Annotated in this window: 67 protein-coding genes and 1 pseudogene; 28 read left to right on the plus strand and 40 right to left on the minus strand. The window is 48.3% G+C overall.

Features of this window, described 5'->3' with window-relative positions; translation table 11 throughout:
- Nucleotides 1-380: 380 nt before the first annotated feature.
- On the minus strand, nucleotides 381-1,316 hold the full coding sequence (locus tag ACXAGC_RS18940; protein ID WP_474846317.1) for an AAA family ATPase: 936 nt from the start codon (nucleotides 1,314-1,316) through the stop codon (nucleotides 381-383).
- A 302-nt stretch (nucleotides 1,317-1,618) separates the two neighbouring features.
- Between ACXAGC_RS18940 and ACXAGC_RS18945 the strand changes: the two genes are divergently transcribed.
- The gene (locus tag ACXAGC_RS18945; protein ID WP_474846319.1) at nucleotides 1,619-1,912 is read left to right on the plus strand and encodes a hypothetical protein; all 294 of its coding nucleotides are present in this window, start codon (nucleotides 1,619-1,621) and stop codon (nucleotides 1,910-1,912) included.
- A gap of 229 nt (nucleotides 1,913-2,141) precedes the next feature.
- Here ACXAGC_RS18945 and ACXAGC_RS18950 read toward each other — a convergent pair whose 3' ends face one another.
- Together ACXAGC_RS18950 and ACXAGC_RS18955 are read right to left on the minus strand one after the other, a co-directional pair.
- Nucleotides 2,142-3,482: a reverse transcriptase domain-containing protein gene (locus ACXAGC_RS18950; protein WP_474846321.1), complete on the minus strand. Its 1,341-nt coding sequence runs from the start codon at nucleotides 3,480-3,482 to the stop codon at nucleotides 2,142-2,144.
- Nucleotides 3,466-4,083: an SLATT domain-containing protein gene (locus tag ACXAGC_RS18955; RefSeq protein WP_474846323.1), complete on the minus strand. Its 618-nt coding sequence runs from the start codon at nucleotides 4,081-4,083 to the stop codon at nucleotides 3,466-3,468. The genes ACXAGC_RS18950 and ACXAGC_RS18955 overlap by 17 nt, the downstream gene beginning before the upstream one ends.
- A gap of 576 nt (nucleotides 4,084-4,659) precedes the next feature.
- Between ACXAGC_RS18955 and ACXAGC_RS18960 the strand changes: the two genes are divergently transcribed.
- The gene (locus tag ACXAGC_RS18960; protein ID WP_474846325.1) at nucleotides 4,660-6,117 is read left to right on the plus strand and encodes a hypothetical protein; all 1,458 of its coding nucleotides are present in this window, start codon (nucleotides 4,660-4,662) and stop codon (nucleotides 6,115-6,117) included.
- 317 nt (nucleotides 6,118-6,434) lie between these two features.
- Here the strand turns inward: ACXAGC_RS18960 and ACXAGC_RS18965 are convergent, their stop codons facing one another.
- Nucleotides 6,435-7,610 carry a tyrosine-type recombinase/integrase gene (locus tag ACXAGC_RS18965; RefSeq protein WP_474846327.1) on the minus strand — a complete coding sequence of 392 codons (1,176 nt, stop codon included), beginning with the start codon at nucleotides 7,608-7,610 and terminating at the stop codon, nucleotides 6,435-6,437.
- A 314-nt stretch (nucleotides 7,611-7,924) separates the two neighbouring features.
- Nucleotides 7,925-8,230 (minus strand): annotated as a pseudogene (locus tag ACXAGC_RS18970) (integrase core domain-containing protein); the annotation flags it as partial.
- Nucleotides 8,231-8,381: 151 nt separating this feature from the next.
- On the opposite strand from ACXAGC_RS18970, the gene ACXAGC_RS18975 reads away from it, so the two are divergent.
- Genes ACXAGC_RS18975 through ACXAGC_RS18985 form a run of 3 tightly spaced genes read left to right on the plus strand, consistent with a single transcriptional unit; the run spans nucleotide 8,382 to nucleotide 11,749 of the window.
- On the plus strand, nucleotides 8,382-9,752 hold the full coding sequence (locus tag ACXAGC_RS18975) for a sugar porter family MFS transporter (RefSeq protein ID WP_474846329.1): 1,371 nt from the start codon (nucleotides 8,382-8,384) through the stop codon (nucleotides 9,750-9,752).
- Nucleotides 9,753-9,771: 19 nt separating this feature from the next.
- Nucleotides 9,772-10,755: an inositol oxygenase family protein gene (locus tag ACXAGC_RS18980; RefSeq protein ID WP_474846331.1), complete on the plus strand. Its 984-nt coding sequence runs from the start codon at nucleotides 9,772-9,774 to the stop codon at nucleotides 10,753-10,755.
- Between the two features lie 55 nt (nucleotides 10,756-10,810).
- Entirely contained in the window at nucleotides 10,811-11,749 is a 939-nt protein-coding gene (locus tag ACXAGC_RS18985) for a family 43 glycosylhydrolase (RefSeq protein ID WP_474846333.1), read from the plus strand.
- Nucleotides 11,750-11,883: 134 nt separating this feature from the next.
- Here the strand turns inward: ACXAGC_RS18985 and ACXAGC_RS18990 are convergent, their stop codons facing one another.
- Nucleotides 11,884-14,598, minus strand: coding sequence for a TonB-dependent receptor (locus ACXAGC_RS18990; protein WP_474846335.1), 2,715 nt, complete (start codon nucleotides 14,596-14,598; stop codon nucleotides 11,884-11,886).
- A 499-nt stretch (nucleotides 14,599-15,097) separates the two neighbouring features.
- On the opposite strand from ACXAGC_RS18990, the gene ACXAGC_RS18995 reads away from it, so the two are divergent.
- Nucleotides 15,098-16,114 (plus strand): LacI family DNA-binding transcriptional regulator, encoded by a 1,017-nt coding sequence (locus ACXAGC_RS18995; RefSeq protein WP_474846337.1) that lies wholly within the window; start codon nucleotides 15,098-15,100, stop codon nucleotides 16,112-16,114.
- 934 nt (nucleotides 16,115-17,048) lie between these two features.
- Nucleotides 17,049-18,716: a glycoside hydrolase family 28 protein gene (locus ACXAGC_RS19000; RefSeq protein WP_474846339.1), complete on the plus strand. Its 1,668-nt coding sequence runs from the start codon at nucleotides 17,049-17,051 to the stop codon at nucleotides 18,714-18,716.
- Nucleotides 18,717-19,054: 338 nt separating this feature from the next.
- Here the strand turns inward: ACXAGC_RS19000 and ACXAGC_RS19005 are convergent, their stop codons facing one another.
- Nucleotides 19,055-19,879: an inositol monophosphatase family protein gene (locus ACXAGC_RS19005; RefSeq protein ID WP_474846341.1), complete on the minus strand. Its 825-nt coding sequence runs from the start codon at nucleotides 19,877-19,879 to the stop codon at nucleotides 19,055-19,057.
- 193 nt (nucleotides 19,880-20,072) lie between these two features.
- Here ACXAGC_RS19005 and ACXAGC_RS19010 point away from each other — a divergent pair, with 193 nt between their 5' ends.
- Nucleotides 20,073-20,648, plus strand: coding sequence for a DUF502 domain-containing protein (locus tag ACXAGC_RS19010; RefSeq protein WP_349584786.1), 576 nt, complete (start codon nucleotides 20,073-20,075; stop codon nucleotides 20,646-20,648).
- Here ACXAGC_RS19010 and ACXAGC_RS19015 read toward each other — a convergent pair.
- Nucleotides 20,645-21,067, minus strand: a complete 423-nt coding sequence (locus ACXAGC_RS19015; RefSeq protein ID WP_474846343.1) for an RrF2 family transcriptional regulator — start codon at nucleotides 21,065-21,067, stop codon at nucleotides 20,645-20,647. The two genes, ACXAGC_RS19010 and ACXAGC_RS19015, sit on opposite strands and share 4 nt — an antisense overlap.
- 117 nt (nucleotides 21,068-21,184) lie before the next feature.
- On the opposite strand from ACXAGC_RS19015, the gene ACXAGC_RS19020 reads away from it, so the two are divergent.
- Together ACXAGC_RS19020 and ACXAGC_RS19025 are read left to right on the plus strand one after the other, a co-directional pair.
- Nucleotides 21,185-22,087 (plus strand): NAD(P)/FAD-dependent oxidoreductase, encoded by a 903-nt coding sequence (locus ACXAGC_RS19020; RefSeq protein ID WP_474846345.1) that lies wholly within the window; start codon nucleotides 21,185-21,187, stop codon nucleotides 22,085-22,087.
- 70 nt (nucleotides 22,088-22,157) lie between these two features.
- Complete coding sequence (locus tag ACXAGC_RS19025) at nucleotides 22,158-22,679, plus strand: GNAT family N-acetyltransferase (RefSeq protein WP_474846347.1); 522 nt, start codon at nucleotides 22,158-22,160, stop codon at nucleotides 22,677-22,679.
- Between the two features lie 19 nt (nucleotides 22,680-22,698).
- Here the strand turns inward: ACXAGC_RS19025 and ACXAGC_RS19030 are convergent, their stop codons facing one another.
- The 5 genes from ACXAGC_RS19030 to ACXAGC_RS19050 form a co-directional block, all read right to left on the minus strand.
- Nucleotides 22,699-23,043 (minus strand): Dabb family protein, encoded by a 345-nt coding sequence (locus ACXAGC_RS19030; protein WP_474846349.1) that lies wholly within the window; start codon nucleotides 23,041-23,043, stop codon nucleotides 22,699-22,701.
- Nucleotides 23,044-23,072: 29 nt separating this feature from the next.
- Complete coding sequence (locus ACXAGC_RS19035; protein WP_474846440.1) at nucleotides 23,073-24,110, minus strand: sulfotransferase domain-containing protein; 1,038 nt, start codon at nucleotides 24,108-24,110, stop codon at nucleotides 23,073-23,075.
- 48 nt (nucleotides 24,111-24,158) lie between these two features.
- The gene (locus ACXAGC_RS19040; protein ID WP_474846351.1) at nucleotides 24,159-25,067 is read right to left on the minus strand and encodes a MipA/OmpV family protein; all 909 of its coding nucleotides are present in this window, start codon (nucleotides 25,065-25,067) and stop codon (nucleotides 24,159-24,161) included.
- A gap of 67 nt (nucleotides 25,068-25,134) precedes the next feature.
- Nucleotides 25,135-25,371, minus strand: coding sequence for a hypothetical protein (locus ACXAGC_RS19045; RefSeq protein WP_474846353.1), 237 nt, complete (start codon nucleotides 25,369-25,371; stop codon nucleotides 25,135-25,137).
- A gap of 104 nt (nucleotides 25,372-25,475) precedes the next feature.
- The gene (locus ACXAGC_RS19050) at nucleotides 25,476-25,955 is read right to left on the minus strand and encodes a (R)-mandelonitrile lyase (RefSeq protein WP_474846355.1); all 480 of its coding nucleotides are present in this window, start codon (nucleotides 25,953-25,955) and stop codon (nucleotides 25,476-25,478) included.
- 365 nt (nucleotides 25,956-26,320) lie between these two features.
- Here ACXAGC_RS19050 and ACXAGC_RS19055 point away from each other — a divergent pair, with 365 nt between their 5' ends.
- Nucleotides 26,321-26,779 (plus strand): (2Fe-2S)-binding protein, encoded by a 459-nt coding sequence (locus ACXAGC_RS19055; protein WP_474846357.1) that lies wholly within the window; start codon nucleotides 26,321-26,323, stop codon nucleotides 26,777-26,779.
- Nucleotides 26,779-29,019, plus strand: coding sequence for a xanthine dehydrogenase family protein molybdopterin-binding subunit (locus ACXAGC_RS19060; protein ID WP_474846359.1), 2,241 nt, complete (start codon nucleotides 26,779-26,781; stop codon nucleotides 29,017-29,019). Before ACXAGC_RS19055 ends, ACXAGC_RS19060 begins: the two co-directional genes overlap by 1 nt.
- Nucleotides 29,020-29,104: 85 nt before the next feature.
- Here ACXAGC_RS19060 and ACXAGC_RS19065 read toward each other — a convergent pair whose 3' ends face one another.
- The 4 genes from ACXAGC_RS19065 to ACXAGC_RS19080 form a co-directional block, all read right to left on the minus strand.
- Nucleotides 29,105-30,592 carry a catalase gene (locus ACXAGC_RS19065; RefSeq protein ID WP_474846361.1) on the minus strand — a complete coding sequence of 496 codons (1,488 nt, stop codon included), beginning with the start codon at nucleotides 30,590-30,592 and terminating at the stop codon, nucleotides 29,105-29,107.
- A 240-nt stretch (nucleotides 30,593-30,832) separates the two neighbouring features.
- The gene (locus ACXAGC_RS19070) at nucleotides 30,833-31,021 is read right to left on the minus strand and encodes a hypothetical protein (protein ID WP_150154239.1); all 189 of its coding nucleotides are present in this window, start codon (nucleotides 31,019-31,021) and stop codon (nucleotides 30,833-30,835) included.
- 82 nt (nucleotides 31,022-31,103) lie between these two features.
- Nucleotides 31,104-31,868, minus strand: coding sequence for a hypothetical protein (locus ACXAGC_RS19075; RefSeq protein ID WP_474846363.1), 765 nt, complete (start codon nucleotides 31,866-31,868; stop codon nucleotides 31,104-31,106).
- A 185-nt stretch (nucleotides 31,869-32,053) separates the two neighbouring features.
- The gene (locus ACXAGC_RS19080) at nucleotides 32,054-32,938 is read right to left on the minus strand and encodes a LysR family transcriptional regulator (RefSeq protein ID WP_474846365.1); all 885 of its coding nucleotides are present in this window, start codon (nucleotides 32,936-32,938) and stop codon (nucleotides 32,054-32,056) included.
- Nucleotides 32,939-33,273: 335 nt separating this feature from the next.
- On the opposite strand from ACXAGC_RS19080, the gene ACXAGC_RS19085 reads away from it, so the two are divergent.
- The 6 genes from ACXAGC_RS19085 to ACXAGC_RS19110 all read left to right on the plus strand — a co-directional run bounded on the left by ACXAGC_RS19085 (nucleotide 33,274) and on the right by ACXAGC_RS19110 (nucleotide 41,651).
- Nucleotides 33,274-34,479: a CaiB/BaiF CoA transferase family protein gene (locus ACXAGC_RS19085; RefSeq protein WP_474846367.1), complete on the plus strand. Its 1,206-nt coding sequence runs from the start codon at nucleotides 33,274-33,276 to the stop codon at nucleotides 34,477-34,479.
- On the plus strand, nucleotides 34,476-35,762 hold the full coding sequence (locus tag ACXAGC_RS19090; protein ID WP_474846369.1) for a serine hydrolase domain-containing protein: 1,287 nt from the start codon (nucleotides 34,476-34,478) through the stop codon (nucleotides 35,760-35,762). The genes ACXAGC_RS19085 and ACXAGC_RS19090 overlap by 4 nt, the downstream gene beginning before the upstream one ends.
- Nucleotides 35,763-35,768: 6 nt before the next feature.
- Nucleotides 35,769-37,046 (plus strand): CitMHS family transporter, encoded by a 1,278-nt coding sequence (locus tag ACXAGC_RS19095; RefSeq protein ID WP_474846371.1) that lies wholly within the window; start codon nucleotides 35,769-35,771, stop codon nucleotides 37,044-37,046.
- Nucleotides 37,047-37,067: 21 nt separating this feature from the next.
- Nucleotides 37,068-37,976, plus strand: a complete 909-nt coding sequence (locus tag ACXAGC_RS19100) for a hydroxymethylglutaryl-CoA lyase (protein ID WP_474846373.1) — start codon at nucleotides 37,068-37,070, stop codon at nucleotides 37,974-37,976.
- A gap of 84 nt (nucleotides 37,977-38,060) precedes the next feature.
- Nucleotides 38,061-38,639: a tannase/feruloyl esterase family alpha/beta hydrolase gene (locus ACXAGC_RS19105; RefSeq protein ID WP_474846442.1), complete on the plus strand. Its 579-nt coding sequence runs from the start codon at nucleotides 38,061-38,063 to the stop codon at nucleotides 38,637-38,639.
- Between the two features lie 240 nt (nucleotides 38,640-38,879).
- Nucleotides 38,880-41,651 carry a TonB-dependent receptor domain-containing protein gene (locus tag ACXAGC_RS19110; RefSeq protein WP_474846375.1) on the plus strand — a complete coding sequence of 924 codons (2,772 nt, stop codon included), beginning with the start codon at nucleotides 38,880-38,882 and terminating at the stop codon, nucleotides 41,649-41,651.
- Nucleotides 41,652-41,885: 234 nt separating this feature from the next.
- Here the strand turns inward: ACXAGC_RS19110 and ACXAGC_RS19115 are convergent, their stop codons facing one another.
- The 4 genes from ACXAGC_RS19115 to ACXAGC_RS19130 all read right to left on the minus strand — a co-directional run bounded on the left by ACXAGC_RS19115 (nucleotide 41,886) and on the right by ACXAGC_RS19130 (nucleotide 46,175).
- Nucleotides 41,886-42,131 carry a hypothetical protein gene (locus ACXAGC_RS19115; RefSeq protein WP_474846377.1) on the minus strand — a complete coding sequence of 82 codons (246 nt, stop codon included), beginning with the start codon at nucleotides 42,129-42,131 and terminating at the stop codon, nucleotides 41,886-41,888.
- A gap of 111 nt (nucleotides 42,132-42,242) precedes the next feature.
- Nucleotides 42,243-43,799 carry an MFS transporter gene (locus ACXAGC_RS19120; protein WP_474846379.1) on the minus strand — a complete coding sequence of 519 codons (1,557 nt, stop codon included), beginning with the start codon at nucleotides 43,797-43,799 and terminating at the stop codon, nucleotides 42,243-42,245.
- Nucleotides 43,792-44,802, minus strand: coding sequence for a LacI family DNA-binding transcriptional regulator (locus ACXAGC_RS19125; protein WP_474846381.1), 1,011 nt, complete (start codon nucleotides 44,800-44,802; stop codon nucleotides 43,792-43,794). Before ACXAGC_RS19125 ends, ACXAGC_RS19120 begins: the two co-directional genes overlap by 8 nt.
- 41 nt (nucleotides 44,803-44,843) lie before the next feature.
- Nucleotides 44,844-46,175: a GH1 family beta-glucosidase gene (locus ACXAGC_RS19130; RefSeq protein ID WP_474846383.1), complete on the minus strand. Its 1,332-nt coding sequence runs from the start codon at nucleotides 46,173-46,175 to the stop codon at nucleotides 44,844-44,846.
- Between the two features lie 150 nt (nucleotides 46,176-46,325).
- On the opposite strand from ACXAGC_RS19130, the gene ACXAGC_RS19135 reads away from it, so the two are divergent.
- Together ACXAGC_RS19135 and ACXAGC_RS19140 are read left to right on the plus strand one after the other, a co-directional pair.
- Nucleotides 46,326-48,830: a glycoside hydrolase family 3 protein gene (locus tag ACXAGC_RS19135; protein WP_474846385.1), complete on the plus strand. Its 2,505-nt coding sequence runs from the start codon at nucleotides 46,326-46,328 to the stop codon at nucleotides 48,828-48,830.
- Nucleotides 48,831-49,060: 230 nt separating this feature from the next.
- Complete coding sequence (locus tag ACXAGC_RS19140) at nucleotides 49,061-51,883, plus strand: hypothetical protein (RefSeq protein ID WP_474846387.1); 2,823 nt, start codon at nucleotides 49,061-49,063, stop codon at nucleotides 51,881-51,883.
- A 64-nt stretch (nucleotides 51,884-51,947) separates the two neighbouring features.
- Here ACXAGC_RS19140 and ACXAGC_RS19145 read toward each other — a convergent pair whose 3' ends face one another.
- The gene (locus ACXAGC_RS19145; RefSeq protein WP_474846389.1) at nucleotides 51,948-54,317 is read right to left on the minus strand and encodes a fatty acid cis/trans isomerase; all 2,370 of its coding nucleotides are present in this window, start codon (nucleotides 54,315-54,317) and stop codon (nucleotides 51,948-51,950) included.
- Nucleotides 54,318-54,503: 186 nt separating this feature from the next.
- Here ACXAGC_RS19145 and ACXAGC_RS19150 point away from each other — a divergent pair, with 186 nt between their 5' ends.
- A complete protein-coding gene (locus ACXAGC_RS19150) occupies nucleotides 54,504-55,010 on the plus strand; it encodes a M48 metallopeptidase family protein (protein ID WP_474846391.1) in 507 nt (168 codons plus the stop codon).
- 75 nt (nucleotides 55,011-55,085) lie between these two features.
- Here ACXAGC_RS19150 and ACXAGC_RS19155 read toward each other — a convergent pair whose 3' ends face one another.
- Nucleotides 55,086-58,028, minus strand: coding sequence for a TonB-dependent receptor (locus ACXAGC_RS19155; protein ID WP_474846393.1), 2,943 nt, complete (start codon nucleotides 58,026-58,028; stop codon nucleotides 55,086-55,088).
- Between the two features lie 63 nt (nucleotides 58,029-58,091).
- The gene (locus ACXAGC_RS19160) at nucleotides 58,092-60,758 is read right to left on the minus strand and encodes a family 16 glycosylhydrolase (protein ID WP_474846395.1); all 2,667 of its coding nucleotides are present in this window, start codon (nucleotides 60,756-60,758) and stop codon (nucleotides 58,092-58,094) included.
- A gap of 386 nt (nucleotides 60,759-61,144) precedes the next feature.
- On the opposite strand from ACXAGC_RS19160, the gene ACXAGC_RS19165 reads away from it, so the two are divergent.
- From ACXAGC_RS19165 to ACXAGC_RS19185, 5 genes are all read left to right on the plus strand, one after another.
- Entirely contained in the window at nucleotides 61,145-62,737 is a 1,593-nt protein-coding gene (locus ACXAGC_RS19165; protein ID WP_474846397.1) for an ABC-F family ATPase, read from the plus strand.
- Nucleotides 62,738-62,838: 101 nt separating this feature from the next.
- Entirely contained in the window at nucleotides 62,839-63,696 is an 858-nt protein-coding gene (locus ACXAGC_RS19170; RefSeq protein ID WP_474846399.1) for a patatin-like phospholipase family protein, read from the plus strand.
- Nucleotides 63,697-63,871: 175 nt separating this feature from the next.
- Nucleotides 63,872-64,297, plus strand: coding sequence for a Zn(2+)-responsive transcriptional regulator (zntR, locus tag ACXAGC_RS19175; RefSeq protein WP_349584671.1), 426 nt, complete (start codon nucleotides 63,872-63,874; stop codon nucleotides 64,295-64,297).
- Nucleotides 64,294-65,574: an SO_0444 family Cu/Zn efflux transporter gene (locus ACXAGC_RS19180; protein WP_474846402.1), complete on the plus strand. Its 1,281-nt coding sequence runs from the start codon at nucleotides 64,294-64,296 to the stop codon at nucleotides 65,572-65,574. Before zntR ends, ACXAGC_RS19180 begins: the two co-directional genes overlap by 4 nt.
- Before the next feature lie 54 nt (nucleotides 65,575-65,628).
- Nucleotides 65,629-65,727 (plus strand): DUF3703 domain-containing protein, encoded by a 99-nt coding sequence (locus tag ACXAGC_RS19185; RefSeq protein WP_474846444.1) that lies wholly within the window; start codon nucleotides 65,629-65,631, stop codon nucleotides 65,725-65,727.
- On the opposite strand, the gene ACXAGC_RS19190 is transcribed toward ACXAGC_RS19185, so the two are convergent.
- The 5 genes from ACXAGC_RS19190 to ACXAGC_RS19210 form a co-directional block, all read right to left on the minus strand.
- Nucleotides 65,717-67,279, minus strand: coding sequence for a tryptophan halogenase family protein (locus tag ACXAGC_RS19190; RefSeq protein WP_474846404.1), 1,563 nt, complete (start codon nucleotides 67,277-67,279; stop codon nucleotides 65,717-65,719). The two genes, ACXAGC_RS19185 and ACXAGC_RS19190, sit on opposite strands and share 11 nt — an antisense overlap.
- 18 nt (nucleotides 67,280-67,297) lie before the next feature.
- Entirely contained in the window at nucleotides 67,298-68,794 is a 1,497-nt protein-coding gene (locus tag ACXAGC_RS19195; RefSeq protein WP_474846406.1) for a tryptophan halogenase family protein, read from the minus strand.
- Nucleotides 68,795-68,803: 9 nt separating this feature from the next.
- Nucleotides 68,804-69,838, minus strand: coding sequence for a cupin-like domain-containing protein (locus ACXAGC_RS19200; RefSeq protein WP_474846408.1), 1,035 nt, complete (start codon nucleotides 69,836-69,838; stop codon nucleotides 68,804-68,806).
- Between the two features lie 75 nt (nucleotides 69,839-69,913).
- Nucleotides 69,914-70,633: a SapC family protein gene (locus ACXAGC_RS19205; protein WP_474846410.1), complete on the minus strand. Its 720-nt coding sequence runs from the start codon at nucleotides 70,631-70,633 to the stop codon at nucleotides 69,914-69,916.
- A 173-nt stretch (nucleotides 70,634-70,806) separates the two neighbouring features.
- Nucleotides 70,807-73,821: a TonB-dependent receptor gene (locus tag ACXAGC_RS19210; RefSeq protein WP_474846412.1), complete on the minus strand. Its 3,015-nt coding sequence runs from the start codon at nucleotides 73,819-73,821 to the stop codon at nucleotides 70,807-70,809.
- A 971-nt stretch (nucleotides 73,822-74,792) separates the two neighbouring features.
- Here ACXAGC_RS19210 and ACXAGC_RS19215 point away from each other — a divergent pair.
- Entirely contained in the window at nucleotides 74,793-75,854 is a 1,062-nt protein-coding gene (locus tag ACXAGC_RS19215; protein ID WP_474846414.1) for an ROK family protein, read from the plus strand.
- Between the two features lie 22 nt (nucleotides 75,855-75,876).
- Here ACXAGC_RS19215 and ACXAGC_RS19220 read toward each other — a convergent pair whose 3' ends face one another.
- From ACXAGC_RS19220 to ACXAGC_RS19270, 11 genes are all read right to left on the minus strand, one after another.
- Nucleotides 75,877-79,569 (minus strand): AAA family ATPase, encoded by a 3,693-nt coding sequence (locus tag ACXAGC_RS19220; RefSeq protein ID WP_474846416.1) that lies wholly within the window; start codon nucleotides 79,567-79,569, stop codon nucleotides 75,877-75,879.
- Nucleotides 79,566-80,789, minus strand: coding sequence for an exonuclease subunit SbcD (gene sbcD / locus ACXAGC_RS19225; RefSeq protein WP_474846418.1), 1,224 nt, complete (start codon nucleotides 80,787-80,789; stop codon nucleotides 79,566-79,568). The genes ACXAGC_RS19220 and sbcD overlap by 4 nt, the downstream gene beginning before the upstream one ends.
- Before the next feature lie 113 nt (nucleotides 80,790-80,902).
- Nucleotides 80,903-81,631 (minus strand): transglutaminase-like cysteine peptidase, encoded by a 729-nt coding sequence (locus ACXAGC_RS19230; RefSeq protein ID WP_474846420.1) that lies wholly within the window; start codon nucleotides 81,629-81,631, stop codon nucleotides 80,903-80,905.
- Between the two features lie 55 nt (nucleotides 81,632-81,686).
- Nucleotides 81,687-83,621 carry a bifunctional diguanylate cyclase/phosphodiesterase gene (locus ACXAGC_RS19235; RefSeq protein WP_474846422.1) on the minus strand — a complete coding sequence of 645 codons (1,935 nt, stop codon included), beginning with the start codon at nucleotides 83,619-83,621 and terminating at the stop codon, nucleotides 81,687-81,689.
- A gap of 11 nt (nucleotides 83,622-83,632) precedes the next feature.
- Nucleotides 83,633-84,877 carry a sensor histidine kinase gene (locus ACXAGC_RS19240; protein WP_474846424.1) on the minus strand — a complete coding sequence of 415 codons (1,245 nt, stop codon included), beginning with the start codon at nucleotides 84,875-84,877 and terminating at the stop codon, nucleotides 83,633-83,635.
- Nucleotides 84,878-84,889: 12 nt separating this feature from the next.
- Nucleotides 84,890-86,437 (minus strand): DUF3369 domain-containing protein, encoded by a 1,548-nt coding sequence (locus ACXAGC_RS19245; RefSeq protein ID WP_474846426.1) that lies wholly within the window; start codon nucleotides 86,435-86,437, stop codon nucleotides 84,890-84,892.
- Nucleotides 86,438-86,440: 3 nt separating this feature from the next.
- Entirely contained in the window at nucleotides 86,441-88,102 is a 1,662-nt protein-coding gene (locus ACXAGC_RS19250; RefSeq protein ID WP_474846428.1) for a sensor histidine kinase, read from the minus strand.
- 27 nt (nucleotides 88,103-88,129) lie between these two features.
- Nucleotides 88,130-88,720: a response regulator transcription factor gene (locus ACXAGC_RS19255; protein ID WP_474846430.1), complete on the minus strand. Its 591-nt coding sequence runs from the start codon at nucleotides 88,718-88,720 to the stop codon at nucleotides 88,130-88,132.
- A 2-nt stretch (nucleotides 88,721-88,722) separates the two neighbouring features.
- A complete protein-coding gene (locus ACXAGC_RS19260; RefSeq protein WP_474846432.1) occupies nucleotides 88,723-90,054 on the minus strand; it encodes an HlyD family type I secretion periplasmic adaptor subunit in 1,332 nt (443 codons plus the stop codon).
- Nucleotides 90,055-90,063: 9 nt separating this feature from the next.
- Nucleotides 90,064-92,229 (minus strand): type I secretion system permease/ATPase, encoded by a 2,166-nt coding sequence (locus ACXAGC_RS19265; RefSeq protein WP_474846434.1) that lies wholly within the window; start codon nucleotides 92,227-92,229, stop codon nucleotides 90,064-90,066.
- Nucleotides 92,229-94,133: a TolC family outer membrane protein gene (locus ACXAGC_RS19270; RefSeq protein ID WP_474846436.1), complete on the minus strand. Its 1,905-nt coding sequence runs from the start codon at nucleotides 94,131-94,133 to the stop codon at nucleotides 92,229-92,231. The genes ACXAGC_RS19265 and ACXAGC_RS19270 overlap by 1 nt, the downstream gene beginning before the upstream one ends.
- A 242-nt stretch (nucleotides 94,134-94,375) precedes the next feature.
- On the opposite strand from ACXAGC_RS19270, the gene ACXAGC_RS19275 reads away from it, so the two are divergent.
- On the plus strand, nucleotides 94,376-103,214 hold an 8,839-nt coding region (locus tag ACXAGC_RS19275; protein ID WP_474846438.1), incomplete at its 3' end, for an Ig-like domain-containing protein.

A 103,214-nucleotide genomic window follows, 5' to 3' on the forward strand; every position in this document is an offset into this window, starting at 1 on the left:
TGCAAACGCAAACATGGTTCCAATAATTTACTGTCACCAGTAGAGTATGAAAAACGCCATGTTCAACGGCTGGGAAGTGTCTAGGCTAATAGTGGCGATTCATGCTATCAGCTACATGTAGCCTCACGCTACGCTTTTGCTATTAGCAAAACCATTTCAAAGCAGCGCATCGCACCCGCCTTACGGATGCGGAGCTTCGCACTTGCGGGAAGAATGCGGGGTGAGAAGGCCCCGCAATCACGAAGCTCCGTCTCCTTACAGTCACTTCGATGCGCTTTTCGATTTTCAATCGGCTATCGCTGCGAAATTAACTTCGTTATTTCGAGCTAACGCGATTTATTTCTCATTTTCAATGAGAGCTATTTTAGCTTGTCTGTAAGTCAGACAAGCGTGAAGGTTTGCCCAGACTCGTCATCATCATATCGATATATGAAGTCTTTCTTCTGACTCGCTGACAAATGCCTGGATTTTGCAAACGTAAAACGCGTATTACCTGTTTTCTCTTTGTTTTTTATCTCCGCTGTCAGGTCTATTGTCATATCATTGTATGTATCCAGAACAACACTGCCACAACGTGCTCCCGACTTAGTCATGTGATTAATCGTAATCACTGTGTATCCAGCATACCTAAGATTTTTTAACCACTGTAAAAAGGCCTTAATAGCTACGGTATCAGCAGAATCAGCATCAGGCAGTAAGGAAGTCAAGTTGACTAAGACAAGAACTTTAGCTTCTGATTCCAGTAATTTAAGTTGAATTAGCATCTGCCCTTCTTTGCTTAATAGTGAAGGCAAGCCGTCCTCACAAAATTCGCCATTAAGAAAAATAAGATTGTGCATGAACGAGAGTTTTTGGTTAACGTCCAATCCGTGGCAGATCTTCTTGATGCGAGTTTTTAAATCAGAAAGAAGCATTTCACCATCAACGTATAGCACTCTTGACGCGATTTGAGCCTTCCATTTCAAAAACTCCCCAGCTGTCGCAATTGCAGCACACAAAGCCATTGTGAGCGTAGTTTTACCAAGTCCAGCTTCCGCTGAAATATTATTTATTGTCTTTGACAATATTAAGTTCCCCAAAAGCTCTTCTCTTTCAGGAATATTAGCTTCTAGTAACTCTCCGCAATCAAGAGCTTTCAAGTCATCAATATTCACTGCACCTGACAATATAGAATTAGCTTTATCCTTAAAAGTTTCGAGTACATCTTCTGGTGCTTTCAATACGTTTGTAAACCCTTTTCCAGCTGACTGTACAGTATCGTTTTTTAAATTTTTTAGTAACATTTCAAAACCATTATTAAATTCATTTCTGACCAATCTTCGCTTATATATCCTCGTTTAAGAAAAGGCATCACTGCCCGTCGACAGAACTAATTTATAAAAGAAATTTTTTTAAGGAAAAATGAGATTATGCTAAAAAACGGAAAAATTTGCTTAAGTGAACCCTACTCATGCAATGAGCATGTCGAAGACGATGCTCATTGCATGAGTAGGATTTTAATACTTTCAGAAGGAAAATAAAAAAGCGGATTACGCAAAAATTTTGCATAATTTTATTTTTTTTAATTTCATCATTGGAAGTATTCTTTGTTGGCTTTTTAAACAAAGGAAAACTATAGATGTACCAAGATAAATCTACTGAAACAAATGACGCACTAGTTAAAATTCAAAGATTCTGCACGAAGTATATTGCAGCAAGCGAAATAAGAAATATTCTCACGTGTATCATGGCTGCTAAAGGCGGCTTCTTGAACGACGCACTCATTAATATTGTGAAAGAAGATGAGCTTCGAATAGCTCTTAGGGCTTTGCTCAAGCAGCAAGCAGAAGATGGAGGGACTCTCTCTATGACTGATACAGAGCAGGATTGGCTTAGTGCTTATCTAGACTTTGTCTACCGTACAAGGTTTTGAAATTCCCGATAGATGGAGTCTTTGGGCAGTTTGAAACATTCATTAACTCGAAATTTAATTAATTTTTAAAGATTAAAAATTGAAATTAATGCTCTAAAATTTTCGACTCTACTAGAGTATTTATTCATTAGTGGCTTAGGGTGGTGATTTTCATCGCCCGATGCTCGATTAAAGCAACATATCCCCCTAAAAACTAAATATAATTTAAAAAAATCAAAACCGCTAACATTTAAGATCGGAAATCTTTAATATCTTCGAGCAAATCCTTAGTTTGCTTTCTTATCCTCTTGCCGAAATGATAATTAATTTGAGATTCAGTTAGTTTTTTCCCCTCTAAATCCTTGGGGAAATATTTAGTCAAAAGTTCTATCTTCTGCTTCCTGTCGTAATTATCAAAATTTGGGATGTAAGTGGTTTGATGACGATTTAACTTCAATTCTTTGAATGCTCTAGAAAATCTCTTCGGGCTTTTCTTTATATTGAATCTACTTGCCAACCTCTTTACATAGTGGTCTAGTTGATGTAACAATTGCTCGTCATCTATTTCAGAGAAAAAAAATAACCATCCTTTGCTTTTACCCTCAAAAACACACCCAGTTATTCTCATATCAAGTCGCCACATGAGGAAGTCTTCGTCACTGAATTTAGAATATCTGTGAGCAGTAAATATCGCTGCCAGCGAATCTTTTAGACGATCTACAGTTCCTTTACGAGCAGTTACTTTTGTACCTCTGAAATAATAACCTAAATAGCTAAAAGGATCACCTAATCTACCCATGACAGATTTATCCGAATCTGGAGAGATAGGATGAACTTCCAGCCCAATTTTTTTGAATTTACTGATTACAAATTCAGAAATATCAATAGCTTTATTGTAATCACAGAAAATTAAGACATCATCTACATAACGAAAAAACAAGATGTCAGAACGCATCTTTAATGTTCTGTCTATGTTGATCATGTAAATAGCTGCAAGCACGTTCGAAACGGATAGACCCTGGGGAACCCCTTTAACCTCTTTTACATCACTTTTTGATGAAGTCGATACTGTTGGGGTTGAGATCGCTCGTTCAATGATATTTTTAATTTTTTCAACTCTTACTCTTTTGCCTATTCTAGAAATCAGTTCGGAATGTTTTATCGACGGGTAAAAGTTTGAAACATCCAACTTAATAAATCCGGTATATTCCCCATTGGCATTAGCGCTTTTCACTTCTTTAATTACATCTTGAGGGAGTTTAAATTCGATAGTAGAATCAAATACATCAGACAGGAAATCTTTCAAAGCGCGTAGAGCAATTCTATCCCTAACTGTTGGTATAGATATCTCCCTAGGCGGTTTACCCTTTCCTTTAGGGATAAGCTTAAGTTTGTATTTGGTGAAGTCATAAGAGCCTGCACATGCTTTTCTTCTTAAAATTTCGACATGTTCATCCAACTGTTTATGAAACAGACTGGGAGTGAGGTTATCTAACCCCGATGCACCGGAGAGTGCAACATTTTGCTCAAATATGTATTTTAAGTAATCTTCGGAAAAATAATATTGAAATTTATCACTTACAGACTTCATAAGACTCAACGATAAAAAATATTATTAGAGGTATAGAATTTAATATAATTACCAGTAGACATCGCACGATTCGATAGATTATAAATTGAAACCATTGGTAGTTGCTGGGAGATTTTGAAAGGCCAGGCTTACATTTAGTTATACTATCGATTTTCCCAGGCGTATTTAAATGCTCTAGGCAAACAGCTTGTATATAATCAATATCTGAATGATTTTCACATAGCGACAAAACTTGGCTGTATTCTTCGCCTATTTTTTCTATATCATCAACGCTGCTAGTTTTTGATTGCTCGGTTGTGTACGCTAAATTTTGAATATTTTTTAAACGTTCATAGCAATCCTTAATCAATCCGGCCCGTTCTTTGAATGAAAGTCCAGATATAAAGACTGAGATAACAAGCGACATAACCGAATACATAACCCAAGCTACGCCTGCAAGTTCATTGTTGGTCGAAAACTTGAGGTAGTAAATAGAAGCTGAAGCCCCTGCTAGCGAATACCAAAGCAAGGACATCTGAGATAAGGAAGCATTTGAGAGTAAGCGTTTCTCTGTCTGTATGCGTGCTTTCCTTGTCCACCAGATATCATCACTGAAAGCCATAAGATCCCTTTACTAGATTAATTGTCAACGGGTGTTAAAAGTTAGTAATCAGTTAACATTCCATATGGAACAAGGTATTAAAACCTAAGGGCAAGCCCTTCTAAATTAGTTGCACTCTGCACATTTAAGCAGAGTGGTCGACTGAACGCCGACACACCCGAAGACCCTTTGATAGTAACAAAAGCTTCGGACAAAGCCAAAGATTAGAGATTAACTTTGTAAATTAAAACAGTTCCTTTTAATGGTCACTAGACTGCCCCATCCAACGAAGGGTGGTTCCCAGCTCTATCAAAGGCTGAGCTAATAGTAGTCATTAGCATAGTAGTCATTAGCAAAGATTGAGATCTAATTGCACATGCTCCATACGTTAATCTCTTTAGTTCTAAGTATTAACCTATCTAAAATAAACCTAATCCTAATAAAAAAGTTCATAACAATCATCAACTAGAAACAAATAATTAAATTTGTATATTTCGACCAAAAGATCTGGAACATGGCATACAACACACTGTATAAATATTAAGCGGCAGAACAAGAGATTTTCACGTAAAGTCTTAATAACTATCTCTAAACAGGATGTTTTATGATGAACAAAATATATTTATTAGTCATCATGTTATCTTTAAGTCCATTTTTTCTAAAGCTACGTCTTTATCTTTAGGAGAACAGACAGGTGATGACTTCGTTTACGATGAAGAAAAGGAATATGTCCAGCTTGACATCCTCGACTTAAAACTACCCAAGATAGATGACAACAATCAAAATAAGGTTCTAAAGCTTATTAACCTATTTAGTCATTTTGTGTTAGATAGAAAGAAGTTTGGAACTGCTTTTATTGAGGTAAAACCTGCCTTTGGCGAGGCCTTAAAGACGATACTTTTCAGCTATGAAATAGATGATAATAAGCGTTATAGTTTTAGCTATGTTGGTTCAAGTGAAAGCATATCTTTCCCTATTAGCAAAGCTTTTATATTTAACGACATCATTGACATAAACATCACAATAAAAGAATGGGAAAATGAGGAGTCCAGTGCATTGATTAAGAGAATTTTATCAACACCAGACTCCGGCAATTCGTCACTTTCATATACGGAGAAGCTTGCTAGCTATTCATCTGTTCTAGAGCTAATTGAAAGAGTTTTCCCCGCGGACAATGTAGAGCACGCAATGTCCCTTAGGATTAACAAAAATGATATCAGTAAAAAAAATATAGAAATTTTATCGGACAATGCTAATTTTTTTAAAATAAACCTACGTTCTGTCAAACCATATTTCGAAAATTTTGATATTGACAAGGGTATACAAAAAGCTGGAATAGAAACGTTTGAACCATGGATGGAAGTCATTAAGAACGCCGACAAAAATCTCGATTCAGATGGAAAAGAGCCTCTATTGGCTATTACTCAGTCTTTTTCTGACTATGTTCTTAGTTTACCATTAAACCACTTTGATCAAGCAATGTTCACCGCTTGCGCCATCTCCCAGTGGGCAAATGATGCCGTGAGGGGGCGAATTTATAATGAAAATGAACATGTGCAATTTACTGCCCATGATTATTCACGCCTGCCCTCTTCAGACCTTACTATCGCTAGAAACACAGACTGCGATTTTTCAGGAGTCAACTGTAAAAGCGATAATTGTTTAGCGATGTCTGATTTTATCAATAAGTCAGCAACTTCCCGTTCTCGCGAAATTGCTTCAAACTTGTATATAGATGGTGAAATAACCGTTAGCCTCTCTAATTCGGAAATAGTTCTAGACAGTGAAAAATTCAAAAATAGCTTTAGAATATCTAGATCAGCTTATTTTGATTCTGAGCCAACAGGAATTAAGTCATGGAGTTATCTTTTCAAAAAAGGCACGCTAGACTTGAGAATTGACGGTATAAAATACATAAAAAATAAAATCAGAATTGATTTAGTAGAGGATGATTCTGGCGAAGAGCGAAGATTCATAATTACAGGAATAGAAATCGATGATTTAAACGACATAGAAAACGAACAAAGCCTATTAACTTCCAACGGTACAGAGTGAACATTAATAGCATTAAATACTAAACTAAAAATATCACTATTATTTTATGAAATGGGAATAAATATTAAATGGTGATACTGACAGCTTTATCAAACTGTCTGATTACAAAATTCTTAATCCGTTATATAAGATTTTTTCAACAAGAGGCAGCAATAAATTCCTCGCTGCCATTATTTATCAAGAGTTTGAAAGCGAAGTATCTTGTGAATTGCTATTTTTGTATTCAGACACTAATCTAACTGCTATTCGTTGTTAGAGTTTAATTTTATTTTGATATTTTCAGACATCTTCGTAGGAAACGTTAGGTTGCTAGCTTGTTAGAGATCTAAAATGTCAAAAGCTGAATTTATGGAATTACGAACCTGTTCAACATTTGTATGCGCATAAATCAGTGTATGTTTTAGGGATGTATGGCATAAAGCTTTCGAAACAACGCTTACATCAGCGCCAGATTGAATTTGCCACGTTGCAAATGTTCGTCGCAGGTCATGTGGCCTGGGTCGTATGTTTCTGTTGTCGTGATACAGCCCAGCTAGTTTGATCGCTTCTTTCCATACGGGATCTCCACCAGTGATGTAACCGTATTTTGACTTTTTCTTTGAAGCGAATACGAAGGACTTATTACCTGTAAGTTCCCGACGCTTTAGTAAAATCTCAAGAGCGTAAGGATGGAGCGGTATTTCATAATGCTGACGTGTTTTTGTTCGAGTAGCGGGAATGAGCCAAACACCTGAGTTTAGATTGATATCAATCCATTGCATCATTTTCACGTTTGAGAGCCTTGCACCCGTGAATAACGCTAATCGGTAAATATCTGCAACATCTTGGTTAGAAACAGTATCTAAGGCTGTCATAAGGCGTTGAGCTTCACCATGAGTCAAGTATCTACTTCTCGTAACTCCTTGCATTTTTTTGCACCTTTCAAAGGGATTGTGCTGTAAGCCAACATCTTCAAAATCGATAACATAATTACAAGCTGATTTAAGGACTGAGAGGGCTTTGTTATGAGTACAATATCCCTTCATTTCTAATGTTTTGAAAAAGGCTCGCACATCCTTCTTTGTCAAATCCGAAACGATGTGGTGGCCTAGGACTTTTCGGACATGTAGGTTATAGGCTATTTCTAGACCATGCTTCCTTCCTGCGATAGTAACTTTATGGCATAGCTCGTTATCGCGATATAGTTCAAACATGCGATCGACTGTAAAGTATTTAAGTGATGGATTATCTATAGAGCTATCAGTTTTTGCGCTAACGTGTTGCTGATCGGCGATTAAGCGGGCAGTTGCGACACTCATATGGTTAGCATCTCCGATCTTCCGCTTTAGATCTTTGCTCGCTTTTTTAGCTCGATAGTAAAAGCTCATTGAGCCACTCGGTCTCACGACCAGCTTTAGATAGCTTCTATGCTTGTCGCTGTAGACTTGCACTACTGATTTAATTGTAAGATTATTAATGAAAGTATCTGAAAGGTTCTTTTCGATTTCAGCCATGTTCCACTTTTGCTCCACTGACTATTATTAAAGACAAGTGGAACAGCGCGGCTACAAGCCCCTAAAATTGTACAATTCCGCAGCCCAAAACTCACATAAACCATTGAAAATCAATGCTTTTATTGCAGGTGGGGCCACCATTTTTAAAGACTTCCAACGTTAGTAATCACCAACCATTTTCCTCTGTGCTACACATGTGCTACAGCGTTCATAAATAATGCTGGCGAAAATGTCATAACAGTCTTTTATTCAGTTAATCTAGCTCCTCTTTGCATCTATCATCACCCAATAGTCTTCTAGGGGAACTGTAGTGGTCAAGTAATTTTGGCCACATCGTTGTAGCTATTCCAGTAACGTTTCTCCGATTCATTCGGTGTTAAACCACCGTTGTATGAATGCGGTCTCAGTCGGCTGTATTAGCCATGAATGTAATCACCAATCTTCTGCTTTGCTTCAGTAAAGTTCCGGTAGCCAGTTGTTGGAATCCACTCGGTTTTAAGGCTCCTGAAGAAGCGTTCCATCGGGCTGTTATCCCAACAATTTCCTCTGCAACTCATGCTTTGTGTTAAGCGATACCGCCAAATTAGCTGACGGAATATTCGGCTTATAAATTGAAATCCCTATGCGCTTCTCTTTCTGAAATCAAAACTTCACGTTAACTTGACACACAAGTAACAACAAAATAACATAACCCTTATGACACCGGTGTCAAGTCAATGTATTCATTATGCAGTTGTGCGTTGGGAATTATTGAAAAAATTTAGGGAAGTTATGTCCAGATTCAACCCATATTTACTTATCACAATCTGTATATCTGCAACATGCGGATTATTATTTGGTTTTGACACCGCTATTATCGCGGGGGCATCTCCATTCATAGAAAAGGAATTCAGTGCTTCAATCGGACAAATAGAATGGATAGTGAGTGCTTGTGCATTAGGAGCTCTGTTTGGCGCGATTTCCAGCGGACGTGCAACAGACATTTTAGGTCGACGAAAGGTATTAGTGATTACTGGATGCATATTCGTTGCAGGCACCCTATTGGCAGCCTATGCGCAATCTGTTGCAGCGCTGATTGCAGGTCGTTTTATCCTCGGCTTTGCTGTTGGAACAGGTTCATTTGCGACGCCTCTGTTCATCGCTGAGATGGCTCCCGCTCAGTCACGGGGGAAACTCGTGCTATGGAACGGCGCGTTCCTTACTGGAGGACAGGTAATTGCATTTTTAGTAAATTTTTCACTGACCTCTTCGGGAGACTGGCGGTTGATGATTCTAAGCGGCATTGTTCCGGCAGTCATTCTTACTGTAGGCATGTGGTTTATGCCTGAATCTCCAAAGTGGCTTGCCCAAAAAGGCCAGGAGCAAAAAGCGCTAAAAATCCTATCTAAAATTCGTATGAGTAAGGATAGTGCGAAGACAGAACTCGACCTCATCAAGAGCACACTGAATGATAAACAAGCTAGTTTTCGGGAGTTATTAAATCCAAAGTTGAGAGGAGTCCTGGTAATAGGGTTGTTTATGGGGATTGGTCAACAGATGATGGGCATAAATACTGTTATGTATTATGGTCCGTACATCATGAAGAATATTGGCTTTTCCGGAGCAGAAACACAAATGTTTGGCACTCTGGGGTTAGGCGTAACGAACTTCCTTTTCACTATTCTCACACTGGCATTCATCGACAAATTAGGAAGACGCAAATTTCTACTTTGCGGCTCACTGTTAGCAGCACTGAGCCTGTTCGCTCTGGTCGTACTGTTGAACAATACAATGACCAGCACATCAGCGTATTTTGCCCTGTTTTTTCTCATGACTTTTATCATTGGTTACTGCATAAGTTTGGGCTCTCTGTTCTGGCTTCTTATCGCTGAAATTTTCCCCCTACACGCAAGGGGTACCTGCATGAGTTTTGTTGTTGCCATTCAGTGGGCAACAAACTTTCTCGTTTCAGCAACATTTTTAACCATATTAGCCAACCTGGGAATCGCCGTCACTTTTACCCTGTATGGCACTATTTCACTCATAGTCTTCATGTTTGTTTTACTCAAGGTGCCTGAAACCAAAGGCGTTCCTCTGGAAACAATAGAGAAAAATATTAATACAGGATTGCCAACCCGAAAGCTGGGTCATCTGGGCAATTAGTTTTACAAGGAAATTTAAAATGATTACAACTGAAAAGAGCCTGGAAGTTTCATCTGACAACTTCAGAAACTACACCGACTCCAAGTTCCAGGATAGAGTTGAGCGCACATATCGCGAAATGCAAACAAACCAGACGGTTGATTTCGTGAAAGAAAAAAAGCAACATTATTTTAAGCTCGCTTATGGCTCGATGGACGTGTATCAGGTATTTAAGCTTCTTGAAGACATTGTTGATGAAAGCGATCCTGACAGCGACTTACCACAAATTATTCATGCTTATCAGTCGGCAGAGTCCATCTGTGAATTTGCAATGAAAAATGAGACTGAGTTACGGGATGACCTATCCATAAAAACTCTGTTCAAACATAAAGCCTGGTCTGAATTACCCGGGAAATGGCGTGAACTATACGAGTCAAATACAATAAAAACACTGTACAGTCATATAGATGACTGGTCATGGTTTCCGCTTACAGGCTTTATTCATGATCTCGGCAAAGTGATGTTACTGCCACGTTTTGGCCAACTACAGCAATGGTGTGTAGTAGGCGATACCTATCCGGTAGGTGCTCCGTTTGCATCTTCCAATGTGTTTTACGACAAGAAGTATTTTCACCTTAGTCAGGATTACCCTGCTTATGAAAATATATCTGACACAAAGTTCGGGAAATACGACCGGAATTGTGGTTTTGATGCAGTAGATATGAGCTGGGGACACGATGAATACATCTATGAAGCAATGAGACAAGGCAGTCTCCTTAATAAAGAGTCGCTTTACCTCTTACGCTACCACTCATTTTACCCTTGGCACACACCGCAAAACGGAAGCATGGCTTATAGTGAACTAGCATCCGACTTTGACTGGTTAATGCTACCTCTGTTGAAAGCTTTTCAAAAAGCAGACCTGTATTCCAAAACACCGGATTTGCCGCCACAGCATATATTAGAAGCCAAATACAAAAAGCTGTTAGACAAATACATTCCTGCAAAATCGATTAGCTGGTAGCGCGACACTTGTACCTTTACTCACTCCAATAATTAACGCTTGCAGGAATATGAAGATGAAAGCGGGGATAGTTTCAAAATTAACTTTAGCGCTTACCGTGCTCTTTCCTGCAGGCGCTGAAGTTATTATATCAGACAGATTCAGTGCAGATCCTTCAGCACATAAGTTTGGTGATACGTACTACGTATATGCTACAAATGATGAAGACAACTCAGGTAAATACTGGGACTCTACTGACTGGCGGTTATTTAGCTCTACGGATCTTGTGAACTGGAATGATGAAGGCTCTTTTTTGCATAACAGCGTGTTCAGTTGGGCTGCAGAAGACGCCAAAGCATGGGCTCCCGGAGCTATTGAGCGAAATGGAAAATATTATTTTTATGCACCAGTAGGCGGCGATCAAATAGGCGTTGTTGTTAGTGATAACCCGAAAGGTCCCTTTGTCGATCCTATTAATAAAGCGCTTATTGAAAAGTCACGGGATAATAACGCAGGAGACGAACCCATTGATCCTGCACTGTTCATTGATATTGATGGTCAGGCTTATATGTACTTCGGCACCCGGGTGCCTAAAGTTGTTATGCTGGGCAGCGACATGATCAGTTTAGCCAGTGAAATCCGTGATGTTGAAATTACTGATTTCCCCTCCGGTGACGAAAAGAAACAATATGGAGAAGCTCCGTATCTTCATATGCATGAGGGAAAATACTACTTCACGTTTTCAACTGGCTGGCCTGGTCAAATTGTTTATGCTACCGGCGATTCTCCACTTGGTCCTTTTGAATACCAGGGTGTAATCATTGACTACCTGAACATAAATACTAATCATCAGGCCATATTGCAGGACGGAGATAAAAACTATATTTTTTATCACGATAGCATTAAGGAAGGCGGCGGCTATTACAGACGCTCCATCTTAGTTACAGAGCTGGAATATAGTGGAGAAAATGAAATTCGCCAGATTGACCTGAAAGCCAGAAAACTCAGAGATTAAAACATTGGCTCTTAGTATCATGAAACTAAGAGCCAATCCTTTATTTATTTTATAAATTTAGTTGAACAGCCCTGTCTCCAATGCAGGCGTGAAGAAATAAATCTTCACGTCTGCATTCAGTTTTAAGTGGCCAATCAGAACTTGTAAGACGTACCCAGGTAGAAAGTGCGTCCGCTAGTTGTCACATTATAAATGCGATCTGCCGTGTCACTGTACTGTTCATCAGCTTGATTGGTCATATTAATGCCTTCTAAAGTAACCTTGATATGTTCATTGATCTGATAGAACATAGATATATCCACGAAGGTTGAGCCATGCATACCATGTTCATCTTCATCTTCAGCAACGCCCGCTCCCCACGTTATGTAATCGCTCCGGCTGGCTGCTGAGATACGAGCTCCCCAAACATCAGTTTCATAAAAGATAGTGAAATTTGTGTTGTGTTTTGACAACCCTTCAAAAGTTTTATATTGATTTTCTCCGGAGTTCTGCACATTCTCATACAAGAATTCACCATCCGCAAACGTGTAGTTTGCAATGAAGCCAAGGTTATCAAACGGCTCAGGCAGGAAACTCAGTAGACTTTGATACGATAATTCCAGACCTTTAATATCAGTAGATCTGCCATTTTCAGGGCGCGTGTAGTTGAATAACGTATCCCCAGTCTGACCAAGAGTCTCATCCAGCAGTGACAGCGGAAAGCCTGTATCGCTGTAAGGAACTTCAACCGTAGTGCCAATGACAAAGTTATCAATTTGCTTGAAGAAAACCCCTGCAGAAACGGAGCCTTCTTCCGAAAAATACCATTCGAATGACATATCATAATTATCAGATTCATATGGCTGCAGTTTCGGGTTGCCGGCAGAAACATCCAGTCCCCTGGCCCCGTCAGGATCCACCTGAACCTCTCCGGATACGCCTAATGAGCCTAGTGATGGCCGGGTTACATTTTTTGCAGCACTAAAGCGAACTACAGTTTCTTCCGTAGGTTCCCAGGCAAGGTTAAGAGTAGGAAGCACACCGTTATAATCAGACCCAATATCAACCGCAACTCCATTTGTAATGCCATAAGACGTAATCTGAGTATCGTAATAGCGCAGTCCAATATTCCCCCTGAGAGTACTGTCGCTGAAATAATTCACCCACTCATATTCAACATATGCCGCGTTTGTATCTTCTTCCACCTTTCCCGTAGCACTGGTAACGATACTCGCTGCGCCCAGATCACGATTAACCCCATAGAAATCCATTGCCGAGTTTAAATCGATCGCAATCCAGTCAATATCGTCATGATTGGTATACGCGTAAGCAAACTGATCTATAGATCTTACTTCATTATTTTGAGGCGCTTCCTGATTTCTGCCAATATCGTTGTTGTCACGTAACTCCCGTGAGTTTTCGAATTTCTTAAACGAAACGCCGAATTTCAATGATGCATCATTTGTTAAGATATAACTGCCGTTAATCGCTAACATATCATAGGTATTATCGATTCTGTCTTCACGAAGGTCGATTTCCCGAAATGTCCAAACAGCCGCGTCAGTAGGAGTAATACTATAGGTATTAACGGGGTCAAACCTGCGCGAACCACGATAGTCCGTAGTAATATTTCCCATACTTTCTACATAAAATTTATCTCTCTTCGGTTGGCTAAACTTAGAACTGGAGTGTCCTATCAAAGTAGTTAATAACAAATCATCAGTGACATTCCATTTGTTTGTCAGCGTTATTTGCGTAAACTTAGTTGTATCCAGGTCTTCACGTGTTTCAGTACGCAATGGAGTATTTGAAAATTCGCCGTATACGGCTTCAAAACCATCGCCATCAGATGCAGGTATAATTTCAAGTGCATCGATATACCCTATAGCAGTGCTGCTAGAGCCAGAAGTGGGCAGGTGAAATTCCGCACGATTGTTTTCCAACTCGCTGTATAAAATATCAAAATCGAAGGTGAAATCAGGAGACGGACGATATTGAAGTGATGTGGCCAGGCCGGTTCTTGTCTGTTCATTTTGCCAGACAGAGTAGCGGTTACCGCGGTTAAAGAATATTTCTCCGTTTTCCAACGCAGTTTTCACATCCTGCGACAATGAATCGCTGTAACCTTCCGCATCCACAGTCCGCTTCCGCCAACGATAGCCATTGTAGCCTTGCTCATTAATATCTCTTTGACTATATGATGCTGAGAACAACGCGCCGAAGTTACCCCAAGTGTCTGATACGATGATTGACATTCGCGGGTCGGTACCTTCAGTTTGGCTATTTGTACCAATCTGTGCGCTTGCTGCCGCCGTGAAGCCGTCGTAATCAAATGGCTTGGCTGACCGTAAATTAACAGTTCCTCCGATACCGCCTTCATCGAGACTTGCCTGATAGGATTTTTTAACATCGATTTGATTAAACAACTCAGATGCAAAAATATTGAAATCAAATGCTCTTGAACGACTCACTGCACCACGACTATCCATTGCAGATGCGCTGGTCGCTAATCCTTCCATGCCATTGACCTGCACACGCGCAAAGTCAGGCCCCAGTCCGCGCAGAGATATATTTCGACCTTCCCCCCCTTCTCGGGTAATTGAAATCCCCGGTACTCTCTGCAGCGAATCTGCCAGATTCAGATCGGGAAAATCTGCAATGTCTTCAGCAACGATCGAGTCCTGCGAACCGATAGCATTGCGCTTTAAATCCCGGGCTTTGATTAATGAACTTCTGAAACCTTTAACCTCTATCACTTCCTGAATTTCATTATTATCATTTTCATCTGCAGTGGCAGCCTGAGTTTGCAAACCGGCTATCCCAGCGACAACGGCTACCGACATCAAACTTTTTTTAAAAATAAATTTCATTTGAGTGCTCCTAAATACGGATTAGTCCTATCGTTCGAATCCAAAATTTATGCTGTTGATAACAATACACTTGAAATTTTTCTGGCTATTCAAACTGTCGGTTAACAGCGTCAATTCGAATTACAGTGGTAACGAATGACAAAACACTCTTTTGAAAAGCTATGTGTATCGCGGCAAAGTGAAAACAAATAAGTTGGAAGTTAATCAACTGTTAACACTGGGTTAACTATAATCGTCGTTTGACACCGGTGTCAATCCTAGGTGTTAAATTTCTGATATTGACGAACATGATGATAAATACAGATAATTTTTATAAGAAATTGCTATGTGGTTTTATTGGGAAGTTAGTTCAATCACACTGAATAGTAAGTGCCGCATACTATACTCATAAAAATTTTAAGTTTAATAAGCGGAATCTGCTTACATTTAATTTCACCAAATATTAGTATTGTTATGAAATCGAAATTTCGCTGATCGATCACAGAGGCAAATAGTTTTCATGAAACCTGCAACAATCAATGATGTAGCCAGGCAGGCTGGCGTATCAAAAAAGACCGTATCACGAGTCATCAATAATGAAATTAATGTCAGTGAATCCATGCGTGAGAAAGTTCAGAAAGCTATACTGGAAACCGGATTTAAGCGAAATCCCCTTGGTATGGCTTTGGCAAAAAATCGCTCATTTTTTATAGCGCTATTGACTGACAATCCAAGTCCTGGTTATCTGATGAAGTTGCAGAGGGGAATTTTACAAGGCTGTACTGAAGAACAAATGGGGCTCTTCCTCTACGATTGTAGCTATTACTCAAGTAATCTACTAAAAGAGATTGAGGAGTTTATAGATAACACACTGGTTGATGGACTTATTCTGGCGCCTCCGATCTGCGATAAACTGGAATTGCTCGAAATGCTCAGTACCAAGGGGATTAACTATATGCGCATCGGTCCCAGTTACAAAAGTCGCGGGGAATTTGTTGGACTCAATTATCAAAAAGCGGCTTATGACGTTACAGATTACCTGATTCGCCTGAAGCACCGGCGAATTGGTTACATCCAGGGCCATCCGGACGAAGAGTCCAGTATAATTAAAGAAGCCGGGTTCAGGAAAGCATTTGAGGATCATGAGCTAAACCCTGATGAGTCATTATTAGCACAAGGCTACTACACTTATCAGTCCGGCAGAGATGCAGCATCAGTCCTGTTAAATAAATCACCCAGACCGACGGCGATTTTTGCTTCTAACGACGAAATGGCCGCTGGCGTGCTTTATGAAGCTCAAAGCCGTGGAATAAAAATTCCGGATGAACTTTCCATTTGCGGTATTGATGACATATCTATTACTACGAAGGTGTTTCCTAATATTACAACATACCGTCACCCTTTGGTGAACATAGGTTATCGTGCTGCTGTACGGCTGATTCAACGACTAAAGAGTAAGCAAAGTAACTCAACTGATAATAATGAAATATTTGATGGAGAATTAGTCATTCGGGATTCTACCACCAGCGTTAAATAGTAACGTTCTGATCTTCGTTGGTTTAGTCTACTAATGAGTCTGGTATTGGGAATATTAACCTGTATTAGTTTAATACCTGAGTTTACTATCGAAAATGACGCACTTATCTCTATTAGCGATTAACGATAATCGCGACTGCAAGATTCCGGTGTAAACTGACAGCCTGGTTTTGCCCCTCGAAAGTCTGAAAGCGACTCGTCAACCATGACTCCAGCGCCAAACACTCTTATATATGGCTACCCTGCAATCAACGTCCCGGGAATTTGTAAAAAGCGAATCCATGGCTGTCCTGCCCGCCTTCCAACTGACCTTATTCTTATTTAAAGATAATTCATGAACACTAGTTTTGGTCAGGAGCTTTTATTCACGGCAGCATATCAAGTGGGCTGCTAGTAATCATTTGGCTAAGCGGTATATTGGAAACTTCCAGCACACCCTATCGGCCTTACCAATACAGAAAAACAGTGAACATCACTTATCTGGCATGGAAAGGATTCATGCATTAAACACAATACCATTCCGCATTGAATTTCACAAATATCACTTATCATCAACGCATTAAGATTCATAAACCTAAACAATGTTGATTTTTTGTTGACATGCATAACTATCAAAAGCATAGTTATTTGGCCTTACCAAAGCAATCTAAAGTCTTGTTTGCTGAGGAGCCTGAAGGTATAGCACGGCATGCGTACTAACCGGTTGCTATTGATTAGTAGCACGTACGAACATAAATGCCAGATGATTTTTTTCACGGGTGAAGTCGATTCAGGGTAGTAATTATTCGTCGTTCGAAGTTATAGATGATTTCAACAAGCGAAATTCAACGGCACTCCACTGATGAACCTGCCCCTACTCGTTAGATAAAAATCGCAGGTCGTGTTCTTGAGATGACAATGGTTCCATCACCATCTACCTCAAAGGAGAGAAAATAATGATTCGCCGTGATTTTATTAAGGCCAGTGTACTTGCAGGGCTTTACTCCCAGCTTTCAGCCTGTTCCAGTTCATCAAAACAGGTATTTTCATCACTTGAAAGACAGTTTGATACCAACCGTAAAATTGCCGCCGATCGGGTTCAATTGCCCCAAGGGCCAAGTTTGCATGTTAGTAGTTTTGGTGCCGTGGGTGATGGCAAAACACTGAATACTGATATCTTACAGCGGGCATTAAATAGCGCGGCAACACAAGGGGCAAAATTAGTCATTGATGGAGGACAATTTGTTACCGGTACTCTCATCATTCCAACCAATACGCACCTGCACATTGAAGAAGGTGCCGCCTTACTTGGAAGTAATAATATTGCGGATTATCAGCGCTCAGCCCGGGGCTGGTACACGCTGTTAAGTGCTCACAAAGCCAGCAAAATTTCAATCTCCGGCGGAGGTAAAATTGACGGACGTGGACGGCAAACAGCACTGAATATTGATTATATGCATCACTCTGGTGAGAGGCCGGTAGACAATTATAATTCTCGCAGAATGCGCCCCCATGAATCAGACCGTCCTCAGATTATTGATTTTATTGACTGTCATCAGATTTCAATCTTCGATGTCACCATTACAAATTCAGCTAGCTGGGTACAAACCTATTATCATTGCACAGATGTACACATCGATAATATCAAGGTAGTAAGTGACGCTTACTGGAACAACGATGGTATAGATTTTGATGGTGTAGTTAACGGCCGGATATCAAACTGTTTTATAAACGCTGCTGACGATGCCATTTGTATAAAATCAGAACAGGATACTCAAATTAACGATTCCATAATAATTGAAGACTGTATTGTTCGTTCAAGTTCCAATGGCGTCAAATTCGGAACATCCTCTTATAAAGGTTTCAAAAACATTACAATTCGTAATATCCATGCGTTTGACACCTACCGTTCGGCTGTATGTCTGGGTTGCGTAGATGGGGGGTATATTGACAATATTAAAATAAAAAATATCACTGCTACTAATACAGGTAATGGTTTTGTCATAAGACTCGGGCAGCGATATCAAAGTGCGCCTCCGGGTTCAATTCGTAATGTAACCATTGATGGACTCACAGCTCAAATTGCTTTTATGCGAGCGGATAGCAGCTACCAGCTACGTGGACCGGGGTTGAATGCATTTTTTAATCCTATCCCGGCTTCCATTACCGGGTTACCTGATGCAAAAGTTACTGGTATTACTCTCAAGAATATCTCATTAACGTACCCCGGCGTTGCCAATAAAGGGCTTGCTTATATTCCTGTTAGCCAGCTTTTTCAGGTACCAGAGAAACGCAGGGAGTACCCTGAATATTCCATGTTCGGTGAGCTACCGTCTTGGGCTCTATATGTCAGACATGCCACCGGCATCAATCTTAAAAATCTCAAATTGAATGAACTTGATTCTGACTTCAGACCAGCTCTGGTTCTTGATGATGTGGCAAAACTGGTAATTAATGATATAGATATAGGTACCAGTAAAGTCCACCAACAATTGATACTCAATGATGTCAGCGGGGCCTCTGTATATAATGTATCGTTGCAAGGAAAATTGTTAGCCTCAGGATTAAAACTAGGTCAAACAACATCTGTCGACAGTGATGTCCCGGGGTTGATGGATATCTAAAAACGTCAGATTAATGTCCAATAATCAATTGGGTTATAAAGACAATACAAAAGCTCAATTATAGTGGTAGCCGTTGACCTTATAAGGTCAACGGCTTTTGATATCCTATACTAACAAAGCAATTACCGTGAGTCCCTATAATGCGACCTGAAGATCGTGATGAAGATTCTCAGGACACTTCGTTATGGACTGAAGCCCCGGCTCCGGCCGCACTATAAAGTCTGATTGAAGAAAGACTGTTGATAATGCATACCAATTTCTTTATAAAATAGGTATTTACACGCAACATGCCTATTGAATTTTATAGGCCATGACAAAAGCTGAAAAGAGAATAATCCTTATTTTACAAACAACCCTGCCACTTCCTGCCAGCGGGCTTCGCTTTCCGCCACCAGCAATTTGCCGGTGATTTGCGGTGTGTACTCGCTGCCGTCGATCATTCTTGCTACTGCCCCGGCTTCTTTGGTAATGAGTAATCCTGCGCCATGATCCCACAAATTAAGCTTGTTCTGGAATAACACGAAAGAGACGGCGCCGGTGTTGAGCAAACGATATTCTGCTGCCGCACAGCGGTAATCCATCACCCGCCCCATTTTCATTACGGCTTTCACCGCTTGTTCCCGCTCTTCTTCCTTTGTGACGCCGAAAGAGTAACATCCCATGGTATCTGTAAGTGGCAGTGTACCGTGACGATTAGCCGTTAACGGAACGTCTGAACCGTTTATGCGCTGAAAAGCCCCCTGCCCTTTGATTGCCCATAAATAGTCGCCGGTCACAGGCTCAAAGATAATGGCAGCGGTCATTTCACCGTGACTGGCGATACCCAGCATCACGCCGAAGTTCACCGAACCGTTGGCGTAATGCCAGGTCCCGTCGATGGGGTCGAGCACAAAACTGAGAGGTGCATCACCGAACCGTTCTAATGCTGCCGGGTCCTCATACACACTTTCCTCACCAATCAGTAACGCATCGGGGAACAGTTCACGAAGTCGCTGAAGAATGAAGGTTTCAGCCGCTTTATCTGCTACGGTCACGAGATCGTGGTGACTTAGCTTTTCTTCTATCTGCCCGTTTTGTAGTTGTCTGAAACGGGGCATGATTTCAGCGTCAGAGGCTTCTTTGCAAATACCGGCAAGCAGGTGTAACTGTTCTTTATCTATCATTGTGATCCCTGAGTGATATGACGAAGGTAGAATTGGGGTTATTCCCGTATGTGTTCATAATGCCACGGTGAGCAAAACGTGCCAGACATGAATCATCAAACCCGACATCCGGGGCTGATTTCAACACCGCCAGCTCTGTTCTGAGCACCCATGCTGGTCTACACTACACCGCTAATTTTCCAAAAGGGTTACAATGCTGAATAAATTGATCTTATTACCGGTCAAAGGGCTGATCACCATACTGCCGTTTGCCATTACTATCTATTTTCTTGTCTGGCTGGTCAGTACAACGGAAGCATTGTTATCGCCCTTTCTTCCTGAAGATTACTACTTCCCTGGCCTTGGCGTCGTTACAGTCATTCTCGCCCTGACTGCCGTCGGCATTTTAATTAACGCCTATCTGTTCAACTGGGTTATTTTGTTAGGTGAACGTATTTTTGCCCGCGTACCGGTAGTAAAAACATTGTTCGGTGCCGTGCAGGATGCAGTAGAACTGTTTGAAGTAAAGCCTGACGAAGACAGCAGAAAAGCGGTTTCCGTAGAAATGGAAGGTGGCATTAAGTTAATTGGCTTTATGACCAGCGATAAGGTGGCCAATAAGTTATTTCCTGATGAGGACAAAGTAGCCGTGTATTTGCCCATGAGCTATCAGATTGGCGGATACACGCTGTACTTACCGAGGGAAAAAGTTACGCCGCTGGATATTGATGTAGAAACCGCCATGCGCATAGCAGTGACCGGGGGTAATTCGATTGAAAAAGACAATTAGCCATAGTTGTTCTCAAAATCTCTGCTGAGATCTGCCAGCGTCACCTCTCCAAACCGCTGGAGCAAAAGTGCTTCAGCATCTTTCATCGCACCGTCGAGTGCGCGATTTACCGCATGCTCAATTAAACAGTTGTTGTGCTCATCAGTGAGTCCTATAGTAAATACACTTCTTTCACCAAGAGCACGGTGAATATCAAGCAATGTAATATCTGACAGGGAACATGAAAGCGACCATCCCCCCTTATGTCCTTTTACTGCTGCAACGTACCCGCACTCTCTTAAAAGCGCCATCGTTCTCCTGACCACCACAGGGTTTGTAGTAAGCATTTTAGCAATGCTTTCTGACGTTACGGGTTGTTCGTGCACGTCCAGATGAACCAGAACATGCAGCACCCGCGAAAGGCGGCTGTCTTTTCTCATTTTACATTCTCTAATTTCAATTAGTTGAGCATAACATGAAACTTTTAATGTTACATGATTCATGCTAACTTAAATTTGTAACATCATAAGTTACATTAAATCTACCGGAGCGACATTATGAACTATGACGTCATCATTATCGGAGGCAGTTTCGCCGGTTTATCGGCAGCCATGCAACTGGTCCGTGCTCAACGCAATGTGCTGGTAATCGATTCAAATCTACCAAGAAACCGGTTTGCATCCGCATCTCACGGCGTATTCTGTCTGGACGGCAAAACACCGGATGAAATCCGTAAAACGGCATTAGAGCAACTATTTGCTTATCCGACCTTCACGTTATGGCAGGACGCTGTAATAACGACGGAAAAGCTGCAAAATGTGTTTAAAGTCAGAACCCGTCAGGATATTGAAGCAACCGGCAGAAGGCTGATACTAGCTTGCGGCATAGCAGACAAATTGCCTGAACTGCCGGGAATCAAAAAATACTGGGGTAAAAATGTTGTTCATTGCCCCTATTGTCACGGATACGAAATTCGCAATACTGAGCTTGGTGTACTGGCCACATCAGACATGTCTCTCCACCAGGCGGCAATGCTCCCGGACTGGGGCAATACAACATTATTCACTCAGGGCATGTATACGCCTGAAGGTGATCTTTTGTCACTTTTAGAATCCCGGAAAGTGCGTATAGAGGATACACCTGTCGTTGCAGTGAATGGTAATGATGCGAAAATGGAGTCTGTCACCCTCGCAGGGGGGAGAATTATTCCTCTGGGCGGTTTGTATGTCTCTCCGCAAATAGAAGTGCATGCTCCGTTTCTGAAACAGCTGAGTCTGGCCCTTGCCGATTCACCGGCAGGCAAAGTTGTTTGTGTAGATGCTTTTAAAGAGAGTTCCGTTAAAGGCGTATTCGTAGCCGGCGATTTATCTAACCCGATGCAGAGTGGAACACTTGCTGTTGCATCCGGAACACTTGCAGGTATCGGTGCGCATAAATCGTTGATATTTGACCAGACCTGAGTTTATGAATGGTGTTCTGAAGAAGCTTTGATAACATAGCGCTATCTCCGGTATTTCAGAAGTATTAATAGTGAAATTAACATTAGCTCAGCCAGATCACGTTCCCGCGCTACTTGAAATCGCAAAAGATGCGCGAATAACCAGGACAAGTGGCGTACCGGAAAATTGTAGTGAGCAGGACGTCCTGAAATGGATTGCTGCCGGAAAATCAATCCCTCCTCAGGAGATGCATTTCGTCATTACCATGGGCTCTGAAACGGCAGGATGCTGTATTTTGAAGAAAATAGACTGGCGTAAACGGGAAGCAGAACTTTCATACTGGCTGGGAGTGGATTTCTGGGGAAAAGGCCTGGGAACAAAAGCGGCAGAAAGTATGTGTGAACTGGCTTTCGGAATACTCGGAATGGACAGACTGGTATCGCATTATCTGAAAAAGGGTAATGCGCCTTCCGGAAAGATACTCGCAAAACTTGGCTTTACTGACGACGAGGACAAAGAGGATCTGCCGGCGGAAGGCCGTTTTCTCATTGAAGAGAGTGATGTATGGACCTTTGTAAAACTGAACAGAAGTCAGTTTATTTCAGGCCGCTAAACGACGGCCTGAACAGAATTTACTTCGCGTAATCCACCACAAAGACGTCATCCAGAATGCCGAGTTCAGCGAGTAACTCACCAAACTTCTTGTGTTCCGGGTGGGGCAGATAAGTATCCCGTGCCGCTTCATCAGTAAAGGTGAGCTGATAAATATGCGTAAAGCCTTTATTAAGCGCCTCCGGACTGTTATTCACCCCGTGCTCAAATGACTCAATACCGGGGATTTTATGCTCTAGCTCAGCAAACGCGCGGGTGACTTTATCAATATCCGCAGCACTCGCATCGCCGGTATATTTGAATACAACGATATGTCTGACGGTTTGTGACTCCGTATCTGCGTTAGCGTTAAAGGTTGCGCACATAAATAAACACCATAGTAATATTCGTATCTTCATTTTGACTCAGCATACTCTCTGGTTGATTGTTCTGACGTGTTTTTTTCGCCTGCCAGACCGGTTAAACGCGGGGTCATAGCAAACCTTGCTGCAATATCTTCTATCGTCTGTAAGTGTGCCTCTCCAAGCTTACCGGCCCAGCCGGAAGTCACTTTACTGGTCTCCATTTTCTTTGTCGAATCAGGCACGTAAGCTGTTGAAGACGGCTTTTTAAAGTCCGGTACTTTAATGTCATCACAATTCAGATATCCGGCAATCTTCTGGAATTCCAAATCAGGATTTCTGGCCAGCTCTTCAAACCGCACGTAATGGAGTGAGTCACCGGCGAAGCTGTCTTCGATAAATTTTTCCGTGAGAAAATAATAGCCGGTAAGCCTTTCGAAATCTCCGGCTTTATCGATAGCACGGATGTCATCACTGTACCGGCTGAAGTAATCAGCCCTGCCATCGTTCACATTAAGCAAATGGTTGGACAGAGAAAAGTTTTCAAACGCACCTTCAGCCCAGTTTTTTCTTGCTTTAATGGAAGAGATTACGGCACGGGGATCACGATAAATATGGATGACCGGACACTGATAAGTACCTTTCAGATATTTCAGGCTTAATGCCCCTTTCACATACTTCACTACAACCCGGTTTTTAAAAGCCCTGCCCGGGTCGAGTAGTGCCTGATCACGCAACACAAACGGATTAGTCAGTATGCCTTTTTGCGCCTGATGCAAAAGCGCTTTCATATCCGGAGACGGCGGATGTGCCGCTGTCGCATAAGGCATAAAACCGTTAATGTAAGCATAACCCTGGTCAGGCAGTGCGATGCCCTGCACGGCTTTCTGAATATATCCGCACCTGGCCTGCAAAGGTTCAAACACCCGTTTAGCACTCAAACCTTCCGCGACCAATTCCTGTAACCACGTAGTACCACTACGCCAGAAACCGTTAATGACAACAGTTTCAGCGGTATTCACCCGCAATGCGTTTACCCTGTCGGGCGCACTTAACACATAACGTTTAAGCGCTTTCACATTTTCTAACATCAATGGGTTGTCCTGCTTATTATTCTGAACAGGTTAATATGCGTAAACTCACCAGTTGGATCTCGCCTCGCTCTCCCAGGCCCGCCAGACAAATCCAACTCCTATACTGTAAGTCACATCTTTTTCATACAGCGGGCTGTCTTCATTGGCTGCACCCTGATTAAATTGCAGAGATGTGCCCAGAAACCCGCGAACTTTATTCATAACAGGAAAAGACAATCCCAGCGACACTTCTGATCCCAGATAACCACCTTTGGCATTAAATTGACGACGAGTCGATGTAACATACGCCTCATCGACCTGATAAAAATAGTCATGTAATTTTTCTGTCGCCCAGGTCATTCTGAATGCCAGACTTAGTCCGGTACTGTCGAAAAAGACGCCGCGCTGCTGATAACGTAAAGTCGGTTCAAAAACATAACCTCTGGTATGCAAATCACCAAGATCTGTTGAAAATACAGCCCTTGCCTGCACTCTGCCGGTAAGCCTGCCATTTCCACCACGTTGGAATGAAAAATCCCGTATTTTGTAGATAAGCTGCGGACCGGCCTCGAACATATAATCCAGCTCAGGCATGCCTTCCCGCGCCGTATTGTCGTCGCTGTCGGCAGAGAACGCGCCACTGAAACTCATGTCCAGTTCAAGTTTTTCATTTTCCAGAAATACAGCACGGGCCCCGCCGTCACCGCCAATACGAAAAATATCACCGCGATAGATGGCATACGGTGCAGCAAGTCCGACAAAATTACGCTCTTTGGATGCAGGGTAATTCGGCACTTCTATAATGCCGCCGCCAATACCCACTTCCCACAATGGCTGCTTTTCATCAAGCGACTCAAAACCGGTCAGGTTGCGGTTAGGTGAGTCGCCTGCAGCGGCAGTTTCGTCGTCCGCAAGGGTGTAAAAGGCAGTCATCATGAGAAGCAGCGCTGGCATAAAAAATGGTGATGAGCTCAATTCAAATCCCTTGTGTTGTCAGTGACATAATTGTGAGTACCGGAGCGGAAGCTGATACCGGCGTGAATCAACTGTTTACCATTTCGGATAGGCGGACAAACTCGTCATCCAGACTGTTTGACGGCATCGTCTCACCGGCACGGGTGTACCAGTAGCGGGCATTGAATTTATCGCCCTCTACCCGGTGCAGATAGCCGTGAATTAAACATGACAATGCATCATTTTCATTTTCGACAATCGTGTGTGCGCCGTCCCAGTTTCCCTGAGAGGCTTTGTCCAGCGCCTGCTGATGAAGGTTTGTCACTAATATTTTCCCCGTAAAGACAGTTTTTCATCACTTTTTAAAACACTATATCACAGCCTCTTTAATTCGCATTACGCTGTCACTGTTGCGTTCGTATTGTGAATTTACGGGGAAACCGGTGTTTGCAGGTACTCCTCATCACTGACCTTTTCCATCCAAACCACATTTTTACCATCACCGAATTGCTGAATGGCGATATGTGACATCATGGAATGCTCCGCAGCACCGTGCCAGTGTTTAACACCGGGCGGGGTCCACACCACATCGCCGGGCTTAATGGTTTGCCTTTCTTTACCCCATTGCTGAACGTATCCCGTCCCTTCGGTAACAACGAGATGTTGTCCTTTGGGATGGGTGTGCCAGGCCGAGCGTGAACCTGGCGCAAAAGTGACACTGGCACCGGAAACACCGGCTTCTTTGTTACTGAAATACGGATTCACGATACTGGTACCGGTGAAGAACTTGTCTGAGCCGGTGATTACCTGCTGTTCACCGTTTTGCGTGACTTCAAGAGATTGCGCTGAAGACAATGAAGAAATAGCGAGTAAACAGGCCACACTGAATGACGTTGCAAAAGTATGCATAACACTGAGTTCCTGATGTTGGAAAGGTTATTCAGATTACGCCAAACCACCGCCAAAGTTTTTCAAAAGCTGTGCATAGCACCTATGAATTTTTTTAATAAATAGATGGGTTACAGTTACTTGGAAAGGGCCAGATATCCCCGTGATATACAATTAAAAAGCCCCCGGAGGATCAGGCAATACTTTCACAGGATCAGACTATCGCTTCACAGCAAATTAGCGCTATCTTTTACAGTCAGGGATCTAAAGATTCATATTACGCATTAGCACAATGCATATGCTACCACCACAAAGAATCGCTTTCCCCCTGCATACAAACATTTTGAAACCCGTAATCTGAACAGGCCAGCTTCAAGGGAAATATCATGATTAAGCTTACCGTAAACGGTCGTCCCGAAACCTTTGACGGAGACCAGCAAATGCCACTGTTGTGGTATTTACGAGATGAAATCGCGCTTACCGGCACAAAGTTCGGGTGCGGTATGGCCCAGTGCGGTGCATGTACCGTGCACGTTAATGGCAAGCCGGTCAGATCCTGCGTCACTCCGATGCTGGCTCTGGAAGGAGCCGCTGTCGCCACCATTGAAGCCGCTGAAACCGACAGGGTTGGTGCAGTTGTTCAGGCTGCGTGGATAGAGGAGCAGGCGCCGCAATGTGGTTATTGCCAGTCTGGTCAAATCATGTCTGCGGTCGCGTTGCTGAAAGAGAAACCTGCGCCTACGGATGACGATATTGATGCCGCCATGAACGGAAACATTTGTCGTTGCGCAGCCTATCCGCGGATCCGCAGCGCTATTCACCGTGCGGCAAGGGAGCTGAAATAATGATCATTAACCCTCAACAACAGCAACAACCTGAAGCAGCGCAACACGGTGCTGCCATTACCCGCAGGCAGTTTCTGGCCGGGATGGGCGCACTGACGCTGGCGGTAAACTTTAAAGGCCAGGTTGCGCTGGCCGCAGAAAACGCCGGGTCTGATGTCTTTATGCCCAATGCGTTTATTCAAATCGATAAAAACGGCTTTGTTACGATTATTTCCAGCTACATAGAAATGGGCCAGGGAACCTTCACCGGCCTGGCTACACTGGCGGCTGAGGAATTACACATTACACCGGAGCAACTGCAGGTGACGGGCTCCCCTGCCGATTTAGAAAAATACGGCAATCCAGCGCTGGCGGCGGTAGGTTTTAATGTGCAGGGCACCGGCGGCAGTACTGCTATGGCCGGTGCATGGAATGTAATGCGAACCGCAGCAGCATCAGCCCGTCACATGTTACTTCAGGCAGCGGCCCTTGAGTGGAAAGTCCCGTTTAAAGAACTGGTTGTGGTAGACGGTATCGTTATTCACGAAGCTACGAATAAGCGTGCCGGTTACGGTGCCTTTATCGATGCCGCAGCAGAGTTACCGGTGCCTGATGCGGGTACACTTACGTTTAAAAAACCGGCTGAGTATCAGCGCATCGGAAAAGCGGATGGCATGCGCCGTGTCGACGTGCCGGAAAAAGTAAACGGCAAAGCGGTATATACTCAGGACATCAAGCTACCGGATATGCTGGTAGCCGTCATTGCCCACCCGCCACGTAAGTTCGCTAAAGTAGCCAGCGTGGATAAGGCGCCTGCCATGGCGGTGCCGGGCGTCGTTGCAGTACTGGAAATCCCCGGTGACAACGTGATTCAGGGCGGCGTTGCTGTGCTTGCTAAAAACACATGGATTGCAAAGAAAGGCCGTGATGCGCTGAATATTCAATGGGACAGGAATACCGGTTCACACGCCGGTACCGCAGCCCTGTTTGAAGAATACAGGCAGCTGGCCGCGACGCCCGGGCTTGAAGTGACGAACACCGGCCCGCAATTAACTGAAGTACCTGAAGGCGGTTATGAAATCGATGCGGTGTTTGAATTGCCTTACCTTGCTCACGCAGCAATGGAGCCGATGAACGCATTGATTCACCTTCAGGAAGACAGCTGCCATATGTGGAACGGCGAACAATGGCATACCGCAGACCAGGCTGCCATCGCTAAAGAGACTGGTTTGCCGGTTGAAAAAGTGCAGATCACCCAACTTTATGCAGGTGGCAGTTTCGGTCGCCGTGCCGGCCCGGGCTGCGATTTTGTAATAGAAGCAACCCGTATTGCTAAAGTTGCCCGTGCTCAGGGCATAAACGTGCCAATCAAAATGGTGTGGCTGCGGGAAGAAGATATGGGTGGCATGCAGTATCGCCCGATGACAGTACACAACAACAAAATCATGATTAACGCCGATGGCAGTGTGGCTTCCTGGCGCTGGCGTGTTGTGGGGCAAAGTTTCTTCCCCATGCCGGCCACGCAGGTTGACCATACGCTGATGGAAGGTGCTCACGGCCTGCCCTACGCCATTAATAACATGCTGGTAGAGCAGCATCTGGTTAAAGGTGATGTGCCTGTTTCGTGGTTGCGCTCTGTAGGCCATACACACTCTGCCTTTGTCGGCGAAGTGTTGATTGATGAAATTGCCACTAAAACCGGACAGGATCCATACCTTTTCAGACGTAAATTACTGGCTGATGCGCCTGAATTTTTAAACGTGCTGGATCTCGTTGCTGAAAAATCCGGCTGGAATACGCCACTTCCGCAGGGCAAAGAGGGCGAAAGGCGAGCCCGCGGTATTGCCATACGTCAGTCGTTTAACACCATCGTTGCCCAGGTGGCGGAAGTCACAGTGCGTGCAGACAACACCTACAAAGTAGACAAGGTGTACTGCGCTGTGGACTGCGGCCAGGTAATTAACCCGGTCAATGTGGCGACACAGGTAGAGGGCGGGATCGGTTTTGCTATGTCATTCCTGAAACAGGAAATCACCTTGAAAGACGGTGTGGTAACACAGAGCAATTTCCACAATTATCCGGTTCTTCGCATCAATGAAGCACCTGCAGTGGAAGTATTTACGGTTGACTCCGTGAAGCCGCCAACGGGGATCGGAGAGCCCGGCGTACCGCCTGCCGTTCCGGCTATCTTAAATGCCATCAGCAGCATAACCGGTAAAGTAGTTCGCAGGTTACCGCTGGGCGCTAAAGTGCCGGCATAGTCGCCGGTTGCAAAAATAGCTTCACTGCAGAGATAAAAAAGAGCCGGTGACTTACCTCACCGGCCCTTCTTTTTATTACCGGCGTTTAGCCGCCAGTCAGTCTTGCCATTACGGCTTCTTTTACTCTGCGTCCGTAGTCTTCATCGGCGGCATCGTATTGTGCAAACATGGCTTCCTGTACATCACCTGTTGCCTGACTTAAACCATCTGCAATATTGCTTACCAGTTGCTGCTTTTGCGATTCGTTCATGATGCGGTACAGCTCACCGGCCTGAGAAAAGTTATCATCATCCTGCGTATCGTAAATATCCAGCCATGCATCCTGCTCCAGCGGCATGGGTGGCTCTGCATATTCCACAGCTTCTGCCGGCTCACCGGCCATAGCGCGGTTGTTCGGATAGAAGTTAGCACCACTGCTTGCCAGTGAAGGGTTAATACCGGCAAAAGCACCGTCACGCTGGTAGTTATGCACCGGGCATTTTGGCGCATTCACAGGGATCTGATTCACATTCGCGCCCACGCGGTAACGGTGTGCATCCTGATAAGCCAGCAAGCGCGCCTGTAACATTCTGTCCGGCGATACACCAATCCCCGGTACTAAATTATTTGGTGCAAACGCCGCCTGCTCGGTTTCTGCAAAGTAGTTATCAACATTACGGTTCAGCTCAAGCTGCCCGATTTCCTTTAACGGGAAGTCTTTGTGTGGCCATACTTTCGTTAAATCAAAAGGATTTATGTGGTAGCTGCGGGCTTCCTCTTCCGTCATGATCTGCACCTTCACCGTCCAGGATGGATAGTCACCGTTATCAATGCTGGCAACCAGGTCCTGCTGTGCGCCGAAGGCCGGCATTTGTGCAGCTTCTTCAGTGGTCAGCGTTTTAATCCCCTGATTGGTTTTGAAGTGCCACTTCACCCAGTAACGCTCACCTTTACTGTTCCACAAACTCAAAGTGTGAGAGCTGTATCCGTTCACGTGACGGTATGATAACGGGATCCCGCGGTCAGACATCAAAATGGTGGACTGGTGCAACGATTGCGGGTTATTCGCCCAGAATTCGTAAACCGTCTGCGGATCAGGCAGATTAGTCTGCGGATTTTTCTTTTGACTGTGGATGAAGTCGGGGAATTTAATCCCGTCCCGTAAGAAGAATACCGGCGTGTTATTGCCCACCATATCCCAGTTTCCCTGCTCTGTGTAAAACTTCACAGCAAAGCCACGGGGATCACGGGCATAATCACTTGAATCCTGGCCGCCGCCTACTGTCGAAAAGCGCAGAAATACCGGTGTTTGCTGACCTTCCTGCTGCAGGAAATCAGCTATCGTATAATCCGACAGGCTGTTGGTCAGTGTGAAGGTGCCGTAAGCCGCACTGCCTCGGGCATGGACAACACGCTCGGGAATACGCTCGCGGTTAAAATGAGCCAGCTTCTCAAACAGGTAGTGATTGTCGAAAGTCACCGGCCCGCGACGACCCGCAGTGCGACTTTGATTATCATTCGCAACCGGCGCACCGTTAGCCGAGGTTAACGTAACAGATTGAGGGTTCTTACCCGAAAATGGACACTGACTCATAATATTATCCTTCTGAACTGACACTATTGTGATGGACAGATTTTTATTTAAGTGCTCAGGTAGCGACTGTTTCTGTCCGTTGAGAAGATTATGGTCGATTACTATTTTTGAATAAAACGAAGTAAATTGATTGTTCAAATTGATTTTAAAGATTAGAAACGTGTAGTTTAATCGGGGCCTAAAAAGCCAGCTATCCCCGGGGATAGCTGGCCCGATAAAGAGAACAAGTTAAGTAATCGCTCAAGGCTTTTCAGGTGCGTCCTGAAGCAATGTTTTAATTGACTCATTACCGGCGAGGTCTGCAAGATCTATCAGATAGCTTTTCTGCAACTCGTCCAGCGTTTGTCCCGCCAGTAGTTGCTTTACTCTGTCTTCTTCACCATTGGCTATCGCCGTTTTCAGTCCGGACATATTGGCTATGGGATTCACTATTGTTTCTCCTCAGCGGTGATTACAAACGTTCACAGAAAACAAAGCCCGCCGGAGGGCGGGCGCTTTACGTTTCGTCAAATTAGCTTTTCATTTTCATCAGGCCTTCGGCCTCAACGGTAAAGGTATTGAAGAATTCCTCTTCCATCTCACCGGTGACACGAACCCGCTCGCCCTTAATCAGTGTGAGCTTGCCATCCTGATCCAGCGGCATGTCATCAAGATCGTCCAGCTCTACAGTCAGCGTTGAGTCGCCTACTTTTAACTGCAGTGCTTTTTTACCGATAGACTGAACTGTGCCCACCAGCACCATTTCTTCGTCATCCACGTCCAGCGAATTTGCAGCACTCAAGTACATATCTGCGGAATGCTGGTCCACATCATCAGCCAGATAGGTTGTTTCCAGCTCGTCCACAAAAACACTTTGTGCCACGATTCGGGAGTCAGTAAATAAACCATCATCCAGCTGTGCGGTTACCATGACATCTTTCCCTTCCAGCTCTTCATATGCCTGTGCGTCCAGGTCAGTATTATGAAGCTCTACGAAAATAGTGCCGTCACCGTAATCCAGCGTGAAGAACTTTGAATCCACATCAGTGACTTCACCAGTGAGCGTTATCCAGGTATCCGGCATATCTGCCAGACGCGTTGTGGTGTTGGAGTCCTGAGCCTGCATCACAGCTTTATTCATCCGGTCACGGGCATTGGTCTGTTGCTGATTTTCCATTTTCACCGGCTGCATGGCACCGGTCTGTGTTTCAACCTGTTTGGCTGCAGCGGCACCGGCAACACTGGATAAAGTGGCAGTAACAAATACAGCAGCTAATGTTTTCTTCGTGTTCATCATAACGACCTCCTGAATTGATATGTCTTTTGAGAACAATGAATAGTCATTCGGAGTTAACTGATGCAAAGCCAGTGCCGCCCTTTGGAATCAATAAGTTACGAGAAAACGGTGTTTTAAAAGTGATACGGCTACAGAAATATACACGCGAAAAAATGTAGAGTTTACAGACTTGTAATTGGGGGCCTTTAACCATTAACCGCCTCCATCAGATACTGCTTTAAAATATTACCGGCGGGAGACAAGGCAACCCCTCTACGCCGGAGTAAAGAAATATTTCTTTCCACTACCGGATGGGTGAGTTCGATCGCCCGTAATCCCGGGGACATGCGTGCCGGAACTCCTGAACTGGGTAATACTGCCACACCCAGTCCGGCTTCCGCGTAGGCAAAGGCTGACGTCATCTGCATAGGTTCAAGGATAATATCCAGCTTCATATCCTGAGCCAGTGCAGTGCTGTCGATGAGGGTACGGATCGTTGTACCTTTGTTCATGGCAATGACCGGCAGATTTGCCAGTTGTGCCCATTTGACTGATTTCTCTTTTGCCAGAGGGTGTGTATCAGAACACACCACCACCATGGCATCTTTTATCAGGGTCAGTGCTTCCACTTCTTTGTCAGACTGGGCATAACAAATGCCGAAATCAATCCGCTTTTCATTCAGCGCATTGATGATCTCCTTTCCGGCGCAGTCCTGAATGTTTAACCGGATATCCGGATAATCGCTGTTAAACCGTTTCAGCACCCGTGGCAGCAAAGAGCTGCAAACTGAGGGCAGCACCGCTATATCCAGCCTGCCCCGCCTTACGGATTTGTAAGTTTTAACGTCGTATATGGCCTGCTCAAAGTCAGCCACCAGCTTTTCTGCCGTGTCACGAAACTCTTCTCCGGCAGGCGTCAGTTCAACCTGGCGGGTATGTCTTCTTACAAGCTGGATCCCGAAATCCTGTTCTAACTGCTGGATCAGCGAGCTTAGTGCTGGCTGGGTGAGACAAACCCGTTCTGCAGCCCGGGTAAAGTGAAGTTCTGTGGCAAGAGCAATGAAGGCTTTGAGATGTTTGATGTTGACCACGTGAGCACACCCAATTAATCAAAATAAACTATAGATTTATACAATTTATTTATTGGAGTTATAGATAATAGAAAATCATAGTATGAATAAAATGTAAACTTTTAATCCAAAAAAGGTTAATTTGATTTCTGAACGTCAGCTCCGTATCAAACAACATCAGATTCCGGCAGCGGGGCTGACAAAGCCCCCGCCTAATTAATAGATTTTCCATATTGAATTATAGAATTAATTGATTTGCCTGATAGATAACCATTCCGCATAGTATGAACAACTTGTAAAAATTAAGTAGCCGGCACGTTACCCTTTCCATCCGCCGGCTTATCTGAGGAGAATCTATGTTTTCGTTGCTCAACGGGATCAAGGTCCTTGATTTAACCACCATCGTTTTAGGGCCCTATGCAACGCAATTCCTTGGTGATTTTGGTGCAGACGTTATCAAGGTAGAGAACATCACCGGGGACTTATTCAGAACCGTCAGACCCGGCCGTTCAGCGGAAATGGGGGCGGGCTTCATCAACTGTAACCGCAATAAAAAAGCCATCGCTCTGGATTTAAAAAGTGAGGGCGGACAGGAAATACTTCAAAAGCTGATCGCAGAAGCCGATGTGGTTGTTCACAACATGCGTACTGCTACGGCAGAGCGTCTTGGCATTGACTATCCTGCGGTAAAGAAGATTAACGATAAAATTGTGTACTGCTTTGCGCCCGGCTACGGTCAAAGCGGCGCGTATGCCCACAAACCTGCTTACGATGACATCATTCAGGCGGAAAGCGGCATTGCCTATCTAAACCGCACATCTGACGGTCAGCCCCGTTTTATTCCCACAATTATTTGCGACAAAGTGGGTGGTATGCATCTGGCCATGTCGGTGCTGGCCGGCATGGTTCACCGCCTGAAACATAACGAGGGCACCTGCATTGAAGCGCCCATGTTTGAAGGCATGGTGTCATTTCTGATGACCGAGCAACTGGCCGGCGAAACTTTTGTACCGCCTCTCGGCGGCACCGGCTATGAACGGCTGAATTCACCCTACCGTAAGCCCTTTCCTACGGCAAACGGCTACATCAGTATTTTGCCCTACAGCACCCGTCACTGGCAGCGCTTCTTCCGCCTGATTGGACGCGAAGATATGACTGAGCACGCCACGGTGACCGATCCGGTAAAGCGGAGCGAAAACGTGGGCTCGCTGTATAAAATTGTCAGTGAAGCCACTCCTGCGCGGACCACGGAAGAGTGGGTCACCGCACTGACTGAGATTGACGTTCCTTTTGCTCCGGTGAACAACATTGATGGCTTACTTCATGACCCGCACCTGTCATCCATCAGCTTTTTCAATGAATACGAGCACCCCTCTGAAGGCCGCTTACGGCAACCCGGCAAACCTTTCAATGTTGACGGAGAAGTCACAGACGATTTACCGCCACCACTACCCGGCCAGCATACGGTGAGCATTCTTGAAGGATTAGGCTACAGCCACGACGCTATCGATGAGTTACAGAAAAAGAACATCATATTCAGCACTGAACGGAGTGAAAAATGAGTTTCAACATTCAGGCAAAATCATACATTCTCGGTGCAGCTGCGCTTTTTACTTTTGCTTCGCTGAGCGGATGTGCAACGCCCTCTGCTGACAATGACCACAGGTTTGCGGCATTGTCTGCCAAATTAGATACGCTGGTTGAAAACGGCACTATGCCGGGCTCAGTCACCACAATTATTGAGCAGGGCAAGCCGGTTTATCATTATGTGAACGGGTATCAGGATACTGGCAGCAAAATGGCGATGACGGATGATACCCTTTTTCGTCTTTATTCTATGTCCAAACCCATTACCAGTGTGGGCATTATGATGCTGCAGGAACAGGGCAAGTTGCAGGTGACCGATCCGGTCAGCAAATACCTGCCAGCCTTCAAAGACTCACAGGTTTATGTGTCCGGCGACCTTGAGAACATGGTCACGGAGCCGGTAAGGCGGCAAATGACCATTGATGACCTGCTGGCCCATAAATCAGGCATAACCTATCACTTTACCGGTAACACACCGGTTCATCAGTATTACCGGAAATATGGCGTGAAGCGTGATACCCCCGTTGGCACACTGCCAACAGACGGTGCGCCCGCGCGTAATCTTACTGAACTGGCTGAACGACTCGCCGCGGCCCCGCTGCTGAGCCAGCCGGGCGAAACGTTTGACTACAGCTATTCCACTACCCTCCTGGGTAAAATTATTGAAACCGTTACCGGCGAGCGGCTGGATAACTGGCTTGAGAACAACCTGTTTACGCCTCTTGGTATGAACAACACCGGCTTTTTTGTCACCGGTGACGATCTCAACCGGTTTGTGACCAATTATCTGATGACTGAGAATGGTCTGAAGGTCATAGAAACGGCACAAAATACCGATTACAAAGATGCAAACCGCTTACTCGATGGCGGCGGTGCACTGGCCGGCACCGCCTCTGATTACGTGGCGTTTGCCACCATGCTGGCAAATAAAGGTACTTATAACGGTAAGCGGCTGTTAAGCGAAGCGTCTGTGGATGCCTTATTTGCGCCACGCATCACCATTGAAGAATTTGGTAACGACGCCCCGATGGCGTTCGGATACGGCTTTGCTATTGGATCACCGGACACCGAAGCTGAAAACTTCATGCCCGACGGGTCTTTCGGCTGGGCAGGTTCCGGCAATACGGTGTTCTGGGTCAACCCCGAAACCCAAAGCCTGGTGGTCTTTATGACGCAGGTTATTACGCCGCCTCCCTTTGCTAAACAGGTACCGTTTCGTCAGTACCTGATTGAAGCGACTGCCGCAGAAGCCCGTTAACAGTTTATGTTAGCGCTCACCGGCTTTCTGACCATCGTGACCGTTTTGCTGGCTATCGTCAGCAAACGGCTCTCCCCGCTGGTTGCACTTGTCGCTATCCCTGTAGCGGGCGCGCTGATTGCCGGCGAAGGCATGGCGGTACCCGGCTACCTGGTTCAGGGTATCACCGCTATTGCTCCGGTGGCGGTCATGTTCATGTTTGCCATATTGTTTTTCGGCATCATGAACGACAACCATGTGTTTACGCCCTTTATCAACGGCGTGCTGAAAGTGTGCGGCAGCGACCCGAGAAAACTGTTCACCGGTGTCGTGCTGATTACCGCACTGGTGCATCTGGACGGCTCCGGCGCCAGTACCTTTTTAATTGTGATACCCGCGGTATTACCGGTTTTTGATGCACTGAATATTGAGCGCAAAAAGCTGGCAGCACTGGTAGCGATGTCGGCAGGTGTCAACAATATGCTTCCCTGGGGTGGTCCCACCATCCGTGCAGCCGCCGCCCTCGACGTACCGGTTATGGAGCTTTACGCGCCCTTACTGCCGGTGCATCTTTGCGGCTTTGCTTTTGTGCTCCTGATTGCTTACTGGATGGGCCATAAAGAACGGCTGAAACAAAATGCGATTTCAGATACGTCCATCACTTCAGCACAGCAAACCCGCCGGACTGACGTAAAATGGTTCATCAACATTGGGCTCATAGTCATTGTCATAAGCGCCATTGTCGCCAGTCTGCTCCCCCCTGTTGTGGCGTTTACCGGCGGTGCGCTGGCCGCTTTGCTGATTAATGCCCCCTCGCAGGAAGCACAGAAAAAAACCATCGATAACCACGCTGCGCCGGTATTCATGATGGTCAGCATTCTGTTTGCTGCCGGATGTTTTACCGGCGTACTGAAGCACTCTGGCATGCTGGATGCCATGGCATCAAGTGGCAGTACCTTGTTACCTGAGGCATTAACCGGAAATATGCCTCTTGTGGTCGCAGTGTTATCTATGCCCCTGAGCCTGTTGTTTGACCCGGACTCTTTTTACTTCGGCATTATGCCGGTACTGGCAGGCATTGCTGCTGAATCGGGCCTGCCTGCTGTCAGCGTGGCACACGGTGCACTGCTGGGACAAATGACCACCGGATTTCCGGTCAGCCCGTTAACACCGGCGACATTCCTGCTTATTGGTCTTACGCAAATCAGTTTGGCAGATCATCAGCGCTACGCCCTGCCCTTACTGGCCGGCGTGTCGTTATTTATGACGCTGGTAGCCGTGTTGCTTGGCGTGATCCCCTTATAAAAGTCGTTACAGGGTAAAAACATGACGAACACCGATATTAAGATAGTGGAAATGGGTGCCAGAGATGGCCTGCAAAGCGAGCGGTTACCGGTTTCCCTGAACACGAAAATTATGCTCATCAACCAGCTTGCCGGATGCGGGTTAACACATATTGAGGCCGGCAGTTTTGTTCGCCCGGACCGCGTTCCGCAAATGGCGGATACCCCTGCCGTATTTGAAGGCATATCGCGTAAAGCCGGGGTGATTTATTCAGCCCTTACCCCTAACCTGAAAGGCTTTGCGCAGGCGGTAAGTGCCGGAGCAGATGAAGTGGCGATATTCGCTTCAGCATCAGAAGGTTTTTCCCATAAAAACCTGAATTGCGATATTGCCACCAGCCTGATCCGTTTTGCAGAAGTCACCCGCGCGGCGCAACAGGCAGGCATACCGGTGCGGGGGTACATATCCTGCGTTGCGGGCTGTCCTTACGATGGTGACGTTTCACACGCAAGTGTGATTAATGTAACAGAGAAGCTGTTTGATATGGGCTGTGTTGAAGTGTCTTTAGGTGACACCATCGGCACAGGCACGCCGGGACGTATCAGGCACTTACTGAAAGCCCTGTTACAGAGCATTCCGCCACACAAAATTGCCATGCACATGCACGACACCTACGGGCAGGCCATTGCCAGCATTTATGTTTCACTGGAAGAAGGCATCCGTACCTTTGATGCCTCTGTGGGCGGCATTGGCGGTTGCCCTTACGCAAAAGGAGCTACTGGCAATGTAGCCACTGAGGATCTCGTTTATCTGCTTGACCGCGAAGGGTTTAACCACGGCATCGATTTACTCAAACTCAGTGAAACCGGATTATGGATAAACAGGGAACTGCAACGACAAAGTACATCCCGCGCCGGTCTGGCAATACTAAACAGGCAGAATGCACAATGAGCCGGGTGTTCTTAAGCCGGTTACTGCTGAGCCAACTTGCAGTTGCCACTTGTCTTCTGAGTTCTCACACAGTGGCAGCCAAAGATTTATCAGGGTCCGGTCGATCCTGTCACTAATGAGCAAATCTATCCGGGTTTTCCACCCGGCAGTGAATACACCAGAGGTGCAGGCTGGGCCGCTTATATGGCCGATCCAATAAATCCTTCGCAACCTGCCAGAGCAGACTTCTGGCGTTTGTGGGCATTTAATCAGGCGGAATGGGATACATGGACATTTGACTGGCACACAGATTATCAGCGGGCAGGAAATGCTCTCTCCCCGCGTATCGATGCCACAGAAACGGATTTGTCTGCCTTCATGCAACAAGGCGGAAAACTCATTATTTATCATGGCCTGGCAGACCCGGTTGTATCGTCAACCGATACAGCACGCGATTTCCGGGAGGCCGCGGCAGATACCGGATCGCCTTTTAATGCCAGATATTACGAAGTGCCGGGTATGTCTCACTGCGCCGGCGGCCCGTTTATCAGCGAATTTGATGCTTTTCCTCCCCTGCAACAATGGGTTGAGCACGGCACTGAACCCGGCGTCATCGACGCACCGGTAAACGGTAAGTCAAAAGAGACTTTTCAGGTAGCTCCCGCCAAAACCATAATTAAATAGCGTCTATATTGGATTATGAAAAAATTGAGCTGATCCCCTCAACACCAAACCATTATATTTCAGAAACTTAAAACCCATTCATATTAAAAATTTGTTAATTGATAGTATAAATCAATTTAACTTATTGATATCACCATGGTGTGATGAGAACTGATAAGGACTGCCGGCCAGGAGCTGGCAAACACATAAAACAGGACGGTATTAGTGGTTGCCGTCCGACCAGATTCAGGACTAAACATCATGTTCAGCACATCAAAAAAGCATCCGCTCTTAAGAAGCAAGCTGCAACTCGCCGTTCTCGCCGCTCTGCTTAACCCGGCAACATCAACAACTGTTTTTGCTCAGGACAAAGAAGAAAAAGACGTTGAAGTCATCAGAGTGACCGGTAGTTATGTAACCCGCGATGCACAGGCTTCCATGTCATCACCCATCCAAATTGTCGGCAGTGAAGAAATCCTCAAATCCGGCTTTTCCGGTGTGGACGATATCATTGTAAATAACACAGCGAACACGGGTAGTGTGGGCGGCGTGAATAACCTCGCCGGCGGCGGCTCAGAATCCCGTCAGACCCGTTCTGCTAACTTGCGGGGTCTGGGCCCCTCTTCCACGCTGGTATTGCTTAACGGACACCGTGTTTCTTCACAGGAAATGGATGCTAAACGTAACAGTTACACCAACCTTGCCGCCTTAGTTCCCACTATCGCGGTGGGAAGAATTGAAACCGTACTGGACGGCGCATCTGCCATTTACGGTTCTGATGCCATAGCCGGCGCCATGAATATCATAACCGATGATCGCTACGAAGGTGTGACGGCCAGCTGGCAACATACGGCGATTGAAAACGCACCGGCTAATTTGCTGCAATTTAAACTGGGTGGCGGAAACGACAAGTTTCACGGCATGATCGCCAGCAGCTACGAGTACAAATCAAATTTGCAGAATTCAGATCGCGCCGTCACAGCCACTAACAACACCTCAGGTACAGCGCAGCCGGGCAACTTCGTACTTACAGAGCGCCCTGTCAGCGCTGACGGTTCAGATGTCATCATCGATAATGGCGTAAACGGACCGGTAAACTATTCCGCCCTGTACGACCAGATTTCAGCAGATACAGGCAGCAACAGAGTGACGCTGGCCGATCCGCACTGTACCGCCGAAGGCACCGGCGGCATTTATGTTGGCAGCAATCCGTTTCCCTACGGCACTTGCCAGTTCAGCTACCAGCAAATGAACCCGATCATGCCAGAGTCTAAAACCTGGTTGACCTATGCATCAGCCAATTACCTTGTAAATGATGAGCATGAGATGTTCTTCGAAGGCCGCTTCTATAAGCAAGAAGGTAATCGCTATGGTGTCGCCAGTATGCCCATCTCACTGGGATCCCCCGTTGTCCCGGCAGAAAACCCATATAACCCTTTCGGCGTTGATGTCCAGTTCAATGGCCGTGTGCTGGGAATTAATGCGGATTACCGTCTCGCAGAATCTGACGTGGACGGTACCCATTTAGTATTAGGGGGGAAAGGTGAGCTGGGCTTCTCTGACTGGCAGTACGAAGTCAGCGGAGTGTGGAGTCAGGAGCGCGCACTGAATACAGAGCCGGACACTGATCTGCAAATGTTGCAAAATGCTTTAAATGGTTATGGTGGCGCTGATTGCCAGACAGATCCGTTTGGCAACCCAAGTAGTGCTGAAACCGCCGGTGAAGGAAACTGTGTCTGGTTCAGCCCATTTGGTAAAGATCAGCTTAACCATGATGACCGCGTATTTTACAACCTGTTGCAACCCAGCCGTTCCTCAGATGAAGTGATTTATCAAATCATTGAATTTGTTGCCAACGGCTCCTGGTTTGATTTGCCCGGCGGAACGATTGGTGTGGCTATTGGCGGGCAAACCAGAAAGGAAACCCGTAAAGTTACTGTTGATGCGGCGACGCAGGCCGGACGCTGGGGCTTTACCGGCAAGCAGTCTCCGGGACAAGGTTCACGGACCATCGATGCTGTCTTTGCAGAATTATTCCTGCCCTGGACACTGGATTTAGATATGCAACTGGCGTTGCGCTATGAAGACTACGGGCGCTTCACCACTACTGATCCGAAATTAGGTCTTAACTGGCGTGCTACCGACGACCTCACCTTCAGACTCTCTGCCAGTACCGCTTTCAGAGCACCGTCTCTGGCGCACTCAGTGGGTAATCAGTCATCTTCCGGCGTCAGCCAGACTATCGATCCGCTGGACCCGAATGACAACGGGACTTTCCGTGTAATCAATACAATTGCCAATCCCGACCTGGAGCCGGAAGAATCAACTAACTTTAATATCGGCATGACCTGGGCAGTAACAGATGAATTAACCACATCGTTAGATTACTGGAGCTTTGAGTTCGAGAATCAGGTAACAGCAGAAACAGCAACACAGGTGATAGAGCGGGATCCAAACGGGCCTGATTTGATTCGGGATGCTGATGGCCGGTTACTGGCGGTAAACGTGGGATATTTCAATGCGGGTAAAACCGAAACAAACGGTATTGACTGGCGTCTGGATTACCGTACAGAAATCATTGATGGTCACATTCTCAGCATCAGTAACTCGCTGACCTGGATTAACGAGTACACCGTGCAGGTGGGCCCGGACCAACCCGTGTATGACGTAGTGGGACGCAGAAACGACAACAATCCCGGCTCTGTTGCACCGGAATACCGCGACACGATGCAGGTATCCTGGTTACACAACGCCCACTCCGCAAACGTCACCTTGCGCTTTGTTGATGGTGTGGAAGATGACGTGTTCCTGCCGATGAATTACACCACACCATGGGGGCAGATCAGTTCATCCACGGTAATTGATGCTCAGTACGCGTTCCGCTTTGGCGGCAACGAGCAGTATCAGATTGCAGTGGGTGCCGTGAACCTGTTCGACCGCGAACCACCGGCAGCCTTTTTCACCAAGTATCTGTCTACAGCCGCCGACCCGTTAGGCCGTCAGGCATATGTGAGACTGTCTTTTGAACTGTAAAAAGTGAATGGAGAAGCAGTGCGCCTGGCGCACTGCTTTTTTAACCTGAGGTTGTCAACAACTTCCGGCAATACAATACCGGCAGGAAGCCGCCCCCAATCAGGATAACTATCCTGAATGCCTCGTACTCTACAAACCAGAGAGGTTTGAAAAACGTGAGTATGATCATCACTGATGTGATAACAGTGAAAACAGGATTCAAATACCGGATGAGCATGTTCATAAAATGAAACTCTAGTGGGAGTGATAATTCCGATGCTGCATAGTCGTCAAATGATTGGAAGATGGGCCAGATGGACCCGGTATAGATAATCCGCTTTGGAAATCATGATAATAACCAGCTCCCCAAGCTGTTGCTGCCATTAAAAAACCATTACCTCCAGAGACCAAACCAGCGAACATACTTGTTGTAAATTGCATGGATTCGCGATCCATACCACCACTCACAAATAAAATTTCATTACTGTCTAAAATTTCCATATTTCAATATCCTTTTAATCGTTACTCAAATTAGTAACAAGTACGAACTTACCACCTCAGCTCGCTTTCGCAACTGTCCTTGATGCCAGCCTGCACACGCAAGAGGTTCCTCTACAATCCCTCAGAGATTTGCTCCAGCGAACGTCCTTTGGTTTCCGGAAACAGTTTAACCACCAGCACCAGGCTGATGAGCGCGAATATACCGTAGGAGGCAAAAGTGACGGCGGCGCCGAGATTCATCAGCTCCCAGGGAAACAGAAACTGGACCAGGAAGCTTGAGAGGGAATTAACTACGCCCACCACGGAGATGGCGAGGGCCCTGCTCTGGTTAGGAAATATTTCTGCCAGCATAGCCCACATGACAGGCCCTAAAGACATGGCATAGGATGCCACAAACGCCAGTAATCCAAAGAGAACCACTGGTGCATTCATATTGATGCCCTTACTTAACAGCACCCGCTGATGCTGACTGTATTGTTCCTGTCCCAGTGCATTTATTAAAGACTGCTTAAATGACACGTCTGATGAAAATGCCTTACCCGTGAGTGGCACAAGTTGTGTGGCCAGCGCCGGATCGCCAAGTGAAATTTCAGCCACTTCCACAGAATTTAGTTCATAAGTGGCTTGTTTAAAGCCCCAGCTACAGATTGCCATGCTCAGCATCACTCCGCAGAGTCCGGTTACAAGCAACGGTTTTCTGCCCCAACGGTCTATGGTCACCATAGCAATAATGGTAAAAACAATATTGATTAATCCTATCCAGATCGCCTGCATAAAAGCCGCATCGGTGCCGACTCCGCTATGCTCAAAAATGGTCGGGGCGTAGAAAAATATTACGTTAATACCCGTGATTTGTTGTGACACTCCCAGTATTAATCCGACAATGAGAGGAAAGCGCATGCGGGGTGCGACCAGAAATCCAAGCCGCTGCCGCCATCGCCAGTGTTTGTTTTCTGATAACTGGCTCATAGCCGCGAGCTGTCTTTCAGCCTGCTCATGACTGAACAGTTTTCTGACAACCTGTCCGGCTTCTGCCTGACGATTTTTAAGCATGAGCCAGCGCGGACTGCGGGGCACTTTAAACAACAGCACTAACCATATGGCCGCCGGTATCATTTCCAGTCCCAACATGTAACGCCAGCAGTTGTCACTGATCCCAAGATCACTTACCCATTGCGCATCACTGCCACTGAGCTGAAGGAAGGCGTAATTGCTGAAATACGAAAGTGCCAGACCCGTGACAATATTGAGCTGGTTTACTGACACCATTTTGCCGCGATTTTCCGGAGCGCTGATTTCAGCGATATACACCGGCGCAATTAACAGTGAACAAAATGCCATGCCGCCAAGAAATCTGGCGCTTACCAGCATCCAGTAATTCACCGACAGAGCTGAGGCCAGAGCGGAAACCAGATACAGCCCAGCAATGATGATAAGGGTTTTTCGCCTGCCAATAGCGTCACTGACCGCACCGGCACAGCACATGGCTATTAATGCGCCCAGTGTGGGAGAGCTGACAACAAACCCCTGCTGCCAGTCTGACAACCCGAAGGCTAAATCAATGAAACCGATAGCGCCGGAAATTACGCTGGCATCGAAGCCAAAAATGAACCCGCCAAGCGCTACAATGAGTGTGTAACGCAGCGAAGGAGAAAGCCTGTTAAGCATGGGGTGCCGGTCCCAGCGAATCCCGTAAGATTAGTTCAGGCTCAAAGATATGCGTGACAGGTTGAGGACATTTGATGTCGTAAACATGTTCCAGCACCCAGTGCGCTGCCATTTCGCCCATGGCACGTACCGGGTTGCTTACCGTAGTCAGTTTGGGATACAGATAGCGACAGAAAATGGCATTATCAAACCCCACTACCGACAACTGTTCAGGTAAATCGAAACCCGCTTCTCTGGCGGCGGTCATTGCCCCTGAGGCCATCTCATCGTTGGCGCATACCAGTGCAGTCATATCCGGATGCTGAGCCAGCAGGCTGGCAAACCCTTCCTGACCTGACGACTCATGATAGTCTCCCTCAAACATCAGTGAAGACTCAAAACTAATACCCGCTTCTGCTAATGCCTTTTTATGTCCGGTTAACCGGTCCGAGGCATCTGCTTTGAAAAGCGGTCCGCTGATGTAGCCGATATTCCGGTGACCTTTGTCCAGTACCGCTTTTGTTGCCAGATAGCCGCCATCCACGTTATCAGCGACAAAACACTTATCTTCCAGACCGTTAACTTTACGGTTCACCACCGCCACCGGTACAGATGTTTTGCTTAAGGAAATCAGATAGTCATCAGTCACAGCTTCAGCATGGACAATCAATGCGTCACAACGCCGGCTGGTCAGAAAATCGATGGCGTCTGTTTCACGGTTTTCATCTACGTGGCCCGCGGTGATAATAACGTGCTTGCCATGTTTTTTAAGGATCAGCTCTATGGTGCTCATCAGATCACCAAAATAGGAGCCGTGCAGTTCAGACACCAGTAAACCCACACTGTTTGTGCGGTTTGAAGCTAAAGACTGGGCGATAGCATTAGGCTTGTAACCTAACGCTTCCATTGCATCCACGACCTTTTGCCGCGTCCGGTCACTGACTTTGGCATTGCCATTCATCACCCGGGACACTGTAGCCAGCGAGACTCCTGCCGCTTTAGAAACTTCGTAAATGGTTGCCATAATAAAAATACTGCGCCTTCATCATGCCACCAATTTACCGGTTATTTGCGGGTTATCAACTCTTTATAAGCAAATCCGCTTTGCTTGATGATGCGTTGTCCGGATTCATAGTCTGTGTAGACCAGTCCGAATCGCTTACTGTAGCCAAATGCCCATTCAAAATTGTCCATCAGTGACCAGGCAAAATAGCCGCGTATATCCACGCCCTGACGCATGGCTTCATCCACCGCATTTAAGTGAGTGTGAAAATAGGCGACGCGGTCGTCGTCGTGCACCTGATCGTTGACCAGGATATCATGCATCGCGGCTCCGTTTTCGGTGATATAAACCGGCGGCAGCTGATAACGCTGATGCAGCGACACCAGCAATTCAGTGAACGCTTCCGGCCGGATTTCCCATCCCATATCTGTAACCGGTACATCACGGGGTGGCTGCGCAATAAAGCTGCCTTTGCCATTATCCCGGTATACTGTCGGCGAATAATAATTGACGCCCAGGTAATCCAGCGGTTGACGGATTAACGCCATGTCGTCCGGCAGGATTTCAGGCCGTTCTTCCGGTGCCAGTGACAGCAGGGTATCCGGGTACTCACCGGTTAACACCGGCTGCAAATACCACTGGTTGTGATAGGCATCAGCCTGAATAGCGGCTCTTATGTCATCAGCAGACGGTGACGCAGCAATACAGGTAGAAAAATTCAGCACAATGCCATGAATGCCGTCGGGACAGCAGGCACGCAAGGTTTTCATGCCTATACCATGGGCCATTAATATATGGTGTGCTGCCTGTCTGCCATTTTTAACACCGGTAATACCAGGCGCATGCACACCGGTTTCGTATCCCAGATAAGCTGAACAAAAAGGCTCATTGATGGTAGCCCAGGCATAGACCTTATCGCCCAGAGCGCTGGCAACAATGTCAACATACCGGGCAAACGCCCGGACAGTATCGCGATTTAACCACCCGCCCTTGTCCTCAAGGCATTGCGGAAGATCCCAGTGATAAAGGGTAACAAAGACTTTGATCCCTCTGTCGTGCAGCCAGGTTACCAATTCAATGTAAAAGGCCAGCCCCTCCTCATTCACTGTTCCCTCATCATTAATAACTCTGGGCCAGCACACAGACAACCGGTAGGCATCCACGCCAAGGAATGCAATAAGCTCAGCATCTTCCCGCCACTTTTCGATATGCCTGCAAGCAATATCGCCGTCAGATCCATCGCTGATGGCACCGGGCTTTTTGCAAAAAAGATCCCATATGCAATCATCCCGCTGATGCCTGCCACCTTCAATTTGATAGCTGGACGTAGCAACGCCAAACAGGAAATCGCGATGCCACACCGGGCTGTCATCAGGTAACTCAATTTTTTTCATATCTGTTCCCGGCAGGCAAACCAGTTTCATTATTCAGGATTGAACTTGTTAACGCTTCGTGTAATTATCATGAAAAAATGTAAGCGCTTTCAAATAACATTATTACAAAATGTAAGCGCTTTCAAATCTAACTATGAAGGTTCTTACATTATGCGAAAGACTTTGCTCTCGACGGTCGTTGCCTCCGTTCTGCTGACAGCCTGTGTTTCTTCCACAGATAACGCAGACAGTTCGTCAGTCTGGCCTCACCTGGATATAGCCGTTAAACCGGACCAAGCGACGGAAGACAGAGTGTCTGCTTTGTTAGCGTCAATGACTGTTGAGCAGAAAGTCGCACAGGTGATCCAGCCTGAAATCGGCAGTATTACCCCGGAAGATATGCGTCAATACGGCTTTGGCTCTTATCTTAACGGCGGAGGTTCATTTCCCGGCAGTAATAAACATGCAACGCCGAAGGAATGGATAGATTTGGCAGAAGCCATGTATCAGGCTTCTGTTGACGACAGTAAAGACGGCTCCACGATTCCAACCATGTGGGGAACAGATGCGGTACACGGTCATAATAATGTGATTGGTGCCACGCTGTTTCCCCACAACATTGGTCTTGGCGCTGCGAACAATCCGGCATTGATGGAAAAAATAGCTAACATCACGGCGCAGGAAGTCATGGCCACCGGTATCGACTGGGTATTTGCACCAACGGTTGCCGTAGTCCGTGACGATCGCTGGGGCCGGACCTATGAGAGTTACTCGGAAGATCCGGAAATCGTAAAAGCGTATGCTGCGTCTGTGGTTAAAGGCCTGCAAGGCCATGCTGATGCCGGTGATTTCCTGGGTGACGAGCGGGTGATCAGTACAGTAAAACACTTCGTTGGCGATGGCGGCACAGTGAAAGGCGACGACCAGGGTGACAACATCGCTACCGAACAAGCCCTGTTTGAAATTCACGCCCAGGGATATGTGGGCGGCCTCACTGCGGGCGCACAATCAGTGATGGCATCGTTTAACAGCTGGCACGGCAAAAAACTACATGGTCATGAATACTTACTGACAGACGTGCTGAAAGACCGCATGGGGTTTGACGGCTTTGTGGTGGGCGACTGGAACGGGCATGGACAGATTAAAGGCTGTACTAACGACAATTGCGCACAAGCTTTGAACGCCGGGCTGGACATATACATGGTCCCCTCTGACTGGAAGGCGCTTTACCACAATACAGTGGCACAGGTGAAAGACGGCACCATCAGCAGCGCCCGGTTAGACGACGCGGTAAGGCGTATTCTGCGGGTAAAAATGCGGGCAGGACTTTTTGATAAAGCCAGCCCTGCACAGCGCCCGCTTTCCGGTAAACAGTCTCTGATTGGCAGTGAAGAACACAGAAAAGTCGCCCGTCAGGCCGTTAAGGAATCTCTGGTTTTACTGAAAAACAAACAAAACCTGTTGCCACTGTCTGCAAGCGCGAACATTCTGGTGGCCGGTGATGCGGCTGACAACATTGGCAAGCAATCCGGCGGCTGGACAATTACCTGGCAGGGGACGAACAATACCAATGACGATTTCCCGGGTGGCACGTCGATATTTGATGGTATTTCACAGTACGCAAAGCAAGCTGGCGGCAATGCCACACTGTCAGTTGATGGCAGCTATAGCAGCAAACCTGATGTGGCCATTGTCGTATTTGGTGAAGAGCCATATGCAGAAGGTGTGGGCGACAGAGAAACGCTCGCCTACCAGCCAGGTAATCAGAAAGATTTAGCCTTACTGAAGAAACTGAAAGAAGACGGGATCCCTGTGGTATCGGTGTTTGTTTCTGGCAGGCCGATGTGGGTGAATGCTGAACTGAATGCTTCAGATGCGTTTGTTGCTGCCTGGCTTCCGGGATCCGAAGGGGCGGCTGTGGCAGAGGTATTATTCGGCGATGATGATTTTAAAGGTAAACTGCCCTTCTCATGGCCGGCATCACCCCTGCAGATAGCCAATGTGGGAGATGATGATTACGCCCCTCTCCTGCCCTATGGTTTTGGTTTAACCTTCAGCGACAAGAATGTTCTGCCGGACAACCTGAACGAACAAAATGAAAGCCTGAAGCAACAATCTGCAGAGTCTGTTGCCATTTTACAGGGCGGCGTCCGCGCGCCATGGTCGTTACAGCTTACCTCAAACAATGAACGCAAAACTGTTGCCGCCAGCGCTGAATCCTTCGACAGCATTACTTACCGCACCAGCGACAAAGTGGTACAGGAAGATGCGATCACCGTCACCTTCGATGGAAAGACGCCGGCCGGTGTTGCTTTCACGCGCACTGAAAAAGCTGAATTAGTTGCGTCGAATGCGCATTCAGAAAACCGTGCGCTGGTTTTCAGTGTCAATGTCTCGCAACCTTTTTCAGATGATGTTTTCGTTATCTTGTGTTCTGAACAGCAAGACGGCGATGAAGCCTGCCCGTCCGGCGTCAATATCGCACCGGCGCTGTCGAGCTTAGAGGCTAACAGCTGGCAGTCACTGGCGTTGCCCCTTAAATGTTTCGCCTCCCCTGACATAAACACACTGACAACTGCCTTCGCCCTGCGCACATCAGGTAGCGGAACGTTAAGCCTTGCCGATGTGTTTATTCAGCAAGCGCCAGAGCACTCAAGGGTGCTGGCATGTGAGTAGGTCTCAAGTTTTGCACTTTGCTCATCACCTTTTTAATCAGAGCGGGTAATTTGAAAGGCGTCCGATACATTAAACTTAAGTCTGAATAAGACAAATTTTATGCACTTAATTAGTGCTATCTGCGGTTTTAGATAGTAACTTAGACTTGGATTTTACCTACAAAAATAAACTCAGGCACGGATGCCTGGTTCGGAAACGGCCACACCAGCCTGTATAACAAGGATGATGTAATGAAATATTCAGCAGTATGTCTTATTGTCACCGCCGCTCTCACTGGCTGTGGCGGAGGCGGAGGAAGCGACAGCAGCCCGCAAACCCCGTCTGATAATACTCCTTCGACGCCTGCACCGGTAAACGACAGCCCCGAAGTTACGCTAAACGCTGACAGCCTCACTGCCAAAAATTATGAACAGATCACTATCAGTGCTTCAGCCACCGACGCTGATGGTATTACCTCCTGGGACTGGTCTGTTTCAACTGAAGATGTAAGTTTAATATCCTCATCAGAAACTGAAGCCGTACTCGATTTAACCGGTGTAACGGAAGACAGCGATATCACTGTAACCTATACCGCCACCGACAGCACGGGCAAGTCAACCGCAGAAACCATTACTGTGTCTGTAAATTCAGCAGGTGCTTTAACTGTAGAACTAACCGGCTCCGCCACCCTGTCGATGGGAGACTCACTGAGCATTGGTTACACGTCAGGTTTTACCCCGGACAGCGTCCTCTGGTCTGTAGAAGACAGTGACGGATTCAGTCTGGAAAATACTACATCAGACACCGTTACTGTTAAGGCGTTATACGATACTGCTAAACAGGAAGGCACACTCAAAATTACCGCTCTGATTGATGATTTTGCAGTATCCGGCTCCATGCCTTTATCATCTTTGTACATGCCCCTGGAGACACCTGTATTTACGCAAAGTGCTGACAGAGTCGCTTCAGGCGGCATTGTGAAGCTGAAGGCAGATATTAACTTCTCAGATTACGAAGTGTCCTGGGGAGAGACCAGTGCGCCGGTATCCTATGCGCACAATAGCACAGACAGTGAACTTACGGTTAAAGTGAAGGGTGTGGAGCAAAACACTGATACATCAGTAGATGTCACAGTGTCAAAAGACAATGTCGAATTTCAGCATACATTTGATTTTTCTGTTACTCCGTCTGCATACGAAACCTCTGTCACCTACAACATTGATGTGACCGCCGGTGAAACTCAGACCATAGAAATTCCTGATCCGGAAAGCGAACTTTTTTTAATTGAGGGGCCCTTGTATGTAGAAGTTGGCAGTTTCTCTGCTACTCATACCGGCAATGGGATTGTCGCTACCTACACTGCGCCGGACGTTATCGGAAAAGACTTCGCATTTGAGCAACTGTACGCATGGCTTGATTCTGCGGATAAGTTTGGTGGTTTGGGCGAAATTAGTGTGACTATTCGTGCTGGCGGGTCGGGCTCTCTTGTATCCGGCAACGCTTTTTTCGAAAAAGTACCGGCAACAACAACCGGACTGGATCACGCAGGTATGTTTAATTCACCGGCATACGGTGCGTCTGTCATCGCCACAGACTCAGCAGGAACAACGGTTGCCAGAACGGAAGTTGAAACAGACGGTTCGTTTGAGCTGTTAGTTCCGGCGGACGCTCAACTGGATATCAAACTCATCCCCTCTTTTGAAATGGATAATGCTGAAATAGTTGTGGTGAATACGGGAACACCGGGTTTAAGTGATCTGACAGACCAGGTGACCTACTACCCGATACCGCCACACGAACTTCTGATCACGTCCGGAACATTTACCACTGACACCAGTGGCTTAACAATCACAGCTTCTGCAGACAGTGATGGCAGCAGTCTTGGTGAAGACCGCACTGCCGGTGCTTTCAATATTATTAATGTCGCCCGTACTGCTCTGGAACGTGTGTCCGGGCAGCTGCCAGCCGGACAAAACATCAAGCCACTGTTATTTGCCTGGTCTCCGGATGATGCCGGTGACGGAGACTGGAGGAACAATGAGCTGGAAACCGGCTATTCCGGCGAATGGCCCTACACAATCATTTACGTCGACAGTGAAAGCACAGCCGACACAGACGAGTACGATGACACATTGCTCGCTCATGAGATAGGACATTACATTCATTCAGTTGCAGGCAGAAATGATTCTCCCGGCGGCACGCATGGCATTAATACCCCACTGGATCCCCGGGCAGCCTTCGCGGAGGGTTTCGCAAACTGGTTCAGCTACTATGTGACAGGTGAAGAACTGGTTACCAATACCTTTGCTTCAGGTGCTTCTTCTGACAACTTTGTCAGCGGCGGCGTAACTGAAATTAATAAGGGCTGGATGTTTGAAGCAAGTACCGGCAATATTCTTTTCGGATTGCAGTCGTACTTTGTTTCTCAGGGCAAAAGTGCTGACGACTTCGGCACACATGTTTTCTCAGCGTTAAGAAAACAAGGAAAGTCAGAGTTCTACTCCGGCGCTTATTACTTCACAACCATTTTTAGTTTCCTGGATGCACTTGAAACTGAAATATCGTTAAACCTGAGTAACGGTGAACTGAGTGATTTTGGCGTGAACAGTGTGTCCGGCAATGCTGAAGGTGAAAGTTTTTATGCCAGTCTGTCGAATCCTGACATCAACAGCGCCGCGGTGATTGAAGATTATCTGCCTGTTTATAAACCGGTAACCTACGATGGTACACCCGTAGAAATGTGTATGCAGACTACCATAGGCTCCAGTGTGAACGGAACTGCACTGACTGCATTCGGTTTCGGGGAACCGGAAAAAGTCATGAACGTTACAGTAACTGTTGACACGAATCCCGGCGGTCTGACGATTTGGGTTGCTGATAACGATGGTCCCGACATTCAGGGGATTACACCTCAACTGTCATCCGCTGTGATCCTGGAACCGGGGCAAACTACCGGAATTCTGGAAAATATTACGCCGGAAACAAAGCGTATGTGGGTCAGGAGTAACGACATGTATAATTCCGTCGATGACAGCATACATCGCTGCTACACCTTAACCTTTTCAGAACAATAAACTGACAACACTCAGTGCCCGCTCAGCGGGCACTGAGTACAAGTTTGCCATTTACATTTCCCGTTTACCGGTCCTCTAACCGGTTGTAATCAAGCAAACCGCCGTCAATGGGATAACGGGCTTCTGACCATCTGATAAGCTCATCACTGAATAACCAGAATTCAGGGTCGGTACGGCGTACCCCCACCTTATCTAACAGACGCTGATAGTCACTTTCGTTTTTCACTTTATTTAACTGTTTAACGACCTGCGGAATATCTGAGGCATTAACCTGCCAAAATACATCAGGATAACTACCGAGAAAGCCCTGAACCAGTGTCAGTGAATCGTTGGCGTGGTCACGGTTCTTATCTTCTTCAAACAGGCTGCTTACGTTAAAGTGTGCGCTGTTTCTCAGCACAGTGAACACGTCGAAGTCTTCCGGTTTTTCGTCATCTCGCACCATAATCATGGTGATCTCCGGCATGATTGTGGCTTGCTGAGCAGGTAATTCGTCTATGGTAGCCAGCGCGGCAAGCTGCTCTTCGTTAAGTACATCACTGTGTAATCCGGTATTTTCCGGCTGAACGTGCTTGAGATAAGCAGCCAGAAGGCGGTACAACTCCCCTTTTGGCTTACCGGTGTCGTATTCAATCCCGGTGTCCTGTTCAAAGCTGTTGATATCGCCCTCAATGTAATCCGTCAGTTCCGGCCCGGCGTGCTGATACCAGTCAGCTAACTGGGTACGGCGGGTTTCTGGTGGCAGTAATGTGAGAAAATTCGATTCTCCTTCCATTCGCAGGAAATCCATATAGAGCCTTGTCATCAACTGATGACCATAATTGCCATACACATCAAATCCGGCCACCAGCAAATAATGGATGCGCTCAAGCAGTGCGTAATCAATCACCCATGCGGTTTTCGGGGGGTTACCCACCATGCCTTTCACCACGGTGGCGTTGTCGAAATGACGAAATACGGTCAGACTGGCGTTAGTATTTTTGCCGTCGCCGGCCCAGACACTTTGTAAACTCAGGTGTTCACCCTGCGTAAACGCTTCATTAAGAAATGTCGTTCTGGCACGCATGTACTCGCCCTGGCGACGGGCGTATTTCACCCAGCTTACCGCCAACGCAGTACTGTCTTTTTCTGCCGGCAGATGCAGATTTTCCCGTTGGGAGGCATAGAATTCATTAAGCTCTTCTGAAGCCGCGACTTCCGGATCGACAAAAAACACCCAGAAACGGTCATTGATGACATTCAGTGCGACCTGGCCACGGCAGACCGGCCCTTTGATATATCCCATGATGGTATTTTGTGCCCGCTCCAGCATGAAACGGTACCGGCTTTTCACCGGTAACAAAGTAAAGGACGTGAGAGGGTTTGCCGCCACATCCGGTTTATAAGAGGGTAATGCCGGCACATCAAAGTCCGCGTCCACAAACCAGGCCTGCCATTTAGCCCGTAAATCATCATTAATCACATAGGGCTGATGGGTTTTGCTGACAATGGTTGAGAACACAGGCTGGAGCCTGTACCACACCCTATCAACGCCGGGATCATCGAAGGGCCGGCGGGTTGCGATTACCGCAAGCGGTTTGCCCGGCGGCGTGGCTGACCGCACCAGGTTAAAGAACTGCGGCGTTTCGCCTTCGGGACTCAGGCCGTCAAAATACAAATGAGTGGTGAACAGATGCTCATAAATATAACGCGCAGATAATTTCGCTTTGTTGTTATCTGCATTCAGCCACGTTTCCAGCTCCGATACTTTAGCAACAGTCTTTTCGTCTAACGAAGGAGATTCAGGTAAAGGTGCATTGTGCTGCAGCCATCTTAGCAGTGTCAGTTCTTCTTCAGCATTCAGGTTCGGTAAGGCATAAGGCATGCCCCCAAGAGGCTGATCTGCAATATAACGCCCCATTTCATCAAGTGTCGGACATTGCTGCTCTCTGTTTAAGCTGATATCGAAACCGTCTCCCAGGTGGGTGGTATCAGGTTGCGGATTGGCCCGCTTTAATAACAGCATCTGCGCCAGGACAGAGGTTTGCGTTTCCTGCACAACGTCGCTGTCTTCATCAGGTAAAACAGAAAAGAAACCACGCTTGCGCCAGGCGTCTTCAGAATGTGCGTCGATAAATAACCGGTTCGGCTGGGCGGCAGTTAAGCGGGTACCTTCGTAAACCTTCTCTTTATTCGCTCCGCGGGCAATACCTTCCGGCGCTGTCATTTTCAGCTGGCAGGGAGCGTCATAACAAGCGTGACATACCACACAACGCTTCGTCAAAACCGGGCTGACCTCATGTTCAAAGAATTGTGCAGGTAAGGGTTCTGTCGTCACAACCGTATCAGGGTTATCAAATAGTGGCGCTTCTGCTGCAGACCATTGCCAGATTGCCACACCGGCGATTAAAACAGCCAGCACCAATGCCGCCTTCCCCTTACTAAACCAATTCATACTTCGCTTCCCGTAATGCCCGGCGCACAGTCTACCACCCATTTACTCCTGCTCCATCTATCCATAGTGAAATCCTGTCAAAGGTTTAATATTCAGCCGCTGACCCGCAAACTCAAAGCCGGATGCATGGTGAGCGGTTAATCATGCTGTATACTGGCTGCAACACTATTATTTTATGCATTCATCATGTCCCGGCCACTGACCTATTTATCTCATTACCCTCAACATCTTCAGGATCAGATCCACCACCTCATCGACAACAATCAGTTGGGCGACTGGCTTCGCTCCCGTTACCCGTCCGTGCACAACATCAACAATGACCGTGATTTGCGTGAGTACGCCATGGACATAAAAAACCGGTACATGAAGAAAACCCAACCTTTAAGCAAAGTCATTTACGACGGTAAAATTCATATCGTGAATCACGCGCTTGGGTTGCACTCCTATGTAGCGAGAAATCAGGGCGGGAAGCTGAAAAGTAAGAACGAACTGCGGGTCAGCGATTTATTCAAAAATACGCCTGAGCCCTTTTTGAACATGATTGTGGTGCACGAACTGGCTCACCTTAAAGAAAAAGATCATAGCAAGGCGTTCTATCAGCTTTGCCGCCATATGCAGCCTGACTACCACCAGTTAGAGTTTGATGTAAGGGTTTATCTCACCGAAATGGACACTAACGGAAAAGTATTCTGATTAGGCTTTGCATATAAAAAAGGCCGCAAAGCAAAATGCAATGCGGCCTGAACTCATGTGGTCCTGTTATTTTTATCAGAACGTATACCGGGCACCGAGGGTATAACGCGGACCATATTGACGGGCGTAAAGGAATTGTTCCTCAAAGCGGCCGTAACCACGTTCAGTCTCGTTATTTACATTCACGCCTTCAACAAACACGGTGAAATGTTCGTTGAAATCGTAATTGATACTGAAGTCCCACTGACCGAAAGAGTCTGCCTGTGTTGGCGGTACATCAGATGAACCCTGTGCCTGCCCCATGCCCTGCAGATAGCCTGCACGCCATGCATAAGTCACTTTTACCGACAACGCTTCTTTTTCATAGAACATCTGGAAGTTAGCAGAATCACCGATACCCACCAGCGGGTTCTGACCGCTTTCGAGAATATAGGGGTCATACTTCACATCACCGTCGACCAGCGTACCGTTCACGCCCACACCGAAACCGGTGTCACCGAAAGTATGCTGAACGGCCAGTTCAATACCATCCACTGTGCGGGAATCCGGCAAATTTCGCGGCTTGGTCACACGCCACGTGATGAGTGGATCATCAGCGTTTGGCTCAACAACACCTTCTGCGTTAGCGTAGCCGTTATCCTGGAAATACTGGAAGATGGCACTGTCTGTGGCCTGCACACCATCAGCTTCAAGAGCCGCAACGGCTTCGTTCCACCGCGGTCCCTGGTAAATATCACGCAGCCCTTCGAAGGTCTGATCGCCCCCGGTGGTTTCGATATACTCACTCACCGTCTTGCGGAATAAGCCGACGGAGGCATAGCTGTCTTCGCTGTAATACCATTCCACTGACAAGTCGAGGTTTTGCGACTCGTAAGGTTTCAGGCTGGTGTTACCTTCAGAGGCGGTACGGGCACCAATTTTGGGGCTGCCGCTAAATGCACGACCACCTTGCAGCAAGCCAATAGGCGCACGGGTAATCGATTTACCCCAGGAGAAACGGGCAACCACGTCTTCTGTCACGTCCACTTTAATGTCGAACATGGGCAGCAGAATGTCATATTCACCGGTGAAATCCTGCAGGATAAGTTCCGACTGATATTCAGTGATCCACTCAGAGGGTGCGACCCAGTTTACCTGTGTGGGTACACGCACCTGCGCGGAACTGGGCACTTCAGTTTCTTCATAGCGCACACCGGCATTCACCTGCACATAGAAATCACCAATATCAAAATCCCACTCGGTTTGTACGTAAACAGAATCGGTGATCTCTTCAACAAAATTCACCGTTGGCGCATTAAAGAAAGGATCGATGGAGTAAACATTGCTGTCACCGGTCACGTCTGCCGTAAGGTAAGCCAGCTGCCGGGTGATCGCTTCGTCAAAGCTGTAGGTGTAAAAGTAATTCGGATTCAGCGCATCACCGCCGCCACTGAATGCATCCAGGAAATCACCGGTATCATGGCGGGTAAACATGCTGTCCGGGAAAATTTCGGTATAGGACGGGCTGAAGCCGGGTCCGCCACGCAAACCACCCCAGGCGTCCGTTGCACCCAACGACTGTTCGGTACGGGCATAACCAAAGTCGACTTTCACCAGCGGAATGCTGTCAAAAACCGAGTTGTACCAGGTACTGTCGATTTGTAGCTGCTCAATATCCGAACGGCCCTGATTGCGGGTAAACTGACTGAAGTTAGAATCAATTTCACCGGGCATCAGCTCGTTGGTGCCGTTATTCCAATTGATGTAATAACTGGGAATATCACCTTCCCGATAATCATACACTTTGGAGATCAGCTGATCGGAGCCAAGAATGACCTGGCCACTGCCCCCTAACCCTTTGTCCTTGCCGTTATCAATCTGATTGTAGGAGTCGTGATAATCCACTGACACTTCCCAGTCACCGGTGATTTGCCACTCCAGATTTACACCCAGTGAGCGGGCGTTCACTTCGGTGGTGTTACGGCTGGCTGTAGCAGAACCGTCGTCACCGGCAATATCGGCATACAACGCGGTACCATTTTCGTCCAGTTCATAAGCATTAATATTAGGCCCGAAGTTATTCCAGATCCCCCAGCCAAAGCTGTTAGTGCCGGTGACGGCGTCTGATGCGGTGTAATCCAGGGTTGCGGTGAAATTATCGGTAGGACGAAACTGGAACGTGACCTGTGCATTGGTACGTTCACGCTGAACATCGGCAAAGCCAAAGTTCAGATCCTTAGGAAAGAATGCCGCATCGGTAATGACGGAACGGTTATCCACCACCATGGACGGGTCCAGTTCGGGCAAATCCTGGTCAGGCACAAGCACCCAACCCTGGATGCTGGCAGATTGCTGACGGAAATCACGTTCCTGGTGAGATACCGAAATACCGATACCGAACATATCGTCAGCAAACGTGTTAGTGAACACGCCGGCTACTTCAGGCGTAATATCACTGCCTTCTTCGTTAGAGGTGTCCATAATGCCTTTAGCCGACACCGAGAACTGCTGACCGGGATTATCCATAGGACGCATGGTCAGAATATTCACCGTAGCACCTAAGCCACCACTGGGGTTTTCCGCCCGTGCAGTTTTCTGCAACTCCAGGGTTTTTACCCCTTCCGAAGACAGGTTCTGCAAATCATAAGAACGGGTAAAACCGGTGCCCGGCATCTGACGGCCGTTCAGGGTGATAAGGTTAAATTCAGGGCCAAAACCACGCACAGTGATCTGACTACCCTCACCGTTTGCCCGACTGATAGTTACGCCGGTGACACGCTGTAACGCTTCCGCCAGGTTAGTATCCGGGAATTTACCCAGTTCTTCAGCAGAAATGGCATCTACGACACCGCTTGAATTGCGCTTCAGGTCCTGAGAGCGCATCAGTGAGCCGCGGATCCCCTTAACCTGAATGACTTCCATGCTTTCGTCAGCAGCGGCTTCAGCTTCCTGTGCCTGCGCGCTGAACATGCTTGTTGTACCCAGTAACAAAGCCATTGATGTGGCGACCCGGGTCTTTTTAAATGTATTGTTTTTCATAGTTGACCTACTCATCATAATCAATTGTTCCGGCGAGCCGGTATGGCTTCACCGGAGGCTTTGTTATTGCGCTGCAATTTCTGCGTTATCGATGCGGTAAACCGCGCCGTCACCCTGTCCCCATGCCGGAAACACCATCACCACGTTGATGTCTGACACATCGAGACCAAGATCAGACAGCGTTTGCAGCGGGAAGGTATAGGTTTGCCATTCGCCGGCTACCGGATCGACGCCTTCAAGGCTTTCCGACAGCGGCAACTCAACGGCAGTAGCAGCACCGGTAGATTCAATCTTAAACAGCCAGGGGGCTGTGCTGTCAGCAGGCATAGAAGTCACTTTCATTTCAAAGCGAACCGCGCCTGTGGTAAGAAGTGCTGAAGCATCGAAAGACACCTCTTCATCTGCCAGGAAGCCCATTACCGTCGGGGTACCGCCGATACGGAATTCGGCTACGTCACCGTGGGCATCATCATCGGCTTCGATTGTCGGAGTAGAACCGCCACAGCAATCCCATACGCTCCACATATCCGCTGCGGTATCAGCGAACAGGGTTAAACCTGCAGCCGCACCGGCATCCGGGTGGTACAGTTTCATGTTGTCGATACGATATGCCGCACCTTCACCGGCCCCCCAGGCCGGGAACACCATGATCACGTCAATGGCGCTGATATCCAGGCCACCGGCCTGCAGGTCAGCTATGGGGAAGGTATAGGTTTGCCACTCGCCTTCAACCGGTGCTTCCCCTTCCACACTTTCTGTGATGGGTAATTCAATGGCCGTAGAAGCACCGTTAGATTCCACCTTAAATAACCAGGCTGCAGAGGCATCGTTTGGCAAGCTCACAACACGCATATCGAACTGCAGCAGGCCGCCGTCTGCCAGTGCAGTGGCGTCGAACGGGGTGTCACCGCCACCGTCAGCGGGACGGGTAATAAAGCCCATTACAGTAGGTTCGGCACCGATACGGAATTCAGCGGTCAGGCCGTGGGCATCGTCATCCATTTCTTCTGTGGGGGTTGAGCCGCCGCAGCAGTCCCACATAGGCCAGTTAGGGTTTGTAGCATCTTCAAAAATCACCAGTTCCGGGTAGCTGGATTCTGCAGAAATTTCCACGTTGGTCAGGCGGTAAGTTGCTCCGTCACCCGCGCCCCAGGCAGGGAACACCATAATGACGTCAATGGCGCTCACATCCAGACCAGCTTCATCGAGCATGGAAAGCGGAAATTCATAAGTTTCCCACACGCCCTCTTCCGGCATATCGCCGGCAGATTCATTCGGGCCCGTGTAGCCGGTTGCCAGTGGAAACTCTACAGCGGTTGATCCTTCTGAACTTTCAATTTTGAACAACCAGGCAGCACTGGCATCTAAAGGCAGCGACGTGACTTTCAGATCAAACTTTACACTACCCGTTTCCAACATAGGCGCACCGTCAAAAGGGGTTGCCTGCCCGCCCGGATCGGTAATGAAAGTACTGCGGCTGACGAACCCCATCACAGTAGGTGTTGCGCCAATAGAGAATTCGTAAACGTCACCTTTTTCGGCATCGTCGACGATGGCAGGCGTTGAGCCACCACAGCAGTCCCATGCTGGCCAGTTCGGATTATCGGTACCACCAAAGATGGTCAGGTTCTGTGCCACACCGCTGGAAGGTGGTGAAGGAATGGGCGCTTCACCTTCTACCAGAGCATCATCTGTAGAGTCATAGCCGGGGCGCACAGTTTCACAGCCTTTACCGGTATCCGGATTGGCTGAACATTGATAAACACGCACATAATCGATTTCGTAAGTTTGTCCTTCCGCGAAAGCTTCAGCATCAATGCCCAGCTCGTTCACGTTGGATGGCCAGTCGCCGCCCACCGCCAGGTTCAGGATCATAAAAAACTCCTGATCGAAAGGGGCATTGGTGTAATAATTCTGCAGCTCACCGGTGGTTTGCTCGAAATATTCTGTGTACCAGCCACGATGCGCCAGACCGGTCGCTTCGCCTTTGCTGTTGTAACGCACCGTTGACTTTCGCTGTGTGGCGTACAGGTAATCATCCATATACCAGCGAATTTCGCCTTCCTGCCATTCCACCGCATAAGTATGGAAATCGTCAGCTGGATTAGCGCCGTCCGGTAACTTATAGGCCTTACCACTGTATTTGTTATTCGGCCACTCACTGCCGTAATGCAGGGTACCGTGAATATTGGCTTCCGGGTTGCCGTCGGCGTCCATGGCTTTCAGATTAACCGCTTCCATGATGTCGATTTCACCACTTCGCGGCCAGCCACCATAAACAGAATCGGTAGGCATCATCCAGAATGCCGGCCAGCTTCCCTGACCAGAGGGCAGCTTTGCGCGCATTTCAAAACGGCCATATTTAAAGTCTGCTTTGTACTGTGTAACGAGTCGGGCTGATGTGTAAGGCTTCTCCGCCCCTTCTGCGGCGGGTAACGCGACAATTTTTAGCGTTCCGTCAGAGACAAATGCATTTTCAGGACTGTCGGTGTAGCACTGGGATTCGTTGTTGCCACCACCGGCGCAATTGACTTCATGAGTCCAGTTATTTCCGTCAATAGAAGACCCGTCAAAATCATCACTCCATACCAACTCCCAGTCTGTTATCGGTACCGTTGGCTCAACAATATTCACGTCCGTATTTGTGGTGGCGCCACCGCCACATCCCACAAGGGTTGTGACCGATATCGCGGCCGCCAGCCGCGACAATTGTAAAAATGTTTTAGTCATTGTGTTCAGCCCTGTTTTCAACTTCCGGCAAGCAGGCGGTGCCGGAAATTTGTTTTTAGTTTTCGTCCCGTCTGTGTGGTCGAATTAATTTTGTAAGCGCTTACAAATCTTCTCAAAAAGAAAGCACTGTTCAGTTGAGCGCGATTGAATTCCATTCCCGCCGACTATGAAAGCGCTTTCATTACATTACGACACGGTCAAATAAAGGTCAATGCCATTCTCATTTTTTTAACATTTCAGTCACCTTCGTGACAGATTGACTCACCGGTGCGCTATTGCGCGACTTTTAGCCAGTTTAACCTCGACACGGCCGGCAGGATTCTTTATATTGCGCGGCCTTGAATGCACTCACGTGTACCTCTTATTTTGTTTTCCGGGAATTTGTTGTGATCACCACCGCCAATATCACCATGCAGTTTGGCTCTGCGCCTTTGTTCGAAAATATCTCCGCTAAGTTCGGTAACGGCAATCGCTACGGCCTGATTGGCGCGAATGGCTGTGGTAAGTCAACCTTCATGAAAATTTTAAGCGGCAAGCTCACCCCTTCCGCCGGGAACGTATCACTCTCCCCAGGCACCAAGCTTGGGATCCTGAATCAGGATCAATTCGCCTTCGAAGAAATGTCGGTGGTTGATGCTGTGATCATGGGCGACAACGAACTGTGGGAAGTGAAGAAGGAACGTGACGAGATTTACAGCAAAGCGGACATGAGTGAAGAAGACGGTATGCGTGTAGCCGATCTGGAAACCCGTTTTGCTGAAATGGACGGTTATACCGCCGAAGCCCGTGCAGGAGATATCTTAATTGCTGCAGGCATTGAGGAAGACTATCACTTTGGTCTGATGAAAGAGGTAGCGCCGGGTAAAAAAGTCCGTGTGTTGCTGGCACAGGCGTTATTTGCCGATCCGGAAATTCTGCTGCTGGACGAACCGACTAACAACCTCGATATCTACACCATCAACTGGCTGGCTGAAGAGCTCAACAAGCGCAAGTCTACGATGATCATTATTTCTCACGATCGTCACTTCTTAAATTCCGTATGCACTCACATGGCCGATATCGATTACGGTGAATTGCGTATTTATCCCGGTAACTATGACGATTTCTCAGAAGCCGCTGCCGCTGCGCTGGAACAGCTCCATCATGAAAATGATAAGAAAAAGGCAGAAATTGAAGAGCTGCAAAGTTTCGTAGCCCGCTTCTCAGCTAACGCCTCAAAAGCTAAGCAAGCAACTTCACGGGCAAAGCGCCTTGAGAAAATTGAGCTGAACGAAATTAAAGCGTCCAGCCGCCGTAAGCCATACATCATTTTTAAACAGCACAAGAAGCTGCACCGTCTGGCGATTACTCTTGAAGATCTGGGGCACGGCTTCCCTGAATTGCCACTTTTCAGTAACGGTAATTTGCTTTTAGAAGCGGGAGCCCGCCTGGCCATTATCGGTGAAAACGGTGCCGGCAAAACCACCCTGCTGAAATGTCTGATCAACGAACTGGACGCCAATGAGGGCGTGGTAAAGTGGGCTGAAAACGCTGAAGTAGGTTACGTTCCTCAGGACAGCAACCGTGATTTTGCCAACGATCTGACTTTATTTGAATGGATGAGCCAGTGGCGCGGACCGAAGCATGATGATCTGCAGGTTAAAGCCATGCTGGGTCGTTTGCTGTTCACCTCTGATGATTTCAATAAGAAAGTGAGTGTTTGCTCCGGTGGTGAGAAAAACCGTCTGTTGTTTGGCAAGTTAATGCTGCAGGATATCAATGTACTGGTAATGGACGAGCCTACTAACCACCTTGATATGGAATCTATTGAGGCACTGAATAATGCTCTGGCAAACTACGACGGCACTGTAATTTTTGTCAGTCACGACCGTGAATTTGTCTCTTCACTGGCCACCCAGGTTATCGAAATTAAAGATCAGAAAATCAATCATTTCGAAGGTACCTACGAAGAGTTCCTTGCACACAGCGCTGCTGTTTAGTATTAAATTCAATAACTGAAAAGCGCTTATCACACAGCGGAAACTGTCGCCTTTTTCAACCTTGAACTATGCTTTGTATAAGGTGAAAAAGGTGATGGTGTATGTCTGTATCCAGAATATTCCCCAAGCAAATCGTTCCCATTTTATCCGGCGGCGGTACACGGCTGCCTGCTCACATAGGTATATTACAGGCACTCGACGACCTTAACGTAAAACACAACACTATTGTGGGCGTATCCGGCGGCTCTATCATTGCGGCAATGTACGCACGGGGCTTCACAGTAACCGAAATGAAACATCTGGCATTGAATACTGACTTTCGTCAGTTTGCTGATTTTTCTTTGTGGCGACTGTTACGTGAAGGCGGTCTGGCATCGGGAGATATTTTCGAGCAATGGCTGGATGAGCAGCTCGACGGGGTTACCTTTTCAACCATCAACTATCCTTTACATATTCTGGCCACAGATGTGAACGGCGGTGGTCCGGCGCTGTTTAATGCAACAGAAACGCCGGATGTGAAAGTCTCCGCTGCAGTAAGGGCTTCCATGTCGATCCCCCTCATTTTTGCCTTCAAACAATTCGAAGATAAATTACTGGTGGACGGCGCGGTACTGTCTGAGGACGCACTGTTTCGTGACTGGCAGCAGGACGGCACACCTTCGGTCTGTTTCCGCCTGCAAAGCCGTCAGAAAAAAGAGAACCTCGGCAAGAAGAAAGCCCGTTTCGCCCTGCCCACTTATGTCATGCTGTTAATCCGTACTTTTATGTCGGCACTGGCAAGGGAGTACGTACACGCTGAATTCTGGCAGCGCACTATTTTGATTGATACCGGCGAGGTCTCCGCCGTGGACTTTGATGCCAATGGCGCTGACAAAGAAGCGTTATTCGAAACCGGCTACAACACGACAATGGCCTACCTGCCGGATAAATTAAAGAAGCAGTATTCCAGAATTAGCTGAATTCAAGCTTGTTCAAATAAATCTAAGGTTCATTCAGGGCGTTAAGGTGCAACAACTCAGCGCCCTTTATATCATCGCTGATATCTATAAATCCCCGGCAACGCTAATCCTGCTTCTATATATTTTTGAAAAACATTTGACTCTGGAGTTAACTCCAGGGTTTATAGTAAGCACTATGAAAAAATCAGACTTGCTGAAAATAGGCGAACTGGCCCGCCTGACTGACCTGAGTAACGACACCATCCGCTTTTATGAGAGCAAGGGTTTGCTTACGCCTTCCGAACGCTCTGATGCAGGTTATCGCCTGTATTCTGAAGATGATGTGGAAAAGCTCTTATTTATCCAACGCACTAAAACGGTGGGTTTTACGCTGAATGAAATCAGCGAACTCATGGAGCTGAAACTGCATCCTGATACCCACACGTGCGGTGAAGTGAAGAAAGTCACCGAACAAAAGCTACAGCAAGTAACAGCTAAAATTAATGAACTGGAGCGTATCCGTCAGTCGCTGCTTCAAATGAATAATTTGTGCGATGGCGGCCCTGAAAGTGCTCAGCATTGCACGATTCTACAACTACTGGACTCAGAAAAACCGCTATGAACGATATAACGCTATTGCTCACCAATTTCTTTGGTCTGTTTATGGAATCAGCGCCGTGGTTACTCATGGGCTTACTGGTTGCCGGCATAATGCACGAGCTCGTCCCCGTGAGCTTGTTGCAGAAACATATGGGTAAGAACAGTGTGGGGGCGGTGATAAAATCTGCCTTCATTGGTGCACCATTACCACTGTGCTCATGCGGAGTCATTCCCGCCGCACTGGGATTAAGAAGAAGCGGAGCTTCGAAGCCGGCCACAGCATCCTTTCTCGTTTCCACACCGGAAACAGGGGTAGATTCAATATCGGTTTCTTACGCCCTGCTCGGCCCCGTATTCGCTGTGGTTCGTCCTGTTGCTGCCATCTTCAGCGCCATTTATACCGGTTTAGTGGTGAAGTGGTTTGTGAGGGACGACCAAGCCATATCGTCTTCACCGGCTTCTTTAGAAAAGGTTGAGCAGGACAGTTGCTGCAGCAGTAAAGCACCGGTGCAGGAACCGGTATCGTCTTGCTGTGCTTCAAAAACTGAAGTGGTTGCGCCAGTTAAATCCTGTTGCAGCAGTGAAAAGCCTGCTGCGCTAAATACCGGAAAGCCTGCTGCGCAAAGTAGTTGCTGTGACACGAAAGTCACTACACCGGTACCTGCAGAAGCGTCTTCCTGTTGCAGTTCAACTCAGGCCGAATCAGAAAAAGAGAATAAAGTCGTTCAAATCTGGCAGTTCGCTACAGGTAAACTACTGGAAGATATTACCATGTGGTTACTCATTGGCCTTACGCTGGCTGCAGCCATTCAGACCTGGGTACCGGTATCTTTTCTGACCCAATGGGGCGATGGTTTTCTGGCTATGCTGGTCATGGCGCTGATTGGGATCCCTATGTATATCTGTGCAACGGCATCAACGCCTCTTGCCGTTGGCTTTCTGTCTGCCGGCCTGTCACCCGGTGCAATCCTGGTGTTTCTGCTTGCAGGTCCGGCAACCAATATTTCTACCATGGGCATGATTGGCCGCGAACTCGGCCGCCGCTCTCTTATCATCTATTTGTTCTGCATTCTCACAGCCAGCATCGGTTTGGGTTACCTGCTGAATGCGGCGGTGGAGGCATTTAACTGGCAATCTTTTATCCCCACCGGTGAGGGAGCCCACCATCACGGCGAAACAGTAAATGCCTTTTACGCATTGTGTGCGGTAGTGCTCGGCGCACTGATGTTACGTAACAGCTGGCAGGCAGCGAAGGACAAGTGGTTTTCCGGCAATAATATGCAAAGCAGCTGTCATTAAGAAACTGAACAGGAAGTCATCACATGGGTAATTTTACAAAAAACATCGCCATGTCTGTTCGCCGGTAACACCGGCGGCGGAAACGTCCGTGCGTTTAAGCCGATGCCTGTTTCTGAGGCTCTGGCTGAAAAAATTGCGGGGGCTAAGCGGTAGCCCTGCAGTCCTTTTTAACTGCGCCTGCCAGCCGTGACAAAAACTCGCGGTTGGTAGGTAAGCCATTCAGCAATTGCTCTGTCGAGCGTCGCACATCATTTAAAGCCTTATCGGCCACCCGCATTTCATGTTGCGACAGGCCTGTACATGCCTCACCGAATGTAGATTGCATGCCCATCAGCACGTATTGTTTACTGGCTGAGGAAAACAGCTCCAGACGGCGATCGCTCTCGTAAAGCCAGGGCGGCTGGGTTTGCCACAGTGCCAGGGAATCTTTAAGGCTTTGCGGCACTGAGGCTGCATCGCGGTGAGCACGCCAGTATTCACTGTCATCCCGGGACGACAACACATAATGCAGCTTGATAAAGTCGATGATCTCTTCCCACCGGCTGTGGGTAATTTCGTTATAACGTTTAGCCAGTACCGTCATGGCATTGCGGCAACGGGGAAACTGGTGGCTTATCCATTCAACAGATTTTTCCACCAGCACCAGCGCTGTTGCTTCAAGAGGCTCCACGAATCCGGCTGACACGCCAATGGCTACACAGTTGCGGTGCCAGAACACCGAACGGTGACCAGGCTCAAAAGTGATTAACCGGGGCTCTGCTTTTGATGCATCCAGATGCGGGTCATTTTTCACATACTGCATCAGTGCATCCTGAGCCTGATCTGCCGAGCAGTACTGGCGGGAGAACACATGGCCAATACCCCGGCGGCCGGACAAGGCAATATCCCAAATCCAACCGTGCTTTTGTGCCGTTGCTACGGTTGCAGAAGCTACCGGCGCATTTTCATCCCGATAAGGCACCTGAAGTGCCAGCGCAGCATCATTGAACAACTGTTCACGCCTGCACACCATAGGAACGTTATAAAACCCGTTCAGCAATAATGCTTTAAAACCACTGCAATCGATGAACAAATCACCTTCAATGACACGGCCATCCGACAATGTCACTGAAGCAATATCACCGTCCGGCGCACCATTAACCTGTTCTACATGTCCGGTGGTATGCACCACACCTAATTTCTGCGTGCAGTGCAAACGCAGCATTTCGGTAAATTTACCGGCGTTGAGGTGATAACCGTAATTCAGAGCAAAAGCAAATTCCGGCGTTGCCAGCGTCTTCGGTGCAAGTGACTGCTCACACACAGCCCCCTGGGCACAGACCAGTGTTTCAAAATCAGAACCGGGACGATTTTTAAGAAAATATTGCGACAGATTCACCGCGCCATAGCCAGCCGGTGTAGTGAACGGATGATAGTAATGCTCTCCGTTGCCATATTGCCAGCCCACAAACTTAGAAGCCTGTTTAAACCCGGCATTGCAGAACTGCATGAAGTCTTTTTCAGATATGCCAATCTGGCGGAGAGTATCCCGCATGGTAGGCCAGGTGCCCTCGCCTACCATGAGGTTTTTAACGTTGGGAGATTCAACCAGTTCAATGCGAACCGGATGGGTACATCCGGATTTTTCGCCATTTTTCGCGGCCAGGATGCCTGCTGTCAGCCATCCGGCGGCACCACCACCTACAATTACAACACGGTTCGTCATTTTCCAGTCTCCTGAAAATTAACCCACCTTCCCTGCCGGGCAATATTTCTCTATGAATTGTGCGTGTGGCGGCAATTGCGCCAACTGGTTATCAATTTGATTCTTTAATGCTGTTAACTGTTGTTTCAGTCCTTCAGGAGGAAGCAATTTACCGGCCTGATGATAGCTTCCGGGCATCAGTCCCTGCCCCATCATAACCTGTACCCATGAGTCCACTCTGAACAGCGATACATCGTCAGGCCACACATAACCATTTTCACGAAAAATCGACAGTCTGTGTTTCAGCGAACCGGGCACATCCATTGTCCTGTAGTGGTTCCAGAACGGACTGTCATCACGTGTAGTCTGATGATAATGAAGGATAATAAAGTCCCGGATAGTTTCAAGTTCAACCGCCGTTTCCTGGTTAAACCTTTCGGCTAATATTCCAAAATTATCCGAAAACGGAAATAACTTCATAAGACGGATAAGTGCCGTGGTGACCAGGTGAATACTGGTTGATTCAAGAGGCTCCAGAAAGCCGCCGGACAAACCGATGGCGACACAATTCTTATGCCATGCCTTTACCCGTCTTCCGGTTTTAAACTTCAGTTTCCGCGGTTGAGTCAGGGGCTTGCCGTCAAGGTTTGCCAGCAGTGTCTTTTCAGCCTCTTCATCGCTGAGAAAACGACTGGAATAGACAATGCCATTACCGGTGCGCGACTGCAGCGGTATACGCCACTGCCAGCCGGCCTCGTGGGCAATAGCACGGGTGTAAGGTAAAGGTGGTTCAACGGACTCAGTCTGCACAGTAATAGCGCTGTCGGCTGCGAGATAATGACTCCAGTCTTCGTACTCAACACCCAGGTGTTCACCAATAAGCAGTCCGCGAAAGCCAGTGCAGTCAATAAACACATCACCGGCTATGACCTGGCCCGTCTCCAGCTTTAATGCCGTAATGTTGCCACTGTCACTGTGAAGATCCACTGCAGCAATTTTGCCTTCAATGCGTTTCACACCGGCGGCTTCACTCTTTTTACGCAGCCAGGCGGCGTAGGCAGTGGCATCCAGATGAAAGGCATAGTTCAGTGGTTTCTTACCCGCCGCAAGGGCAAACTTACTTTCTCTGGCGGCTTTCAGTTCAAGACAGAAGTCGTCCAGTCCTGCACTGTAGCCACTTTCTTTTGCCGCCATCCAGAAGGCGTGAAACTCTGCCATCCAGGCACGCTGACCAATTTCGCCAAAGGAATGCAGATAGTTTTCATCTTTACACCCCCAGTTTTCAAACTGAATGCCCAGTTTGAATGTGGCCTGGGTGGCAGACATAAATTCCTGTTCGTTTATGCCCATCAACTGATGGAAACTGCGCATGGTGGGAATAGTGGCTTCCCCTACACCCACGGTGCCGATCTGGTCGGATTCAACCAGCGTAATGTCGAGTAAATTTCCCAGTCTGGTAGCCAGACTGAATGCAGTCAGCCAACCGGCTGTACCACCACCGGCAATAACAACTTTTGTTTTCTTATTTTCGCTCACGCCTGCTCCTTACCGGTTCAGGTTACTGATTAACATGGAACGCAAACGCCTGGCGTTAATGTCGTCCATCTCCCCCAGCGCACCACGGCACTCCGGCGGAAGATGTTCACGAACACGCTGCGCATCGCCAAACACGTAATAATCAAACAACGCCTTCCAGGCTTGTTTTTCCTGCTCTGGTTTTTCACGCAAACTCATCATGCCGTGTAACAGCACATCCATGGGATTGCCTTTGTGACGCTCTGTGGTCATCCACCAGAAATTAACCATTACGTTAAAACGGTCGTATGCCGTAACTTCATGCCACCACATACTGGGGTAATAAAGGCCGTCACCGGGTTCCAGGTCAGCAATCCACGCATTGTCCATCGCCTCTTTAAGGCGGGGGAACTTATCGAAGTCAGGATCAGCGAGATTCGCCAGCGTAACAACCTGACCGCCCGGCGTAGGATGCAGCGGCCCGGGATAAAGGTTCTCCACCTGTTCCGGCGGGAACAGCATGAACCGTCGTTTGCCCACAACACAGCAGGCCAGATTTTTAGGCTGATCAAAATGCGCAGCAGCTACAGATTCTGTTCCCAGCCAGATTTTAGCGACTACCGGATTTTGCTCAAATTCAGGATGGGTAAACGCCAGAGAATGACCGTCTGCCAGTGCAGGGAATCCTTCTTTCAGCACCAGAGAGTTAACGTACAGGTATTCATGTTCCTGTTCACTGAGCTCACTACGGATTGTGTTGAACACATCGGGGATCGTTGACCGTTCTGCAGAGAAATTAAATCCGGTACAGGTATCGTTGTATCCGAAGCGGGACTGAATTTCTGATGGTGCGCGATACACCAGCATGGGTTTATTGCTGTAGTTATCTTCCAGCATCTGCATGGTATCAAGGGGGGATGTCCGTCCTGCTTTAACCATTGGCCAGTCGTTTACCAGCCCCTTAAGAATAACCGGCTGGTTAAGAGCGAAGAGATCATCAAACGGGATGGCATCTGGTGTGATGCCTTCCCACACTGTTACGGTTTGTCGGGAAGGTGTAACCATTGTTTTCGTCCGTTAATAAAAAGCGGCTTAAATGTCAGTACCAGCCGGCACTGACAATCCGGACCAGCACTGTACCTAAATCAGCGCAGATTTTGCGTTCTTCAGATCAATTAAACGCTGAAAATTACCCAGTGAAGATAAAATAAAGTAAAGCGGGCCAAGCATACCGTACTGACTTAACTTTGCCAGACTGTCACCGTCGAGCTGAGAAAGCTTTTCCTGATTGACAGAATAGTAGTTGGAGAAATTCACCTGCTCTACATTGCTGAGCTTAATCTCAATGTTCACCGGCTCCAGAAGATCCATCTCTTCCACCAGCGTGAACAGAGTTTTGTTGTATTGGGCACCGGCTTCAATAGTCTGCAGTGCCTTTTTTACATAATTCAGATAACCGGATTCGCCACCCATTGGCAGGAAGACCGCTTCACCTTCTTCGCCAACTCGGGGATCGTCCATATCAATACAAATAAACGGTTCCGGTGCGGCATCATCAGATTCGCGATAGGCAATACTGAATGGTCCGCGCCCCAGCACGGCAGGAATATAACGGGTTGTCCATCCGTCTTCACTCAGGAACAGGTTTTCGTCTTTGCTGAGCCCCAGAATACTGTGGATCTGCAACTCACCACTGTCGGCATCTTTATAAAATACCAGCGGAAACTCTTTGTGCAGCTCGCTGATTTCAGACGCGAATACACGGGTACGGTTTACCTGATGGCCGGAAAAAGCACCCGGACGGGTATTAACTTTCAGATCTTTATGATCGACGTTATTCAGAACAGCTGGTTTAGACATAGATTGGTCCCCGTTACTGCGGGTTGAGCGAAAGGTATACGCAGGATGTTATCGCGCTACCCCGTCAGGCGCAATGTCATGTTTGTAAGGATTAAGGCCGGCATGCGAGGGCACACCGGCCTGAGAATCAAAGGTCACAATCCGGGAGGATTGTGACCGGATGCTGACAGCTATCAGAAGCTGTAGCGGGCACTCAGTACAATACGTCTGTCCAGTTCCTGGATGAAGAACGTGTTGTTGTAGCTACGGCCGTATTGACGTGAACCTTCTTCGAACAGGTTGATTACGTCCATGCTTACTGTCAGGTCTTCGCTGAAGTCGTAACTTACGTTAACGTCTACCTGCTTGTACTCATCGATGAACAATGGGTTACGAACAGAAGATACGCCACGGTTTACTTCCGCCAGGAAGGAATCACGCCAGTTATAAGCAACACGGGTAGACAGGCCGTCTTTTTCGTAAATCAGTACTAAGTTAGCTGAGTCACTTAAGCCTTCCAGTGCGAACTGGTCGATTGCCGGATCTGCACCTACATCGTAACCGATATCACCGTCAACGATGGTGAAGTTAGCCTGGTAACCGAAACCGCTGTCACCGAAGAAGTGCTGCCATGCAAACTCGTAACCGGAGATACGTGCACTCTGGTTGTTTACAGGCTGAGTAACTTCGAAGGCCATTTCAGGGTCGCCTGCCATTGGCTCAACATTGTTGTTAGCGAATACGTCATCAGCAAATGCCTGACCTTCTTCGAACTCATCAGCGCCCCCCGGGAACACGTCAGGGTTTGCAAGCAATGCAGACATGGTGAAGAAGTTACGTTCTGTTACTTCGATACCACGTGCTTCAAGCTCTGCAATAGCTTCACCTGAAACAGTACCGGCAGCACCTGAAGTCGCATCAAGCAGACCGAACAGAGTTTGAGAAACCTGCTGTGTACCAACGAAGTTGTCTACGTCTTTACGGTAGTAACCTACTGACACCATGCTTGAATCACCGTAGTAGTATTCAAGTGACAGGTCGAAGTTGTTGGACTCCAGTGGATCCAGCGCAGCGTTACCGCGGCTACCTGATGCCACACCGCCTAAGTAAGTAGGACGACCAGGCGCACCAATGCTGGTAGCTGTGTACATCTGGTTATACGCAGGGCGAGCCAGCGTCATGCTGTAAGACGCACGGGCTTTCAAATCGTCAGTCAGGTTAACCGAGAAGTCGATGTTTGGCAGGAACGCTTCATATGAGTGGTCCTGAGACAGCGCTTCAGTCTGATCGCCGTAGCTGATAGTGAAGTCGTTATCTGACAACCAGATGATCTGCTCTGGTACAGATTGCAGAGAGATAGACTCAACGTCTGTCTTCTCATAACGGGCACCAACCACTAAGTTAGCTTCGAAACCACCGATTTCGCCGTCCATTGTCGCCATCGCGTACAGAGACAGGATATCTTCTTTAACGGTGTTGTTCTGAGCACCAACAGAAGGCAGATCACCCGGGGTGAAGCCATACGCCGGCGCAACAGCGTTCAGCAGGTCTACTGCGTTACCGCGGAATGATACGCTACCCAGAGGGATAGTGGTTGAACCTGCAGGTTGGGCAATTGAATCCGCACCGGCAACACCGCTCATGTTGTGATCTTCAAATGCACAAGCTGTACAAGTCACTTCCAGCAGACCTTCAGGAATATTACCTACATCAGCAACACCCCAGCCACCAAGCTGCGCTTCAGTTTCATAACGAAGCTGATTCATTTCTGTCGCCATGTAGCCGATACCGAAGTCAACTTTTACGTCAGAACCTTCGTCCCAGGTACCGTCGAAACGGAACTGTTTAACGTCAGATTCCTGATCAGAAGAAATGGCACGGGTAACCTGAGGACCAACATCGGCCAGGTCGAAAATACCGTTGTTGTTACCTTTAACAGAATCGTCAACAACAATGCTTGCCTGAGGCATATCCAGACCGAAGTCCATGGTTTGCCAGCCGGCAGTTGCACCTGCTACGTTGAAACGGATTACGTTTTTACCGTAAGGACCGTTACCGCCAGATTTTGCATTCGCCATGTTAGCGTCGAAACGCAGGTTCAGTGAATCGTTTGCCCACCAGTCAGCGTTGAAACCGAAAGATGTCAGTTCATCTTTAGCGGCCATCACCAGGTTCTGGAAGAAGAAGTCTTTACCACCGTCGATATCTTCAGTGAAACGGATTGGCGTGGCAACAACCGGGTTACCATCGAATTCCATATCCGTGAACTGACGGGCAAACCAGACACCGTCAACAACAGAGGTAGAGTTAATTTCGTTGCTGGCGTAAGTTGCGTCAGCGGTCAGTGTCAGAGTTTCTGAAGGTGCGAACTGTAAGGTAACCATACCGTTCATACGTTCGCGGTTATCTTCGTTAACACCTAAACCTAAGTTAGAAGGCATGGCAACCAACTGACCTTCCGCAGGTGCGTTAGTCACGTTAGCGCCGTCTACCAGACCGAAAGTGCCAGGAGACGTTGAATCCCAGTTGTACAGCTGGTAGTTCTCAACACTCATGTGGCGGCTACCGGAGTCGCGCTCCTGGTAAGAACCGAACACAGCTACACCAAATGTGTTGTCATCGTTTGACCAGTTCGCAACACCACTTAATTCTGGTGTCACACCGTCACCGCTGTAGTCTTTCATGGCTTTCGCGCCGATAGAGGCACGGTTTTCACCTTGAGACAGTGGCTTTAACGTATTGATGTTAATTGTTGCACCGATACCACCTGATGGTACGGCTGCACGGCCAGTCTTATAAACTTCAATGCCACTTACACCTTCAGATGCCAGGTTAGAGAAGTCAAAAGAACGGGTTGTACCGGAAGCACCCTGGTCAAGCGGGTTACCGGTGATAGATGCTACGTTCGCAGCAGGCATCTGACGGCCGTTTAATGTGATCAGGTTGAAGTTACCACCGAAACCACGAACGGTAACTTCTGAACCTTCACCGTTTACACGGTTGATAGAAACACCAGTGATACGCTGCAGAGATTCTGCCAGGTTGGTGTCAGGGAATTTACCCATGTCTTCAGCAGAGATGGCGTCAACAACACCGGTAGACTGACGTTTTACGTTCATAGATTGAGACAAACTTCCGCGAACACCGCGTACTTCAATCTGTTCTACTTGTTCTGGTGCGTCCTGAGCAAATACAGGTGATGCGACCATTACGCAGAGTGCCCCTGACACTGCGCAAGATAGCTTTGTTTTATTAAACATAGTTTGGTTTCCAGTTGAGTTTTCACACGTGAATTAAAGTGCGTGTCCCTTATGAGGAGGATGACTACCGCGCATAAAACACTGGTCAATCAGTTCACTCAACCCCATCACGCACTCGCTGTGCAAACCGTTACGTTGTGATCCCATTCTCACAATGTAACGCGTTACAAGCCGCCATTTAACGTTAACGAATTGTAACGGTGTAGTTATAGCCCGCCTTGTGAAGCAATTGCAAGTATTTTGTTAGGCTGCCTAACAAAATTAACCTTTTTCTTGAAATTGAAGTATTCTTTAGTCTTAAATGAGCGGGTAAATGCAGATTTTACTATCTGTATCTGATTAGAATAAATGGCCTGTCAGGCACTTTTTATTTACAAATACAGGTTAAGTAAAGGTGACAACTCTCCGGAGTGCAAGGATTGGTCATATTAAATTTTTATGATAAGTCACTGTTTGAAAAGGCTGAAAATTTGCTATGAAAAATAAAGGAAAAATATAAGCATTAGTTATAGAGAATATAACCGGAAGATGATAGAGGCCCCTGAAAAGGGAATGGTGCAAAGCAAAAAACAATAATAAAACTGACTTTGCTGTCACACAAATGTAAAGAAACCAGAAAGTTCCGTAAAGCCTGAATTATCGCAAAAAGAACAAAAAACAAACAGCGGTAAACCCTGAACTTTTTTAGTGCAGAAGACTCTTTAACAGCGATCTGGTTTTAACAATGTGTGTCACAAAAACGGCTTTTAAAGTCCTTTTACCGTTAACAATTATTCAACAACAGGATAAAACAGCGCGAGCTGTTCCATAACAAAAATACTATGCCCGTACACAAGCAATCGAGTCAGCGTCTCCAACAGCAAGGCCTGGCACTGGACACAGACAGACAGTTTTTTCGCTGTCTTCGCGAAAATGGCCCCATGAGCAGAGCAGCCATCTCTCAGCTTACCGGCATTTCCCGCCCCACTATTTCAGAGGCTGCAGGACGTTTGCAGGGCCAGTCTCTGGTCAATGAAACGAAAAAGAAAACCCAGAATAAACAGGGCCGTGCAGGTATACTTTATGAAATTAATGCCAACCGGGGTGTTACCTTGTCTGTTGCTCTGGACAGTCAGCACATTCAGATGCGCCTCACCGACCTGGCTGAAAATATTGTTGCAGAAGAGCAGTTCAAATTAGCCGCGCTTAACGGCCACGCCATACCCGATTACGATGTAGAAGCAGCACACGTACCGTCTACCCGAATTGACAGCAGCGAAGCCTTCTTCCAGAAACTGACCACCATGGCTGAAGACATGGTTGCACGAACGAAAAGCGCAGTCCTCGCCATAGGCATATCGATTGCCGACCCGGTGAATTCTGAAACGGGCCAGGTATTACCTCTGCACGGTGCCCCTTTCCCCCTCGCCCACGACATTAATTTTCCCTCTCTGTTTGCCAGTATGTTCCATTGCCCCATTACTATTGATAACGATGTGAATTGGGCAACCATGGCGGAACGTTCGCAGGGTAACGCTATCGGCGAGAAGAACTTCATGTTCTTTTATTTTGGCCGGGGGATCGGTGCCGGTATTTATATCAACGGACATCTTATCCGCGGAAGTTCGGGTATTGCCGGCGAAGTGGGCTATTTTAAAGTGGATGGTTCGAAGAACCTTCAGGATTACGTGGTAGAGAACCAGCTGGGTAAAGCCTTACTGGAAAACCGTTCTTTGTACGATCATCCGGCTATGGATAAAATTATCCACGTGATTTCTAACGCGGGAATTCTGGTGAATCCGGATCTCATAGTGATTGGTGGTCCGCTTTCCCGTCACGACGCCTTTATGAAAACACTGAAAGACACGATTCCACAAAAAACACTGATGCCGACCAGGGTAATTGCCAGTGCAATGCCGGATACCGCCCCGCTTTGCGGCGCATCAGCCGGCGCTCATGAACTGGCACTGGCTTCGCTGGGGCTGATACAGCATCCGGAATAGCACAGTCTCAGACCGGATTTTACTATCCGGCAAGAGGGGCTTCAGGGGAAAAGCGGAAACTTTTATCCAGCTCACTGATCCCGAGGCCACTTCGCTTATTCACCCTGATCTGTACCGGGATCCGTTCTTTCATCGCTTCGATATGGCTGATCACGCCAATCATTTTGCCGGAGGCGTTTAAGTTATCCAGCGCATCCAGTGCAATATCAAGTGTTTGAGCATCCAGCGTACCAAATCCTTCGTCCAGAAACAGCGAATCAATGCTGGTTTTATGACTGACAAGATCAGACAGCGCCAGTGCCAGCGACAAACTGACCAGAAAGCTCTCGCCACCGGATAAAGTCCGGGTGTCTCTGGCGATATCGCCCTGCCAGGTATCCACTACCAGAATAGCCAGACCGTCCGCCTGCTTTCGCTGCAACCTGTAGCGGCCATGCAGACGTTGTAACTGACGGTTCGCCAGCACAATGAGATTGTCCAATGTCAGGCCTTGCGCAAATTTTCGGAATTTATCACCGGTGGCGGAACCGATGAGACCGTGCAGGGCCGATGTGATCTCAAACGCCTGTTCTTTTTCCGCTATACCTTCTGACAAACTGTACAATTTCTCACGCTGCTCATCATCAGCCTGACATCTGGCAGCCAGTTCTCCCCGCCGGGTGAGAATGCGATCCCGTTCTTCATTCGCCTGCTGATATTTACTCTGCAACTCATCGCCGTCAGCTTGTTGCCACAATGCGGCCTGTTCATCATTGAGCCAGCTGTTGTACTGGGTACAGGCACTGTCAAATAACGCGGAATGACGCTGAGTTGCGGCTTCCAGGGTTTGCTTCTCACGGCTGAGCTGGTCACGTAGTCCGGGTGTGAGTAACGCATTTTGAAAAACCATATCGCTGTCAAAACCGGCCCGCTTGCGCTGCATTTGCCAGCGTTCAGATAATTCTTCCGTCTTTTGCCGGGCGGCTACCAGTGCTTCAACAGCAGCGTTTAATGAAGATGTGATGCCGGTATGGCGCTCCTTTGCGGCCGTTGCCCGCTCCTGTGCCTGCTGTGCAACCTGCTTTGCCTGCGCGATGCGCTGTTCCGCTTCCGTGATGGCTGTTTGCGACGGGGTTGTACCGGCCAGAGCATGGCGTTCGGTTTGATGCTGAGTAAGGGTGTCACATAAAGCGTTAAATGCAGTTGTCAGCTTACCGGCCTGCGCTTTTGCTGCCTGCCAGTTTTGCTGTGCATTTTCACGATACACCGCCTGCTGTGATGCCTGCTTCTCAAGTGCAGTCACCTGCTCTTTAGTATCAGCCCATTGCTGCGCTTTCTCCTCCAGCCTGTCCAGCCAGGCTGAAAAATCCGATGGCGGTAACGGATGTCCGGCGTCAGCGGTTTCTTTCGCTATGGCATTGTGCAGCGCAACACATTGTTGTTGTGCGCTTTCAAGTGCACTTTGTGTGTCACCAGCCTGCTTCTGATATTGGGCCAACCGTTCAGCGGCGAGTGCTACCTGGTTTTCACCATGACTTACCTGCCGTTGCAGTTCGCTCATTTCAGTGATGAGTGCTGCAAGCTTCTCCTTCTCAAGATTTGCTCTGCTTCGCTGTTCCCGCAGCGCTGTCGCGCGATTTTTTTGCTGCTGTTCATATTGAGTCAGTCCGCGTTTATCATTCAGAGCAACAGAAATACCGGCTTCCTGTGATGTGGTTTCCCACTGTGCGGCAATGTCATCTGAATCTTGCACAGCTTTTTCCAGCGCTTGCGTGGTTTGTTCCAGTCCGAGCCTTAATCTCTCACAACGCTCGTTTTGCCCAATGCCGCGACTTTCCGCCTCTTTAAGCTGTGCTTCCAGTTCATGCTTGCGGGTTAATGTAGCAGACACATCCAGTGCAACCTCCCCGGAGGCAGGATGAGACAATGAGCCGCATAGCGGACAAGCCTCACCGTCTGTCAGTTGCATGCGATACTCTGCCAGTTGCTCCTCTTGTTTCAGCAATAACGTGACATCCTTTAATGACTGCCTGAGGGCGACAAATTCTTCGCGCATGAGGCCACGTTGCTTTACCGCTTCATCGTAGTCACTTTGCAGCCTCACCTGTTCAGCTTTGTACTCAGACTGTTTCCCGCATAACTTCAGGTATTGCTGTTGCAACGACATCGCACGGTTAAGCGGTGCCCAGCCCTGTTCTATGGCCAGTAACTCCTGTTCGATCTGCTGCCCGTTTAGCTCAGCGGCCAGCGAATCTACTGTCTGCTGTTGTTTTGTCACAGCAGACTGCTTGTCGTTATAAAGATTGATAACCTCATTGCGGGCTTTTTCCGCCTGTTCAACCTGATGTGTCTGCCCGTCAACCTGCTCACGGGTCTTTACGGCTTGTTCTTCTGAGGTCTCCACACTGGCGGTGAGCCCGCCAAGCTGATTAATTTGTCCGCGCCAGCCTGACAGCTTCGTCAGCAAAACACTGTCGGCCTGATGTTCGTCCAGGTAGTTTTTATGCGCAGTCAGTTGCTCATACATGCTTACCGCCGCCTGCTCATACCCTGCTATATCAGCGGCAAGTTTACCGGTGATTGCTTTTTGCTGCTCCAGCGCGGATTCAAGTTCACGCTTTTCCTGAGTCAGCCTGGCAATATTATTATCCAGCGGAATAACCCGGTTATGGATAAGTGCAATGCGGGCACTTCCTTCCTGCTCCGCGATTTCCAGGGCTGCGGTGCACTGATCTTTCTCTTTAAGGCTGCTTTCTGCGTGCTGTGCACTTTGCTGTTGCTGCTCTTTCAGCAGTTCATTGCGCTGCTGCAATGTCTGCACTTCAGATTCTGCCGCACTCAGTTGCTCATATTCAGGTTTAATTTGCTCTGCCAGTTCACCCTGCCGCAGTTTTTCTGCCTCCGGCGCAAATGCAGTGAGGTCATCTTTAGCCTTAGTCAGCGCAGCTTCTGCCTGCTGCTTTTGTGACAAGCGCTGCGCAAAACCGGCCTGCCAGTTCAGTCCGCTCTGCCAGTGTTCACACGCTTCGCGGGCTTCTTTCAGCGTAATGTCAGCCTGCGCCAGTGCCGAAATCAGCGACGCTCTTTCCTCATCACTCAGCACAGAAATGTTATTGCGGTTTCCCCGCAGCAATGCCAGTTCCTGTTCAGCTTCTTTATATTTTTCATGCACGCGGCGGGAAATCTCACCGTATATTTCGGTACCGGTCAGTTCTTCAAGCAGCTCCGCTCTTTCGTTTTCCTGCGCATTCAGGAAGGCTGCAAAGTCCCCCTGCGACAACATCATGGATTTAGTAAAACGGGCAAAGTTTAAACCGGTGATCCGCTCTATCTCGTCGGCTTTCGGGCGTATTTGTGTAGCCAGTACCTTGCCGCTTTCTACTTCGGCCAGTTCCACTTCCGCCGGTTGCAGGTTTCCGCCGGCATGACCCCGTGCCCGCCGCATACTCCAGAAAGCACGGTAGGCCGTGCCCTTAACAGAGAACTCAACTTCAACCAGACAGTCACCTGTGCCACGGGTCATAATTTCATTGGATGACGCAGACAGCTGGCCGAGCCTGGGCGTCTGATGATAAAGCGCCAGACAGATTGCATCCAGCAAGGTAGTTTTGCCTGCTCCGGTAGCACCGGTGATGGCAAAGAGTCCGTTATCCGTAAACGGTGCGCCGGTGAAATCCAGCTTCCACTCACCTTTAAGCGCATTGAGGTTTTTAAGCCGCAGGGTCAATATTTTCATTGTGCTGCTTCCCCTGCATCAAGGCCCGATACCACTTCACGGAACTGTGTACGCAACTCTGCTTTCACCCCTTCCTCTGTGGCCTCATCCATTAACAGCAAGCGCCGCTCAAAGACCTCTTCCGGCGACAGTTCTGACAAATCCTGTTCATATTCTGCCGTCAACGACGCTGCAGCCCTTTCATGAACCCGCCTGAGTTGCAGTACCTCCACCGGCTTATCTTCTGTCATTGCCTGAATGCGCTGATGCAAATCAGACAAATGCCCCTGCGTGGTGACTTCGATACAAAGCCAGGTGGTTGCTGCCGTATCAGTGAACGCTTTCAGTGACTGCTCAATGGTATCCAGATCGCCACGGATAACTGCCATAGGCTGGAAAACCGGTACGGGAAGGGCTTCGATAGCAGGGGTTGTGCTGCCCTCAAAACTCACCAGCACCACCTGCTTTTGTGTACCCAGCTCATCAAAACTGAGAGCAACAGGAGAACCGCTGTAGCGGATATGCTCTGATTTAGCCACTTTCTGTGGCCGGTGAATGTGGCCCAGCGCAATATAATCTGCCGGCGGAAAGCCGTCGGCGGCGAAGCCTTCCAGCGTACCGATGTAGATATCCCGCACACTGGACGAGGCTGATACGCCAAGCGCAGTAAGATGACCTGTAGCAACAACAGGAACGGCTTTTCCTGAAATTTCACGGCGCTCAGCCGCGACATCGTACACACTCCGGTAGTGAGCTTTGATTGCATCACCCAGGTGCTGTTTCTTCTCATCTGTGGACTGACCCGCAGCACTGACCAGCACGTCTCTGGGGCGGATGAACGGGATCGCACAAACAAATGCGCCGGTTTCGCCGTTTTTATCTTTAAGTTCTACTACCTGATCTGCCGGGTTTTCCAGCACCGAGGCAATAACATGGGTATTCAGACAAGACAGCAGCCCCCGTGTTTCATTCAGCACTGACACAGAGTCATGGTTTCCGCCCAGCACAATCAGGGTACAGCGGTGAGCCTGCAAAGCCACCACAAAACGGTTATACATTTCTCTGGCATAACTGGGTGGCGTGCCGGTATCAAACACATCGCCGGCAACGATGATGGCATCAACTTGTTGCGCTTCTACAACCTGCAACAGCCAGTCGAGAAACTGCTGATGTTCGTCTTTGCGGTTTTGGGTAAAAAAGCTCTGACCGAGATGCCAGTCTGAGGAATGGAGGATTTTCATAAGAACAACAATATAAAGTCAGAGACACATCATGCCTTATGTTGACCACACCGGCGCGGCGAGTCAACAATCCGCCGCGGCACCGGCGATGATTCGTGCAGGCTTAAGCGGGATCAGGATGTTACTGTGATGCCTTCAGAGCTGATTTTGTCCAGCACATTACGCCACCGTGATAATCTGGCCGAAGGAGAACCGGATGATTGCTTCTGGCCCGGAGACCAGATCCCCATACTGTTAAAACTGAACACAGGAATGAGATCTGTTCGCTGCCGTGCTGGCAACACTTCTGAAATTAAACTGTCGAGGATCATAGGCTGACTGGTGGGAGTTTCATAATAACCCAGAACCATGTGCGCCTGTGTCACAGTGCTGCGGCGCCCGCCCACTTTAGCTTTTACGTAGATAAGACGCAGCTTTTCTTCGGCGACCCCCAATTTGAGCAGGAAGATGTATTTAGCTATAGCGTAATCTTCACAATCGCCCAGTTCTTTAGCCAGAAACTCTGCAGGTGATGCCCAGTAATCGCTTTGCTTCCAGACGATATCATCGGTTTTGTAGGTTACATTATCGCGAAAGTAAGCATTAACCAGAAGAAGCTGCTTCGACTCCGGCAGATTCTGCGCTTCATTGAACATGCCTTCCAGACCCGCCTGGCGGCCTGCATTAACTTTACCGCCATGTCTGGCGACGGCCTGCCAGAATTTGCCAAAATTAATATCGACAAATGCGCGGGTAACAAATGCGTTTGTCAGCAGGAAACAGGCAATCACCATAATGCACAGCCGGCGCTGACTGAATGATATGGGGTTACCCTGAAAGAGTGGCTGTTTCAACAGGAGCACAACTACTTACCCTGATAAAGACTGAGCATGTACTGTACCACGTACGGCGAGTTTGTCACTTTACTGCAACCTGATCGTCAATGTTTAGCCGCGCCACACCGTCGAAACCGATAGACAGCAGAACTTCCTCGTCTTTTTCAGATACTACGCCATCGGCAATCACCGCCATTCCCAGGGAGTGGGCAAGATCGGCAAGACCATTCAGGTAAACCTGATTTGAGCGGTTGTTCACCACGTCATACACGTAAGTACTGTCAATCTTCAGGTATTTAAGGCCAAATTCATGCACATCGGCCACCTTCGAAAAGCTTTCTCCCACTCTTTTGAGCCCGGTATCCACTTTGAAATAATCAGCCAGCTCACAAAACTGACGGAAGGATTTAGGATGGCTTGCAGCTGTATGCTCCCGCAACTCCAGCGATAACCGGGTGATCACATCCTGATTCGATTTTAATAAATCTTCCAGTTGTGATCTGTTAAACGTATCCAGGATTGTTTCCTGATAAAGAAGCACCGCGCAGCATTTTTCGGGATTATCTTTCAGCCATGCCAGCGCTTTATTCAGAGCAAGAAGGTCGATTTTATCAACCGTATCAAAGCGGCGGGCCGCTTCAGTAAAACGTCCGAATCCTCGCATTTCATCGCCGTCTTTATACAGCACGAAAGCCTGATAATGCATGGTTTTACCGCTGTGGGTATGAACACTCACTGTCATCAGTTCGGCAGACTGACTGGCGATGTCGAAATCCTTCTGCCATTTCTCTTTGCTGTCACAGCGATAGTGCGTTTCCGGCAACGGCTGCAGATTAAAACCGAAAACAATTTCACTTTCCTGCACTTCTTCCAGTAATCCGTCAACCCGGTCGAGCAGTTCGTAACTCGCTTCATCAGCCCGGATGTAGACGCCGGCGGTGACGCAGTGAATATTCAAATCGGCAAAATCCGGACTGTGCTCCAGCGGATTGTCTTCCATAAACACTTCCTGAATCCCTTCCAGATCACGGCACTCTGTCAGCAATACACAAATATCTGTTTCATTGATTCGGGCCATGCGGAAGTCGGTGTAAAGCTCACTGTGTTCACGGTAGAAGCCGTCCAGTCTGTCAGCAAACTCTTTTACGAACTGATTAAAAATCTCCGGCGCAAACGCCTGAATATCGCCTTTGTCTTTCATCAGACTGTGCATGAGCAACACGTTCTGACCATCTTTATCACGAAATCTCAGTTGAGACTCCAGCAGTGTAAAGAAGGCATTGATATTAGGAATATTCGTCACCGGATCATGCTGTTCCCGTTCTCTGGCAAGTTCAAGCCGGCGGTTGTTCTCTATGAGGTTTGCTTTAAAGCGGTCGGCCAGCGAGTTCATGGCATTTACCACCCGGGCAAAGTCGGCGGTCCAGGGAAGCGCAATTTTTATAAACTTCCTCTCTGAAAAACTGTTGGCCTGGTCGACAATAGTCCCCAACGGTTTCAGGATGACACGTAAAATGAGGGAGCCGATTATCCCGATCCCTACAGTGAGGATCACGATACTCATCACAAAACTTTTAAACTTCGACCACAATGTATCCATGGCAAAGGCAGTCTGACTTTCCACATAAAGGGTGCCAAACTGATCCCAACCGTCACTCACCTGGGAAATGCCGGGCGGCACGGTCAGTTCCGCCATGGACTGAAACCAGTCCGGCGCGTTTGACGCTTCCCCCTCAAAGTAGATTTCGTCGATAACATTCCCGTCCGTGCCTTCAAGCCGGATAAGCGAATAATGCCCTGAATCGAATTTTGCAGACAACATGAGGCGAATGCCGGCTGGTGATTTCTCCGCCTGCGTCAGCACCAGTGCCAGTGAATTCGCATCATCAATGTTCTTCAGATACAGCTGTTCCTCGGTGTTTTTCTGCGTAGAGAAAAATAGCACCAGAAAGCTCACCACACTGTTAATGGCAATAATGGTGAGAATGGCAATCCACAGCTGCTTATTCAGGGTCATTCACAACTACTCTATTCAGCGTCTATCTCAACGGGAAGGACCATAACAAACTCAGTCCCCTTACCCACTTCACTTTTTAGCGTCAGCTGTCCCTGCATCTTGTTTTCTGTCAGGTTCTTCACGATATGTAACCCCAAACCGCTGCCACCTTCTTCACGGCGGGTGGTAAAATAGGGCTCAAACATCACTTCACGAAATTCTTCAGGGATCCCTTTACCATTATCATTAAAGGTAATCGTTGCCTTGCCATCCGCTGATTCTGCCCTGATTTGAATTTTAGGAGACGTAATGGATTTATCGAATGCGTGAATAGACGCATTGAACAGTAAGTTTGTCAGCACCTGAGACAGGGCTCCCGGAAATCCCTTCATAATAAAGGAGTCGGGCACCTGACAATCCAGCACAATTTCAATTTGCTTCGCTTTCAACTGCGGTTTTACGCTGCTCAGCACACTCTCGATGGTGCCCTTCAGCGGGAACGCCATCAGCACATCAGCGCTTTGGTTTACCGCATTGGTTTTAAAGTCACGGATGAGTTTGGCAGCACGCCCTAAGTTGAACGAGAGCAAATCGCTCACTTCGTTACTGTCATCTATAAAGTCTGAGAAATACTCTTCCGTCAGGGTTCCGTCTTTGAAACTTTTATCAAGATCATCAACACTTTCTTTAAGGTGCGACAAAGATGTGATCGCCACACCGAGAGGGTTATTTACCTCATGAGCCACCGTTGCCACCATGCCACCTAAGTTGCACAGCTTCTCCATTTCGATGGCCGCTTCCTTCTTTTCCTTCAGATACTCACTTTCTATGAGTAACGGCGTGAATTCGTCCAGCAATTTCGTCAGACCTGCATCGTTTTCATCTACCGGCGTTTGCGTTACCAGAACAATGAATCCCCCCACATGGTCTTCATCGGCAATCACATACACAGAGCAAACTTTGTCCGCCATGCCTGCCTGTGCCATCCAGTCAGAGAAACTGTCATCAACGACACTGCGTTCTGCCCAGCGATTTCCCCCCTTACCGGCCAGCAAGGAACTTAACATGCTGTTTTCCAGTTGACGGCCGGGAATACACCCCATGCAGTCCACGGCAATACTGGCCTCGTCACTCACATGCCAGCTTGATACATGATAACAATCAGCACCAATGTAAACGGCCTGATCCAGCAGCGGAAACTGAGACTGTACCGGGAGTGCCCGCAGCAAATCAGGGCTGAGTAACGCCGCCATCGATTCGGTTACAGATTTGGACACGATACTCTCCTCTTAATCCGGATAGCGGGTACGCAGAGCCCAGAAGTCATCAAAATTGGCCAGTAAGATTTCCGCCAGTTGCGGATCAAACTGTTCACCTTTTTGCGCTTCTATTTCTGAAATAATGTTTTCTTTCGGCCACGCCTCTTTATAGCTTCGTTTCGATCCCATGGAATCAAAGGCATCAGCCAGCGCCGTGATCCTCGCAGCCAGAGGGATGTCTTCGCCCTTCAGGCCCTCAGGGTAACCGCCACCGTTCCACTGTTCATGATGTGCATAGCAAATCTTCGCCGCATTCTTAATCATGGGTTTGTTAGAAAGACTCAGCATGTCCGCACCGACTTTGGGGTGAGACATCATAATGTCCCACTCCTCAGGGGTCAGCTCTCCGGGTTTGTGTAAAATAGTATCAGGTATGGCGACTTTGCCCAGATTGTGAACCGGTGCAAAACGGCGGATATTTTCAGCTTCATCATCGCTTAAACCTGCCATAATCGCGAGTTTGTAGCTGATTTCTGCCACACGTTTAACATGCGCGCCAACTTCCTTGGTGCGTAATTCAACAGCGCTCCCCAACATGTGGATAATGTCTTTTTGTGTCTCTGAAATTTCTTCTGTAATCATCAGGTTTTCGTAAACCAGCGAGACGTTTATGCAGTAAATTTCCAGAAACTCTTTCTGTGCATCAGAAAGCGTACCTTTGGTGTCGATAAACAACAGGTTTTCATAACCCAGGTCGGTACAGTTATAGAACACATAGCCAGAAGGGAAATGCTGAGACTGTTTAGAAGCCAAAACCTCTTTAAAGCAGTTTTCCACTTCGTCAGGCACTTCAGGTTGGTGGCTTTCCTTGATGTCAGCCAAACTTCCGGTAGCTGCCAATACCGTGCGGCCTTTGGTGGCTTCTGCGCTTTGCGGGAAGGTAGAACAATAAATAGCACTGGAGTCAAGTTGCAGCAGGTTCATAATTTCCTTCAGCACCGCTGAGGCGAACTCGTTCAGCGCATGGGTCTGCAACATTTTAGTCGTACTTTCTATGACCTGACGCAAACCTTTCCGGTGGCTTTCAATGGTGGAGATATCGCGGTATGAGCGCAGTCCTGTGTACATCAGAGTTTTCAGCTTCTGGCTGGTTAATTCCGTTTTTTCTTTGTAGTCATTGATATCATAGCGCTCAATGACTTCATGTTCAGGCGCCTGACCGGGCTGACCGGTACGTAATACCAACCGGCAGGCTGTGTTGTTCAGCTCTTTACGCACATAATGCACCACATCCAGGCCGGCATGATCCGTTTCCATTACTACGTCCACGAGGGCCAGCGCGATGTCGGTCTCTTTATCGAAAATCTCTTTCGCTTCTTTTCCGGAATACGCATGCAAAAACTGAATTTTCTTGCCGTCAAAGCGGAAGCGCTTTAACGTCAGGTCGGTTACCCGGTGAACTTCGGTTTCGTCATCGATAATCAACACTTTCAACGGTGAGGTATCTTTCTGCTCTGCCGCGTCATCCACAGACTCAGCTGGTGCAGCTTTCTGCTTGGCAAATAATGGATTCCCCATAGTTTACTCCTTCTCTTCTAAGTCTTTAATTCGTAGTGATATCCACAGACCACCTCCGGGTACTGCACCATGGTTCAGTTCACCTTTCAGCTTACTTTTCACCAGGTTGTACACCACGCTTAAGCCGAGGCCGGCATTACCGGCACCACGGTTGGTGGTATAAAAGGGGTCAAAAATTTGTGCGAGATCTTTCTTTTTCACGCCGCTACCGTTATCTGCAAACTTCAGCAACACAGAGTTACCGAAGGAAGATACCCGGATTGAAATAACACAGTCTTCATCCTTCTTCGCAAACGCATGAACCTCTGAGTTCGATGCGAGGCTGGCGAGCACCTGAGTAATAACAGTAGGGTAGGTTTGGATTTGTGTCCGCTTGCCAATTTCCACATCAAACTTAATCTTCGTTGACATGGCATTCTGCTGATAATGCTCAACAAAGTTTTCAACGATTTCGGCCACGTCAACCAGCTCTGTTTTGGTGGAATCGTCTGCATTAATGACGTCAATTTTCTTAAATGATGCAATCAGCTTAGATGCCCGGCCCATATTTTCCAGCGCCATACCCAGCATTTCCTTGCCGGAGGAGAGAAAATCTTCAAACTTTTCCTGATCCAGTTCACCGCGATCGAAATCTTCCTTCAGATCCCGCATCAAATCGTTCACGTGGGAACAACTGGTAATACTGATCCCCAGGGGCGTATTCACTTCATGGGCGATACCGGCAACCAGTCCCCCCATTGCGCCTATTTTCTCGGCCTCAACCATCTTACTCTGAGCGAACTTCAAATCCTGCAGGGCCAGCTGCCGGTCATCACTGAGCTTATGTAATTTGAACGCGAAATAAACCAGATACAGCACCATCAAACTGAACAGGAAGGCTATGACAGGGATAGCTACATAATATTGGTTGAATAAATTTGCCGGCGGATAAATCACCATGGACCAGACACGGTTAAACAGGAAGATTTCGCCGTTAAAAGGCTTTGCCAGTGTCGCAGAATATTTCACATCAGAAAAAGCCAGCTCTTTTCTATTTTCTCCCTCGCGGTAAACAATGAAATTACTGACAATCCGGTTATTTACAGAAAGCTTGGCAGCGCGGTGTAAATCAACCACCATAGCCAAAAGTAACTTGTGTTCAGGCATTGCCCGAACAAGTAATACGTATTGCTGCTGGCTGTCGTTAACACTGAAAAGATCGGAGGCAAAATTGTCCAGCTTTGTCGCTTCCCGTAACTCAACGTTACGCTTCATCGCCATCGTCACTTCCCGTTTGGTAAATTGGGGATATGAATCAGATGCCAGCCAGTACTGAGGCTCCGGCAAGGTGGTTTTAGCTCCCATTTCACGGGAGTCAAAATTGAAAACGCCGATACCTGCAATGGACAGGTTGTATTCCAGAATCAGACCGCTGAAAGTATCAAATTCCATTGCATCTACATTTGAGGAGGAGTCAAATAACTGATTTACAGAGTGCAGGGTGTACTCCATGTCCTCCAGATTCTCATTCAAATGGTCATTAAACTCTTTAACCGGTCCATCGAAAGATGCCGCGCGCTCCTGTTCTGTCAGTTGCACGTACACCTTGTAACCGCCAAAGGTGCAAAGAATGCTGAAAAGCACACTCAAAAAAGTGAGTACTTTTTTTTGAAATATTAAATTCACCCCTACCTCTCCGGATTCTCAGCGCCGTTAAAGGGCAGTTCGTCTGAATTGGCCAATTTTAAGCAGCAAGGCCACCCTGTCTTTCACTCTGTATTTCTTAAGAATAGACGACATATGCTCTTTTACCGTTCTGACAGTAATATTTAGCTTATCCGCCATATCCTGATTAGAATCACCGTCCAGTAAAAGCCGCAAAACTTCCTTTTCCCGTTCGGTGAGTACTTCGGTCTGCGCTTCTTTAAACTCATAATCCGGATGCTCACTGAGGCGGTGAACCATCGCCGTGACGAGTCCGCCGGGGATCCACATGCCGCCCGCCATCACAGCACTGGCAATTTCATTGCAATGGCGTATCAATTCGGTTCCGTTGCAATAGCCCCGTCCGCCGACGACCAGGCTTCTCTGCATTTCTTTAATGTCGGGTGCGTGACTTATCACCACAGGATTGACGCCGAGTACGCTGCTTTCCCGCACAAAGCGCAGCCAGTCAGCTTCTCTGGTATCAATCCAGCAAATTCCCCCCTCAGCAGCAAGGGAAAATGAAACATCGTGCCACGCAATTGCATCAGATAGCGGTGCATACTCCTTAAGCGACTCTCCTAACACGAAAAATTTCATTCTTAACGTTCTCCTAATGCTGATGAAGAGGCCCTGATAAGCGGGTTTAGCAGGTACTGCATGACGGTACGATTACCGGTGATGATATCTACCTGCACCATCATGCCCGGCAGGATATCCATATTGAGGGCGTTTTTGTCTTCGGTGGAAAGCCTGACGAGGTAGTAAGTCCGGTCCTGATCGTCAGTCACGGTATCAGCACTGATGTGCTCAACGCTGGCTTCCATACCGCCGTAAATAGCAAAATCATAAGCACTGAATTTTAAAATGGCGGGCTGTCCTAATTTCAGAAACGCGATATCTTTGGGTGGGATTTTTGCCTCAACGATTAACCGGTCATCGGCAGGAATGATTTCCACAACGGCACTGCCCGGCGTCACCACGCCACCCACAGTATTTACCAGCAGTCTCTGAACGGTACCAGCGACCGGCGACCGGATTTCAGATTGTTTCACCACATCTTCCAGACCGGTTTGAGACTCCTGCAAGGATTGCATGGTGGCAACCGCTTCATTGAGTTCTTCATTCCACCGGTTCTGCATTTTCAGGCTGGCTTCTTTAAGATTGTTCTGCTCTTCATCTATGGTTGCCTGACTGCGGGTTATTGCAGCCCGTGTGCGCTGAATGGCCCCCTGATTTTCAATAACCTGCTTTTCCAGCCGCAGAATATCGATTTCAGAAACAGCGCCCGAAGCCATCAGCGGACGTGTGACCGTAAGCTCCCGCTGCGCGATAGATAGAGTGTCCTGATATTGCTGTAATTCAGCGCGGTAAGATTGCAAATCCTGCCGGCGCTGGGCAATCCGGCTTTCAAACCTCGACAAGGTTTCTTCCAGTTCTTTCACACTGGAAAAATATAACGCCGTTTCATTGGCAACAATTTCAGGCGCGGCCTGTTTAAGGTCTTCCGGGAAGCTCAATGGCTGCGCCCGTGTCTGTGCCGTCAGCCTGTGAACTTTCGCAGCCACAGCGTTTCTCTTAGAATTGTTTTCCTGCAGCGAAGATAAGTAGCGGGTAGGATCCACTTTCAGGATAATGTCACCGGCGTTGACTTTCTGCCCTTCCCTTACCTGAATGTCCTGAACAATACCGCCGTCATAGGACTGCAAAATCTGCAGCTGGCTGGACGGCACGACTTTACCCTCTCCCCTTGCCACTTCAGCGATGGGAGCAAAGCAGGCCCACACAATTAATGCCGTGATTGTGAGTACAACCACATAAAGCAGCGCTTTGGCTCGCAGTGGCCGCTGCTGAATCCGCGCCCACTCGGCTTCCAAAACCCAGTCATTTTCAGGAGGAGGTGCCAGCCATTCGCGGGCCCATGACATAAGCATAATAAATCCTTAGCCTTTTACCGCAGCAGCGAGACGTTTAAGAACTTCCTGACGGGGGCCGTCAACAATAATGTGACCCTGGTCGATAACAATAATGCGGTCAACCAGTGAGAGAAGAGAGTGCCGGTGGGTATTCAGAATTAAGGTTTTCCCTTTCGTTTCTCTGTCCAGCAGCTCCTTTATACGTTGTTCTGCTGTGGCGTCCATGGCCGAAGTCGGTTCATCCATCAAAAACAGTGACGGGCGACGGATGAGTGCCCGTGCCAGAGCAACAGACTGACGTTTGCCCCCGGACAGTAATATTCCGCCTTCTCCCACACTGAGATTCAGACCGTCAGGATGATGGTTAACAAAATCAGTTAAACCGCAGGCATTGAGTATCTCCCAGATAAAATCTTCGTCGTAGTCTTCCTTAAACACCGTGATGTTGTCACGCAGACTGCCGGTAAACAGATTAATATCCTGAGGTACATAACCTATCTGATTACGCAGCGTACTCGGTTCGTATTGCTGTAAATCAATATTATCCAGAGTGATAAGGCCACTGGTTGGCGCATAGGCGTGCAGCAACAGTTTGTGCAGCGTAGTTTTACCGGAACCGTTATTGCCAAGAATTGCTACCCGCTCACCGGCTTCGATGGTGAGGGACATTCTGCTAATCACATGGGATGGCTGCTCAGGATAAGCAAAGGACACTTTATCGAAGTGCAACCGGCCATGAATGCGGGTATGCTGCGTCCATTTTTGTTCGGCTTTTGACTCATCTTCTTTGGCCATTAAGTCAGACAAGGTTTCGTAAGCGGTCTTAGCATGATGATATTGTGACAGCAGGCTGGCAGCCTGTGATAATGGTCCCATTGCCCGTGAAGACAACAAATACGCCGCGATTAGCCCGCCTTGCGTAAGTTCGCCGTCCACGATCAGAAATACGCCGACGACAATCATAGACACGCCCACGGTCTGCTGGATCCAAAGTGCAGCACTGCTGACCGATGTACCTGCGATACGTAATTTGGCATTGAGTTTTGCCAGATAAATGGAATGCTGTTCCCATTCATGCTGCACATGATGACCGGCATTAAAAAACTTAACGTCATCGAACATGTTGACTGATTCAGTGACCAGCCCGTTTCTGGCTGAGCCGGCTTCACTTGCACTGCTGGCGAGCCTGGCCATATTGCGCTGGGCGTAAAGCCCGAAACAAATCAGTAAAAGTCCGCCCACCAGAATTGGCAGTGATAAAAAGCCGTTGATGAGCGCAATAATGACAATAAAGAACACGGCGAAGGGCAGATCGACCAGCGCCACAAGGGTTAGTGAATTCGTAAATCCGCGGATTGCTTCAAAAGATTGCAGGTTATTGACGAAGGCACCTGTGGAGACCGGCTTTTCCTTAAACGAAAAGCCAAGCACTTTTTGCATTAAATTCGCCGTCAAAGTGATATCGATACGACTGGCTGCCAGTTCTACAAAGAAATGCCGCAGCATACGTAATGAAAACTCTGCAAACAGCACCATAGCAGCACCGATAGCCAGTACCCACAACGTTTCCGTCGCCGCGTTTGGCACTACCCTGTCATACACATTCATCACAAACAGTGGCATGGCAAGAGAAAGCAGCCCGATGAATATTGAGGCCAGCAAGACATCTTTATACAGCGAAATCGCTGAAGCTACGGTATGCCAGAGCCAGTGCACACCTTTTTGAGAATTAGATACCGATGCCGGTTTTCCGATGCGCCTGTCTGGACGCAAAAACATAACGAACTGAGTATAGTCCTTCTCAATATCCTCTAAATCGACGACTTCAACGGTTTCCGGTGCTTCAGGGAATACCACTTCAGCCTGGCCGGATTCAATCTGACAGGAAACTAACACGCAGGAACGCTGTTCTGACAACACCAGAATTGCCGGCAATAATGCGGGATTTATTTCAGTCAATTCACGTTTGACCACCTTGCAGTTAAGACCTACCCTGCTGGCAGCGCGGGGCATCACCGATGGTGATAATTCCCCGTTGTCCATTGGCAATCCTGCCATAACCGCATCGGGCACGAGGGTAATGCCGTGGAAATCACAAATTGCTTTCAGGCAGGCCATCAGGCAGCCGCCATGGATTTCAGAGGATTCTGCCAGCTTCTCGATTGCGGGGCCAGACAACTTAGGTTGCGCCATTAATTGATGTACTCCGGCGAATCTATGGAAGAGTTAAGTACCACGACAACGGCTTCCACCCGCCGGTTCGCCAGGTTCGCTTCAGGTGAAATGTCATTGATAAGGGGCTTATCTTCACCCAGGCCGATGGCAGAGATGCGTTGCTCATTACTACCGGACTGAACTTTCAGCCATTCAGCAACGGCATTGGCACGCCGCACAGAGAGCATCATATTGTAGTGAGACTCCCCTTCCAGTGAGGCGTGGCCGTATACAACGACGCCGGCTGCGGGGTCTTTACCGAGCGTATCCAGCATAGGCTCAAGTTTAACGAGGTATTTAGGGTCCAGTTCAGCGGAGTCAGCGCCGAAAGGAATAACCACTTCTGATTGATGTTTTACACCAATGATGTCACCGGTGTTTTGCTGCTGAGTTGCGCAACCAAAGTCATCCACTGCGGTATCAAAAGGTGTATCAGGACATTCATCCCACAAGTCGGTAATGCCATCACCGTCTGTATCACGGATCAGAATATTGGTTTCCTGAGACATCACATCGATGGTTTCAGCCGGACAAACGTACATAGGATCGTATACGGCTTCCGACAGACGAATAGCTTCAGTTAAATCAAACTCATCCCGGGTCACCGTAAGGTATTCAGCCAGTTCACCACCACCGGCCATCAAACGTAAAATGGCTTTGTATTGAGTAAAAACAGCTTCGGTGTATGCCCGGCCGGATTCATAGGCTTCGTTCTCTGAGTCCAGTAAATCCAGTAAAGTCCGGTCACCGATTTTGAATTGATCCAGGTAAGCGGTACGCACCCTGCTGGAAGATAGCCGGTGCTCGTTCAGAGCCGGGATCTGTCTGTCCAGATTGCGAATGTCGTTGTAGGCTATCTGCACTGTCTGACGAACATCGCGGCAGGATTTATCCCGCAGATCTTTAGCCTGATCGGTTACTGCCAGCGCAGCACGGATAGACGCCCGGTCTGCGCCACCATTGTAAAGATTGTATGAGAACTGGAGTCCGATTTGCCCTTCGGTCTGAGTGTTGTCCAGACCCGCATCGTCCCTGGACTGAGAACCGTAACTGCCCACCAGATTTAATGTGGGATGATAACGACTTTTGGCTGAATCGATGCCGTAATTGGTTGAATTAACGTTATACCATGATGCCAGAAAACCGGGATTGCGCTTGTAGGCTTCAAGCAAACTCTCTTCCATCGATAACGGGATCTCAGCGTTTATGAGATTGTCTACCGGTTCAAGTTCCGCCGGCGGCCGAAACCCGGTTAATCGCAGGAAGCGGGAAGAGACATCATGCAAATTAGACTGTTCGGTCATCACGTTAGATTCAGCCAGATACAGACGCCCGCTGATCTGTTCCAGATCTGCTCGTCTTGCCACACCGGCAGCAGCACTTTTTTCAATTTGTTTGTAGACGTCGACGTGGGTTTTGAGGTTGTCTTCTGCCACCAGTAACAACTCGCGGTAAAGCAATACGTCCGAGTAGGCAGTGGCAACCTCTAATGAAATCTGCTCAACTTGATTCAATAGTTCGAGGAATCTGACTTTTTTCGCCGACTCAAGACGCTTTACTTCCGACGAGGTAAAGAAGCCGTCGTAAAGCATTTGGGTAACAGAAATACGGGCTTCATTGGATACATAACTCTGGTCAAGACCGTAGTTCCGGCGCACCAGACTTGAGCTGGCAGTAACATCCACTTTCGGGAGATAGCCCGATCTGGCAATTTTCACATTTTGCTCTGCTTCCAGAAATTCCCGCCACGCTGCCTGCACATCAGGATTTGTGTCAATGGCTTGTTTTACGACTTCTGTCAGGCTCACTGGTGCTGCACTCACAAGTGCACCGCCCAGCGAGAAACCTGCTGCTAAACCCACGGCCAAAATTCGAATCCGCATGAATACCCCATTTCCGTTTACCGACAAATATCCATTTTCGCTATTGATTCCCTGTAGTTGTAAAAGTAGTCACGAACTTTGAAGCCCGCAAACCGGCAGGAATGAATTTTTATTACGGAAAAAAAATTTGATTTTTAATTGCTATAAAAACAGGCATTTAGATTCAGACTGTTCTCAGGTACAGGGTCAAACTTTTTGCGGCAACTAGTTTTTAGTGCATCAAACGTAAAAGGTATTGAATTATGTTGAACGTAACTAATGTGTCCGGTGACGTATTTATCCGCCTTCCCAACGGGGATGAATTCCCTGTCTCAGCCGGCGATACGATCCCGTCAGATGCGCAAATCGTTTCAGACAACGGTGGCCAGATCATCACTCAGGAACAGGGAGCCATTGACCTTGTTCCGGGTGCACCGCAACTGGTAGCAGATGTAGAATCATTTGAAGCATCTGCTTTCGATGATGAATTCGTGGTTTACGACGATTCTCTTGATGACATGCTTGCCATGGTTGACGGTGGTGATGCGGGATTTGACTCCACCGGTTCGCAGGGCGTTCCGGATATTGATGCCCTGCTGAGTGGCGACGGAGACATCCTTGATGCGTTAGAAGAAACTGCGGCCGGTGGTGGCGGTGGTGCCGGTGGCGGCGGTGCGTCATTTGTGCAATTAAGCCGTATTGCCGAAGATATAGATCCGCTGGCATTTGATTATGAGCCGGCGACAACAGAACCACAGAATATCGAGCAGGATCCTGCCGGCACAGCGACTCAGGACGAACCCACTACACTGGACAACATCACCGTTTCCGGTGATTTTCCGCCTGTAGTAGCCGGTGATTCTAACCTGGAACCCGGTACCCCGATTACAATTACAGTTATTGATGAGACTGGCGCCGAAACAGTTATTGACGTTATCGTTGCAGATGATGGCAGTTTCAATGCTACGTTACCGGATACGCTGGAAGACGGTACTTTCGATGTTGTTGTTGAAGCACCGGATCCTCAGAACGGCACAGTTACGGTATCAGAAACATTTGTGGTTGATACCACACCTCCCACTATCGATGTAAATCCCATCGAGGTTACCAATGATGAGTTTCCCGAAATCAGCGGCACTTCAGATTTGCCTGCAGGCAGCGAAATATCCATCACAATTACTGATTCGGACGGAAACGAGCAAACTATCACTGCTATCGTTCTTGAAGATGGCAGCTTCTCTGCAACGCCGGTAGCCCCTCTTGCGGAAGGCGCTTTTGATGTAGTGGTTACCGCCAGCGATGAAGCGGGTAATACGACGTCAGTGAACGCCACCGGTGAAACAGATTTCACTCCACCAGAGCTTACTTTTGAGGTAAATGCAGCTGAGGGAGAAGCGCCTGTATTAAGCGGTACGACTGATTTGGCTCAGGGCAGTGTCGTTGAAATTACCGTGACCGGCGCAGATGGCAGCACTCAAACATTTACTGCCGATGTCCTCGCGGACGGCAGTTTTAATCTGACTTTACCGGACAACTTCGCTGAGGGTGATTACACAGTAGGTGTAACCGCAACGGATGCAGCCGGCAACCAGACTCAGGCTAACGACACCTTCTCTGTAACTGCGGCAGAGCCAGCACCGGCAGAAGAGACAACACCTGACGCACCGGCCGAAACCGGCGAGACAACCACTCCGGGCGAAACCGGCGAGACAACGACACCGGGCGAAACCGGCGAGACAACCACTCCGGGCGAAACCGGCGAGACAACGACACCGGGCGAAACCGGCGAGACAACCACTCCGGGCGAAACCGGCGAAACAACCACTCCGGGCGAAACCGGCGAAACCGGCGAGACAACTACTCCGGGTGAAGCCGGCGAGACAACTACTCCGGGTGAAACCGGCGAGACAACTACTCCGGGCGAAACCGGCGAAACCACAACTCCGGGTGAAACCGGCGAAACAACGACTCCGGGTGAAACCGGCGAAACAACGACTCCGGGTGAAACCGGAGAAACAACCACTACTCCTGAGGGTGGCGACACTACAACTTCCCCTGAAGGTGGCACTACTACCCCGCCTCCCTCAGAAGGCTCGACAGATGTCGATCCCTCTGAGCCAGTAGAACCATCAGACCCCGTCGATCCTGTTGAGCCAGATACAACAGCGCCTGAACTGACTATCAATCCACCTGATGTAGATTCCGATACTACGCCTGTCATTTCCGGTACAACGGACTTACCAGCCGGGGAGACCGTCACGCTGACTGTCACTGGTTCAGACGGCAATGAACAAACAATTACAGCTACCGTTGAACCTGACGGCACTTTCAGTGCAGAAGTCCCTGCTGAGCTGGCAGAAGGCGGATTCACTGTTGAGGCCACCGCTACTGACGAAGCAGGTAACACAACTACGGTTACCGCGACTGGTGGTGAAGTTGACACGACTGCCCCAACGGTCACGCTGGATGCGCAAGGTTCAGGCAACGACACCACACCTACTATTTCCGGTACCACCGATTTGCCAGCGGGAGAATCTGTGACGTTGACCGTGACAGATGCGAATGGTGATGCGCAAACTGTAACGGCTACCGTACAGCCAGACGGTACGTTTAGTGCCGATGTGCCTGCGGAAATGGCAGAAGGTAGCTTTACCGTTGAAGCGACAGCCACCGATGCAGCTGGTAATTCCACGACTGCAACAGTAACTAGCGGTGAAGTTGATACCACTGCACCAACAGTCACATTAGACGCCCAAGGTACAGGTAACGACACCACCCCGACTATTTCCGGCACCACGGATCTGCCAGCGGGCGAATCAGTGACGTTAACCGTGACAGATGCCAACGGTGACGCGCAAACAGTAACAGCAACCGTACAGCCAGACGGCACTTTCAGCGCCGATGTCCCTGCGGAAATGGCAGAAGGTAACTTCACTGTCGATGCCGCTGCCACGGATGCGGCCGGCAATACCGGCACGGCTTCAACGTCTGGTACGGTGGATACCACTGCTCCAACAGTCACGCTGGATGCACAAGGTACCGGTAACGACACCACACCAACTATTTCAGGCACCACCGATCTGCCAGCCGGTGAATCTGTGACGTTAACCGTTACGGATGCCAACGGCGATGCACAAACCGTCACCGCTACCGTGCAACCTGACGGTACCTTCAGTGCCGATGTCCCTGCAGAACTGGCTGAAGGTAGCTATACAGTTCAAGCCACTGCAACAGATGCAGCAGGAAACACAGCATCTGCAACCACTTCAGGCACAGTGGATACCACTGCACCGATGGTCACACTGGATGCGCAGGGCACCGGTAACGACACCACCCCGACCATCTCAGGTACCACCGATCTGCCAGCCGGTGAATCCGTCACCCTGACGGTGACCGATGCGAATGGTGATGCGCAAATTGTGACGGCTACTGTGCAACCAGACGGTACGTTCAGTGCCGATGTCCCTGCTGAAATGGCAGAAGGTAGCTATACCGTTGAAGCGACGGCCACCGATGCAGCTGGTAATTCCGCGACTGCAACAGCAACAGGCGGTGAAGTTGATACGACTGCACCAACAGTCACACTCGATGCACAAGGCACAGGCAACGACACCACACCAACTATTTCAGGCACCACCGATTTGCCAGCGGGAGAATCCGTCACCCTGACGGTGACCGATGCGAATGGTGATGCGCAGACTGTTACCGCAACCGTACAGCCAGACGGTACGTTCAGCGCCGATGTGCCTGCAGAACTTGCAGAAGGTAACTTCACCGTTGATGCTGCGGCAACCGATGCAGCCGGCAATACCGGCACTGCTTCAACCAGCGGAAATATCGACACCACTGCGCCGACAGTCATACTGGATGCACAAGGTACAGGTAACGACACCACGCCGACTATTTCCGGCACCACGGATCTGCCAGCGGGAGAATCTGTGACGTTAACAGTCACTGATGCCAACGGCGATGTGCAAACCGTTACCGCTACTGTGCAACCTGACGGTACATTCAGTGCCGATGTGCCTGCAGAAATGGCAGAAGGTAACTTCACTGTCGATGCTGCTGCCACGGATGCGGCCGGTAACACTGGTACTGCCTCGACCTCAGGTACGGTGGATACCACTGCACCGACAGTCACACTGGATGCACAAGGTACCGGTAACGACACCACACCGACTATCTCAGGCACCACCGATCTGCCAGCGGGCGAATCAGTTACGCTGACAGTCACCGATGCCAACGGCGATGAACAAACCGTCACCGCGACCGTTCAGCCAGACGGTACCTTCAGTGCCGATGTCCCTGCAGAAATGGCAGAAGGTAACTTCACTGTCGATGCTGCGGCAACCGATGCGGCCGGTAACACCGGTACAGCCTCAACGTCCGGTACAGTGGACACCTCCGCACCGACGGTAACATTAGACGCTCAGGGCACTGGTAACGACACCACACCAACTATTTCAGGCACTACAGACCTGCCAGCCGGTGAATCTGTGACGCTGACAGTCACTGATGCGAATGGTGATGCGCAGACTGTAACGGCTACTGTGCAGCCAGACGGTACGTTCAGCGCCGATGTACCAGCGGAAATGGCAGAAGGCAACTTCACCGTTGATGCAGCCGCTACCGATGCCGCCGGTAACACTGGTACTGCTTCTACGTCCGGTACAGTGGATACCACTGCACCAACGGTCACTCTTGATGCTCAAGGTACCGGTAACGACACTACCCCGACTATTTCTGGTACCACGGATCTGCCAGCCGGTGAATCAGTGACGTTAACGGTCACTGATGCTAACGGCGATGCACAAACTGTTACCGCAACCGTACAACCAGACGGCACCTTCAGCGCCGATGTCCCTGCGGAAATGGCAGAAGGTAACTTCACTGTTGATGCTGCCGCCACCGATGCGGCCGGTAACACCGGCACGGCTTCAACGTCCGGTACGGTGGATACCACTGCCCCAACGGTCACGCTGGATCCCCAGGGCACAGGCAACGACACCACGCCTACGATTTCCGGCACCACGGATCTGCCAGCCGGCGAATCTGTGACGTTGACGGTCACCGATGCAAATGGTGATGCGCAGACTGTAACGGCTACCGTACAACCAGACGGCACCTTCAGCGCCGATGTGCCTGCAGAATTGGCTGAAGGTAGTTACACGGTCGAAGCGACGGCTACTGATGCGGCGGGTAATTCCACGACAGCAATAGCAACTGGTGGTGAAGTTGATACCACTGCACCAACAGTCACTTTAGACGCCCAGGGTACAGGAAACGACACCACGCCAACTACTTCAGGCACCACCGATCTGCCAGCAGGTGAATCTGTAACGTTAACCGTGACAGATGCGAATGGTGATGCACAGACTGTTACCGCAACCGTGCAGCCAGACGGTACGTTCAGCGCCGATGTGCCAGCGGAAATGGCAGAAGGTAACTTCACGGTTGATGCTGCGGCGACCGATGCTGCCGGCAATACCGGCACTGCCTCAACCTCAGGTACGGTGGATACCACTGCACCGACGGTAACACTGGATGCCCAAGGTACCGGTAACGACACTACCCCGACTATTTCTGGTACCACGGATCTGCCAGCCGGTGAATCAGTGACGTTAACAGTCACTGATGCCAGCGGCGATGCGCAAACCGTCACCGCTACTGTGCAACCTGACGGTACATTCAGTGCCGATGTGCCTGCAGAAATAGCAGAAGGTAACTTCATCGTTGATGCAGCAGCCACCGATGCAGCCGGCAATACCGGCACGGCTTCAACCTCAGGTACGGTGGATACCATTGCACCGACGGTAACACTGGATGCACAAGGTACAGGTAACGACACCACCCCGACTATTTCCGGCACCACGGATCTGCCAGCGGGCGAATCAGTGACGTTAACCGTGACAGATGCCAACGGTGACGCGCAAACAGTAACAGCAACCGTACAGCCAGACGGCACTTTCAGCGCCGATGTCCCTGCGGAAATGGCAGAAGGTAACTTCACTGTCGATGCTGCCGCCACCGATGCCGCCGGCAATACCGGCACGGCTTCAACGTCTGGTACGGTGGATACCACTGCTCCAACAGTCACACTGGATGCACAAGGTACCGGTAACGACACCACACCGACTATCTCAGGCACCACCGATCTGCCGGCAGGCGAATCAGTTACGCTGACAGTCACCGATGCCAACGGCGATGCACAAACCGTCACCGCTACCGTGCAACCTGACGGTACCTTCAGTGCCGATGTCCCTGCAGAACTGGCTGAAGGTAGCTACACGGTGGAAGCGACTGCTACCGATGCAGCTGGTAATTCCACGACAGCAATAGCAACTGGTAGTGAAGTTGATACCACTGCACCAACAGTCACTTTAGACGCCCAGGGTACAGGAAACGACACCACCCCGACTATTTCCGGCACCACCGATCTGCCAGCAGGTGAATCTGTAACGTTAACCGTGACAGATGCGAATGGTGATGCACAGACTGTTACCGCAACCGTGCAGCCAGACGGCACCTTCAGTGCCGATGTGCCTGCAGAACTGGCTGAAGGTAGCTACACGGTTGAAGCGACGGCCACTGATGAGGCGGGCAATTCAACGACTGCAACAGCAACTGGCGGTGAAGTTGATACCACTGCCCCGACAGTCACACTGGATGCGCAGGGTACCGGTAACGACACCACACCAACTATTTCAGGCACCACGGATCTGCCGGCAGGCGAATCTGTGACGTTAACGGTCACTGATGCCAATGGTGATGCACAAACAGTAACAGCAACTGTGCAACCAGACGGTACGTTCAGTGCCGATGTACCAGCGGAAATGGCAGAAGGAAACTTCACGGTTGATGCTGCCGCCACCGATGCAGCCGGCAATACCGGTACAGCCTCAACGTCCGGTACAGTGGACACCACTGCACCAACGGTCACGCTGGATGCTCAAGGTACCGGTAACGACACCACACCGACTATTTCCGGCACCACAGACCTGCCGGCAGGTGAGTCAGTGACGTTAACCGTGACAGATGCGAATGGTGATGCGCAAACTGTAACGGCTACCGTGCAACCAGACGGTACGTTCAGTGCCGATGTGCCAGCGGAAATGGCAGAAGGTAACTTCACCGTTGATGCTGCCGCCACCGATGCAGCCGGTAACACCGGTACAGCTTCAACCAGCGGTAATATCGACACCACTGCACCAACGGTCACTCTTGATGCACAAGGCACAGGCAACGACACCACACCAACTATTTCAGGCACCACCGATCTGCCAGCGGGCGAATCAGTTACGCTGACGGTCACCGATGCCAACGGTGATGCACAAACCGTCACCGCGACCGTTCAGCCAGACGGTACGTTCAGCGCCGATGTGCCTGCAGAAATGGCAGAAGGCAACTTCACCGTTGATGCAGCCGCGACCGATGCAGCCGGCAATACCGGCACTGCTTCAACCAGCGGAAATATCGACACCACTGCGCCGACAGTCACACTGGATGCACAAGGTACCGGTAACGACACCACACCGACTATCTCAGGCACCACCGATCTGCCAGCGGGCGAATCAGTTACGCTGACAGTCACCGATGCCAACGGTGATGCGCAGACCGTAACGGCTACCGTGCAACCTGACGGTACCTTTAGTGCAGATGTGCCTGCGGAAATGGCAGAAGGTAACTTCACCGTTGATGCTGCGGCGACCGATGCTGCCGGTAACACTGGTACTGCTTCAACCAGCGGTAATATCGATACCACTGCACCAGTAGTAACACTGGATGCTGAAGGTCTTGGAAATGATGCTACGCCAACTATCTCCGGCACCACGGATCTGCCGCCGGGTGAGTCTGTGACATTAACCGTCACTGATGCAAATGGTGACGTACAAACATTCACTGCAACAGTTCAGCCTGATGGTACGTTCAGTGCTGATGTGCCTGCAAACATGGCCGATGGCAACTACACGGTTGATGCATCTGCTACGGATGCCGCGGGGAATACAGGTAGTGCTTCAACAAGTGGAGAGGTGGATACCACAGCTCCTACAGGAAATATTGTTGTTACCACAACCTATGATGATGCAACACCCATGATCACCGGTACGTTGGATATTCCTGAAGGTGATATCGTTACACTTGTAATCACCGATGCTGCCGGAAATGAGCAAACTCTTACTGTTCCTGTAGCCGCAGATGGTTCATTCAGTGTTGAAGTTCCCACCGATCTGGCTGAAGGTGAGTTCACGGTTCAGGCATCAGCTACAGATGATGCTGGTAATACTGCTACGGCAACGCTCACTGCAACTATTGATATGGCCGCTCCGAGCTTAATCATCGATCCTATTGATATCACCAATGACAACTCTCCGACAGTTACAGGCAGTACGGATGTAGGTGTAGGCACTATTGTCCTGTTAACCGTGACGGATTCAGATGGCGTTGAATACAATCTGTCTGCAGTTGTTCAGGCTGATGGAAGCTGGAGCTCAGATCTCCCCATTCTTCCGGACGGCTCGGTCACCGTTGAGGCGCAGGTTCTGGACGATTCAGGCAATATCGTGAACGTGAGTGCTGCGGGCACAATCGATACAGCCGATCCGGGCATCACGCTGGACACGTTTGTCGATACAAACGATGTGCAGCCTACGATCTCCGGTACTTCAGATGAGCTGGGCGCAAATGTCGAAATCGTGCTTGTAGACGGCTTAGGTGTTGAACAAACCCTCTCTGCCACGGTTCAGCCTGATGGTACCTGGTCTGTCAATGTACCATCAGATCTCAATGAAGGATTACTGACAATCGACGCATCGGTCATGGATGATGCGGGCAACGTTGCAACTGTCAGTACCTCAGGATTAATTGACCTGACACTGCCAGTGCTGAACGTGAATGCCATTAGTGACCTCACCAGCGACACACCGCTTATCAGCGGTACGTCTGACGAAATCGGCGCACTGGTAACCATCGACATCACTGACGGTAACGGCGATACCCAGAGCTTCAACGCGACAGTTCTCGGCGACGGTACCTGGTCCGCCAACGTGCCCATGGCGATTTCAGAAGGCTTGCTGGATGTGAACGTGTCGGTACTGGATGCAG

Source organism: Alteromonas sp. AWJ4_197 (assembly GCF_056160285.1).

Bases quoted from the DNA above. Each gene is read 5' to 3' on its own strand.
- ACXAGC_RS18945 (WP_474846319.1), top strand. From the start codon at position 1,619: ATGTACCAAGATAAATCTACTGAAACAAATGACGCACTAGTTAAAATT.
- ACXAGC_RS18950 (WP_474846321.1), bottom strand. From the start codon at position 3,482: ATGAAGTCTGTAAGTGATAAATTTCAATATTATTTTTCCGAAGATTAC.
- ACXAGC_RS18955 (WP_474846323.1), bottom strand. From the start codon at position 4,083: ATGGCTTTCAGTGATGATATCTGGTGGACAAGGAAAGCACGCATACAG.
- ACXAGC_RS18960 (WP_474846325.1), top strand. From the start codon at position 4,660: ATGTTTTATGATGAACAAAATATATTTATTAGTCATCATGTTATCTTT.
- ACXAGC_RS18965 (WP_474846327.1), bottom strand. From the start codon at position 7,610: ATGGCTGAAATCGAAAAGAACCTTTCAGATACTTTCATTAATAATCTT.
- ACXAGC_RS18975 (WP_474846329.1), top strand. From the start codon at position 8,382: ATGTCCAGATTCAACCCATATTTACTTATCACAATCTGTATATCTGCA.
- ACXAGC_RS18980 (WP_474846331.1), top strand. From the start codon at position 9,772: ATGATTACAACTGAAAAGAGCCTGGAAGTTTCATCTGACAACTTCAGA.
- ACXAGC_RS18985 (WP_474846333.1), top strand. From the start codon at position 10,811: ATGAAAGCGGGGATAGTTTCAAAATTAACTTTAGCGCTTACCGTGCTC.
- ACXAGC_RS18990 (WP_474846335.1), bottom strand. From the start codon at position 14,598: ATGAAATTTATTTTTAAAAAAAGTTTGATGTCGGTAGCCGTTGTCGCT.
- ACXAGC_RS18995 (WP_474846337.1), top strand. From the start codon at position 15,098: ATGAAACCTGCAACAATCAATGATGTAGCCAGGCAGGCTGGCGTATCA.
- ACXAGC_RS19000 (WP_474846339.1), top strand. From the start codon at position 17,049: ATGATTCGCCGTGATTTTATTAAGGCCAGTGTACTTGCAGGGCTTTAC.
- ACXAGC_RS19005 (WP_474846341.1), bottom strand. From the start codon at position 19,879: ATGATAGATAAAGAACAGTTACACCTGCTTGCCGGTATTTGCAAAGAA.
- ACXAGC_RS19010 (WP_349584786.1), top strand. From the start codon at position 20,073: ATGCTGAATAAATTGATCTTATTACCGGTCAAAGGGCTGATCACCATA.
- ACXAGC_RS19015 (WP_474846343.1), bottom strand. From the start codon at position 21,067: ATGAGAAAAGACAGCCGCCTTTCGCGGGTGCTGCATGTTCTGGTTCAT.
- ACXAGC_RS19020 (WP_474846345.1), top strand. From the start codon at position 21,185: ATGAACTATGACGTCATCATTATCGGAGGCAGTTTCGCCGGTTTATCG.
- ACXAGC_RS19030 (WP_474846349.1), bottom strand. From the start codon at position 23,043: ATGTGCGCAACCTTTAACGCTAACGCAGATACGGAGTCACAAACCGTC.
- ACXAGC_RS19035 (WP_474846440.1), bottom strand. From the start codon at position 24,110: ATGTTAGAAAATGTGAAAGCGCTTAAACGTTATGTGTTAAGTGCGCCC.
- ACXAGC_RS19050 (WP_474846355.1), bottom strand. From the start codon at position 25,955: ATGCATACTTTTGCAACGTCATTCAGTGTGGCCTGTTTACTCGCTATT.
- ACXAGC_RS19055 (WP_474846357.1), top strand. From the start codon at position 26,321: ATGATTAAGCTTACCGTAAACGGTCGTCCCGAAACCTTTGACGGAGAC.
- ACXAGC_RS19060 (WP_474846359.1), top strand. From the start codon at position 26,779: ATGATCATTAACCCTCAACAACAGCAACAACCTGAAGCAGCGCAACAC.
- ACXAGC_RS19065 (WP_474846361.1), bottom strand. From the start codon at position 30,592: ATGAGTCAGTGTCCATTTTCGGGTAAGAACCCTCAATCTGTTACGTTA.
- ACXAGC_RS19075 (WP_474846363.1), bottom strand. From the start codon at position 31,868: ATGATGAACACGAAGAAAACATTAGCTGCTGTATTTGTTACTGCCACT.
- ACXAGC_RS19085 (WP_474846367.1), top strand. From the start codon at position 33,274: ATGTTTTCGTTGCTCAACGGGATCAAGGTCCTTGATTTAACCACCATC.
- ACXAGC_RS19090 (WP_474846369.1), top strand. From the start codon at position 34,476: ATGAGTTTCAACATTCAGGCAAAATCATACATTCTCGGTGCAGCTGCG.
- ACXAGC_RS19095 (WP_474846371.1), top strand. From the start codon at position 35,769: ATGTTAGCGCTCACCGGCTTTCTGACCATCGTGACCGTTTTGCTGGCT.
- ACXAGC_RS19100 (WP_474846373.1), top strand. From the start codon at position 37,068: ATGACGAACACCGATATTAAGATAGTGGAAATGGGTGCCAGAGATGGC.
- ACXAGC_RS19110 (WP_474846375.1), top strand. From the start codon at position 38,880: ATGTTCAGCACATCAAAAAAGCATCCGCTCTTAAGAAGCAAGCTGCAA.
- ACXAGC_RS19115 (WP_474846377.1), bottom strand. From the start codon at position 42,131: ATGGAAATTTTAGACAGTAATGAAATTTTATTTGTGAGTGGTGGTATG.
- ACXAGC_RS19120 (WP_474846379.1), bottom strand. From the start codon at position 43,799: ATGCTTAACAGGCTTTCTCCTTCGCTGCGTTACACACTCATTGTAGCG.
- ACXAGC_RS19125 (WP_474846381.1), bottom strand. From the start codon at position 44,802: ATGGCAACCATTTACGAAGTTTCTAAAGCGGCAGGAGTCTCGCTGGCT.
- ACXAGC_RS19130 (WP_474846383.1), bottom strand. From the start codon at position 46,175: ATGAAAAAAATTGAGTTACCTGATGACAGCCCGGTGTGGCATCGCGAT.
- ACXAGC_RS19135 (WP_474846385.1), top strand. From the start codon at position 46,326: ATGCGAAAGACTTTGCTCTCGACGGTCGTTGCCTCCGTTCTGCTGACA.
- ACXAGC_RS19140 (WP_474846387.1), top strand. From the start codon at position 49,061: ATGAAATATTCAGCAGTATGTCTTATTGTCACCGCCGCTCTCACTGGC.
- ACXAGC_RS19145 (WP_474846389.1), bottom strand. From the start codon at position 54,317: ATGAATTGGTTTAGTAAGGGGAAGGCGGCATTGGTGCTGGCTGTTTTA.
- ACXAGC_RS19150 (WP_474846391.1), top strand. From the start codon at position 54,504: ATGTCCCGGCCACTGACCTATTTATCTCATTACCCTCAACATCTTCAG.
- ACXAGC_RS19155 (WP_474846393.1), bottom strand. From the start codon at position 58,028: ATGAAAAACAATACATTTAAAAAGACCCGGGTCGCCACATCAATGGCT.
- ACXAGC_RS19160 (WP_474846395.1), bottom strand. From the start codon at position 60,758: ATGACTAAAACATTTTTACAATTGTCGCGGCTGGCGGCCGCGATATCG.
- ACXAGC_RS19170 (WP_474846399.1), top strand. From the start codon at position 62,839: ATGTCTGTATCCAGAATATTCCCCAAGCAAATCGTTCCCATTTTATCC.
- zntR (WP_349584671.1), top strand. From the start codon at position 63,872: ATGAAAAAATCAGACTTGCTGAAAATAGGCGAACTGGCCCGCCTGACT.
- ACXAGC_RS19180 (WP_474846402.1), top strand. From the start codon at position 64,294: ATGAACGATATAACGCTATTGCTCACCAATTTCTTTGGTCTGTTTATG.
- ACXAGC_RS19190 (WP_474846404.1), bottom strand. From the start codon at position 67,279: ATGACGAACCGTGTTGTAATTGTAGGTGGTGGTGCCGCCGGATGGCTG.
- ACXAGC_RS19200 (WP_474846408.1), bottom strand. From the start codon at position 69,838: ATGGTTACACCTTCCCGACAAACCGTAACAGTGTGGGAAGGCATCACA.
- ACXAGC_RS19205 (WP_474846410.1), bottom strand. From the start codon at position 70,633: ATGTCTAAACCAGCTGTTCTGAATAACGTCGATCATAAAGATCTGAAA.
- ACXAGC_RS19210 (WP_474846412.1), bottom strand. From the start codon at position 73,821: ATGGTCGCATCACCTGTATTTGCTCAGGACGCACCAGAACAAGTAGAA.
- ACXAGC_RS19215 (WP_474846414.1), top strand. From the start codon at position 74,793: ATGAGCAGAGCAGCCATCTCTCAGCTTACCGGCATTTCCCGCCCCACT.
- ACXAGC_RS19220 (WP_474846416.1), bottom strand. From the start codon at position 79,569: ATGAAAATATTGACCCTGCGGCTTAAAAACCTCAATGCGCTTAAAGGT.
- sbcD (WP_474846418.1), bottom strand. From the start codon at position 80,789: ATGAAAATCCTCCATTCCTCAGACTGGCATCTCGGTCAGAGCTTTTTT.
- ACXAGC_RS19235 (WP_474846422.1), bottom strand. From the start codon at position 83,621: ATGACCCTGAATAAGCAGCTGTGGATTGCCATTCTCACCATTATTGCC.
- ACXAGC_RS19245 (WP_474846426.1), bottom strand. From the start codon at position 86,437: ATGGGGAATCCATTATTTGCCAAGCAGAAAGCTGCACCAGCTGAGTCT.
- ACXAGC_RS19255 (WP_474846430.1), bottom strand. From the start codon at position 88,720: ATGAAATTTTTCGTGTTAGGAGAGTCGCTTAAGGAGTATGCACCGCTA.
- ACXAGC_RS19260 (WP_474846432.1), bottom strand. From the start codon at position 90,054: ATGCTTATGTCATGGGCCCGCGAATGGCTGGCACCTCCTCCTGAAAAT.
- ACXAGC_RS19265 (WP_474846434.1), bottom strand. From the start codon at position 92,229: ATGGCGCAACCTAAGTTGTCTGGCCCCGCAATCGAGAAGCTGGCAGAA.
- ACXAGC_RS19270 (WP_474846436.1), bottom strand. From the start codon at position 94,133: ATGCGGATTCGAATTTTGGCCGTGGGTTTAGCAGCAGGTTTCTCGCTG.